A 115,343-nucleotide genomic window follows, 5' to 3' on the forward strand; every position below is an offset into this window, starting at 1 on the left:
CACCGCGGACCGGGACTGGGTTCCGGCGACCATCGCGCCGAACCAGGCGCCGGGCGCCGGCTCGATCCCGCGACGGCAGGCGGCGACCACCGCGACGCGGCCCAGACCCACCGCCGCCACGACCGCCGCCCAGTGCCCGGTGGCCGCCAGTGTGGTGAACGCGCCCGCCTGGATGCCGGCGGCCAGCACGATCGCGGCCACCCCGAACGGCCCGGCGCCGCCGCTCTTCATCACCTCCCGCGCGCGTTCGGGCGACCCGTAGACCCCGAGACCGTCGAACGTGTCGGCCAGCCCGTCCAGATGCATACCCCGGGTCAGTAGCGCCAGGGCCGCGACCGCGACGAATCCGGCGGCGATCCCCGCGGGCGCCAGCACCCACAGCAGCGCGGCCGCCACCAGCCCGACCCCGATTCCGGCAACCGGTGCCAGCGCGATGGCCCGGCCGGCGGCCCGGCGGTCCACCTCGCTCGGCCCGCGCACCGGCAGCACCGTGAGCCAGGAGAAGGTGAGACGCAGCGGGGTCAGCATTGCGCGCGGTCTGTCGCGGCGATCATTTCTGCAGGTCGACGGTGGCCGGTTCGGCGTCCGCGGTACTGACTCCGGCATCGGCGAAGGTGGCCATCTCCGCGAGTACGGCGACAGCGGCACGCAGCACGGGTAGCGCGGTGAGCGCGCCGGACCCCTCACCGAGCCGCATATCCAGATCCAGTACCGGGGTGAGTTTCAATTTGCTCAGCGCTTCGGCGTGCGCGGGCTCGGTGGACCGGTGGGCGGCCACCCACCAGTGCACCGCGCCCGCCGCGAGATCCTCGGCGATCAGCGCGGCCGCGGTGACGATGAGCCCGTCGAGCAGCACCGGGGTCCGCCGGGCAGCGGCCCGGGCCAGGAAGCCGGTCATGGCGGCGATATCGGCGCCACCGGCGACGCGCAACAATTCGACACCGTCCCGGGCGACGGGCCGGGCCCGCCACATGGCGTCGCGGACGGCGGCCACCTTGCGCATCCAGCCGTGATCGTCGACACCCGTGCCCCGGCCGACCGCCCGCACGGGTTCGATCCCGGTGAGGGTGGCGATGAGCGCAGTGGCGGGGGTGGTGTTACCGATGCCCATATCCCCGGCGATCAGCAGGTCGGCCCCGGCATCGATCTCCTCGTCGGCGATGGCCGCGCCGGCGGCGAGCGCGGCGGCGACCTCCTCGGCGGTGAGCGCGTCCGCGCGGTCGATCGCGCCGCTGGACCGGCGCACCTTGTGGGTGCTCACCGTGGGATCGGTGTCGGCGTCCACCGCGATATCCACCACCCGCACGGTGGCACCGGCAATTCCGGCCAAAGCGTTCACCGCGGCCCCGCCCGCCCGGAAGTTGGCGACCATCTGCGCCGTGACCTCGCTGGGAAACGCCGAGACGCCGTGCCGCGCCACCCCGTGGTCACCGGCGAATACCACCACCCGCGCCTGCTCGAACTGTTTCGGCGGACAGACACCCTGACAGGCCGCCACCCAGTTGCCCAGTTCTTCCAGCCGTCCCAGCGACCCCGGCGGTTTGGTCAGCGACGCCTGCCGTTGCTCGGCGGCCGCGCGGGCACCGGCATCCGGCGGGGCAACGGGTGCGAATCCCTCTGTCACTGTTCGAGCCTTCCGATCGGGTGCTGTCGCGGCGGCACCGCGCCGGGATCTTTCTCGGCGGGTGCGTCCACCTCCCGGACAATATTGCCCGGTGCGTGGCGCCCCTCGTGAGGTACCCGGCCGACCATCACTTGCCCGGGACCGGTGCCGGTGGTCCGGCTACGCGGCGAGGTGTCGGCCGCCGATCCGTTCGCGCAGGGTGGCCACCCCGGGACCGCTGAGTTCGGCGCAGTACTCGGCGCGCCCGGCCATTGCCATGACCAGCGCGAGCGTGCTGCCCCGCACCGATGGTCCGGTGCCGGTGTCGAACGGCCCGTCGGTGGCCCGCAGGTGCAGGCCCGCGGTGGCGGTGCGGCCGGAGACCGTGAAATCCCGCGCGGCGAAGAAACGGGCGACCTCGGTCACCGCGGACAGCGCGGGGGCTCCGGCCAGTCCGAGCGGGTACCGGATATCGCTGCCATGCACCACGACCTCACCGAGCCACGCCGGAGTGTGCCCGGACGGTGCCGTGGTGTTCGTCACCGTCGCGCGGAACCGCTCGAGTGTCTCGGCCGGGCCGGTGCCCAGATGTTCCCGCATACGGCGCTGATTGTGCAGGTCGGCGTCGAAGCGTGCGCCGAGCATGCTGCGGATCCAGCGCAGCCGCCCGGTGCTCGCGGCCGCGGTGAGATGGGCGACGACATCCTGCACCGTCCACCGGCCACACAGGGAGGGAGCCGACCATTGCGGTGGGGTCAGGTCGGCGAGTTCGTCGGCCAGGGCGGCCCGTTCGCGATGGATCGCTGCCCAGATGTCGGCGCGCGGCATGGTCTGCACCGCACGATTCAAGCACCGCACTCCGACAGGGGAGCGGCGCCCGGCCGGACGGCCGCGAGAGAAGGGTGCCACCCGACCGGCCTGGACTCATTTCAGGCGCAGTGGTAGCCCGGCCACCACGAGAAAAGCCTCGTCGCAGACCTGGGCGAGTCGCTGGTTCACGGTGCCGATCTCATCGCGGAACAACCGACCCGATCGGGTCGCGGGGATCACGCCCAGCCCCACCTCCGGGGTGACGAGCACCAGCCGGTCGCGATAGCCGGCGACGGCGTCGACGAGAACGTCGGTATCCGGGCCGATCGTGCCGCGCGGGGCATCCCAGCCCGCGCAGGCGTCGAGCCGGGCGGTCAGCCAGGTGCCGATATCGTCGACCAGGGTGGCGCCGGGATGCGCGGTGCGCAGTTCGGCCGCCGGGTCGGCGGCGTCGATCACCGTCCACTCCGCGGGACGGCGGGCCCGGTGTGCGGCGATCCGGGCGGCGAAATCGGTATCCGCGGGATCGGGGATCGCGGTGGCCAGGTAGCGCACCGCGCCGCCGGTGACGAGGGATTCGGCGAACGCGGATTTACCCGAGCGCGCACCCCCGAGCACAAGGGTGCGCTGTCCAAGAGGAGAGACGGGTTCGGGCACCCGTGGATCAGATCGCGTCGCCGGGGGAGACCCGCGGCTTCGGCGCGCGCATCTTGCGCATCTGGGAGGCGCGCACGAACGCGTACCAACCGAGCCGGAACCCGGTATCGGTGGATTTCGGGAAACGTTCCCGCACCCGGCGGTTGACGACCCGCCCGAGCAGGAAACCCTCCGCGATCATGAAGACCATCATGACCAGCATGGCCAGCGTGACGATCGACTGCCACGCGGGAGCCGCGAACATGGACAGGATCAGCAGCAGCGCCATCGGCATGAACAGGCCGACCAGGTTGCGGCGGCCGTCGACGATATCGCGGACGAACGCGCGCACCGGGCCCTGATCGCGGGGCAGCAGGTACTTGTCCTCACCCGCCAGCATCCGGGCGCGACGATCCTGGGCGGCGGCGCGCCGCTCGGCGGAGGCCACCTTGCGGTCCTCCTTGGAACCGCGGATCACCTTGCGCCGGGCGCGCGCTTCCTTCGATGTCATGGGGGGCGGGGCGACCGGGCCGCGGCGCCGGCCCTCGGCTTCGCGCCGACTCGGGGTGGGCCGGCCCTTGCCCGCCGTGGGCGCGGCCTTGGCCGCAGCGGCCTCGGCGGCGCTCGCGGTGGCGGTCGCGGCCCGCGAGCCGTCAGCGGGCATGTCGGTACCGCTGGACTCACCGCGTCGGAACAACTTCACGGTAACCAGGCTAATCGGTCACCCGTCCCGGCCGTGAACGGGGCGGTAGCCGGGGTGCGGCCGATCACCCCGCCGGGCCGGCGTGGTCCGGCTCACCCGGATGCGCCGCAATCTGTGGCACGGGTGGTGTGGCCGCGGGCCCCGGAGATGGCAAGATGGGGAATAGCAGCCCGTCCGAGGGTGTTGTGACACCCGGAACCGTGCGCTGTTCACGGACCGACCACGCTGTCCATAGGAGAGTTCATGAGTGTGCAGAACGACACCGCCACCACCACCCACGGTGTACAGCTGACCGATGCTGCCGCGGGTAAGGCCAAGGCGCTGCTCGATCAGGAGGGCCGGGACGACCTCGCGCTGCGGATCGCGGTGCAGCCGGGCGGCTGCGCGGGTCTGCGTTACCAGCTCTTCTTCGACGATCGCACCCTCGACGGCGATCTGACCGCCGAATTCGGCGGCGTCACCCTGACCGTCGACCGGATGAGCGCGCCGTACGTCCAGGGCGCCGCGATCGACTTCGTCGACACGATCGAGAAGCAGGGCTTCACCATCGACAATCCCAACGCCACCGGCTCCTGCGCCTGCGGCGACTCCTTCAACTGAGTGCTTCCGGGCCGGTGACAGCGCCGGCCCGGCATTCTGGATACATACGGGTTACGTGACCATTTATTTGTCACGAGGCCGGTTACGACACGTAGTCGTAGCCCCGGCGAATTGATACGGTGAACCTGGGGGCAAGGCCCCGTTCACTTTCTTGTTCGCGCTGATTCCGAAGGGGCCGACCTACGTGTCCATAGCTGTATCCGCATCCATCGCGACCGACCACCTCATGCGTTTCTCCGGCCGATTCGCCGATGTGCTGCTGCCCGATCAGCTCGAGCATGTCTCGCTGAGTTTCCTCGTCGACGACCTGGTGATCCGCCGTGGCGGTGTCGCCGGCAACATCGCCTACGCCATGGGCCTGCTGAAGCAGTCGCCGCTGCTCATCGGTTCGGTAGGGCGGGATTTCGACGAATACCGGCAGTGGCTGGAGTCCCACGGTGTCGACTGCTCGGTGGTCCGGGTGTCCGAGTCCGCGCACACCGCCCGGTTCGTCTGCACCACCGATGAGGACATGGCCCAGATCGCCTCGTTCTATCCCGGCGCGATGAGCGAAGCCGGCGATATCTCGCTCACGGCGCTGGCCGAGGAACGGAAACTCGACCTGGTCCTGGTCGGCGCGAACGATCCCGAGGCGATGTTGCGGCATACCGCCGAATGCCGGGAACTGGGTGTGCCCTTCGCCGCCGACCCTTCCCAGCAGCTGGCACGCCTGGACGGCGACCAGGCGGTCCAGCTCATCGAGGGCAGCGCGTACCTGTTCACCAACGAGTACGAATGGGGCCTGCTCAAGCAGAAGACGGGACTGACCGAGGACGAGATCGCCACCCGGGTCGGTGTGCGGGTCACCACCCTCGGCAAGGACGGTGTGCTGGTGGTCGACACCGACGGCAGCCAGGTCCGCGTCGAGGCCGTGCCGGAATATGCCAAGGTCGACCCGACCGGTGTCGGCGACGCGTTCCGGGCCGGCTTCCTCACCGCCCACGCCGCGGGCCTGAGCCTCGAACGCGCGGCACAGCTGGGCTCGCTGGTCGCGGTACTCGTGCTGGAGACGGTCGGCACCCAGGAATGGACGCTGGATGCCGATGCCGCGCTCAAACGGCTCGGCGAGGCCTACGGCGCGGACGCGGCCGCCGAGCTCGAGTCGCTGCTGCGCTGAGCCGCCGGAAGCAACAACCGAGGGCCCCGCTCACCTCTCGGTGAGCGGGGCCCTCGGTGTCGGCAGGGCTAGACCTGGACCGGATAGGTGGGCTCGGAGATCTCCGGCTTGATCCGCTCCTCCACGAAGATCCCGTGCCAGATCATGAACACCAGCAGTGTCCACAGGCGACGGCTGTGATCGGAATCGCCGGCTCGGTGCGCGTCGAGCATGGCGGTGATCGCGGCCTTGTCCAGCAGATGATCGGTCTGCGATTCGGCGATCTGCTGCCGGGCCCAGTCGTAGAGTTCGGTCCCGCGCAGCCAGTGCCGCAGTGGCACCGGGAACCCGAGCTTCGCGCGGTGCAGCACATGACCCGGGACGATGCCCTCGAGCGCCTGCCGCAGCGCGTACTTCGTGGTGTCCTTGGTGATCTTCTGCTCCAGCGGGATCTGCTCGGCCACCCGGAAGACCTCGGAGTCCAGGAACGGCACCCGCAGTTCCAGCGAATTCGCCATGGTCATCTTGTCGGCCTTGACCAGGATGTCACCGCGCAACCAGGTGAACAGATCCAGATGCTGCATCCGCGCGACCGGGTCCCGGCCGGCCGACCGGTCGTAGATCGCGGCGGTGACGTCCTGATGGGTCCACTCCGGGCGGAACTCCCGCAGCACCGACCGCAGCTGCGCGTCGCTGAAACTGCGCGCATTGCCGTAGTACCGCTGCTCGAGGGGCAAAGACCCCCGGTGCAGCAGACTCTTGCCGCGGGTGCCGTCCGGGATGAGGTCGGAGACCTTTCCGGCCAGCCGGCGCAACCCGCGGGGCAGCTTCTCGAACGGTGCCAGTGACAACGGCTCCCGGTAGATGGTGTAGCCGCCGAACAGTTCGTCGGCGCCCTCGCCGGACAGCACCACCTTGACGTGCTTACGTGCCTCTTTGGCGACGAAGTACAGCGGCACCAGCGCCGGATCGGCCACCGGGTCGTCGAGGTACCAGACGATCTCCGGGATGGCGGCGGCGAACTCCGCCGGGGAGACGACCTTGACGATATGCCGGGCCCCGATCGCGGCCGCGCTCTCCGCGGCCACGTCGACCTCGGAATAGCCCTCCCGCTCGAAGCCGGTGGTGAAGGTGATCAGTTTCGGGTTGTGCCGCATGGCCAGCGCCGCGATGGCGGTGGAGTCGATACCGCCGGACAGGAAGGAGCCGACGGTGACATCGGCGCGCATATGTTTGGCGACCGAATCCTCGAGCGCCGCGGCGATCTCCCGGTAGCGGGCCTGTTCGGACCCGGCGGCGAAGGGGCGTACCCCGAATCCGGGGACGAAATAGCGGGTGATCTCCGGCTGCGCCCCCGGTCGTACCACCGCGTAGCTGCCCGACTCCAGCCGGCGGATACCGGTGTGCAGCGTCTCCGGCTCCGGGACGTACTGCAGTACCGTGTAGTGCTCGAGCGCCCGGTGGTCGAGGGATTCGTCGAGGCCGAGATCGGGCAGCAGTTCCAGCAGACTCTTCTTCTCGCTGCCGAACGCCGTACCGCCCGGGCCGGTGGCCAGGAACAGCGGTTTGATACCGAACGGGTCGCGCGCGACGAACAGCTCCCGGGTGTGGGTGTCCCAGATCGCGAAGGCGAACATGCCGCGCAGCCGCCGGACCGCCGCCGGGCCCCAGTAGTGGAAGGCCGCGACGATGGCCTCGCCGTCGCCCTCGGTCGCGAACAGGGGTTCGTCACCGAATTCGGCCGCGTGCTCACGGGCCAGTTCTTCGCGCAGTTCCAGATAGTTGTAGATCTCGCCGTTGAAGGTCAGCGCGTACCGCTGCCGGTCCTCGGCCGGACCCCAGCGCAGCGGCTGGTGCGAATGCTCGATATCGATGATCGACAACCGGTTGAAACCGAAGATCAGCTGGTCGTCGTGCCAGGTGCCGCGCTCGTCCGGCCCGCGGTGCCGCACACAGTGCAGCGCGTCGTATACCCGCTGCACCGTTTCCGGCGCTGCGGTATCGGATGTCAGAAATCCGAGCAGTCCACACACTGCGGCGCTAACCTCATTTCCACTGGTCGGGGAACCGCGCCAGGGGGAGCCGGCGCGGCGGGCGAAATCTAGTGTCCGAGTATGCCGCACGCATCGATTCCCCGTGCGATACACCTCCGTCCGCCCCGTGCGCCACTGTACGGAGTGTCGAAGCCGACCCGACGGCGTACCGGGCGCGTGTTTGGTCTACGCTGCGTAGTACTCGGACTGTTCCGGGTGGTGTCGCGCGGTGCGCGGAGCCGCCCGGGAAGCCCGGACGAGCTGTTTGTCAGTATCCCCGGCGGCGGGTTCCGCCCCGGGAATGCGGTGTCGAAATGTGTGGGCGACCAGGAAGGCGTTGAGCGTGGCGCACAAGGCGAGCGACGAGATCGGGGCACGGCCTGCCCGGCGGCGGGGTCGTGTCCTGCGGCGGGCCGGACTGGCGGTATCCCTCGGGATCACCACCATGCTCGTCTCCGGCTGCTCGATCGACAATGTGTGGTTGCGGTTCGGCTGGCCCTCGGGTGTCACCCCGCAGGCGCACAAGATGCGGGAACTGTGGACCTGGTCGGTGGTCGCCGCCCTCATCATGGGTGTGCTGGTCTGGGGCCTGACCTTCTGGACGGTGGTCTTCCACCGCAAGAAGAAGAACTCGCCGGAATTCCCCCGGCAGACCGGCTACAACGTGCCGCTCGAACTGACCTACACCGCGATCCCGTTCGTCATCATCGCGGTGCTGTTCTACTTCACCGTGGTCGTGCAGAACTACGTACACGAGAAGGTCGACAACCCGGACGTGGTCGTGGACGTCACCGCGTTCCAGTGGAACTGGAAGTTCGGCTACCGCGAGGTCGACCTGAAGAACGGGTTCACCTACAACGGTGTCGACACCGTCCGGGAGGACGCGAATCAGGAGCAGTTGCAGGAGTACGCCGAGCGCGTCAACGAGCACGGCCACGAACAGCCCGGTCCGGTGCATGGCCGGCCGGAGAACGACATCCTGTCCTTCCTGCACTACAACAAGATCGAAACGATCGGCAGCAGCACCGAGGTGCCCGTGCTGGTGCTCCCGACCGGCAAGGTGATCGAGTTCCAGCTCGCTGCCGCGGACGTGATCCACGCGTTCTGGGTTCCGGAGTTCCTCTTCAAGCGGGACGTCATGCCGAACCCGAAGGAGAACAACTCCGACAACGTCTTCCAGATCAGCGAGATCGACCGGGAAGGCGCCTTCGTGGGCCGCTGCGCGGAGATGTGCGGCACGTTCCACTCGATGATGAACTTCGAGGTCCGCGCGGTCTCGCCGGACAAGTTCCAGCGCTACATCCAGGCGCGGGAATCGGGGATGACCAATGCCGCCGCGCTCGAGTCCATCGGTGAGTCGCCGGTGGCCACCTCGACCCAGCCGTTCAACACCGATCGCACGGTCAAGACCGACACCACCGAAAGCAAGTGAGGACTGATCTGAGATGAGGATCGAAGCACGGCTGTTCGAACTGCTCACGGTGTTCTTCATTCTCGTGGGCGTCATCTACGGCTTCTTCACCGCCCAGTCGCGGACCGGTATCGAATGGGCCGGTACCACGGCGATCGTGCTGACCGCCGGTCTGTCGCTGATCATCGGCACCTACTTCCGTTTCGTCGCCCGCCGGCTCGACCTGCGCCCGGAGGACTACGAGGACGCCGAGATCGTGGACGGCGCCGGAGACCTGGGCTTCTTCTCGCCCGGCAGCTTCTGGCCCATCCTGCTGGCCGGTGCCGCCTCGGTGACGGCCCTGGGCTTCGCCTTCTTCGAGCCGTGGCTGCTCGGGCTCGGCGTGATCCTGGTCCTGACCGCCGCCGGCGGCCTGGTCTTCGAGTACTACCTGGGCCCCGAGAAGCACTGAGCCGGTGGCGGCGCTTCCGGCCGTCGGTACCCGCACGACGAAAACCCCGCTGACCTTCCGGGCAGCGGGGTTTTCTTGTCTCGTGGATGGCGTTCTCCCGTGGTGCCCGGCTCCAGAGCGCGGAGGCGGGGCGGCTGCCGTTCGTGAGCGACAACCAGTGAGTACTGATGGTGCTGTCGGCCCCTGGCCGGTGACCATTGAGCACTTACAGTGGGGTGAGCCTCCCCAGGTTGATCGAGGTGCACATACGCGCACTCACGTCTACTCGGGATGGTCGACCTTCGTGGTCAGGGCCCGCCCCGTTGTCACAGGGCCCCGACTCGCCCCGCCGGGGGCGGGGCAAATCAATACAGCTCAGTCGACGGATTCGTAGCGGATGCTGTTCTCCGAGCGGCAGATCTCCTCGATACCGGTGACGATATCGCGCAGCTGTTCCGACGGCAGGGCATGCGGGCGGAGCCGGCAGGTGAAGGTGATCAGCCCGTGGTCGGCGGCGGGCAGGTTGTGGGCGGCGGATTCGGCCCGCAGATACGGCGAGCGTATCCCGTAGGTCATGGCCGAGATCACGGTGAAGCAGCCGGTGCGTTCCCGATGGCCGTTGAACAGATCGTGCAGCCGGTAGAACACCGATGTGTAGTTGGACAGCGGGGCGAATACGCCCACCCGGTAGGCCGGGCCGCGCTCGGAGGAACTGATCACCGTATCGGCGAGGTACTCGGCATCGCGCAGGGTGAGGATCTTGGGAGTGAACATCACCGCACCCGCGGCGGCGTTGCGGACCGGCATACCGGCCTTACCGGGGGTCGCCGAGGCGATAGCGCCCAGCGATTTCCGGGCCCGGCTGCCGACTTCGCGCCGGGCCCGCAGCGAGCGGGTGGGTGCGGTGGGATAGAGGCTGGACCACTGGCCGAACCGTACCGTGCCCAGCTGCACCTGACCCGCGAGCACCGGACGGGACACCTTGAGTGGGGCCGTATCCACCCAGCGGCCCACCTGCAGCACGGCATCGCGCGGACGAGTGACCTCGGCGTAGGCGTAGTCGACGAAACTGTCGAAATCCAGAAAGCGGTGCGAATCGGTGGACAGCCAGGTGTTTTCCTTGTCGACCTGCACGGTGTCGAGAGTGAGCGCGGTGATGATGCCCGCCCGGCCGCCGGCCCCCAGGATGCGACGGAACCGCTCGGTGTGGTGGGTGCGCCCGCAGGTGCCGATCCGGCCGTCGGTATCCACGTACTCGAGGTCGGCGATCTGATCGATGAACAGTCCGTGCCGGTGCGAGGCGGTGCTCACCCCGCCCACCGAGGCGAACCCGCCCGCGGTGATATCCCGGTGATCGCCGACCACGGGCAGACCCAGACCGTGCGCGCCGAGCCGCCGGTCGATATCGGACAGGCGCGCCCCCGCCTGGACCCGCACCGTGCGGCGGCCGAGATTCAGATCGACGATCGCGTTCATCCGGCGCAGCGACACCACGGTCTGCTGGTCGGGGAAATTGAGGCCGTCGGTGGCGGGATCGCCCCCGTGAACGGTGAGCGGCCTGGAGCGGTCCCGGGAATTCCGCACGGTACGAACGACATCCGCGGTGTCGCGAGGCAGGTACTCGGCAGGAGAAACGAAGTGCGGCGTGCTCATGGCACGAAAGCTAACCACAGCTGGGCTGCCGTGGCGATACTGGGTTTTGCTGTGCTTATATGCGGCGCCTGCGGCGCCGCGGGGTCGAGGCCCCCTCGGTCCCGCCGTTCGGGCCTCGAGACTCGAGCCTTCGGCTCATGCGATGTGCCGTCGGCCGTCCGCGGGATGACACCGTTGCGCACCTTCGGTCAAGGACGGGACGGGCCTCGACCCTTTGGGGGCCTCGCCGAACTCGGCGCCGGGGTGGCGGCGGGGTCTGGGTTCGGCGGTTGTTCGGTGGGCGGGCTCAAGCCATGGCGTGGAGTCGTCGGCCGATCGTTTCGACCCAGTCAACCTGCTCGAATGTGGCGAAATCGACTCGGATCGCGTCCATGACATCGCGGCCGGGTGCGAAGAGCGCGGCGCGTTTGTCGGCTTCGATGACCACGTACATACCGTGCGGGTCGGCCAGGAAGGTCACCTCGAGCTGGTTCAGGCGCGGAAAGCGCGGTGACGGGCCGAATTCGATCTCCTGGAAGAACGGCAGCGAATGCGGGATCCGGTCCACCCGACCGGCCTCCACATCGGCGTGCCGCAGGCCGAACCCCCAGGCTTCCACCGCCGCGAGCAGAACGTGCTGGGGCGGCAGCGCACCCACGCCGAGGGGGTCGGTATCGGTGGCGTCGAAGCCGCCGTCCACGTCCACCCGGGTACGGACGGCGACGGCGGTCCCGCGCAGATGCCGGCCGTTGTAGAAGGTGATGGGTGTCTCCCACGGAGCGAGCAGTTCGAACCGGCCTTCCAGCGGATACCCGGGCAGCAGTTCGAACGGGCCGAACACCGGCTGCCGGGCGAAGGCCGTATCCACCAGGGCCGCGCCGTCGTCGTACTCCCGTTCGGCCCGGGTGATCAACTCCACCGCGACGCCTTTCACCTGGATCGGCCGTTCGTGACAGCGCATCCGGATGATCCCGTGCACCGCCTGCCCCGGCTGCACTCCGGGGGTGGACAATTCGGTCTCCACCTCGGCGGCTTGCGCGCCCAGTGCGCCCAGCAAAGTCCTGAACATCGCATTTCTCCCTCCGGCCCCGCCCGCACGTCTCCCGCCGCCGTGCCTGGGTCCACAGCGTAGACGCAATCGTCCGTCCGCGCGCTGCCCGGCCGGTAGGGTGGTCGAAGTCCTTGAGCGCCTGTGGAATACGGCTCGATGGATGGGAGGGAGGCCGGGTGTCGAATATCGATCAGCGGATCGGGTGGGCCGTGGACTGGCTGCATCGGGGCCAGCTCGGCGACCGGCACGGCGGCGTCGGCTGGGGCTGGGTCTCCGATGTTCCGCCGAATCCGCAGAACACCGCCGAGGCAGTGGTCGCTCTCACCGCCGCGGGCCGTCCGGTGCCGCGAGCCGACGAGGTGCGCGCCCTGGTACGACGCGATGTGGTGGACACCGAGAGCGGGGTCTGGGAATTCCGGTCCCCGATCGATCTGTCGTGGCGTTTGCGGGCGCTGACGTGCCTGGGTGTCGCACCCACCGATCCGGCGGTGATGGGATGTCTGCGCGCACTGCAGTCCGAACGTGACCCGCAGACGCGGGGCTGGCGGTTGTCCGGCCCGGTGGGTCCGGTATCGCTGACCGCCACCACTGCCGCGCTGCACGCGCTCGCGGATCTGGCCACCACCGACGAATCGGTCGCCGAGGCATTGCTGCACGGCACGTCCCTCGTGGTTTCGCTACTGCTGGAGGACGATCCGCGCATTCAGCCGATGTACGCCTGCGCGCACGCCGCGCTGCTGCTGGCCCGGCCGGAAATCGCTGTGGTGGGCGGGAAACGGGTCGACCGGGTCCGGGCGCTGACCGTCGAGCGGATGCTGGACGGACTGCGGCGGGGCGAGGCACGCGTGGAGGAGGAACCGTTCCGCCGCGGCGAGGTCGCCGACACCTGGCGGCATCTGAGCCTGCATCTGGCGGTCTGCGCGGTGGTCACCGCCGACGAGCGGACGGTTTTCGACCCCGGGGTGCGTCGCGGCCTGGTGGAACTCCTGGAACTACAGGAGACCCAGGACCTGGCGGCGGCCCGCGGCGGTTTCCGCACCTCCACCGAAGGATTCGTGACCTCCTACGCGACGGTGCAGGGACTGGAGGCGATGACCGCGGTGCGCCGCATGGTCAACGAGCGGGTCAACCCCGCCACGGTGTTCGACATGATCTGCCGGGAGCAGGGTGTACATCCCAGAGACGCGCAGGAGGTGGTGGGGTACCGGGGAAACGTCGTGCTGATGAACAACTACGCCGGTGCGATGACCCTCGCCGCGGCGCTGCCCGCCGGCGTCACCATCGCGGTGCTGGCCGTGCTGTTCGCCGACGAACTGGGTGTTGTGGTGAGCCGGTCGCTGGTCGTGTGGGGAACGATGTTCGTGGCGCTGGGTACCTATACCGGGATCGCGACCCGGCTGCCGTCGGTACCCAAGGCGCGGACCGCGGCGGCGGTGTTCGCGGCGTTCACCGCGGTGATCCTGCCCGTGGTGACCTTCCTGCTGTCATGAAGAGCACCGGTCGTGGCCTGACCCTGCTGGTTGTGGCGACCAGCCTGTGGGGCGCCTCCAGCGCGGGAATTGCCGGGGTGGGTGCCGAGGGGTTCGCCGCGGCGCCGGTCGCGGCCGGCGGCGCGGTGGCCCTGCTGGCCTTCACGACGGTACGCGGCACCGACCCGTGGCGGGATCTGCGCGACTCGCCCGGCCTGTTCCTGCGGCTCGGCATCCTCGAAGTGCTGAATCTCGTGTGCTATGTCGCCGCGCTGCGCATCGGGCCGCTGCCCGTGGTGGTGGCGCTGCACCTCACCGCACCGGTGCTGATGATCATCACGCAGATCGTGCGGGGTGGGCGGGCGATCACGGTCGCCGTCGCGGCGGAACTGGTGGCCGTGGGCGCGGCGATCTGGCTGGTGGCCGCGCATCAACCGGCGGAGACCGCCTGGGGATCGGCACTGGCCGGCTGTGTCCTGGCGGTCGCCAGCGCGGCCTGTGTGGCGGGACTGATCACGCTGGTGGCACGGGAATCGGCGGGCCGGTCCAGCGGTGTCGCGGCCGGACTGCAGTTGCTCACGGCGTCGGTGCTGGGTGCTCCGCTGCTCGGCTTCGCCGCGCTCGCCGGCGCGGGACCGACGCCGGGTGAGGCACTCGCCCTCGCGGGGATCGGCGCGGTGCTCCTGGGCCCGGGATTCGCTTGCTACTGGCTGGCGCTACGCGACCTGGACGAAGTGGTCGCGGGACTGGTGGGCCTCAACGAGGCGGTGGTGGCGACGATGATCGGGGCGGCGGTCGTGGGCTCGGCTGTCACCGCCGCGACCCTGCTCGCTGGAGCTCTGGTACTCGGCGCGGTGGGACTGGAACTGGCCGGCCCCGATCGCTTTCGTGTGCCGTCTTGACGAAGGCCTGGCAGGCCGTGAAATCCTTATCGCCGGTCTCGGTTTCGACCCCGCTGTTCACATCCACCCCGAACGGGTGCACCGCGGCGATCGCCTGCTCCACATTGTCGGCATTCAATCCTCCGGCCAGGATCACCGGCCGCCCCATCCGGGCGAGTTCGTGGACGATCCGGGCACTGACCGACCAGTCGTGGGTGCGGCCGGTCCCGCCCAGCCGGTCGGCGGTCCGGGAATCGAGCAGCACCGCGTCGGAGTCCGCCGCGATCTCCCGGGCCCGGGCCACCGCGTCCGCGCCGGTCACGTGGACCGCGCGCACGATGGTGCGACCGTGCGCCGCGGCATGGACGGCCCGCAGCGTCGCGCGATCGACCAAACCGTGCACCTGGATGGTGTCCACGCCGACCCGGTCGGCCAGGTCGAGGATGGCGCCGGCCTCCTCGAGATGGGTGACCAGGACGCGGTTCACGAACGACGGAGTGGCCGCGGACAATTCCGCGGCCACTCCGGCCGTCAATACGTCTTCACTGTAATGCGTTGTCCCGCAGATGAATCCGATGGCATCCGCGCCGGCGGTCACCACCGTTTCCAGGTCCGATCGGGACCGGATACCGCAGATTTTGGCGCGAACCGTCATCCGACCAATGGTACGCGTCGCGCTCAGCTCGCGGCGGACTCCGGAATGCGCGGGAGGTGGGAGGAAGGGCCCGAGGGCACGTTCTTCTTCAAGCTGGAGGCGTAGACGTCCACGTATTCCTGGCCCGACATCCGCATCAGCTCGTACATGACCTCGTCGGTGACCGCGCGCTCGACGAACCGGTTACCGCCCATGCCCTCGTAGCGGGAGAAATCGATCGGCTTACCGAACTTCACCGTCACCTTGCGCCGCTTCCACCGGAACGGTCCGGGCGGGCTGACCTCATCGGTGCCGATGACCGCCACCGGGATCACCGGGACACCGGTCTCCAGGGCCAGCCGGGCCATCCCCGTCTTGCCCTTGTACAACCGGCCGTCGGGGGAGCGGGTGCCCTCCGGGTAGAGGCCGACCAGACGGCCCTCGTCGAGGAGGGCGCGTGCCGCGATGAGCGCGTCCTCGGCCGCATCGGCACCGCTGCGGTCGATCGGGTACTGGCCGGAGGCGCTGAAGAAGAATTTCTGGAACCGCCCCTTGAGGCCAGGGGTGGTGAAGTATTCGGCCTTCGCCAGATAGCTGATCCGGCGCGGACTCGACAGCGGGGCGAAAAGCCAATCCGCGAACGAGAGGTGGTTCCCCGCCATGATGGCCGCGCCCTCGGCCGGGATGTTTTCCACGCCCTCCACCTCGGGGCGGTTGTAGAGGTGGATGAACGGACCCAGCAGCACAAACTTAAGCAGCCAGTAGAACATGACGTCCTTACTCCGAGAACCGGGATGGAATTTGGGGAATGCCTCTGCCCGCCGACTCTACCGCCGGTCGCAGATCACATCCAAGCCCCGCGAACAATGTCACCCACACTCGCCGCCGAGATTTCACGAGTGCGTTTCGGTTACGTGAACGTGCCGAGACCCTTTTCCGGGCAAACCGGATGTTCTGAGCCGGTACCCCGGTCTCGGACTCCGGCGCTGAGCGCCGAGCGGGCGAGTTCGGCGGCGCCGATCATGCCGGCCGCCTCGCCCAGCTGGGTGGTCCGGATCCGGGCCAGCGGCCGGTGGCCGTGACCGGTGACCGCCGCAGCATATTCTTCGCGGGCCTCGTCGAGGAACAGCGGCGCCGAACTGCTCACCCCACCGGCGATGACGACCAGGTCGGGGTCGAAGATATCGCCGACGAAGGCCAGGCCGAGCCCGAGCCACCGGGCGAAATCGGCCATCACCCGGACGGCGAGCGGGTCGTTGTCGTGGGCCGCGTCGGCGATGCGGCGGCCGGTGACCGCGCCGGGGTCGGCGACGAGCTCCCGGGCCAGCGCCGAGGGCGCGGTTTCGGTGGCCAGCAGTTCGATAGCGGTTTCGGCGAGCGCGGTCCCGCTGCAGTACCGCTCCCAGCAGCCCCGTTTCCCGCATCCGCAGTCGCGCCCCCCGGGGACGACCTGCAGATGCCCGAGTTCGGGGGCCACGCCGTAGGTGCCTCGATACAGGGTGCCGTCGAGCAGTAGCGCGGCACCGATTCCGGTACCGATCGCCACCAGCACCACGTTGTGCCCGCCGGCGGCGGCGCCGAACCGGTATTCGGCCCACATTGCCGCGTTGGCATCGTGTTCGAGCAGGACGGGCAGGCCGAGGCGGTCGGTGAGGCGTTTCGCCACGGGCGCGTCCCGCCACGGCAGATGCGGGGCGAAGCGCACCGTGGTGCGGTCCTGGGAGATGAAACCGGCGACCGCCAGTCCGACGGCGTCGAGCGTGTGCCGATCGGCGAGTTCGCGGACCGCGCGGTCGAGCGCGGCCTCCAGCGCCACGGCCGAATGCGGAGTCGGGTACTGCACCGTGTCCAGGACCTCGCCCGCGGCGTCGACCACCGACGCACGGATATTGGTGCCGCCGATATCGATACCGACGGTCAGCGGGGCACCGGAGCGGGTGCCGGTCACTGCTTGATGTTCACGGGTATACCGACATAGCGAGCTTTTCCGGCATCCGTGGCGCGGTCGCCGGGCGGGTTCGCGGCATCGGTGCCGCCGGTCACCGCGCCGGGATCATCGGCGTCGTCGGCATTGCCGGGCGCCCCGTCGGCTCCGGTCGCGGCGGGGTGGGAATTTTGGTGCGTGGTGCCGCTTTCCGGCCCGTGCCGATGCGCCACCACCGGATCCACCGGCACCCCGGCCAAGGCCTCGCGCAGCACCGTGACGATCGCGGTGCCGTGCGCGGCCACCGTGGCAAGTACCTCGTGATGTTCGCCGCGGACCAGCGCGGCCGCGGCGCAGAGCGGGCACCAGGCGCAGTTGTTCCACTCGGGTTGCCCCTCGGCCGCGGCCTCGCGCAGGACCGGTTCGACGCGTTCCAGCACGGCTTCGGCGAGCAGCCGCAGTTCGTCGGCGAATTCGGCGACGCCCTGGGGCTGGCGGTAGCGGGTTCCGGTCACTTCGGCCACTCCTGCGGGTCGGGGCGGAAACGGATGACGAGGTATCCGTTATCCAGCTCGGCGGTGCTGACGGTGCAGCGGCGTAGGACGGGCGCCAGGCGTAGCCGGCGGCGGACGCCGTCCGCTCCCACGATCAAATCGTCCTCCACTCGTCCCAGGCGCAGAGTCGCCGGATCGGCGATCGGCAGATGGATACGCATCGCGTACACCGACTGCAAGCCCGCCCCGGATTCCAAGCGCACGGCGGGCGCGGTGCCGTCTCCCGGTATCGGCGCCGAACCCGAATCGTCACGCCTCGCGCCCCCGCTGTCGAGCCGGGCACCGTCGTATCCGCTCCCGGGCGACACATCCGACTCCGCGACCACGCACGACAGCGCCGCCAGCGGGCCCAGGCCCACCGGTTCGGCGCCGGTATGTCCCGCGACGAGTACCGGGACCTCCGGCATCGACCGCTGCAATCCGGAGATCACATCCCACTGTTCGGCGCAGCGATTCAGATACCAGCGCACGGCGGGATGTTGGGGCTCCGGCCCCGGCGGCGGTACCGAGGCGAGCACCTTGTTCACCACCACCGCGTCCAGCCGCAACCCGAGCAGCGCCGTGGCCGAACGCACCCGGGCCGATTCGGCGACCGCGACCCGTTCGGCCAGGGTGACCAGCCGGGCACTGGTGCGGTCGGAGTCGGCGAGCAGATCCCGGACCTCGCCGACCGCGGTGACCACCCGCTGCACGGTCGCCGCCAGGACGGCCCGGCGGATATCGGTACCGATCGAACTCATCATCCGATGATGCGGCGGCCAGACCCGGTCCAGATACCCGAGCACCGTCTCGGGCATGGTGACGATGCGCAGCATATCGGCCGTCGGCGGACAGTCCAGGACGATGGCGTCCCATTCGTCGTCGGCCACGTACTGGGCGATCTCCACCAGCATCAGCAGCTCCTGCACCCCCGGCAGGCCGGTGAGTTCGGCCGGATCCAGGGCCGCCAGATCGAAACCGTGATCGTGACCCGGATCGGTCCGCAGCAGTTCGGTGAGCGCGCTGAAACGCTCCTCCAGCAGCGCCAGCGAATCGAGTTCGATCACCTCGAGGCCTGGGACGACCTGGGTGATCCCCGGGACGGCACCCGGATCGTGCGCGAACCGGAAGCCCAGCGCGTCACCGAGTGAATGCGCCTGGTCGAGCGAAGCCACCAGAATCCGCTGACCCGCCCGGGCGCAACTCATGGCGCGCGCACACGCCAGTGTCGTCTTGCCGACTCCGCCCTTGCCGACGAACATTTCGACCCGCGTGCGCGACCGGGTGCCGCGAGCGGCCCGGCCGCCGCCGCGGGCATCGTCTCCCGAGCGCCGCGGCCCGGTCAGCCTTCGACCCGTTTCTTCAGTTCCTTGAGCGCGGTATCGGTGATCACCTTCTCCGCCTTGCGCTTGAACATGCCGATCATCGGGATCGTCAGATCCACGGTCAGTTCGTATCGCACCTCGGTGCCGCCACCGGGCTGCTCGACGAGCTCGTAGCGGCCCTCCTGGACCTTCTGCAGTTCACCACTCACCAGCGTCCAGCTCACGGCCAGATCGTCCGGCTGCCAGGTGTAGGACAGCACGTAGGTGTCCTTGACCACGCCCGCGTCCAGCACGAAGCGCGCGGTACGCGCCCGGCCGTCGGGCCCGGTCTCCAGGACTTCCACCGATTTGGCCGCCGACACCCACTCCGGGTAAGACGCCAGATCGGCGATAACTGACATCACCTGCCGCGCGGGTGCCGCGATGACGATCGATCTCTGGGTCCGGTCGGCCATTGGGTCTCAGGGGTTCCTTTCGGCGGTGCGGTACGAAATCGGTCAGTTGTCGTGGGGAGCGACTCCGGCCGGGCGATCGTCCTCGAGACGGTCCTTGACCTCGAACGACATCACCTTGCCCGCCACCCGGCGAGTCCGGTTGGCGGCGGCCAGTTTGCGCGGCGGCAGCGGCTGCGGCGGCTCGGCGTGCAGGAAGTAGTGCAGGATCACGCCGTCCAGCGACGGTTCCAGCCACACCTCCATGGTGCCGGACAGCGCGCCCGACACCGACCAGCGAATTCCCTTGTCGCCGCGATCTTCCCGGACATCCAGTTCGAGATCGGGCCACCAGCGCCGCCAGTGCCCCGGCCCCGCCAGCGCAGCCGCCACCGCGGCGCCGGGAGCGGCGAGGAAGGTTTGGTCCGCGACCTGGATACTGCTCACCCGGGTGAGCGTAGTAGATGGTGAAGAAGGTGCTCATCGGCGCGCTGTGTTAATGGTGCCGCCTGCGGCGGCGCCAGATCACAACAGCTGCCGGAGGCGAGCGCCGAGGGTGTCCCAGCGCCATTGGCGTTCGACGAAAGCCCTTCCGGCAATGCCCATTTCGGCGGCCGCGTCGCGGTCGGCGAGGATATCGGCGATCGCGTCGGCGACGTGATCGGCGCGGCGGCCGTCCACCACGCGCCCGGTTTTCCCGTCCAGCACCGTTTCCGGGGCACCGCCCGAGGTTCCGGCCACCACGGGGACGCCGGTGGCGGAGGCCTCCAGGTAGACGATGCCGAGACCTTCCACATCGAGGCCGGCGCCGCGGGTGCGGGCGGGCATCGCGAATACGTCGGCGAGGGTGTGGTGGGCGGCCAGTTCGGCAGCTGGGACCCGGCCCGTGAACACCACTTCGTCGGCGAGGCCGAGGGCGTCGGCGAAGCCGCGCAACCGGTCTTCGTAGGGGCCGCTGCCGGCGATCACCAGGACGGCGTCCGGGATGCGTTCCTTGATCCGGTGCATGGCGACCAGCAGTACGTCCTGACCTTTGCGCGGGACCAGCCGGGACAGGCAGAGCACGGTGGGCCGGTCGCCGAGACCGTAGCGTTTCCGCAGTTCGGCGCGGGCGCCCGGATCGGGACGGAAGGTTTCGGTGTCCACGCCGGGCGGCAGGTATTCGAGAGCGGCGTCGGGTCCGAACGCGGCGGCGAACCGGCGGCGCGTGTACTTGCTGACATAGGTGACGACATCGGTGTGGTCCCCGATGACCCGGAGCGCCTGCCGGGCGGCCGGCAGCATCGACCAGCCGACCTCGTGGCCGTGGGTGCCGGCCAGGATGCGGTGGGCGCCGGCGCGCCGCAGCGGCGCGGCGAGCAGGGCCAGCGGCGCGGCCGCGCCGAACCATACCGATTCGCAGCCCTCGGCGCGCAGTACCTTCCGGGCGCGGCGCAGCACCGCGGGGGTGGGCAGCATGAGGGTGGTGGGGTGGCGAACGACCTGGAAAGGCTGTTTCGCGTCGAATCGGGTGTGGCTGTCCCCGCGCCACCGAGGTGCGTAGACGACCAGATCGTCCGGAGGCAGCTGCCCGGCCAGCGCCTGCAGATACGACTGGATACCTCCCGGCCGCGGCGGGAAATCATTGGTAACCAGCAGAGTTCGAGCCATACGACCCACAGTATTGGCGCGCTGTCGGCCGGGTCGCTCCGGGTGTCAGTAGCGCCGGGCGGAGTGATAGGGCGTGGAATCCATCGGGGCCACGGCTACCGGGACGCCGAACGTCGACGCGTGCAACATGAGGCCGTTTCCGGCGTAGATGCCGACGTGGGAGATGTCGTCGTAGAAGAAGACGACGTCGCCGGGTTGCAGTTCGTCGCGGCGCACGGGGGTGCCGTAGGCGGCCTGCGCCGAACTGGTGCGCGGCACCTCCTTGCCGACCTGCCTGAATGCCCACTGCACCAGGCCGGAGCAGTCGAACTGGTCGGGTCCGGTGGCGCCCCAGACGTAGGGGTCGCCGACGCGGGTGAGTCCGGCGGCCAGGGCGCTGGTGCCGCTGCCGGGTACCAGGTCGCGCAGCAGGCTGTCGCGGTCGAATCCGGGTGGGAAAGGGGAACCGGCCAGTGCGGTCCGGTCCGCGGTCGACAAACCGCCCCAGACTTCGATGACCCGTGCCACCGCGTTCTGCAGATCGGTCTGTTTGCGCCCGACGTCGTCACGCACGGTGTTCGCCTGATCGGTGGCGGCGCGGGCGGTATCGGCGGCGGCGCGGGCCGCGGATTGGGCGGCGGTCGCGGCGTCGGTGGCGCGTTTGTACTGCTTCAACTGGTCGGAGGTCTGGGTGGCGACCACGTCCAGCGTGGACATCTGGTCCAGCAGCTGCTGCGGGGAGTCGCTGACCAGTACCGAGAACAACCGGTTGGTACGCGCACCCTGGTAGGCCGCGATGGCGGTGCGGTCGATCATCGGCCGATAGCGGGCCACCTCGTTGCGCGCGGCGTCGACCGCGGCACCGGCCGCGGCGACCTTGGCATCGGCGTCGCGCTGGACGGCCAGTTTCGCGTCGAGGTCGGCCTGTGCGGTGAGGGCCTGCTGATTGAGCTGTTCGGCCTGGCGGGACAGGTCGATCATCTGCTGGACGGCTTCGCTCGCGGAGGTCGGTGCGGGGGCCGGATCGGCTCCGGCCGGACCGCCACCGTAGAGGGCCACCGCCAGGAGGCCGGCCGCCAGCGCGGTACGTCCCGAATACCGGTCTCGCCTGTGGCCGGGCCCGCGACGCCGATCCCGCCGACGTCGTTGCCGCTGTTCGTGTCCTGCCACAGCCTGCTGTGCCCCGCTCTCCGTATGACGCTCTGTGCGAAGTAGCCCGTAAAGGTCTCGATTAGATTACGGACGGGCCCGCGGGGTGTCCAGTACGACCCGGCGCGGTCGCCCGGCCGGCGGCCGGAACCGGGAAGGTCGTGCCGGAGACCCCGCGGATACCGCTCAGTAGCGCCGCGCGCCGGCGACCGGCATGGACGAGATGGGCGCGATCGCGACCGGGGAGCCGGCGGTGGAGGCGTGCACGACATTGCCGTCGCCCGCGTACAGGCCGGAATGTCCGCCGCCGTAGAACGACACCACGTCGCCGGGCTGCAGGTCGTTCATGGAGACCGGCGAGCCCGAGGCCAGCTGCGCGTCGCTGGTGCGCGGTAGTTCGCGCCCGGCCTGTCTGTAGGACCACTGCACGAGACCGGAGCAGTCGAAGGCGTTCGGACCGGCCGCGCCGTAGACGTAGGGCGCGCCGACCTTCGAGAGCGCGGCGTCGAGCGCCAGCCGGCCCGCGGTCTTGGTGGGGGTGACGAAGGGCGGTGCGACGGCGGCGCCGGGCGCCTGCACGCCGGGGATGCCCGCGGGGACCGGGATGTCGTTGGGCACCTCGAACGTGCCGAAGCCGCCGATGGTCACCGGCTGGGCGGCGGCCGGTGCGGCGGGGAGCAGGAATGCGCCCAGGGTGGCAGCGCCGACGGCTCCGGTTACGGCTACGCGCCGTGCCTGTCGCTTGACGGTGTTGAACGCCATGATGCGGTCCTTCCGATCTCCCCGCCCGGTCGCACCGCCGATGGTGCGCCGAACTCCGCGAGGTCTCGAAAAGATTACGAACAGATCACGGCCATTTGTAAAGCCCCTGGGCTCGATAAACGTGCGGCCCGCAGCTTTCGCTCGGCAAATTGTGCGAGCGAAATCACAGGGCATCGGTGAATTGCGCCGAGGTTACGTGGGGGTGGGGCGGTGGTATGCGGGTGTCTTCCGTAGAGGGGGAGTCGGCGGCGGAATCGGTTGATTTTCCCAGCTCGAGCGGGTGGATGTCCGTGCTGGGACAGTGGCCGCGCTGGGACGCCCGTTCCGGTTTGCTCTGCCGCGACTTCCCTGTTTTGGATTCCTCGACCATTTTGCAGCTAATAGGGCAATTACATAGCAAACGAACATTGAATGTGAGCTGGCGCACATTTGCGTGGTGAATGGTGTCCCGAGGGGGAATACGTACAGATTCGCTGTCCGTCTGAAGATCACGCACAACGAACCGGTATCGCGAACCTGTCGCACCCGCCCGGTAGCCTGCCGCCGTGTCCGAACCCGCCCCGCTGCCTGCCCGGCAACTGGCGTTCGACCAGCTCGACACTCCGCTCTACGACACGACATTCGTGGTGGTGGACCTGGAAACCACCGGCACCAGTCCGGCCGACGATGCGATCACCGAGATCGGCGCGGTCAAAGTACGCGGAGGCGAAGTGCTCGGTGAATTCGCGACCCTGGTCGATCCCGGCCGGTCCATCCCGCCGGCAGTCGTGCAGGTCACCGGCATCACCACCGCGATGGTGCGGGCCGCGCCACCTATCGACGCGGTCCTGCCCGGGTTCCTCGAGTTCGCCGCCGGGGCGGTCCTCGTCGCGCACAACGCCCGCTTCGATATGGGCTTCCTCAAAGCCGCCGCCGCGCGCTGCGACACCCCGTGGCCGCGTGCCCAGGTGGTGTGCACGGTCCGGCTCGCGCGGCGGGTGCTCGGCCGCGACGAGGCGCCGTCGGTCCGGCTCGGGGTGCTGGCCCAGGTGCTCGGCGCGAGCACCACCCCGACCCATCGCGCGCTCGACGACGCCCGCGCCACCGTGGATGTACTGCACGCGCTGATCGGCCGGGTGGGGAACCAGGGGGTGCACAGCCTCACCGAACTGATCGACTATCTGCCCGAGGTCACCGCGGGACAGCGGGCCAAACGCGCCCTCGCCGTCGACCTGCCCGCCGCGCCCGGTGTGTACCTGTTCCGCGGACCGTCGGACGAAGTCCTCTATATAGGTACGGCGGTGAATCTGCGCCGGCGGGTACGCAGCTACTTCACCGGCTCCGAGACCCGCGGCCGGATCCGGGAGATGGTGCGGCTGGCCACCCGCGTCGACCACGTGGTGTGCGCGCACGGGCTGGAAGCCGGTGTCCGGGAGCTGCGGCTGCTCGCCGCGCATGCCCCGCCCTACAACCGGCGGTCCAAATTTCCGAAGCGCGCCTGGTGGATCGCGCTCACCGCCGAAGCCTTCCCGCGGCTCACCCTGGTGCGTGACCCCGGCGGTCCGGCGGTGGGACCGTTCCACGCCCGTGCCGCGGCCGCCGGGATCGCCGCCACGCTGGCCGAGTACTGCGGTCTGCGCACCTGCACCACCCGACTGTCCCGGACGGCCCTGCACACCTGTGCGCCGGAGGCCGTCGGCGGCTGCCCGGCGGCGGCCCCCGAGCCGCGGGCCGCCGCGGCCTACGCGGCGGCCCCCGCGGCCGCGCGCGCCCTGTTCACCGGAGCCGACGATGCCGCGGTCCATGTCCTGCTGGCCCGGATCGAGGACTACGCGGCGAACGAGCAGTACGAATCCGCGGCCCGGCTGCGGGACCGGACCGCGGCCCTCATCCGCGCGCTGCGCCGCACCCAGCGGCTGGCCGCGGTGGCCCGGCCGGCCGAACTGATCGCCGCGCATCCCGACGGTGCCGGCGGCTGGGAATTCGCCGTCGTCCGGCACGGCCGCCTCGCCGGGGCGGGCACGGCCGCGCGCGGCATTCCGCCGATGCCGGTGGTCGAGCAGATCGTCGCCGCCGCGCAGACCGTGCGCCCCACCGGGCCGGAGCCCGGGCAGCCGGCCACGGACGAATTGCCCCTCACCGGCGCCGATCTCCGGCTACCGCCCCTGCTGGGTGCGTCCCCGGACGAGGTCGCGGTGATCGCGCGCTGGCTCGAACGCCCCGGCGTGCGGATCGTGCGCACCACCGACGGTTACGCCGAACCCGCCCGCGGCGCGGGTCGCTGGATCGGCTGGGCCGAGGCCGCCGACGCCGCCGCGGGCGCGGCCCGCGCCGCCGAGTCCTACGACGAACAGCGCGGCTGACCGGTCGCCGCCATGCCTAGGCTGTTCCCATGATTACCGCCATCGTTCTGATCCAGGCCGACAATGGGCGCATACCGGAGACCGCGCAGGCGGTGGCCGATACCGAGGGCGTGACCGAGGTGTACTCGTGTGCCGGCGACGTCGATCTGATCGCGCTGGTGCGGGTCCGCGACCACGAGGAGGTGGCCGAGGTGGTCACCGCGCGGATCGACAAGGTCGCCGGCGTCCAGCGCACGGTCACGCATATCGCGTTCAAATCGTATTCGCGCGCCGATATCGAGGCCGGTTTCTCGATCGGCGAGTGAACCGGGGTCAGTCGTCGCCGAGGGTTCGGGTGAGGGCTGCCCAGCGGTCCAGCAGGGCGGCGGCCGCCCCGCTGTCGATCGCGGTGGCCGCGCGTTCGATCCCGGCCATCAGCTGATCGTCGAGTTCGGCGGCGGTGTCCGCGCCGCGGGACAGGTCGTAGGCGGTGATGGCGGCGGCGGAGTTCACCAGAACCGCGTCGCGCACCGCACCGGGATTGCCCGCCAGCACGTCGCGGGCCACCCCCGCGTTCACCTCGGCGTCGCCGCCGCGCAGCTCGTCCAGGTGGACCCGGGGGATCCCGAGCCGAGCCGGGTCGATCACCGCTTCCCGGGCCACCCCGTCGGCGACCACGAAGACATCGGTGACATCGGAGGTGGTGATCTCGTCCAGGCCGTCCCGGCCGCGCACCACCAGCGCGCCGGCGCCCCGCTCGGCGAACACTCCGGCGATGGTCGCCAGAAGGTCCGGGAACGCGCATCCCACCAGGCCGGCGCGCGGTTGGGCGGGATTGGTGAGCGGACCCAGCACATTGAAGACGGTCGGGATGCCGATCTGTTTCCGTGCCGGGCCGGCGAAACGCAGACCCGAGTGGAACAGCGGCGCGAAACAGAATCCGATACCGACCTCGCGTACACAGCGCGCTACCGACTCGGGGCCCAGGGCCAGCTTCACCCCGAGGGCTTCGAGCACATCGGCGCCGCCGCTCTTGGAGGACGCGGCCCGGTTACCGTGCTTGACGACCGGCAACCCGGCCGCCGCGACCACGATCGAGGACATGGTGGAGATGTTCACCGAGCCGGAGCGGTCGCCACCGGTACCGACGATGTCCACCGCGTCACCGTCGATCTTCACCAGCCGCGCGTGCCCGAGCATCCCGCGGGCCATACCGGTCAGTTCGGTGGGGGTGGGGCCCTTGATCTTCATCGCCACCCCGAACGCGGCGATCTGCGCCGCGGTGGAGTTGTCGGTGAAGATCTCGTCGATCACCCAGGTCGTATCGTCCGCGGTGAGGTCCTGTCCGTCGGCGAGCGCCCCGAGCATCTGGGGCCAGCTGCGCACGCTCATCTCAATCTCCTCGTCGCACCGATATCTGTGACCGAACGGTTGTGCACACCCTAAACCGCCTACCGCCGGGCGCACCGCACGACGTCATCGGCGCTGTTGGCGGGGCCTGTGCGGTGGGGGAGCAACCGACACGCCGGACCGCCGTGAGAGACGCACGGAGCCGGTCGATCACGACACAGATAATCGAGTTGGGAACCCGACTTCGACTGTCGTACTACGAAGAGTCATACTTACCCCCGTGACGACCGCAGTAGGTACCTCAGGATCGGCCATAACCCAGCGTGTGCATTCGCTGAACCGGCCCAACATGGTCAGCGTCGGTACCATCATCTGGCTGTCCAGCGAGCTGATGTTCTTCGCCGGCCTCTTCGCGATGTACTTCGTCGCGCGAAGTCAGGCGCCCGAGTGGCCGATGCCGCCGACCGAGCTGAACATGACGCTGGCCATCCCGGTCACCGCCGTGCTGATCGCCTCGTCGTTCACCTGCCAGATGGGCGTATTCGCGGCCGAACGCGGTGACGTGTTCGGGCTGCGCCGCTGGTATGTCGTCACGTTCCTCATGGGCGCGTTCTTCGTATGCGGTCAGGGCTACGAGTACTACCACCTGGTGGCGGAGGGCACCTCGATTGCCGGCAGCTCCTACGGATCGGTGTTCTACATCACCACCGGGTTCCACGGCCTGCACGTCATCGGCGGTCTGATCGCGTTCCTGTTCCTGCTCGCGCGCACCGCGATGAGCAAGTTCACACCCGCTCAGGCCACCGCCGCGATCGTCGTCTCGTACTACTGGCACTTCGTCGACATCGTGTGGGTCGGGCTCTTCGCCACGATCTACTTCGTCCGGTGACGCCGACCTGCACCCGAGCGTCGGCGCCGGAGGAGGTAGCGCAGCGTGACCACACAGGCGTAGCGCGGGTGCACACGTCAACAGCCCACCAGGTTCCGTCTACTCCAAAGGGACACAGATGAGTTCATCGCCCCCGACAGCGCCAGCGCCCGCCAGCGGTGGGCACGGCGAGGCCAGCAAGAAGCGCAGGCAGCGCCGCGTCCGCCGACGGATTGCGGGTGGCCTCGCGCTCATGGTGGGTCTCGTCGGAGCCGGTTTCCTCGCCTCGGCGCTCACCCCCGAGCCCCAGGTGGCCACGGCGAACGAGGATTCGGTGGCGCTGATCCGCGAGGGTCAGCAACTGTACGAGACCTCCTGCGTCACCTGCCACGGCGCCAACCTGCAGGGTGTGGCCGACCGCGGTCCCAGCCTGATCGGTGTCGGCGAGGCGGCCGTGTACTTCCAGGTGTCCTCCGGGCGTATGCCGATGACCCGCAACGAAGCGCAGGCCGAGCGCAAACCCGCGAAGTTCGACGCGCACCAGACCGACGCGATCGGCGCCTATGTCGCGGCCAACGGCGGCGGCCCGACGGTGCTGCGCGACGCCAACGGTGAGATCGCCCAGGAATCACTGCGCGGCGCCGATATCGGTCGCGGTAGCGAGCTGTTCCGCATGAACTGCGCGTCCTGCCACAACTTCACCGGCCGTGGTGGCGCGCTGTCCTCGGGCAAGTTCGCCCCGCCGCTGGAGCCGGCCACCGAGGCGCAGATCTGGACCGCCATGGTCACCGGCCCCCAGAACATGCCGAAATTCTCCGACCGGCAGCTGTCGCCGGAGGAGAAGCGCGACATCATCGCCTACGTCAAGGACTCGGCCGAGGCGAAGCCGCCGGGCGGCTGGGGCCTGGGCGGATTCGGTCCCGCCACCGAAGCGCTGGCCATGTGGACCCTCGGCATCGTGGCGGTGGTCGGTGCGGCGATCTGGATCGGATCGAGGACCTAAGCCATGAGTGAAGAACAGGAGCGAAACGAGATGGGTCGCCTGGACAAAGATTCCGCGGCCGCGACCCCGGCGGAACCGACCGAGGCCGAACTGGACGCGATGTCGCGGGAAGAGCTGGTCGCCCTCGGTACCGCCCGCGACGGCGTGGAAGTCGCCTACCGGCGGCAACGCTGGCCGGTGCCGGGTACCCGCGCGGAGAAACGCGCCGAACGGCAGGTCGCACTGTGGTTCGCGATCTCCGGACTGGCCGCGGCCGCGCTGGTGGGTGTCTTCCTGTTCTGGCCCTGGGAGTACAAGGGCAAGGAAGACGACGGGCACGGTCTGTACTCGCTCACCACTCCGCTCTACGGCCTGACCTTCGGTATCTCGATCCTGGCCATCGGTATCGCGGTGGTGTTGATCCGGAAGAAGTTCATTCCCGCGGAACTGTCGGTCCAGGACCGGCACGACGGCAAGTCCAGCGAGGTCGATCGGCGGACGCTGGCGGCCGAACTGGGCGACGCCCTCGACACCTCCACTCTGGGCCGCCGCAAGCTCATCACCCGGACCGCCGGCGCCGGCGTCGGCATCCTCGGCATCGGCGCGCTGCTGGTGTTCGTGGGCGGCATGGTGAAGAACCCGTGGGCACAGCGCGAGAAGTCGCCGCTGTGGGTGTCGGGCTGGACTCCGGACTACCCGGGCGAAACCGTCTACATCCGTCGCGATACCGGCCGTCCGCAGGACATCGTGCTGGTGCGTCCCGAGGATCTGGACGCGGGCGCCATGGAGACGGTCTTCCCGTGGAAGGAATCCTGGCGCGGCGACGAGCACGCCACCCTGCAGTCGCTGCGCGGCATCCGCAACGCCGTGATGCTCATCCGGCTGCGCACCGAGGACGCGAAGAACGCGATCAAACGTAAGGGTCAGGAGAGCTTCAACTTCGGCGACTACTTCGCCTACTCGAAGATCTGCACCCACCTCGGCTGCCCGACCTCGCTGTTCGAACAGCAGACCAACCGGATTCTGTGCCCCTGTCATCAGTCGCAGTTCTCCGCGACCGAATGGGGCAAGCCGATCTTCGGTCCTGCTGCCCGAGCGCTACCGCAGTTGCCGATCACCGTAAACTCAGAGGGGTACCTGGTCGCCAACGGTGACTTCATCGAACCCCTCGGCCCGGCCTTCTGGGAGCGTCGATCATGAGTGCTGGAGAGGCTGTCGGCCGCAAACTTGCGGCCCAAGCCAACGAAGTGGACGAGCGCTACCGCGCCGCCGCCTTCATGAAGCGATCGATCAACAAGGTGTTCCCCACCCATTGGTCGTTCCTGCTGGGTGAGATCGCGCTGTACGCGTTCATCATCCTGCTGCTGTCGGGTGTGTACCTGACGCTGTACTTCGACCCGTCGATGGCGCACGTCACCTACGACGGCGCCTACCAGCCGCTGCGCGGTGTCGGCATGTCGCGGGCCTACGAGACCGCCCTCAACATCTCCTTCGAGGTGCGCGGCGGTCTGTTCGTCCGGCAGGTGCACCACTGGGCGGCGCTGCTGTTCGCGGCCTCGATCATCATCCACCTGTTCCGCATCTTCTTCACCGGCGCGTTCCGCAAACCGCGTGAGGCGAACTGGGTGATCGGCTCGCTGCTGCTGATCATGGCGATGTTCGAGGGCTTCTTCGGCTACTCGCTGCCCGACGACCTGCTGTCGGGCACCGGTCTGCGGGCCGCGTTCTCCGGTATCACCATCGGTGTCCCGGTGGTCGGCACCTGGCTGCACTGGCTGATGTTCGGCGGCGACTTCCCCGGCGAGATCATCATCCCGCGCCTCTACATCGCCCATGTGCTGCTGTTCCCGGGCATCATGCTGGCGCTCATCGCGGCGCATGTGGCCATCGTCTGGTACCAGAAGCACACCCAGTTCCCAGGGCCGGGCCGCACCGAGAACAACGTGGTCGGTGCCCGTATCGTCCCGGTGTTCGCCGCCGACCAGGGCGCGTTCTTCGCGTTCACCCTCGGTTTCGTGGCGATCATGGGTGGTGTACTGCAGATCAACCCGATCTGGAACCTGGGCCCGTACAACCCGTCGCAGGTCTCGGCCGGTTCCCAGCCGGACTTCTACATGATGTGGACCGACGGTCTGGCCCGTCTGATGCCGCCGTGGGAGCTGTACCTGGGCCGCTACACCGTGCCCGCGGTGTTCTGGGTCGCGCTGATCATGGGCCTGGTGTTCGTGGTGCTGATCGCCTACCCGTGGATCGAGAAGAGGCTGACCGGCGATACGGCGCGGCACAACCTGCTGCAGCGTCCGCGGGACGTCCCGGTCCGCACCGCCATCGGCGCGATGGCCATCGCCTTCTACGTGGTGCTCACACTGTCCTGCGTCAACGACATCCTGGCGCTCAAGTTCGACATCTCGTTGAACGCGACCACCTGGATCGGTCGTATCGGCCTGCTCGTCGCGCCGCCGTTGGCGTACTTCATCGCCTACCGGTTCTGCATCGGCCTGCAGCGCAGCGACCGCGCGGTTCTCGAGCACGGTATCGAGACCGGCGTGATCAAGCGCCTGCCGCACGGTGAGTACATCGAGGTGCACCAGCCGCTCGGCCCGGTGGACTCGCACGGCCACCCGATCCCGCTGGAATACCAGGGCGCCGTGGTGCCCAAGAAGATGAACCAGCTGGGTTCGTCCGGCCAGCCGGGTACCGGCAGCTTCCTGCGGCCCGACCCGCGCGGGGAGAGCGAACAGCATTTCGCGAACGAGCTGGAAGAAGAGCACAGGCAGATCTCCGTACTCAAACGAGTACAGGAGGACGCCCGCTCGAACGGCAGCAACGGGCAGCACGGGCACTGACCTGTACCGCACCGCACACAGGCCCCCTGGCAACAGGGGGCCTGTGTCGTTCCGGGAGCCGGGCGGACCCGGCCGGGCGCTACCGTGCGAGCCGGCGAGCTGCCTCGATGGCCTCGAATTTGGCGAGATTGTGCCGGGCGTCGGCCAGCGCGTCGTGGGCATCCCGCGGCGGTGGCGGCAGTTCCGGCCGGCCGTGCGCCTCCCAGTGCTGGCGTAACTCGTTGGTGTAGCGGGGTAGCGCCGAGGGCAGATCCACCATCGACCCCCACAGCTGGCACAGCACCACGTGGTCGTAGGCGGCAACCCACGCCCACAACTCCGGCGCCACGGTCGGACGCGGAATCAGGAAGCGGTACAGATCCTCGCGGATCTGCTCTCTGGTCCGCCACAGCGGCGAAGTCTGCGGCGGCAGCTTCGGCAGCACATATCTGCTGACCCAGGGACCCGCGCGGCCGGCGTCGAACTCCGAGGACACCGCGTAGAACTCACGTCCGTCCTCACAGACGAACGCGATCGACACCAGATCGATCACATGGCCGTCCTCGATGAACTCCGCATCGTAGAAATATCTCAAAAGGTGGGTTCCCATCGGCTGCGAACAAGTGATGTGAGCCTACCCAGGCCCGGTCGAGGGGCATGTTCCGCGCAGCCTCCGCCCGCTCCGGACGGCCGGTCTCCGCCGGCCGGTCGCCGGTGGCCCGCCCGGCCCTGCCGGAGGTGGGGCGATAATCCCGGCAACGTATCCTGGAAGGGTGAACTGGACCGTCGACGTTCCCATCGACCGTTTGCCCGAGCTTCCGCCGTTGCCCAGTGACCTGCGGAAACAGCTCGACGACGCGCTCTCGCGCCCGGCGCTGCAGCAGCCGTCCTGGGACCCGGAGCAGGCGGCGAACATGCGCACGGTGCTGGAGAGCGTGCCGCCGATCTGCATCCCCGCGGAGGTCGACGAGCTGCGGAAAGGGCTCGCCGAGGTAGCACGAGGTGAGGCATTTCTCATGCAGGGCGGCGACTGCGCGGAAACGTTCGCCGACAACACCGAACCGCATATTCGCGGCAATATCCGCACCCTGCTGCAGATGGCGGTGGTGCTCACCTACGGGGCCAGCCTGCCGGTGGTCAAGGTCGCGCGGATCGCGGGGCAGTACGCCAAACCCCGATCCTCCGATACCGACGCCCTCGGTTTGAGGTCCTACCGGGGCGATATGGTCAACTCCCTGGTCGCCGATGCGGCCGTCCGGGAGCACGACCCTTCCCGCCTCGTGCGCGCCTACGCGAACGCCAGTGCCGCGATGAACCTGGTCCGGGCGTTGACCAACGCCGGCATGGCCGATCTGCACAAGGTGCACGACTGGAACCGGGATTTCGTCGCACAGTCCCCGGCCGGTGCGCGCTACGAGGCGCTCGCCGGGGAGATCGATCGCGGTCTGCGTTTCATGACCGCCTGCCGGGTCACCGACCCCAGTCTGCAGTCGGCGCGGATCTATGCCTCCCACGAAGCCCTGGTCCTGGACTATGAGCGGGCCATGCTGCGGCTCGCGCACAACTCGGCCGGTGACCCGGCCCTCTACGACCTCTCCGCGCATTTCCTGTGGATCGGGGAGCGCACCCGCCAATTGGACGGTGCGCATATCGCCTTCGCCGAGCTGCTGTCCAACCCGATCGGCGTGAAGATCGGGCCGAGTACCACTCCGGAGCAGGCGGTGGAATACGTGGAACGGCTCGACCCGAACAACGAGCCCGGCCGGTTGACCCTGGTCTCCCGGATGGGTAACACGAAGGTCCGCGAGATCCTCCCGGCGATCGTGCAGAAGGTCCAGTCGACCGGTCACCAGGTGATCTGGCAGTGCGACCCGATGCACGGCAACACCCACGAATCCTCGACCGGTTTCAAGACCCGGCACTTCGACCGCATCGTCGACGAGGTCCAGGGTTTCTTCGAGGTCCACCACGCGCTCGGCACCCACCCGGGCGGCCTGCACATCGAACTGACCGGCGAGGACGTGACGGAATGCTTGGGCGGTGCCCAGGACATCTCCGATCTCGACCTGTCCGGACGGTACGAGACGGCCTGCGATCCGCGGTTGAACACCCAGCAGTCCTTGGAGCTGTCCTTCCTGGTCGCGGAGATGTTGCGGTAATCAGCTCTCCGACGGCCTCGCGCCGGAACAGGGTCGGGTGGCGAGACTGCCCGCGATACCCGGCTCACCTCTTCACCGGCGCGTTTCGTCTCGCACCTGCGTCAGGGTGCGCTCATGGAGATGTGATCTGGGTTCGAGGTGGAGCAAGAACGTGGGCTTGCTCGTGAAGGTGGGGATGTGGGCTTGCTCGTGAAGGTGCTGTGTTTCTTGGTGCCGCCTGCGGCGGCGCGGGGTCGAGGCCCCCTTGGTCTCGCCGTTTCGGCCTCGAGACTCGCGGCTTCGCCGCATGCGATGTGCGGTGGGCCCCGTCCATAGAGAGCGACCGTTGAGCACCTTCGGCCAAGGGGCGAGACGGGCCTCAACCCTTCGAGGTGTCTCGTAGAACTCGACGCATACGGGTTGCGTCGGCATTCGACGTCCAGGTGCACATGGGGGCTCGCGCGGAGAGGGGACGGGTGTCGGGGTTGCCGGTCGTCCTACTGGGAATGGTCTGTCAGGGGAAGGCCACGATCGTGACGGTTGCGCCGGGCTCTACGTTGGCGTTGGCCGGGGGGTTCTGGGAGACCACGGCCGAGGAATCCAGCGGGGCCAGCTGGCGTACCTGGACCGTCAGTCCGAGGGATTCCAGCGTATGGCGGGCTTCGGAGACCCTTTTCCCCGTGACCGAGGGCATGGTGACGGCTTCGCAGATCAGCAGGGTGACCGAGGAGCCGGCGTCGACGGTGGTGCCGACCGCGGGGTCGGTGCCGATGACCCGGCCGGCCTCGACGAGTTTGTCGTAGACGGGGCGTTCGCCGCCGACCGTCAATCCGAGGTCGGTGAGCTTCTGCCGGGCCTGCTCGGGGGTGTCGGCGCGCAGGTCGGGTAGTTGGACGGGTTTGGATCCGTTGCTCTTCCAGACCTGCACATGGGCGCCGGCGGGCAGGACGGTGCCGGGCCCGGGGTCGATACGGGCCAGTGTTCCCTCGGGCGCGGTACTGGCGACTTCGCCGCCGTCGACCGGCTGTAGGCCCTGGTCGCGAATCAGCTGCTGAACTTCGTCCCAGTCGGCGCCGGGGGACACCGCGGGGACCTGTGGTTTGCCGCTGGAGATCAGGATATCGACCGTGGAGCCCTTGGTCTCGCGGGCGCCCGGACCCGGATCGGTGCCCACGACGCCGCCGACGGGGACGGTATCGGAGGCCTTGTCCCGGGTGCCGGTCTCGAATCCGGCGTCCTGCAGTTCGGTGGTGGCGTTCGGCACTGTCATGCCGGCGACGGACGGGACGGTGGCGTAGCGGCCCATGCCGAGCCACCAGCCGCCGATGCCGACCAGCAGGGTCAGCACCACCACCACGGCGGCCCAGATCATGCCGTTGCGCCGATGGCCGGCCCGGCTCTCCTGATAGGCGCTGTACTGGGTGGACTGCTGCGGGGGGATATAGGCAGGCGGGGGTGGTTCGGTCCGGGGGCGGGCCGTGGTCACCATCCGGGTGGCCTGGGGCCCGGCCACCGCGGCGGGCTCGGGTGCGGGCGGGGTGACCGGATGGCGGGCACTGGTGTGTTCGGCCGAGTCCTGGGGGGCGGGGACCCGGTAGGCGGGCAGCTCCAGGCGGGCGGCGATGGCCCGCAGTTCGGCGACCATCTCACCCGCGTCGGCGAATCGGTGCCCGGGTTCCCGGGCGGTCGCCCGGGCGACCAGCCGGTCGAATTCGGGCGGGACCCCCGCGATGAACTCGCTGGGGCTCGGTACGTCGTTCTCTACCCGCTGGTAGGCCACCGACAGGGAATTGTCGCCGGTGAAGGGCACCCGGCCGGTGAGCAGTTCGAAGATCAAGATGCCGAACGCGTACACATCGCTGCGGGCGTCGGCGCTGCCGGAGGTGACCTGTTCCGGCGAGAGGTAGGCCGCGGTGCCCAGGATGACGCTGGCCGAGGTGGTGCTGGCCGCGGCCACCGCGCGCACCAGGCCGAAATCGGCGATCTTGACATCGCCGGAATCGGAGATGAGCACGTTCTCCGGTTTCACATCGCGATGCACCAGTCCGGCGGCGTGCGCGACACCGATCGCGGCCAGTACCGGTTCGGCGACGGCGCGGACCGCGTGCGGCGGCATCGGGCCGCGCTCGCGCAGCAGTTCGCGCAGGGTGCCGCCCTGGACCAGCTCCATGACCAGGAACGGGTACTCGCCGTCCATACCCTGGTCGTAGACCTCGACCAGGGAGGGGTGTTTGAGGCCGGCGACTGCCCGGGCCTCGAATTCGAAGCGGCTCAGGAACTGGGGGTCGCCGGAGAACTTGGGATCCATCACCTTGATGGCGACCTGGCGGCCCAGCCGGGTATCGACCCCGCGGAACACCATCGACATCCCACCGCGGGCGATCGGCGCGTCGATCCGGTAGCGCCGATCCAGTACGGCGCCGATCAATTCTCCTCCGGCTGTCACGAACCTCTCCACCTTCGAACCGTGTCCTACACGGTGGCCGCCCCGCGCGGCTGCTGTCGATGGTATCGGCCGTGCCGTCGCGGGTGTCTCACGGCAGGGAGGCGGGCAGCGTCTACCGTTGTCTTCCGTGAGTGCCTTTCCCTGTAGTACCGATGTCCTGCCCGCCTCGGTACCCCTGCTCGCGCTGCCCGAAGTCGCGAAGAAACTGGGCGTCGTGGTGACCAGGGTGCATCAGATGCTGCGCGACAACCAGTTGCTGGCCGTCCGGCGTGACGGCGTGGTCGGTGTGCCCGAGATCTTCTTCGACGATACGGGCATGATCCTGAGATTCCTGCCCGGTCTGATCACGGTGATGCGCGACGCGAAGTACACCGACGAGGAGATTATGGAGTGGATCTTCACCGAGGACGACACGCTGCCGGGTAAGCCGGTGGAGGCGCTGCACGGGCCACTGGCGCGTGAGGTGCTGCGCCGCGCCGCCGCCGAGCCCTTCTGACCGTTTACGCGGCCCTCAGGTACCGAGGGCCGCGTGCGCGGCGAGCCGCAATCTCCGGCGCTGCGGTACGACGGCGCGCTGCGCGAAGACGGCGTAGCCGCTGTCCTCGATGCGGTCGAGGATGGCCGCGTAGAGGGCCGCGGCGGTCCGGATACCGGGCCGCGCCCGGGGGGTCAGCAACTCGATGCCCGGCCGGGCGCAGCGGTACAGATCTCGGTTCACGGCGATCAGATGTGCCAGCGCCCGGCGCAGGCGGCGATCGGTACGACCGGTGCGCCGGCCGTCGATCAGCAGTGCTTCGTCCACTCCGAAGGCGGCGAGCTCGGCGGCCGGGAGATAGATCCGGTCCCGGTCGAGGTCCTCGCCGATATCGCGGAGGAAATTGGTGAGCTGGAAGGCATCGCCCAGCGCGGCGGCCGCGGGTTCGGCTTCGGCCGCCGGGCAGACGGTGCCCAGGACGGGCAGCAGTTGCAGGCCGATGGCGGCGGCCGAGCCACGCATGTACTCGTACAGTGCCGCCATGGTCGGGTAGCGGTTGCGGAACAGCGGTGAGCCGGGGATGTCCATCCGCATGGAATCCAGGAAGGTCCAGAAGTGACGCGGATCGATGGCGAACCGGCCGACGGTATCGGTGAGCGCGGGGACGACCCGATCGAAGGCCGCGGGGAGCGTCGGATCGGTGCGCGGCGCCATCGGCATGCCGATGGGCCGGGACCAGGCGGTGCGGAGACGACGCTCGACCGCGTCGAGGGCGGTCACGGCCCGCCGTGGCTCGCCGAGGTGCGGATCATCGACGATATCGTCGACCGTGCGGGCGAAACCGTACAGTGCGTGGACCGCCGGGCGGCGGTCGGCCGACAGCAGCCGGGTCGCCAGATAGTAGGAACGTCCGTGCGCGGCGGCCACTCGGCGGCAGTGCTCGTAGGCGTCCCGCAGCGCGGCGGCGTCGGCCGGCGGCGCCGGCGCGCCGGGCCGCACACCACTGCGGCCGTTCACAGACCGGCGGAAACAGCGGGCGCGGGAACCGCCCGGGGAGTACCGCGCAATCGCAGCGGGTCGACGGTGCGCAGCGAGAGCGCGGCGACCACGGAGGCGAAGGTCGCGGCCGCGACATGCCAGAAGTTGTACAGGCCGATCGAACCGTCGGGCTGGAACACCAGCATCAGCCAGGTACAGACACCGACCAGGGTCATGAGTGTGGTGGTGGACAGCGCGAAACCGGCGGCCAGCGCCAGCGGCCAGGAGTAGTACCAGGGCAGCGCGGCCGGCGACAGGATCACGATGGCGACGAAGGCGATCAAGATGCCCAGGACGGCATCGCGTTCGCTGAGTTTGAACCGCCACCAGGTCCACACCAGCAACACCACCAGGGCCAGCATGCACAGCATGCGGGTCACCTCGAGGGACGAATCCAGCCCGAAGGGGGTGACCCAGGTGACCGCGTGTGCCATAACGGTGGGCAGCGACAACCAGTTGATGATCTTGCGCGACCCCGACAGCGCGGTGAGCCAGCCGATCCCGACCCCGGCGATCGCCGAGGCCGCCACGAACACCGCCGCGAACACCGCGAGACCGAGACCCGCGATCTTGGCGAACATCTTCCAGTGATGGGCCAGGAACTCGCGGCTGCTGGTGGCCAGTGCGGCGCGCTGGCCGTCCTCGGCGCGGCGCTCGCGTTCGTGCAGCATCCAGATCCACACCAGGAAGGGCAGGGCGACGCCCGCGGTCGCCTTGATCGCGACCCCGATCGCCACCACCACGATGCCGGCCACATGATGACGTTCCAGCACCAGCGCGATCCCGGCGCACATCAGGCCGACCATCAGCATCTCGTTGTGCACGCCGCCGATGAGGTGGATGAGCACCAGCGGGTTGAGCACCGCCAGCCACAGGGCGACGGTCGGCCGCCCGCCCAGGTGCTTGGTCAGGTACGGCACAGCCCACATCATCAGGGCCAGGCCGGGCAGCATCACGAACCGCAGGGCGATCGTGCCGCCGACCACGCTGTCGCCGGTGACCGCGGTGATCGCGCGGCCCAGCAGCAGGAACGCCGGGCCGTAGGGCGCGGTGGTGGTGGTCCAGACCGTGCTCACATTGTCGAGCAGGATCCCCGGATTGGCGACCGGGCCCACCTGGTACGGGTCGAAACCGTCGCGCAGCAGCGCGCCCTGGGCCAGGTAGGAGTAGGCGTCGCGGCTGAACATGGGTACCGCGAACATGAGGGGCGCGATCCAGATACCGACGATGGCGCGCAGCTCGTTGAGCCGCACCTCACCGGAGTGGCCGCCGAAGCCCAGCGTGATCCGGCCCAGCCGGACCCAGGCCGCCACCATCATCAGCACACCCGCCCAGACGCAGATCATCGACAGCGCGTAGCCGTGGCCGAACCGCAACCAGGACAGGTGAACCGCCTCGAGCAGCGGATCCCGTTTGCGGACGCCGCCGGCGCCGAATCCGCCGAAGGTGATCATCAGGGCACCGGCGAATCCGAGCAGGGCCGCATGGCCTTCCGGGCTGCGCAGGAAATCGCCGCAGATACGCACCTGGCTCCAGAACCCGGGCGCGAGACCGGCACCCGCGGTCGTGCGTGCGGGCGACGGCCCGGAGGCGGCCGGATCGGTGTCGGCGACCGGAACGGTGCTGGTCGTGGTGTGCATATGGGGGGCTGGCATCTGGTGTCGTTCCCCCCTGGATGGTCGGCGGTCGCAACCGCGGGCGAATAGGTCGGCGCTCAGTTTACGGCTTCCGTCACGAAGGCGGCCGGACGGTGGCCGGGGCGCGCGTCCGGACCCCGCGATTCTCGCCCACAACGCGCTGTGCCGCGAGTTTTCCCGACAGCAGCGCGGTCGGCACACCGACGCCGGGCGTCGTACCGCATCCGGCCAGGACCACGTTCTCCCTGCCGGGCACGAGGTTACGGGTACGGAAAGGGCCGGTCTGGCGGAACAGATGCGCGGCCGAGAACGGAGTTCCGGCGAGCATGCCCTGATCGCGCCAGGTCGCGGGCGTGTCGAGCCGGTCGACGGTGAAATGTTCGGTGATCCCGTGATACCCGCGCCGCTCCAGTACCCCGAGCAGTTCGCGCAGGTAGGAGGGACCCAGCCGCGACCAGTCCAGCGGCGCGGAATCCAGGTTGGGGCAGGGGGCGAGCAGCGAGAACGGTTCGTACCGGGTCGCGCCGCGGGTGAGGTACAGCCCGGGATCGCTCAGTGCGGGCCGGGTGAGCAACAGTGACGGATCGCTCATGAGCCGGCCGCCGCGACGCGGCGTGATCTCGGCGAAGGTCCGGGACCAGGCGGCGCCGAAGTCGATGGTGTGATGGGCCTGCACCGGCCAGTTCCCGGTAATGCCGGTGGGTACCGTGCCGTGCGCGACGACCGCCGACGGCGAGGCCCGCAACCCGCGGCGGGGGCGCACGCCGAAACGATCCAGCGCACCGAGATCGGTGGTGAGGACCACCGCGTCACAGGGCAGGGCCCGGCCGTCGGCGAGCAGGACCCGCCGGGCCCGGGCCGCGCCGCGGCCGCGGCGATAGTCGAGTCCGGTGACCTCGGTGCCGAGTTCGAGCCGGCCGCCGGCCGCGGTGAACGCGCCGGCCAGAGTTTCGGCGACCGCGCGCATTCCGCCGTCGGGGAAGTAGACGCCGAGGGCGGTGTCCATATAGGGGATCGCGCCGTACACGCCGAGTGCCTGTTCGGGTGCCATCCCCGCGTACAGCGCCTGGAAGGTGAACAGCCGGGTCAGTCGTGGATCGCGCAGTGTCCGGGTGACCCGGGTGCCCAACCGGCCGAAGCCGCCGAGCCCGGCCAGCCGGAGCAGGGCCGCCCGCTTCTCCGGGTACCGCACCATATCCAGCGGGGAATCGAAGTTCGTTGCCAGGAACTCGTCGTATTCGGCCCGGAACACGCGACCCAGCCAGTCTCGCAACCGTCGATACCGGACGGCTTCCTCCGGTCCGCAGGCGCGCGCCACCTCGGCGCTCATCCGCTCCGGATCGGAGAAGACCCGCAGGTCGGACCCGTCCGCGAAACGGGCGTGGTAGGCCGGGCTCAGTGGCCGGATCCGCAGCGGCGGCACCGCACTCGAGGTGTCCGTACCCACCGCGGCCAGTGCGTCGTCGACGAGTCCGGGGAGGGTGAGCACAGTCGCCCCGGAATCGATCTCGTAGTCGGCGAACCGGTACCGCCCGACCCGGCCGCCGACATGGTCGGCCCGTTCCACCAGGGTCACCGCGCATCCGGCGCCGGTCAAATACAGCGCGGCCGCCAACCCGGACAGCCCCGCACCGACCACGACCACTTGCTCTACCGGCCCCGGGACCGACTTCACGACGGGCCCCTCCGCCCGTACCGGTGGTCCGCCGGGGCGATATCCGGCCTGCCCCCGCCGCTCATGCCGCGCGCCGGGTGGCCGCCAAGGCCATCTCGCGGAGCCGGGTCTTCGCCTCCGGCGTGGCGGAACTGGCGTCGATCGCGCCCAGGGCCTGCTCGGTGAGTGCGCTGATCCTGGCCTCCACCGCGTCGACCGCGCCGAGTTCGATGAGGAGCGCGCGCAATTCGCCGACCTGCGCGTCCGACAGGTCGGTACCGATCGCGCCGCGCAGGGTGTCGCCGGCGGCCGGGTCCGTCTCCGCGGCGCGCTGCAGCGCCTCCGCGACCAGCACGGTGCGTTTACCTTCGCGCAGATCGTCACCGGACGGTTTACCGGTCACGGCCGGATCACCGAAAACACCCAGCAGATCGTCACGGAGCTGGAAGGCGATCCCGATATCGGTCCCGTAGGTGCGGTAGGCCGTGATGAGCCCGGCGTCGGCGGCGGCGAGCGCCCCGCCGAGATGCAGCGGGCGTTCCACGGTGTAGGCCGCGGTCTTGTAGCGATTGATCCGCAGCGCCGCGGCCACCGATTCGTCGCCGCTGGCCTCGCCGTGGACATCGAGCAGCTGCCCGCCCAGGACCTCGGTGCGCATTCGCGCCCACACCGGGGCGAAGCGCGCCAGCGCCGCCGCGTCCAGCCCGGCGTCGTGCACCATATCGTCGGCCCAGGCCAGCGCCAGATCGCCGAGCAGAACGGCCACCGATTCGCCGTAGTGGGCGGAATCCCCGGCCCAGCCCGCCTGCCGATGCCGCTGTTCGAAGTCCACGTGCACGGTCGGGAAGCGGCGGCGGGTGCGGGAGCAGTCGATGATGTCGTCGTGGATCAACGCGCAGGCCTGGACGAGTTCCAGAGCCGAACAGGCTCGGAGTACGGGCGCCGCCGCGGCACTCGCGGGATCGCCGCCGGCGCCCAGCCAGCCCATCCAGGCGAAACCCGGGCGGGTGCGCTTACCGCCGCGCAAGGTGAACGATTCCAAAGCCTCGACACTGCCGGCGAATACCGGGCCCAGCTCGGCGACCGGCTCGCGACGGCCGACGAAGAATTCGGTCAGTGCCTGCTCCACGGCCGCGGCGAACGCCGCCGTCCCGGGAACGGCCGCGAGAGGACCCGACCGCGTCGGGATACCGGTTCCGGCAGACAGGGTGACCTCCCAGATCGTCGATTGCGTGGGTAAGCGGCTACCGGAACCGGGGGCGCCGGTAGCCGCTTACCCACGTGCGTCCGCCGCGGCGGCGGGACCTGATCGCAGAATACGCGCGCGCCCAGGACTCGGATCCGGTGGCGGCGGTGGGAGAGGATCGGGGAGAATGCCGGGCGGCTCTAGACTGAGCCGGTGACTTTCGACAACGCGCGGGGACTCCCGACCCCTGGCCGGCCGTCCCCCACGTCACCGAACGTCTCCGCGACGCCTTCGGTCGTGCAGAGCCTGTGCCGGCACGCCGATGGCGCGGTGCCGTTCTCCGTGGAGTTCTCCCCGCCCCGCGACGAGGCGGGCGAGCAGCGGTTGTGGCGGGCGGTGCGCACGTTCGAGCGGATGCATCCGGCGTTCGTCTCGATGACCTACGGTGCCGGTGGGAGCACCCGGGAGCGCACGGTGCGGGTCACCGGTGAACTCGCCCTGCAGACCACCCTGTTGCCGGTCGGCCATCTCACGGCGGTCGGGCACAGCGTCGCCGAGCTGCGGTCGATCGTCGGGGCCTACGCCGATTCCGGGATCAGCAATATTCTCGTGCTGCGCGGTGATCCGCCGGGCGATCCGCTGGGCGAATGGCATAAACACCCCGAGGGGGTGGAGTACGCCGAGGAACTGGTGCGCATCGTGCGTGACCTCGGCGATTTCCATGTGGGGGTCGCCTCGTTCCCGCAGGGACACCACCGTTCGCTCGATCTCGACCATGACACCGCCCATCTGACGGCGAAACTGCGTGCGGGCGCGGAGTATTCGATCACCCAGATGTTCTTCGACGTCGACGAGTACCTACGACTGCGCGATCGGGTCGCCGCCCTGGACCCGGTGGAGGGCGCCAAACCGATCATTCCGGAACTGATGCCGATCACGTCGCTGCGCACGGTCGAGCGGGCCGAGCAGCTGTGCGGCCGGCCGCTGCCGGAACGGGTGATCGAACGGCTGCACCGGGCCGCCGGATCCGGGCCGGAGGAGGATCGCGCCGCGGTCCGGGCCGCGGGGATCGAGATCGCCACCGAGATGGGGGAACGGTTGATCGCCGAGGGCGCACCGTGTCTGCACTTCATCACCCTGAACTTCGCCAAGGCGACCGGTGAGGTGCTGACCAATCTGGGTTACGGCGTCACCACCGCGCCGATCAGCGCCTGACCGGCGCCGGCCGGCGGGGGCGAGAGGTCAGTCGGCCGGGGTGTAGACGTGGACGGTGATCCGGTCGTTCCGGCGGATCACTTCGAGCGCGCGGTCGTCGTGGCGCAGGATGAGTCCGGGGGCGCCGTCGACCGGGTCGAGTATCTCGATGCCCGCGATCCGCTCACCGGCGTGGTCCAGGCGGTCGCCGGGCTTGGCCGCGATGAACACCCGGCCGTCGATGACCCACCAGGTGCCCGGCAGGCCCGGCAGCAGTTCCGGTGATTCGCTGAGCTGGTGGCGGGCGACCGGTTCGCTGAGGCTGTGCGGGCTGCGCAGCCGGACCGAGCATCGCTCGAGCCATTGCGTCCACGTGGTATCGACGCTGGTGTGGCCGACGATGGTCATGGTGCAGCCTCCTCGAAACCCGGGCCGCGAGGCCCTGCCCGCCGGTCGTGCCGGGCGGGTTCATCATCCGGCCGGGCGCCCGGCGGGCACAAGACCAAGAATCATCGAGAATCCAGCTCTTGGCCGGGTAGCAGAGGGCGTCCCCGCCAGGTCAGCGCGTTGCGACGGCGAGCGCGGTGTGAGTGTTGCCACAGCAACAGGTAGGCGGCGACCGAGGCGGGGTGGGCGAGAGCGTCGGCGAGGTCGCCGCGGTCCGGTCCGCGGCCCGACTCCAGGGCGCGGGCCAGCAAGCGGCCCGTGACCGCGGCGGTGTACCCGAGCAGGCCGATCCGGCGCAGCCGGCCGCGGCCCAGCACGGCCGTCACCGGAGGCAGCCAGTATGTCCACGCGGCGACCGCGCCCACCGCGGCCCCACCCGCGACCGAACCGCCGTAGGCCGACCAGAGCCAGCGGTCGTAGCCGGTCACCAGCTCGTGCGCGTCCCGATACATCCGGGTGCGCGCCAGTCCGCCCGCGGCCGCCACCGCGGTGCGGTCACCGGCGCGGCGCAGGGCCCGGGCGATATCGAGATCCTCGGTGACACTGCCGGCGACCGCCGCGTGACCGCCGACCGCGCGATACCGCGCCGCGTCGACGACCAGGAACTGACCACAGGACACGACGGTCGAACCCCGGGTGCCGCGATCGGCCCACGCGACGGGCAGAGTGGATGCCCACGACCAGCACAGCAGCGGCTGCACCAGACGTTCGGCCACGGTCTCGGCCCGCTGCCGCGGCCAGGGCGCCAGCAACGCGACACCGCGTTCCCGCAGACACGCCACCGCCGCGGCGATCGCGGTGGGTGCGAGCCGGACATCGGCGTCGAGGAAGACGAGTGCCCCGGTTCCGCCGCCGGCCTGCCGGGCGTGCTCGGCGAGGGCGGCGCAGGCGGCGGCCTTGCCGGTCCAGCCCGGCGGCGGGCCGGTGGTACCGCGCAGCAGTTCGCAGCGCGGGTCGCCCGCTATCGCCTGCAATGCGCGCTCGGCGGTGTCGTCGCCGGAGGCATCGTCGAGGATCAGGATGCGCAACCGCGCCACCCCGGTCTGGGCGCGCAGATCGGCGATCAGACCGGGGAGCAGGGCGGACTCGTCACGCGCGGGCACGCAGACGGTGACGTTCTCGGTGACCGGGGCGGGCGCGGGGGACAGTCGCGGTACGGTGCGCCGGTTCCAGGCGGTGAGCGCGGCACCGGCCACGGCGATACCGGTCCCGCCGGTCACCGCGCGCCGGACCCACCGCCGGGGTCTCACGCGTTGGATTTGACCTCGTCCCACCAGCGTCGCAACGAGAAACCGGCCGGTGCGCCCGGCCGGGGCGGATTGCGGTCCATATAGGCGAGGGCGATGACGACCGCCGCGACCGCGAGCGTGATACCGCCGACGATTCCGGCCCAGCCCGCGAAGGACCGCGTGTTCGGATCGGCGTAACCGACCTCGGCGCGGATGGTACTGACCTCGCCGGCGGGCAGTTTCCAGGAGACCACCGAATCGCCCTCACGGTTGCCGTTGGTCTTGGCGACCCGGGCCGGGAACGCCACACTCAGCTGTACATCGGACCCGTGCGGGGCCAGGGTCTCCAGGTCCACCCGGCCGTTGAGGCTGACCAGGTCGCCGTTGCGCTGAAACTGCAGGTCGAACAGGCCCTGCGCCTGCTCCGAAAGTTGCGACAGCTGTTCTACTTCGCCGAAGTTGAGGTCGTCGAAGTACACCTCGCTGCCGATGTACCCGTCCTGGTTGTACGGCTCGATACGCACTTTGGCCGCCAGGGTCTCGGGGGCGGTGAGCTGCGGGCCCTTGTCGTCACTGTTCTCCGGGACGACCGCGGCCACGATCCGGCCCGACACCCGGTCGTTGGACGACAGGCCCATCGAGGCCTGGACACGCAGGCAGCCGGCCAGCGCCGGGGTGAGCAGGGCGGCCAGGAGGAGGGCTGCGGCTATCCGCGCCCGCAGGGGGCGGCGCGAGCGCGGAACGGGGACCGGGGAGCCGGGTTTCGCGGTAACGGGACTCGGAGGCACGGATGACATGGTGCCAGGCCGGAACTCACCGACGCCATGCGACGGGCCCGACGGTTCGCCGATCGTGGCCGGCCCCGCGTCCGGTGGCGTCGCGAACCAGCCGGACCAGCAGCGGAACCCCGAGGAACCCGAGGAGGACGCTCCCGTAGCCGGCCGAATACGGCAGTCCGAGGAACACCGCGTGCGCCAGCGCGGAGCCGAGCCAGGTCCACAGGAACATCAGGACCGGGATCGCGGGCCGCTCGGGTCCGCGCGCGGTGCGCTCCCATACGGTGAGCGTCGCGGCCATCACCGCCGCTACCGCCAGCCAGCCGAGGTAGTTGGTGTACGGGATGGCCGCCAGACCGGGCAGTCCCGACTCGGTGTGCCGCCACTGCCATTGCCCGTCGGCCACCATCTGGGGGTCCAGGAACAGGTCCCAGCCCACCGCGCCCACCGCGGTCGCGCCGAGCCGAGCCGCCGGCCGCGGGCACAGCAGGCCCGCGACCACCCAGATCGGATAGAGTCCGCCGGTCCACGCGAGCGGGACCACCAAGGGAACGTCGAACAGTTGTGGTCCGATCCGCCCGTCCGCGTAGTCGTAGGACCCGAACGGAATCCCGGTCGCCGTGCCCACCGCCTCGGCCACCAGGCCGATTCCGGAGACGATCACCAGGAACCCGGCCGCGTAGCCGATCCCGCGCGTCACCGCCGCGTGCAGCAGGGCCGTACCGGCTGTCAGCAGTACCACGGCCACCGTCACCGCGTCGCGGGCCGGACCGGTGGTCAGCGGGTAGGCGATCTGCGTGCCGACCAGCACGACGAGCAGACCCGCGGGAAGCAGGTCCCGCCGCCGCCCGGCCGCCGGTCCCGCTAGCGGCGTATCCACCGGCGGAACCCGCGGCTGTCGCGCAGTACCAGGCGCGCGGCGGTACGCCCGCTGGCTCCGGACACGCCGCCCCCGGGATGGGTGGACGCCCCGGTCAAGTAGAGGCCGGGCGCGCCGGGCACCCGCTGCCCGGACAGTTCCGGCAGCGGCCGCCACAGCATCATCTGGTCCAGGCTCATCTCCACATGCATCACATTGCCGCCGAGCAGCCCCATCTCGCGCTCCAGATCCACCGGCGTCTGGATGTGCCGGTTCAGCACCGAGCCCGCGAACCCGGGCGCGTACCGATCCAGTTCGCCGATGATCCGGTCCGCTTCGGTTTCGGCGTGCCGGGCCCATCCGCCGTTGTCGGCGAGCCGGTAGGGGTGCCACTGCGACCACAGCGAGAGCTGATGCTGCCCGGCGGGCGCGATACTCGGGTCCAGGGCGCTGAAACTCATGGCGAGCACGACGGGCCGGGGTGGCAACCGCCCGCCCAGCGCACTCCCGTGCGCCAGCGCCAACCGGCGCCGGTCCGAGACCAGCAGTTGCAGTCCGGTCGCCGATTCGGCGGGCGTCGCGCCCGGGTACCGCGGGAGATCGCTGGTCGCGGCCCGCACCACCATGCCGATCCCGGGGCCCACCCGGATCTGCCGCTGCCACCCCCGCAGGGGTGCCGGATCGAAGCCGCCCGCACGCAACAGTTCCAGCGTGGTGAGGATATGGGTGCCCGCGATCACCGTGTCGGCGTCGTAGTCGCGCCCGGCCGCGGTGTGGACCCGCCAGCCGTCGACCCGGCGGGTCAGCGCGGTGACCGCGTCGCCGGCCGTGACCTCGCCCCCGTCCCCGCGTAACCGGGCTACCAGCGCCTCGGTGAGGGCACCGCTGCCGCCCACCGCCCGGCCGGGCGGCAGGGTGTGCATGAGTGCCGCGAACGCCACCATCGGCGCCGTTCCCGGTTCGGACATGGGCGGTCCCGACTGCGCCCCGAACCACGCCAGTGCCGCCTTCAGCCGCTCGTCGTCGAACCAGGTGTCCAGCAGCGCATCGCCGGACTGCAGGAATTCCCGGGACAGCGCGCTGCCGCCGTCGCGCGCGTCCAGTCCCCAGAACGAGCGCAACAGCCGGCCGCCGGTGGGCGCGCCGCCGAACGAGCGCATCACCCGCCGCGCCCGCGGCGCCCAGACGTCCACGAAACGCCGGTAGGCCGCGGCGTCGCGGTCGCCGCAGGCGGCGGCCACCGACGCGCAGGTCCGCCCGAGATCACGGTGGAACACGATCGGCGGCGCCCCGGTCTCCGGGCAGGCCGGGGCGAAGGCCCAGGGGTCACAGTCGAGGTACCGCAGGCCGAAGCGTTCCAGTTCGAGCTCCTCGATGATCCCGGTGTGCCGGACCATCAGATGGGCCGAGGAGCCGCGATCGACCCGGTGGCCGGGGAAACGCTCCACGGTGGATACGGCCCCGCCGAGGACCGTATCGCGCTCCAGAACATGGACCCGGCGACCCTCCCGCGCCAGGTAACAGGCCGCCACCAGCGCGTTGTGGCCGGAACCGGTGATCACCACACTCATGGCAGCAGGGGCAGTGACCGGCCGAGGATTCCGAAACGGCGGTTGTCGCCGGCGAACACGAAATTCCGCAGCACGTCGCGGAAACCCATCCGCCGGTACAGGCGCCAGGCCCGGTTGTCCTCTTCGCCGACCTCCGGGGTGGACAGCAGCACGGCCCGCTCGGGGCGGTCCCGCAGCAACCGCTGGAGCAGGATCGCGCCGATACCGCGGCCCTGCGCGCTCGGGTGCACATGGAGCTCGGTGAGTTCGAAATAGTCGCCGAGCAACTGCCCGATGGCCGGCTCCGGCCACCCGGAGCGGCGCATCCCCGCGTGCACCTGCTGCTGCCACCACTGATGGGGGCCGCCCCGATAGCCGTAGGCGATGGCGACGATCGGGGAATGGCGCAGGTCGAACTCGCCATTGTCCTCGGGCACCACCGCGGCGACCGCGTGCCAGCCCGTGCGGTGGGTGTGCTCGGTCCACATCGGCGCCCGATGGTGCTCGGTGCCGTGCGGATAGTCCATGGCTGCGACGTAGACCGCCAGGGCGTCGTGCAACCGGGCGCGCAGCGCGGCTTCCGAGAGGTCGACGACGACCGGGACGGGGAGATTGTTCGACTTGACGGCTGTCATTGCGATATCGGTGGGCTCTTTCGCGGTCGGCAGGGTGGTGGGTTTCGGCACACGAACATGTCGGTGGTCGTCTCTATATTCAAGCTCGAGCCAAACGTTCGAAAACTTGTTCGCCCCCACGGTGCACGCTCAGCCTGCCATACCGGTGGACCGCCGCGGGGGGTGACAGGCGAGACATGGAGGGACGGCTATGTCGGATCGAAGCGTGTACCCGGTACAACCGGGGCGGGCGGAAATGCTGTTGCGGCGCGCCGACGGGTTGCTCATGGAAGCGGCGGGGGAGCGCGATCCGCGGGAACGTTTCCGCGTGGCCTACCTGGCGGCTCTGCGCGGTGCGGGCGCGGTGCTGGCGCTCACCGGCGCCGACACCGCGCCGCGGGCCCGCTCCCGTAACGCGTGGGTGATGTTGCAGCGCGCCGCCCCCGAATTCGTGATGTGGGTGGACTACTTCAGTGGCCATTCCGCGACCCGCGCGGCGCTGGAGGCCGGGCTGCCCCGGGAGATCGGCGAGGCGGCGGCCGACGAGTTCTCCGCGCGGGTGGCTGCGTTCCTGCACGACGTCGAGGATCTCATCGCGCCGGCCGCCCGGCTGCGCGCCGCCGGTGACGGAGACGACGCGCGCCGGTAGGAACCACCGCCGACCCCCGGACCTCCGGATTCGGCCCGCGCGGGAATCGATCCGGCGACGAACTTCGTTCGGCTGCACCCATATGGTGGTACCGCTCTTGGCGAACTCGTATCATTGATGACAGATAGCCGCCAAGGGGTTATCTGTCGCCCACCCGGAGGCGACAGCCACGACCTAGTGCCGGGGGAGGTACCGTGCCACTCTCCGAGCACGAGCAGCGCATGCTCGAACAGATCGAGAGCGCGCTCTATGCTGAGGACCCGAAGTTCGCGTCGTCCGTCCGCGGTGGACGTCTTCGTACGACCTCGAGTCGCCGTCGACTCCAGGCCGCGGCCTTGTTCGTACTCGGCCTCGTCCTACTCGTCGCGGGTATCGCCCTTCCGGTGCGACCCGGCGGCTTTCCGATCATCAGTCTGATCGGGTTCATCGTGATGTTCGGGGCCGGAGTACTGCTCCTGCTCGGCGGCGCCAAGGGCGCCACGCCCGGCCACGGCAGTGGTGCACCGGGCGATTCCGCCGGTCCCGGATCATCGGAACGAGCGGCCGGCGGGCGTGGGCGTCCGCGGCGCTCCGGTGGGTTCACCGAGCGCATGGAGGATCGCTTCCGCCGAAGGTTCGAGGAGTAGCCGCCCGGCGTTCGCGCCGGCCCTGCAGCCGACAGCGGTGCCGCACCCGTTCCCGGGGGCGGCACCGCTGTCTGCCTCTGTGCCGTACCCGTTAGCTCGCGGGATGCGCGCGTGACCGGCCGGGCCGCTGGAAAGTGCGCCGGACCACCTTCTCCCACCCCGTCCCACCGGGTTCCCCCACTGCGCCCCACCGCCCCGGCCGTGAAGGCGTGAACGGAGGGTTTGCTGGAAGTTGACGGGACCCGCCGGAGTGGGGGGCCGTAGACGCGCGCAGGGAGGCAGAGTCCGCGAAAAGGCCACCCGGCCGGTGATAGCTGGGGTGACCTGCGGAATCCGACGGCCGGGGAGGCACATCACCCCGTGTTTCGATTGAAAGTGGGGGAAAGTGGGGTAATGTGGAGCGCGCACTACAGGAGAGGCCGCGAGGCACTCGACCGGCGTAGCCGGTCAACACCATTCGAGGTGGTCCGGTAGGAGGTATCGGGTTGTTTCTCGGTACTTACACACCTCGTCTGGACGACAAAGGGCGACTCACGTTGCCCGCGAAGTTTCGAGACGATCTGGCGGGAGGGTTGATGGTCACCAAAGGACAGGACCACAGCCTTGCCGTCTATCCGAAGGACGAGTTCAGTGCGCTCGCCCGGCGCGCCGCGTCGGCTTCCCGGAGCAACCCGCAGGCGCGGGCCTTCATCCGGGCGCTGGCAGCGGGCACGGACGAACAGCGGCTGGACACGCAGGGCCGGATCGTGTTGTCGGCCGAACATCGCCGGTACGCCAACCTCACCCGCGACTGTACGGTCATCGGTTCGGTCGACTTCCTGGAGATATGGGACAAGCAGGCGTGGGAGACCTACCTCGCCGAGCACGAGGAGGACTACGCACAAGCGAGAGACGAGGCACTGGGCGGAATCTTCTAGCCCGCGCGAGTGCCACGCGGCCTCTGCCCGGATGCGGACCCTGACGTACTTCCCCGACGCCAGGTGCCGCTTCGGTCAGAGACCCCGCGGCATTCGTTACGTCACCGATTTCCTTCTGTCGCTCACCCCGTGGACGCGCCGGATCGAACGGCGGCATGGCCGCATCTCGCGCAATCAATTGTTCACCCGCTTCGGCGCCGGTGATCCGCATCCATCCGGGGTGCGGATGCGACCCGAATCGGGTCGTCACGGAGCGAGGCACGAGTCCGGGAGGTCGATTTGAACCGTGAGCAGCACGGCACGAGACACGTCCCTGTTCTGCTCACCCGCGCCGCCGAATTGCTCGACCCGGTGCTCGACGGCCCGGCTGCTGTGTACCTCGATGCCACACTGGGGCTCGGCGGTCATGCCGAATATTTCCTGCGCACCCATGCCGATCTCCGGCTCGTAGGCCTCGACCGCGATACCCGCGCGCTCGCGCTCACCACCGACCGGCTGCGGCCCTACGCCGACCGGATCACCCTGGTGCACACCCGGTACGACGGAATCGCCGCCGCGCTCGCGGAGGCCGGTCTGCCGGCCACCGGTTCGGTCAGCGGCATCCTGATGGATCTCGGGGTCTCGTCCATGCAGTTGGACGAGGCGGAGCGGGGTTTCGCCTACTCTGTGGACGCCCCGCTGGACATGCGGATGGATGCGACCACCGGCCCGACCGCCGCCGATGTGCTCAACAGCTACAGCCAGGGCGAGATCGCCCGGGTGCTGAGGGTCTACGGCGAGGAACGGTTCGCGAACCGGATCGCCGCCGAGATCGTGCGGCGACGCGCCCGGCAGCCGTTGCGCACGAGTGCCGAACTGGTGAGTCTGCTCTACGACACCATCCCCGCGCCGGCCCGCCGGACCGGCGGACATCCGGCCAAGCGCACCTTCCAGGCGCTGCGGGTGGAGGTGAACGGTGAACTGGATTCGCTGCGCGCGGCCCTCCCGGCCGCGCTGGCGGCCCTGCGGCCGGGCGGCCGCATCGTGGTCATGTCCTATCAGTCGCTCGAAGACCGGGTGGTCAAACACGAGCTGGCCGAACGGGCGAAATCCCGCACACCGGTGGGACTTCCGGTCGAACTCCCGGGTATGGGGCCGGAGTTCCGCATACTGACCCGGGGCGCCGAACAGGCCGGGCCCGCCGAGATCGAGGAGAATCCCCGCGCCGCGCCGGTCCGGATGCGCGCCGCCGAGAAGATCGTGCAGGACGCGGGATGAGGCCCGGCACCGGCACCGGCCATGCCGCAGCGGTGGCCCGCGGAGCAGCGAATTCGCTTGTCCGCGTGCCGCGATTGCGGTACGACGGTGCGGGTGCCGGATGCGGAGATCACATCGGTGTTCGCGAAATAGTGGTGTCAGGGGAGCACCGGCTGGGCATTACGGACCACAGCACAGGCGTACGCGGGCCGAAACCGCGGGCCATCACACCGATACGGGGGTGTCAGGTATGAGCGTGAGCACACGTACCGAGACCGGGCGACCGGCTCGGCGGGTACACGACGCGGAGCGGGTGAAATCCGGGGCCGCGCAGCGGGCCTACGCCCGGCGCCGGCAGCGCACCGGCGGGCCGTCCGGCACGGCGCCGGTGGCCGCGCCGCGGTCGGAGCTGGCGGGTCGCGGCCCGTTCGTCGCGGCCATCCTTGCCATGTTCGGCTGTGGTCTCGCGCTCACACTGGTCCTGACCACCCGCGCCGCCGAGGACAGCTATCAGCTCAGCGACGCGCGCGAGGCCAACCGGGTGCTCTCCGACGAACGCGCGGCATTGCAGCGGGAGGTCGCCGCCGCCGATTCCCCGCCCGAACTCGCCACTCGCGCCCGGGAACTGGGCATGATCCCGGCGGTGGATCCGGCGCGGCTGGTCGTCGCCGCGGACGGAACGGTCACCGTGGTCGGCGAACCGAAGCCCGCCCAGGGCCCGCCGGCCCCGCCGCTGAACGGACCCCGCGGCGGAACTCCGCGCTCCGGCGCGGACCCGGGCGAGCGGATCGTGCCGCTCCCGGCGCCGCCGCGCTCGGACTCGGCCGCGCCGAACCCGGGTGGTGTGCTCGCGGCCCCGGGGACCGATCCGACGCCCGCGCCACAGGCGGCCGAGGGCGCTCCCGCCCCGGCGGGTACCGCTCCGGCCGACGGTGTGGCACCGCCGGCTGCTCCGGCAGACGGAACCGACCCGGCCGAGGCGCCTGCCCCGGCCGACGGAACTGCGTCGGCAGGCGCGTCCGCTCCGGCCGGGGAAGTGGCCCCGGCGCCGGCGGAGACGCCGGGCGATGTCGAACCCACCTCGGTCGCGCCGCTGCCGCCCGTTACGGCGGGTGAGGAGATGCGATGAACCGGCGCGGGTCGGGGCGCGGGCGCGATTCCGCGCCGAGATCCCGGGCCGCGACCGGTCGCGGAAAAACGAAGAAGCGATCCGCCGAGGTGGCGCGATCCGCGCCCGGCGGGTCCCGGCAGCCACCCCGGCGGTCACGTCCGGGTGGACGCTCCACGCCGAACGGACCGGTGCGGATCCGGCTCGGCGTGGGCCGGTTGATCATGCTGGTGGCATTGACCGTGGTGGCCCTGCAACTGTTGTGGATCCAGACCATCGCCGCACCCACGCTGTCGGCGCAGGCCGCCGGACAGCGCACGGCCTACCAGGATCTCCCCGCCACCCGCGGCGCCGTCACCGACCGCCACGGTAAATCCCTGGCCTTCACCATCACCGCCCAGTCGCTGAATTTCCAGCCCATTCGGGTGCGCAAGGACCTCGCCGATGCCCAGGCGAAGGACGATTCGGCGCCCGATCCGGATCGGCGGCTCGAAGATATCGCCCGGACCGTCCACCAGATCCTCGGTGACGAGGGGCCGAAGGAAGCCGAGCTGCTGGAGAAACTGCGCAGCGACCAGACCTTCGTGTACCTGGCCCGCAATGTCGACCCACGGAAAGCCGACGAGATCACCGCGAAGTTCCCCGAGGTCGGTACCGAACGCCAGGACCTGCGCGAATACCCGGGCGGTTCGCTGGCGGCCAATATCGTCGGGGCCACCGGCTGGGACGGCCACGGCCGGGTCGGGCTGGAGGCCTCGCTGGATTCGGCGCTCGCCGGCACCGACGGCTCCTACACCTACGACCGCGGCTCCGACGGGGCGGTCATTCCCGGCAGTCTCCGGGACCGCCAGCCCGCCGTCGACGGCAACAATGTCGAACTCACCCTGGACTCCTACCTGCAGAACCATGTGCAGCAGCAGGTGCAGCAGGCCAAGGATCGCTCGGGCGCGAAATCGGCCTCCGCGGTGGTACTGGACGCCCAAACCGGCCAGGTGCTGGCCATGGCCAACGACAACACGTTCAATCCGGCGCTCGGTCCGCAGCACTGGGACCCGGCCGGGCTGGACAACCCGTCGGTGACCCAGCCCTTCGAACCCGGTTCGGTCAACAAGGTGGTCACCGCAGCCGCGGCCGTCGAATACGGTCTCACCACGCCGGACGAGGTGCATCAGGTTCCGGGCCGCATCGATATGTCCGGGGTGACCGTCGGGGACGCCTGGGAACACGGCGTGGTCCCCTACACCACGACCGGGATCTTCGGTAAGTCCTCCAATGTGGGCACCCTGATGCTGGCGCAGCGGATCGGTGAGGACCGGTACGCCGATATGCTCGAACGCTTCGGTCTGGGCCGGCGCACCGAGGTCGGACTGCCCGGGGAGAGTTCCGGTCTGCTGCCCGCCCGGGACCAGTGGTCCGGCGGTACGTTCGCCAACCTGCCCATCGGGCAGGGACTTTCGATGACCACCTTGCAGATGACCGGTATGTACCAGGCCATCGCCAACGACGGGCTCCGGATGCCGCCGCGTATCGTGCGCGCCACCGTCGCGCCCGACGGGACCCGCACCGAGGAGCCGGCGCCCGACGGGGTGCGCGTGGTGCGCCCCGAGACCGCGCGCACACTGCGCACCATGTTCCAGTCGGTGGTGCAGAACGATCCGACCGGAGTGCAGATGGGGACCGGTGCCGCTGCCGCGGTCGACGGATACCGGATCGCCGGGAAGACCGGGACGGCGCAGCAGGTCGACCCGAACTGCGGTTGCTATTCGAGCTCCTCGTACTGGATCACCTTCGCCGGTATCGCGCCCGCGGACAACCCGCGCTATGTCATCGGACTGATGCTCGACGCGCCGGTGCGCAGTTCCGACGGCAGCGGCGGGCAGTCGGCCGCACCGCTGTTCCACGACATCGCCTCCTGGGCATTGCAGCGGGATCGGATTCCGCCGTCGAGCGAGCCGGAACGGCAGTTCGTCCTGCAGGCGTCGTGATTCGGCGAACCGGCTTACCCGACCGTGATCCGGCGTCGGTAACCTGACTCGTCGTCGTATCCGCGCTTCATCATGCAGAGAGGAATCCTGTGCCCGCGCAGTCCAGCCAGCCCTCGCTGCGGCCGGCCCGGCCGCTGTCGACACCGCTGCCCGACCTGCTGGATCTGATCGACGCCGAACTTCGGCCACCGGTCGCCACCGACCTACTCGTTACCGGGATAGAGCAGCGCTCCGACGCGGTTCTGCCCGGTGATCTGTTCACGGCGTTACCCGGCTCCCGGGCGCACGGCGCCCGGTTCGCCGCGGACGCCGTGGCCCGCGGCGCGGTCGCCGTACTCACCGACGCCGCCGGGGCGGAACTGGCCGGTGACCTGCCGGTACCCGTCCTGGTGCGGGAGGATCCGCGCGCCGTCCTCGGCGAGTTGTCCGCGGCGATCTACGGACATCCGTCCGAGCGGTTGCGGATCATCGGGATCACCGGCACCTCCGGTAAGACCACCTCGTCGTATCTGGTGGAGGCCGGACTTGCCGCGGGTGGTCTGTCCACCGCCCTGATCGGCACCATCGAGACCAGAATCGGGGGCCGCCGGGTCCCGAGCGCGCTCACCACGCCCGAGGCGCCGCAATTGCACGCCATGTTCGCGCTGATGGTGGAGCAGGGCGTGGACGCGGTGGTGATGGAGGTGTCCAGCCACGCCCTGACGCTGGGCCGGGTCGACGGGGTGCGGTTCGCGGTCGGCGCGTTCACCAACCTGTCGCAGGACCATCTGGATTTCCACGCCGATTTCGAGGACTACTTCGCCGCCAAGCGCCGGCTGTTCGAACCGGAGTCCCCGGTCGCCGCCCGTACCGCCGTGGTGTGTGTGGACGACGCTTGGGGCCGCCGTCTCGCCGACGGCCTCGCCGCGCCGATCCGGGTGGCGACCACCGGACCGGCGGACTGGTCGCTGGCCGGTCCCGCCCGCGCGCACGGCGGTGAACAGGAGTTCACCGCGGCCGGACCGGACGGCGAGACGCCCGTGCGGTTGCGGCTGCCCGGTGACTACAACGTGGCCAACGGTCTGCTCGCGGTCGCGGTGTGCGCGGCCGCCGGAGTGCCGCCGGGGACCGCCGCGCCCGCACTGGCCACGGTGGATGTACCCGGCCGGATGCAGCGGGTGGAACGCGGGCAGGAGTTCTTGGCCCTGGTGGACTACGCCCACAAACCCGCCGCCGTGGAATCGGTGATCGCCACGCTGCGCACCCACCTGGCCACGGCGGGGAGCCGGGGCCGGTTGGCGGTGGTGGTCGGCGCAGGCGGGGACCGCGACACCGGTAAACGCGGCCCGATGGGCGCGGCCGCGGCGCGCGGCGCGGATCTGCTCATCGTCACCGATGACAATCCACGGACCGAGGACCCGGCCGCGATTCGCGCGTCGCTGGTCGCGGGCGCGCAGAGCGTCGCCGACGAACAGCGCGGCGAGGTCCGCGATATCGGCGACCGGACCGCGGCCATCGCGGCGGCCGTCGACTGGGCGCACCCCGGTGATGTGGTGCTGGTGGCCGGCAAGGGCCACGAAGCAGGGCAGGAGATCAACGGGGTGAAATATCCGTTCGACGACCGCGAAGTACTCGCGGCGGCGATCGATTCGGCACTGCGGCACAGTCCCGGGGGCGCGGACAACGGTTCGTGGTCGACGGGCGCGGAGGACTTGACAGTTTCATGATCGAAATGACACTGCGGGACATCGCCGAGGTCGTGGGCGCAACGCTGCACGACGTCGGTGACCCGGAGGTGAGGGTGACCGGTTCGGTCGAATTCGATTCGCGCCGGATCGGTCCCGGCGATATCTTCCTGGCGCTGCCGGGCGAGCGCGTCGACGGCCACGACTACGCGGCCGCCGCGATCGAGGCCGGCGCGGTCGCCGTACTGGCCGCCCGGCCGGTCGGGGTGCCGGCCATCGTCGTGCCCCCCGCGCCGGGGTCGGTGCCGTCGAGCGCGCTTGCGCTGAGCCATGATTCGACCGGTGCGGGCGCCGCGGTGCTGACCGCGCTGGCCGCGCTGGCCCGGGAAAGCGTGTCGCGGCTGGTCGCGGCCGGTGGGTTGACCGTGGTCGGCGTCACCGGGTCCTCGGGTAAGACGTCCACCAAGGATCTGCTGGCGGCGGTGCTCGCACCGCTGGGACCGGTGGTGGCCCCGCCCGGCTCCTTCAACAACGAACTCGGGCATCCCTGGACCGCCCTGCGCGCCGGTCCGGACACCCGGTTCCTGGTGCTGGAGATGTCGGCGCGCGGGCCCGGGCATATCGCCGCGCTGGCCCGGGTGGCGCCCCCGAGTATCGGGGTGGTCCTCAATGTGGGTACCGCGCATCTCGGCGAATTCGGCAGCCGCGAGGCGATCGCGCAGACCAAGGGCGAACTCGTGGAGGCGCTGCCCGAAACCGGTCTGGCCGTGTTGAACGCCGACGATCCGAAGGTCAGCGCGATGGCCTCGCGGACAGCGGCCCGGGTGGTGACGGTCGGGCATTCCACGGGCGCGCGGATCCGGGCCACCGCAACCACTCTCGACGAACAGGCCCGTGCCTCGTTCACCCTGCACACACCGCTCGGCGACCGGCCGGTCACCCTGGCCGTGCACGGGGAACACCAGGTCGGCAATGCGCTGTCGGCCGCCGCGGTGGCCCTGGAGTGCGGCGCCGACCTCGACACCCTCGTCACCGCGCTCGGCGGCGCCCGGGCGGCGTCGGCGCGGCGGATGGACGTACGCACGAGTACCGCCGGGGTCACGGTGATCAACGATTCCTACAACGCCAACCCGGATTCCATGCGGGCCGCGCTCAAAGCGCTGGTCACCATGGCGCGGTCGGGTGACACCCCGCGGCGCAGCTGGGCCGTCCTCGGTGAAATGGCCGAGCTCGGCCCGGAATCGGTGGTGGAACACGACGGGATCGGCCGCCTCGCGGTCCGCTTGGATGTGGACCGGCTCGTCGTGGTCGGGACCGGACGACCCTCCCGGGGCATGCACCAGGGAGCGGTCATGGAAGGCTCATGGGGTGAGGAATCGGTGCTCGTCCCGGATATCGAAGCAGCCGTGGAGTTGCTCGCCGCCGAAGTCGGCGCGGGTGACGTGGTGCTGGTGAAGGCATCGCAATCGGTCGGCCTGTGGGCGGTGGCCGAACAGCTGCTGGCCGAGGGTGAGAAGAACACGGGTGCCGGCACACCGGCACCCGGCGGCGCCGGCGCCGCCGACGGGGTGAGCACGGAGGCAGTGCGATGAGACAGATCTTGTTCGCGGCGGCGATCGCACTGACGGTGTCGATCCTGTTGACCCCGCTACTGATCCGGATATTCGCCCGGCAGGGTTTCGGGCAGGAGATCCGGGTCGACGGCCCGGCCAGCCATCAGTCCAAACGCGGTACGCCCACCATGGGCGGCGTGGCGATCATCATCGGCATGTGGGCCGGGTATCTCGGCTCCCATCTGATCGGAATCGGTTACGAGGCCGAAGGTCCCACCGCCTCCGCGCTGCTGGTGCTGGGCCTGGCCACCGCGCTGGGAGTGGTCGGATTCATCGACGATTTCATCAAGATCCGCAAGGGCCGCAATCTCGGGCTCACGGCCGCGGGCAAGTACCTGGGCCAGATCACCGCCGCGGTGGTGTTCGGAGTGCTGGCGCTGCAGTTCCCGGGTGGCAGCGGACTGTCCCCGGCGAGCCGGCAGCTGTCGTACGTGCGCGATATCAACACCGTCTCGATGAGCGTGGTCGTATTCCTGGCCTTCGTCTGCCTCATCGTGGTGGCCTGGTCGAACGCGGTGAACCTCACCGACGGCCTGGACGGTCTGGCCGCGGGGTCGATGAGCCTGGTGCTCGGCGGCTACGTCGTCATCACGTTCTGGCAGTACTACCACTCATGCGAGACCAAACCCGAGACCGGCTGCTACAACGTGCGCGATCCACTGGACCTGGCCCTGGTCTGCGCGGCCGGCACCGCGGCGTGCATCGGGTTCCTGTGGTGGAACGCGGCGCCCGCCAAGATCTTCATGGGTGACACCGGGTCGCTGGCCCTGGGCGGGCTGCTCGCCGGGCTGTCCATCACCACCCGCACCGAACTGCTGATGGTGGTCATCGGTGCGCTGTTCGTCGCCGAGGCGGCGTCGGTGGTGCTGCAGGTGGCGGTGTTCCGGACCACCCGCAACCGGCTGTTCAAGATGGCGCCGTTCCATCACCATTTCGAATTGAGCAAATGGGCGGAGACCACGGTGATCATCAGGTTCTGGTTGCTGGCCGCGATGGCCTCGGCCGCCGGCCTCTCCCTGTTCTACAGCGAATATCTCTCCGCGGTCGGGTGAGTTGACGATGGAGGAACATACGCCCCGGGCCCTGCGTTCGCCGGGACCGATGCTGGAATTCCTGCGCGGACGCGATGTGCTGGTCGCCGGATGGGGTATCTCGGGTCGTTCGCTGATCACGCCGCTGCGCGATATCGGGGCCCGGCCGGTGGTGACCGACAGCGGTGCCGCGGCGCTGGCCGAAGCCGCCGGACTGGGCCTGGACATCGTGCCCACGGCCGAAGTGGAGGACACCGACTGGTCGCGGTTCGCGCTGGTGATCACCAGTCCCGGCTGGCGGCCGGACTCCCCGGTCCTGGCCTCGGCGGTATCCGAGGGTATCCCGGTCTGGGGCGATGTCGAATTCGCGTGGTGGGTGGATCAGGCCCGGATCTACGGTCCGGTCCGCAAATGGCTCGTGGTCACCGGCACCAACGGGAAGACCACAACCACGCAGATGACCCATTCCATTCTGCGGGCCGCCGGTATTCCCAGTGTCGCCTGCGGCAATATCGGGCTGCCGATCCTGGACGCCCTGCGCCGCAGTCCCGGGCCGCAGGTGCTGGCGGTGGAGTTGTCGTCGTTCCAGTTGCACTGGGCGCCGTCGGTGCGGCCGGAGGCCGGTGTCGTGCTGAACGTGGCCGAGGACCATCTGGACTGGCACGGGGGGCTCGACGCCTACGCCGCCGCCAAATCGCGGGCCCTGCTGGGGCGGGTCGGGGTCGTCGGACTCGACGACCCGGTGGCCGCCCGCTTGGCCCGCCGCTCGAAGGCGCGCCGCACGATCGGGTTCCGGATCGGCGTCCCGGCCGACGGTGAACTCGGCGTGGTCGACGGCAAACTGCTGGACCGGGCGTTCACCAAGGCGGCGATCCTGGCCGAGTCGAAGGAGATCAGCCCGCCCGGCCCGGCCGGTATCGCCGACGCCCTGGCCGCCGCCGCGCTGACCCGGGCCATCGATGTGGCGCCGCAGTTCGTCCGTGAGGGCCTGATCGAGCACAAGGTCGGCCCGCACCGGTCGGCACTGGTGCGCGAACTCGGCGGCGTCGAGTTCATCGACGACTCCAAGGCCACCAATCCGCACGCCGCGCGCTCGTCGATCCTGGGCCATCAGCATGTCGTCTGGATCGCCGGCGGCCAGCTCAAGGGCGCCGGCGTCGAGGATTTGGTGGAGGAGGTCGCCGAGCGGCTGGTCGCGGTCGTGTTGTTCGGTGCCGACGCCCCGGTGATCGCGGCCGCGCTGGCGCGACACGCGCCGGAAGTCCCCGTGGTCGAGTTGGATACGCGGGATCATGCCGGTATGGGGCAGGCAGTCATGGACGAGGCGATCACCGGGACCCGCAACACCGAAATCGCCGACGCGGTGATGGAGCGTGCGGTGCGGGAGGCGGCGGCGTTCGCCGGACCCGGCGATACCGTGTTGCTCGCGCCGGCGGCGGCCTCGCTGGACATGTTCACCGACTACACCCACCGGGGCCGCAGCTTCGCCGGTGCGGTCGAGGATCTGAAGGACGAGGACCTCGGGCGGCGGTTATGAGACAGCGCGGCACGCGACAGGTCCAGGCGGGCCGATTCGGCGCCTGGCTGGCGCGGCCGCTGGCCTCGTTCCATCTCGTCGTCACCATCGCCACCCTGCTCACCGTGCTGGGGCTGGTGATGGTGTTGTCGGCCTCCAGCGTGGAGTCCTATGCCGATGGTGGGTCGGCGTATTCGCTGTTCGTCCAGCAGATGATGTACGCGACGGTCGGCGCGGTGCTGTTCTATCTCGCGTTGCGGATACCGTTCCGGCGGTTGCGTCAGCTGTCCTTCCCGGTGTTCGCGGTATCGGTACTGCTGCTGGTCCTCGTGCTGATCCCGGGGGTCGGCAGTACGGTCAACGGCGCGCGCCGCTGGATCGATCTGGGACTGTTCTCGATTCAGCCGTCGGAACTGGTGAAGGTGACGTTCGTGGTGTGGGGCGCCCACCTGCTGATCTCGCGGCGGGCCGCGGGGCGGGCGGCCAACGATCCGGGTGGGTTGAAGAACCTCCTGGTGCCGCTGGTTCCGGCCGGCCTGCTGGTGTGCCTGTTGATCGTGTTGCAGCCGAACCTGTCCACCACCATCGCGCTCGGCATCGTCCTGCTGGCGCTGCTGTGGTTCGGTGGCCTGCCGGTGCGGTTGTTCGTGGCCATCCTCGCCTCGGGCGCCATCGCCGCCCTCGCCCTCGCGCTCTCGGCCGGCTACCGCTCCGACCGGATGCGCGCCTTCTTCAATCCCGCCGACGACCCCCAGGGCATCAACTATCAGGCTCGGCAGGCGATGTACTCGCTGGCCGACGGCGGTCTGTGGGGTCGCGGGCTCGGGCAGAGCCGGGCCAAATGGAGCTATCTGCCCAACTCCCACAACGACTTCATCTTCGCCATCATCGGCGAGGAACTCGGGTTCCTGGGCTGCACGCTGGTGCTGGGTTTGTTCGCGCTGTTCGTCTACGCCGGCCTGCGGATCGCCGCCCGCTCGGTGGACCCGTTCCTGCGCCTGCTCACCGCCACCGCCACCACCTGGATCACCGGGCAGGCACTGATCAACATCGGCTATGTGGTGGGCCTGCTGCCGGTCACCGGACTGCAGTTGCCGCTGGTGTCGGCGGGCGGTTCGTCGCTGGCCCTGACACTGTTCATGTTCGGCATCATCGCCAACGCGGCCCGGCACGAACCCGAGGCGGTGGCGGCCCTGCATGCCGGACAGGACGGGCGGGTCAGTCGCCTGCTGCGGCTGCCGAAACCGGAGGTCTACCATCCCGTGCGGACCCGCGCCGCCGCGGCCGATCGCGACCGGGGTCCGGCGCGCCGCCCGGCCCGCGGCGAGCCCCGGGACGAGCCCGCGCGGGCCCGGCCGCGCGCCAACAGCCGGGGTACCGACACCCTGCGGGCCACCCGGGCCTGGGAGCCCAGCTATTCGGTGACACACGCACGAGAACGGGGAAGAAACAGGTGAGCGCACCACGGTCCGCAGGCGAGCACACGGCGCCGCGCGCGGACGCGATATCGGTGATCGTCGCGGGTGGCGGTACGGCCGGGCATATCGAACCGGCCCTGGCCGTCGCCGACGCGTTGCGGCGACTCGATCCCGGGATCCGGGTGACCGCGCTCGGCACCGAGCGCGGACTGGAAACGACCCTGGTGCCCGAACGGGGGTACCCGCTCGAACTCATCCCACCGGTGCCGTTGCCGCGCAAGCCCAGTGCCGATCTGCTGCGGCTGCCGGGCCGGGTCCGGGCCTCGGTGCGGCGTACCCGCGAGATCATCGACGCCGTCGAGGCGGATGTGATCGTCGGGTTCGGCGGTTATGTGGCGCTGCCCGCCTACCTCGCCGCGGGCCGTGGGGCCCTGCGGCGCCGTCGCGCGGTGCCGGTGGTGGTGCACGAGGCCAACGCGAAGGCGGGGATCGCCAACAAGGTCGGCGCGCGGCGCGCGACCCGGGTACTGGCCGCGGTACCGGATTCCGGGCTCGACGCCGAGATCGTCGGCATTCCGGTGCGGGAGGCGATCACCTCCCTCGACCGGGCCGGACTGCGCGCGCAGGCGCGGGAGCATTTCGGGCTGCCCGCGACCGGTCCGGTGCTCCTGGTGTTCGGCGGTTCCCAGGGGGCACGGTCGCTCAACGACGCGATCTCGGGTGCGGCCCCGCAACTGGCCGCGGCCGGTATCTCCGTGCTGCATGCCCACGGTCCCAAGAACACGCTGGATGTCTCCTCCACCGACCCCGCCGCGCCCTATGTGGCGGTGCCCTACCTGTCACGGATGGATCTCGCCTACGCCGCCGCCGACGCGGTGGTCTGCCGGTCCGGGGCGATGACCGTCGCCGAGGTGTCGGCGGTCGGGTTGCCCGCGGTCTATGTACCGCTGCCGCACGGAAACGGTGAACAGGAACTCAACGCCCGGCCCGTCGTCGCGGCCGGTGGTGGCAGAATCGTTGCCGACCCCGAACTGTCCCCGAAATATGTGATCGACGAGGTGATACCGCTGCTCACGGATCCAGCACGCATAGCCGAGATGGGTCGTGCCGCCGCCGGCGCCGGCCATCGCGATGCCGCCGACGAGGTCGCCCGGATCGTGCTTCGGGCGGCGGGCCGGTGAGCGGGGAGCAGACGCCCGCACCGGAAACCGGCCCCGGCGCCCTGCCGCCGGAGCTGGCCCGGGTACACATGGTCGGTATCGGCGGCGCCGGGATGTCGGGTATCGCCCGCATCCTGCTGTCGCGCGGGGGCGAGGTCTCCGGGTCCGATGCCAAGGAGAGCCGCGGTGTCCTCGCCCTGCGGGCCCGGGGCGCCCAGGTGCGGATCGGCCACGACGCCGGTGCGCTGGATCTGCTGCCCGGTGGGCCGACGGTGGTGGTGACGACCTACGCGGCCATTCCCAAGACCAACCCCGAACTGGTGGAGGCGCATCGCCGCGAGATCCCGGTGCTGCTGCGGCCCACCGTGCTGGCGGCCCTGATGAGCGGGCATCGCACGCTACTCGTCTCGGGGACGCACGGGAAGACCTCCACCACCTCGATGCTCATCGTCTCCCTGCAGCACTGCGGACTGGACCCGTCCTTCGCGGTGGGTGGTGAGCTCAACGAGGCGGGAACCAACGCCCATCACGGCAGCGGCGATATCTTCGTCGCCGAAGCCGACGAGAGCGACGGGTCCCTGCTGCAGTACGACCCGGATGTCGCGGTGGTCACCAATATCGAATCCGATCACCTGGATTTCTTCGGTTCCGACGACGCCTATGTGCAGGTGTTCGACGATTTCACCGATCGCCTCGCCGATGGCGGGCTGCTGGTGGTGTGCCTGGACGATCCCGGCGCCCGGGCTCTCGCCGAACGCACCGGGCAGCGGCTGGCCGACCGCGGCGTGCGGGTACTCGGGTACGGCACCGGGGAACTGCCCGATGCGCCGGTTCCGGTCGGGGTGCGCCTGCACAGCTGGGAACCGCGGGATGTCGGCGGTATCGCTCACTTCCAGCTCGCCGACGAACCCGCCCCGCGCACCCTGCGTCTTTCCGTGCCCGGCCGGCATATGGCGCTCAACGCGCTGGCCGCGCTGCTGACCGCGCGGGCGGCCGGCGCCGACGTCGACGAGATCATCCAGGGGTTGGAGGGTTTCGGCGGGGTACACCGCCGCTTCCAGTTCGTGGGCCGGGAGAACCGGGTGCGGGTCTTCGACGACTACGCCCACCATCCCACCGAGGTCCGGGCGGTGCTCGGGGCCGCCGCCGAACTGGTGGACCAGGAGGCGCGCGACGGTGCGCTGTCGCGCCGGGGCCGGGTGATCGTGGTCTTCCAGCCGCATCTCTACAGTCGGACAGCGACCTTCGCCGCCGAATTCGGCGCGGCCCTCGACCTCGCCGACGAAGTGGTGGTGCTCGATGTCTACGGGGCGCGCGAAGAGCCGCTGCCCGGGGTCAACGGTGCGCTGGTCGCCCAGTCGGTGCACAAATCCGTGCACTATCAACCCGATATGTCCCGAGTGGGCCGCCAGGTGGCGGGTCTCGCCCAGCCCGGTGATGTGGTGATCACCATGGGCGCCGGTGATGTCACCATGCTCGGCAGCCAGATTCTGGACGGACTACGCGCGCGTCCGCAGTACGGGCGGTGAGGCGGGGTGCGGGCCGGGACGCCACGATTCGGGGTGGGCGGATTGCGGCGTTTCCGGCTGTGGGCGCTACCCGCGCTCGCCCTGGTCATCACGCTGGCCGCGCTCGCGTGGTTCTCGCCGCTGCTGTCGGTCCGCGAGGTACGGATCGATGGGGCGGGCGAGATCCCGGAGGAACAGATCCGCGAACTGCTCCAGGTTCCGGAGACCGGTTCGATCCTGCGGATCGATACCGCGGCGATGGCCGCGCGGGTGGCGACCATCCCGAAGATCCGCAGCGCCCGGGTTCAGCGAGTGCTGCCGTCGACCGTGCGGGTGCGGATCGAGCCGCGAACCCCGGTGCTGTACTACGACTCTCCCGAGGGTGCGCATCTACTGGACGCCGACGGTATCGAGTACGCGATCGAGCCCGCGCCGATCGGGGTGCCGCAGTTGGTCACCGCCCGGCCGGGCGGTGCCGACGAGCTCACCCGGGCCGCGGTCGCGGTGGCCCGGGTACTGCCGCCGGCGCTGGAGGTGCAGGTGGAAACCATCCGTGCCGTGGGCGCGTCGGAGATTTCCCTGACATTGCGCGACGGTCGCACGGTACTGTGGGGCAGCAGCGAGGACGGCGAACGCAAATCGGCAGTGGTACTGCCGCTGCTCACTCAGCCGGGAACCGTGTTCGACGTCTCGAGTCCCAGTCTGGTCACGGTAAAATGATTCCCAGCAATCTTGTTCGGTTCGTTCCTGTTCGGTTCGCAGCTCCGCCTCGGCCCCGGACGATCGCCCGGAGACCGCATGTGGCGGCAGCCGGGGGCGTCCCACGATGTGGGCGCGGGCCGCTGGGCAACCGTTCACGATACGTCGCGTACCGCCCTGGTAGAAGCAAGTTCGCCGAAGAAACTGGTTATCGTCTCGGCGCGCCTGCGAGCGGATCGCGACGGCGGCGAATAGCGTTCCGCACCAGTCGGATACTTGACATAACTCCAACCCTATGGTTGAGGTTCAGGGTTTGCTCGGATCGTGGTCCGCGGATCGTAATCGCGCGGAACGGTATCGGGCATCCGAAAACGACAGACTTTGGATCTAAGGAAGGCGAGAGCTCATGACGCCCCCGCACAACTACCTTGCCGTGATCAAGGTCGTCGGTATCGGCGGCGGCGGCGTGAACGCCGTCAACCGAATGATCGAGCAGGGTCTCAAGGGTGTCGAGTTCATCGCGGTGAACACCGACGCCCAGGCACTGCTGATGAGCGATGCCGACGTGAAGCTCGATGTCGGGCGGGAGCTCACCCGGGGGCTCGGCGCCGGCGCCGACCCCGAGGTAGGCCGTAAGGCCGCCGAGGATCACAAGGACGAGATCGAAGAGGTGCTCAAGGGCGCCGATATGGTCTTCGTGACCGCCGGTGAGGGCGGTGGTACCGGTACCGGCGGGGCGCCCGTCGTGGCGAGTATCGCGCGCAAGCTGGGTGCGCTGACCATAGGAGTCGTCACCCGGCCCTTCTCCTTCGAGGGGAAGCGGCGCGGGAACCAGGCCGAGGTCGGTATCAACCTGCTGCGCGAATCATGCGACACCCTGATCGTGATTCCCAACGATCGGCTGCTGCAACTGGGCGATGCCGCGGTGAGCCTGATGGACGCCTTCCGCTCGGCCGACGAGGTGCTCCTCAACGGTGTGCAGGGCATCACCGACCTGATCACCACCCCGGGTCTGATCAACGTCGACTTCGCCGACGTCAAGAGCGTGATGTCCGGGGCCGGTAGCGCGCTGATGGGTATCGGTTCGTCCAGAGGGGAGGGCAGGTCGGTCAAAGCGGCCGAGGCGGCGATCAATTCACCGCTGCTGGAGGCCTCGATGGACGGTGCGCACGGGGTGCTGCTCTCGATCGCCGGCGGTTCGGATCTGGGCCTGTTCGAGATCAACGAGGCCGCCTCGCTGGTGCAGGAGGCCGCGCATATCGAGGCCAACATCATCTTCGGTACGGTCATCGACGATTCGCTCGGCGACGAGGTGCGCGTCACTGTGATCGCCGCGGGATTCGACGGCGGTGGTCCCGCCCGGCGGACGTTCGATCCGGCGACCACCCGCGGATCGTTGGGATCCGGGCGCACCGCGGAGATCTCGGCGCAATCGCGGACCGCCGAACTCGGTCAGTCCCGGACCGCCGAACTCGGCGGGGCCCGCGGCCATTCCGAAGCGTCGGCCTCGACCCGTTCGTCGGACCCCGGTTCGGCGATCGCGCGCGGCCCGGCCCCGAGCTACCGCGATACCGAACGCACCCGTCCGCCGGTGGATCCGACGCTGACCCACAACAGCCGGTCCCATATCCAGCCGCCGCCGGATCTGCCCGACGATGACGACGACGATGTGGACGTCCCGGATTTCATGCGCCGCTGAACCCGGCGCCGTGTCACCGGTGGTGATCCGCCCGCGCCGAGTGCGCGGGCGGTCCGCTGTCGCGGGTGCGCGTGCCGCCGCCGGACGAGGCGGAGCCGCTCCGAACTGGCACTAGGCTCGGTGGCATGACAGCGGCACCGGTACTCACCGTTCGACGGGTCGTCACCACGCGCGCCGGAGGTTTCTCCGCGCCGCCCTACGATTCGTTCAACCTCGGCGATCATGTCGGCGACGATCCGGAGGCGGTGCGGCGCAACCGCGCCCGGCTCGCCGACACGCTGGGGCTGCCCGCCGATCACGTGATCTGGATGGAACAGATCCACGGCCGCACGATCGCGACGGTGGACGGGCCCCGCACCGAACCGTTTCCCGGCACCGACGCCCTGGTCACCTCCCGGCCGGGGCTGGCGCTGGTGGTGCTGTCCGCCGATTGCGTACCCCTGCTGCTTTCCGACGACGAGGCGGGGGTCGTGGCCGCCGTGCACGCCGGGCGGGTGGGCGCGCGTATCGGCATCGTGCCGCGGGTGCTGGCGGCGATGGTCGCCGCCGGCGCCCGGCCCGATCGCATCGGTGCGCTGCTCGGCCCCGCCGCCAGCGGCCGGCAGTACGAGGTGCCCGCCGCGATGCGGGCCGATGTCGAAGCCCATCTGCCCGGTAGCGCCACCACCACGGTGCGTGGCACCCCCGGCCTGGATCTGCGCGCGGGCATCCGGCGGCAGCTGACCGCCGCCGGAGTTACGGCGGTCGCCGAGGATCCGCGCTGCACCATCGAGGACACCGCACTCTTCAGCCACCGTCGCGGCGCGCCGACCGGGCGATTGGGCAGTGTCATCTGGATGGAATCGGGTACAGCGTGAGAGACCGACCGGTCCGCGCTGTCGCATTCCGCCGTCGCGACCGCGTGGTCGGCGCGAATCATCAACTCGCGCATAATGTTCGACGTACGGCCGATGCTCGGTCACTGGGAGATGGGAGACCGATGACGGCGCAGAGACCGTGGCGGATCGGCACGCGGAGATGAGCGGCGCTCGCGCCGGGGGCCACGGCGGACCCGAAACCACCCGCACGGTGGCGGATTCCGCCGATCGGCCGGGACCGTCTGTCCCGGACAGTCGGGGTGCCGCGGCCGGAAACGACTCCCGTACCGCGGAACTGGCCGATAATCTCGCGCGGCTGCTCGCCCGTATCGATGCAGCGTGCGTCGCTGCGGGCCGGGATCCGGGAGAGGTCCGGCTGCTGCCGGTGACGAAATATTTTCCGGCCTCCGATATCGCCGCGCTGTATCGTCTGGGCCGCCGCGACTTCGGGGAAAACCGTCCGCAGGAGGCCGGTGCCAAGGCCGCGGAGCTGGACGATCCCGGGATGCGCTGGCATCTGATCGGCCGGCTGCAGCGGAACAAAGCACGCCAGGTGGTGCGCTGGGCCCACGCGGTGCATTCGGTGGACAGCGAACGCCTGGCGACCGCGCTCGCCACGGCCACCGCGGCCGCCCTGGATGCCGGGGAGCGGAACACTCCGCTGGAGGTGCTGATTCAGGTGAGCCTGGACGCCGACCCGGCGCGGGGCGGGGTGGATCCGGCCGCGCTGCCGGCGCTGGCCGATCGGATCGCGGACGCCACGGAACTGCGTCTGGCTGGGATTATGGCCATTCCGCCGCGGGCCGTCGATCCGGACGCGGAGTTCGCCCGCCTGGCCGAATTGCATGCCCGGCTGCGCGCCGGACATCCAGGGGCGACGGAGTTGTCCGCCGGAATGTCCGATGATCTTGAAAGAGCTATTGCCCATGGATCCACGTGTGTGCGTGTCGGTACCGCTCTCATGGGTGCCCGGCCGATAACCTCGGCGTAGCAAACAAACCTCATCAGTCACATTCGACACATATGCTGGGACACGACGAGGGCTGAGCAAGACTTCAACACCCGGCCGCCACCGGGGCCGAAGGAAGGTCGACCAGAATGAGCGAGCGCAGCGAGCGAGTATTCGACGCAGCCACAATCGTGGTCATGACGGAGCCGAGCGACAGCGAGGCGCGGTCATCGACTGAGCGCAGCGAGCGAGTTGTGGGCGCAGCCACGAGCGTGCTCGTGACGGAGCCGAGCGCAAGCGAGGCGCGGTCGGTGAGTGAGCGCGGCGAGCGAGTTGTGGGCGCAGCCACGAGCGTGCTCGTGACCGAGCCGAGCGCGAGCGAGGCGCGGTCATGAGCACGCTGCACAAGTTCAAGGCGTACTTCGGCATGGTTCCGCTCGAGGATTACGAGGACGACTACGTCGACGATCGCACCCCGCGGGGGGTCGAGGATCGTGGCGGACGCCGGTCGCGTGACTACGCCGACCGCGCCCCCCGCGACTACGACGATCGTCCGGACTACGACCGGTACCCCGAGGACCGCTACGACGGTCCCGACTACCGTGACGTGCCCTACAAGTCGTCCTATCAGCCCAGCTACCCCGCGCCGCGCCGGGACGACTACCCGGGCGACGCCTACGAGGACGATTACGAGGGACCACGCCGCCCCACCCGGATCGACGCCGCCGCCTCCGGCCGGTATCGTCCGGGCGGCGGTGCCTCCCTGCGCGGTGCGACCAGGGGAGCGCTGGCAGTCGATCCCGATGCCGAGGAGCGGCGGCTGGCCGAGCGGGTCCGCCCCGAACCGGTTGCCGCTCGCCGTCCCGCGATCTTCGAGGACGGAGGTCCCTTGTCCAAGATCACCACGCTGCGTCCGCGTGATTACAGCGAAGCCGCGATCATCGGTGAGCGGTTCCGCGAGGGCAACCCGGTGATCATGGATCTGGTCGACCTCAGCAATGCCGATGCCAAACGCCTCGTCGACTTCGCCGCCGGGCTGGCCTTCGCGCTGCGCGGCTCGTTCGACAAGGTGGCGACCAAGGTGTTCCTGCTCTCCCCGGCCGATGTGGACGTATCGGCCGAGGAGCGACGCCGCATCGCGGAAACCGGGTTCTACAACCAGAAATAGCGAGCGGCTCGCCCGGCCGGGCGCCACGTGGTACGAACAAGATCGGCGCGGGCATTTTGCACCGCGCCGATTTTGCGGCAGAGTGAGGTCGTGGCCTTGTTCGCGGTGCTGTACTTCGTACTGTTCATCTTCTGGCTGTTGCTCATCAGCCGGGTGATCGTCGAGTTCATCCGGAGCTTCGCCCGCGACTGGCGTCCCACCGGGGTGGTCGTCGTGATCCTCGAGGTAATCTTCACCATCACCGATCCCCCCGTGAAGCTGCTGCGGCGGCTGATCCCGCCGGTCTCCCTGGGCGGAATTCGGCTCGATTTATCGATTATGGTTCTGTTGTTCCTGGTCTTCATCCTGATGTCGGTGGTGAGCCGGCTCGGACAGCCGGTAGCGCCGGTGTGACAGAATGGGCCGTGAAGACTTGCCAGAGCCGCTAGATCTGCCAACGCGCGAAGGGATCCTTCCATGCCGCTGACCCCAGCCGATGTGCACAACGTCGCGTTCAGCAAACCGCCTATCGGCAAACGCGGCTACAACGAGGATGAAGTCGATGCCTTCCTGGATTTGGTGGAGCAGGAACTTTCGCGGCTGATCGAGGAGAACGCCGACCTTCGCCAGCGGGTTGCCGAGCTCGATGCCGAATTGGCCGATGCCAAGTCCAGTCGCGGCCCGGGCCTGCACAAACCGGTACAGCAGGCCCCGCCTCCGGAACCGATCAAACCCCCGGTCCAGGCACCACCGTCGGCACCCATCCCGGTGGTCCCGGCTGCCCCGTCGGCCGCCGACGCCGCGGCCGACGCGAATATGCAGGCCGCGAAGGTACTGAGTCTGGCGCAGGAGATGGCCGATCGGCTCACCAGCGATGCCAAGTCCGAAGCCGAGAATTTGCTGGCGAACGCACGGGTCAATTCCGAGCGGATGGTCAACGACGCGCGGGTGCGGTCGGACGAGATGATCGCCGACGCGCGGCACAAGTCCGACGCGATGCTCAGCGACGCCCAGACCCGCTCGGACAGCCAGCTGCGCCAGGCCAAGGAGAAGGCCGACGCGCTGCAGGCCGACGCCGAGCGTAAGCACACCGAGATCATGGGAACCATCACCCAGCAGCGCAATGTGCTGGAGAGCCGGATCCAGACCCTGAAAACCTTCGAACGCGAGTATCGGGTGCGGCTCAAGTCGTATCTGGAATCGCAGCTCGAAGAGCTGGAAAACCGTGGTTCGGCCGTGCCTGTCGACGAGGGTGACTCCTTCGATACCGGGGCCAACCAGCTCGCTCCCGCCTCGTTCGGCAAAGGCGAGTAAACGCCCGATACCGCTGGGAGCGAACGGGCGCCCGGCCTGCTGTTCTGGGGGTCATCATGCTTGTCCTGACACTGGCGCTGGCCACGATCGGCCTGGCCCTGCTGATCCTGTCCCTGGCCACCGGCTCGGTGATCTGGGCATGGGGCTGCATCGCCGTATGCGTTGTCGGCGCTGTGGTGTTGCTGGCGAGCGCGCTGTCGATGCGCGCGCCCGATGAGGAACTGCCACCGCGGGATCAGCACGCGAAACGCTGACGAGAAAAACGGGCGAGAACCAAAACGTCCTTCCGGGTTGCGGGTGCTGCGGCTCCGCGGGCGGTTGTATAAGTGGTTGACCGTCCTGGTTAGAATCAAACCTGTAAGTCGGCGACGATCCGGCCATCACCGGGGAGCTTTCGGAAGAACGGCGCCACGCGGTGCTCTGTATGCCGCGCACGCTCAGTAGAACCGAACGGGTGAGCCCGTCACAGCTCGTAACGAGAGGTCCACCCGGTTCGCCGGGGCCGGACAAGCGGGGTGGTACCGCGGTTCCGGCGCACCCGTTGCGCCGCGATCGTCCCCGTGCCGAGATATCGCGCCTCAGGGCGCGCCGGGCACGAGGAGATGTGTATCCGCGATGGCGGACGAGAAATCCAGTAGCAGCGCATATCCGCGCGTCGATCTCGGCGGCGGATCCGGTGTGTCCTTCCCCGAGCTGGAACAGGCCGTGCTGGACACCTGGGCCGCCGACGGAACCTTCCGCGCCAGTATCGACAACCGGGCCGGCGCCGAGGAGTTCGTCTTCTACGACGGACCGCCGTTTGCCAACGGTCTGCCACATTACGGTCATTTGCTGACCGGTTATGTCAAAGATGTCATCCCCCGTTTCCAGACCATGCGCGGTAAGCGGGTCGAGCGACGTTTCGGGTGGGACACCCACGGGCTGCCGGCGGAAATCGAAGCGGAAAAGCAGCTCGGTATCACGGACAAATCACAGATCGACTCGATGGGGCTCGCGGAATTCAATGCCGCGTGCAAGTCGTCGGTGCTCCGCTATACCGGTGAATGGCGCGATTATGTGACCCGACAGGCCCGCTGGGTCGACTTCGACAACGACTACAAGACACTCGATCTCGACTTCATGGAGTCGGTGATGTGGGCGTTCAAGTCGCTCTACGACAAGGGCCTGATCTACCAGGGCTTCCGGGTGCTGCCCTACAGCTGGTACGAGCAGACGCCGCTGTCGAACCAGGAGGCCAAGCTCGACGACGCCTACCGGATGCGCCAGGACCCGGCGGTGACGGTGGATATGGTGCTCACGGTTCCCGAGGACCATCCGCTGCGGGACCTGGATGGCGCCAATGCGCTGATCTGGACCACCACCCCGTGGACGCTGCCGTCCAACCTCGCCGTCGCGGTACATCCGGACCTCCGGTACGTACAGGTGCGCGGCGCGGACGGCAAACGCTATGTCCTCGCGGCAGAGCGGGTCACCCACTATGCGCGGGAACTCGGTGAGCGGCCCGAGGTGCTCGGGGAGTACGACGGGGCCGCACTGGTCGATCTGCGCTATACGCCGCCGTTCGACTTCTTCGCCGGGCATCCGAATGCGCACCGGGTGCTCTCGGCCGACTATGTCACCACCGATTCCGGTACCGGCATCGTGCACATGGCGCCCGCCTTCGGTGAAGAGGATATGGACGTCTGCACCGCGAACGGTATCGAGCTGGTGCAGCCGCTCGATCCGGGCGGCAAGTTCACCTCCATGGTGCCGCCGTACGAGGGTCTCATGGTGTTCGACGCCAATCCGGTGATCATCAAAGACCTCAAGGCCGCCGGGAAACTGCTGCGGCAGGAGACCGTCGACCACTCCTATCCGCACAGCTGGCGTTCCGGACAGCCGCTGATCTATATGGCCGTGCCCTCCTGGTTCGTGGCGGTGACGCAGTTCCGCGAGCGCATGGTGGAGCTGAACAAACAGATCAGCTGGGTGCCCGAGCACATCCGCGACGGGCAGTTCGGCAAATGGCTCGAGAACGCGCGCGACTGGAACATCAGCCGGAACCGATACTGGGGCAGCCCGATCCCGGTGTGGATGTCCGACGATCCCGCGTATCCGCGGATCGATGTCTACGGTTCGCTCGACGAGCTCGAACGCGACTTCGGCGTGCGGCCCACGGATCTGCACCGTCCCGCGATCGACGAGCTGACCCGGCCCAACCCGGACGACCCGACCGGGCAGTCCACCATGCGCCGGGTGCCGGAGGTGCTGGACTGCTGGTTCGAATCGGGGTCCATGCCGTACGCGCAGGTCCACTTCCCGTTCGAGAACAAGGAGTGGTTCGACTCGCACTTCCCCGGCGATTTCATCGTCGAGTACAACGGCCAGACCCGCGGCTGGTTCTACAACCTGCACGTCCTGTCCACGGCATTGTTCGACAGCCCCGCGTTCAGGAATGTGGTCGCGCACGGCATCGTGCTCGGCGACGACGGGCTCAAGATGAGCAAGTCCAAGCGCAACTACCCGGATGTGAACGAGGTGTTCGACCGGGACGGCTCCGATGCCATGCGCTGGTTCCTGATGAGTTCGCCGATCCTGCGGGGCGGCAACCTCATCGTCACCGAGCGCGGTATCCGCGAAGGCGTGAGCCATGCGCTGCGGCCGCTGTGGAACGCCTGGACGTTCCTGCAGTTGTACGCCGCCGAACCCGGGGTGTGGCGGACGGATTCGACCAACGCGCTGGATCGTTACATCCTGGCGAAGCTGGCGCAGACCCGCGATGTGATGACCACCGCGCTGGAGGAGTTCGATATCGCCGGCGCCTGCGAGGAACTGCGTACCTTCGCCGACGCGCTGACGAACTGGTATGTGCGCCGGTCGCGTGCCCGGTTCTGGGCCGAGGACCGCGACGGGGTCGACACCCTGCACACGGTGCTCGAGGTGGTGACGCGGTTGGCGGCTCCGCTGCTGCCGCTGGTCACCGAGGTCATCTGGCGGGGTCTGACCGGTGAGCGCTCGGTGCACCTGACGGACTGGCCGGCCGCCGATACCCTCCCGCACGATCCGGAGCTGGTCGCCGCGATGGACGAGGCGCGGAGTGTGTGTTCGACCGTGCTGAGCCTGCGCAAGGCGCAGAAGTTGCGGGTGCGGCTGCCGTTGGCGGAGGTGACGATCGCCGCTTCCGACGCGGAGCGGCTGGCCCCCTATGCCGATATCATCGCCGACGAGGTGAACGTCAAGAAGGTCGATCTGACCACCGATGTCGCCGCGCACGGCCGATTCGAGCTGGCGGTCAACGCGCGTGCCGCCGGACCCCGCCTGGGCAAGGATGTGCAGCGGGTGATCAAGGCGGTCAAGGCGGGTGACTGGTCGGAGAACGCGGACGGGGTGGTCAGTGCGGCCGGGATCGAACTGCTGCCCGAGGAGTACACCCAGCGCCTGGTGGCGGCCGAACCGGAATCCACCGCCGCCCTGCCCGGTAATGCGGGTCTGGTGGTGCTGGATTCGGTGGTCACCGAGGAATTGGAGGCCGAGGGCTGGGCCCGCGATGTCATCCGGGATCTGCAGGAGACCCGGAAATCGCTCGGCCTCGACGTCTCCGATCGCATCACCGTGGCTCTCGAGGTGCCGGCCGACCGGCAGGATTGGGCGCGCACGCATCGGGAGTTGATCGCGGGGGAGATCCTGGCGGTCGAGCTGGAATTCGGGCCGGCCGGTCCGGACGCCGCGGAGCTCACCGGCGGGATGCGGGCCCGGATCGTCAAGGCGGGCTGAGTCATTGCTGCCGGCCGGATCATCGGTCCGGTCGGCAGCGGGCGTTCGGCAGCGGCGAGACGTCGGGAATGCCGCCGCAGCCGGGCAGATTCGGACACGTGGGCCTCGGCCGCGTTCCAGCGGTTCGGGCAGCCGGCTGTCCGGCCGGCCGAGCGGTGGCGCCGGCCCGGCCGCGGGCGGCGGAAATTCCGGCGGCCGACGCGCTGCCAGGCGTACGTTGAACCGGGTTGGGTCCCCGCGGTAGTGGCCGGAGAACAGGCCCGGCCGCGGCATCCGTGCCCATGGCCGAGCCGGCGGCGCGCACTAGGGTGAAGTCTTATGGCTTCGGACAATCCCGACGAGTGGTGGCAGCATTCCCCCGAGGGACAACAGAAGAGTTCCCCGTCGGGGCAGTGGCAGCAGGGGTACCCCGCCCAGGGCGGACAGCAGGATCCGGGCGTGCAGTGGGGACAGACCGCGGGCTATGGCCCGCATCCCACTCCGCAGCAGGGCGCGTGGGAGGTGCCGCCGCCGGGGAGCGGGGGATACGGCGGGCCGCCGTCGAAGAACAACGGCCCGTTGATCGCGGTGCTGGTCGCCGTGGTGGTGCTGGTCCTGATCGGTGTCGTCGGGCTGGTGGCGCTGCAGTCGCGGGATTCGGCGGAGAACACCGCGGCCGGAACGCCTGCGCAGGTGAGCGATTCCGCGAGGCCGTCGAGTTCGGCACCGGCCACCTCGACCACCGCGACCACCAGCGCCTTGCCCTCCGCGGGTGAGCCGGCGCTGCGTGCGGGGCTGGCGCCGGTCGCCGTACTCGGCCCGACCTGGCAGGACGGTGAGAGCACCTACACGATGGCATTCAAGGACTGGCCCTTCGCTTTTCGAACGCCCGGCTCCTGGGGATGTCTGAAGGGGTCGGTCGACAAGATCCCGGATGCCCAGGCGTGGGGTTGTGTGGACGAGAGCAATTCCGCTGCCGGACAGCGGGTCAACCTCATTCTCCGCAAATGTCCAGCGACCTGTGACGCCGCCACTCAGGCCCAGTTCAACGCCGACTGGTTCGATGCGCCGGACACGGCGCGGAAGTTCGACGACCGGACCTCCTATGTGGAGACCGCGGCCAATGACGAAGGCAAGTTCACGGTGGATTTCAGCCGCTTCTTCGCGGTGGAACCGGGTGGTGAGCCGGTCTGGCAGGTGGGGGTCTACGTGGAGTCGCCGACGGCCACCAAGGATGTGGTTCTCAAGACGCTGAACGATGTGGCCACTCAAACGCAATAAACATTTTTGTGATGTTCATCACATGCTAGATGTTTGCTAGAAGCTTGTCGCCCTTCTGCGGGCCGGGCAAAATCATCCTCGATACCGCTGAGTCCGGTCCTCCGGACCACCGGGAACGGTGATCATTTCGTTCGGTTCTACCTGAGTGAAGTTGCGCCGAAGCCGATTCACCCGGCGCGACCCCTGTGGTTGGCGGTATCCCCACCCTCCGTGGCGGATGCCGCGAGAACACCGGGACGCCGCACGGTGTCCCGGGCACCGACGGGCAGAAGGGTGGGCAAGTGATCGGAATTGCACTGCGCCGGGGTATCGCCGGCATGCTTTTCGCGACGGCCGTCGGCGCTGTCGCCGCCGCCCCCGGGTGGGCGCAGACCGGAAGCGGGGCCAGTGGATCGGCCTCCGGATCCGGATCGCTCAGCGCCAGTGGATCGGCCGCGTTACCGGTCTCCAGCAGCAACGGGCTCGGCGCGCTGGCCGCCGCGACCTCGCAGACCGGGAAGATGTACGAATGGGGCGCCACCGGCCCGGATACCTGGGACTGCTCCGGTCTCGTCCAGTGGGCTTTCCGTCAGGTGGGTGTCATGCTGCCGCGCACCACCTGGGAGCAGGCCGAAGTGGGTGTCTCGGTGCCGCGGTACGCGCTCTCGCCGGGTGATGTGATCATCATCAACTCCGACGCCTCCCATGTCGGGATCTACGCCGGGTTCGGCCAGGTGCTCAATGCCTACGGCGCCGGCGTACCGGTCGGGCTCAGCCCGCTCGACCAGTTCTACATCTACAGCATCCGCCGTTTCTGAGGCTGCGGCGGCAGCGTCGCCGCCGAACCGTGGTCAGTCGACCTGCCGGCGCAGCAGTGGCCCATAGTCGGGGTGGGCCAGCGCCGAGGCGAACTGCGCGATGAGATAGTCGCCGGGGTTTCCTGTGTCGTACCAGCGGCCCTGGATGACCTGCCCGTAGACCGCATGGTTGGCGGCATAGGCATTGATGGAATCGGTCAGGTAGACCTCGCCGGTGCGGTGGGTGTACCAGTCCTCCGTCTGCGCCCGCAGTTCGTCGATGATCCCCGGCGTCACCACATAGCCGCCGATCGCGGCGAAGGCCGAGGGGGCATCCTCGGGTTTGGGTTTCTCCACCAGGCCCGATATGCGCAGCAGGCCGTCGTCCAGGTCCTCCCGGACCACCGGGACGCCGTAGCGCTGCGATTCGTTCGGATTCATCGGCATCAGTGCCAGTACCGGGCAGCCCGTCGATTCGTAGGCGCGGATCAGCTGCTGCGCCCGTGGTTCCTCGGCGACGAAGACATCGTCGGGCCACAGCACCAGCATCGGTTCGTCGGCGGCGGTCCGGGCCGCGTTGAGTACCGGGGTCCCGTTCCCGTAGGGGCCGTGCTGATCGAGATAGGTGATGTGACCCAGCCGGGACAGTTCGCCGACCTCTTCCACCGCGTCCGCGTAGGCGGTCTTGCCGTCGGCACGCAGCTGGGCCACCAGTGCGGGATTGGGCCGGAAATGGTCCTGGATCAGTGATTTTCCGCTGCTGACCACAATGGTGATATCGGTGATCCCGGAGGCCACCAGCTCACGTACCGTGTGCTCGATCACCGGCTTGTCGCCGACCGGCAGCATCTCCTTGGGGATCGCCTTGGTCAGCGGCAGCAGGCGGGAACCGATACCGGCAGCGGGAATGACGGCCTTACGGATCTTCATCGTCCGATCATCACATATCCGTCAGCCGGGGCGCGGTATCCCGGTCCGGTCCCGCGATCCCGGAAACGCCGGGTGGCCGGGTGGATCGTGGCGGGCGGGCCGCCCGGCGGCAAGGTCCCGGGACAGGTCTGCGGGCGGAGAGAACTCCCGGCAACCGGTCCGCATCCTGTCTCCTGTCGGTACGGCCGCGTACATTCTGCGCTCATGGACTCCACGGTCAGGGACAGCGGCCGCGGCGGAGGCGGCCGCCGCCGGGTGCCGCCGTGGTGGCCGGCCGGTGCGCCGCGAGCCGCTCCGTGGTGAGCGGCCGGCATCCCGAGGCCGGCGCCGGACCGGTCCTGCCGCCGATCGGCGAGACTTCCCGGCGCTGGGTGCTCCATATCGATATGGATGCCTTCTTCGCCTCCTGTGAACAACTCACCCGCCCCACCCTGCGTGGCCGCCCGGTTCTGGTCGGCGGGACCGGTGCGCGCGGGGTGGTGGCCGGGGCGAGTTACGAAGCGCGGGTGTTCGGGGCGCGTTCGGCCATGCCGATGCAGCAGGCGCGGCGGCTGGTCGGGGTGTCGGCGGTGGTGGTCCCCCCGCGGGGTGCGCTGTACAGCGTGCTGAGCGGCCGGGTCTTCGATACCTTGCGTGCCCGGGTCCCGGTACTGGAAACCCTGTCGTTCGACGAGGCGTTCGCCGAGCCCGCCGAACTGGCCGGGGCGAGCGCGGCGGCGGTGGAGGCGTTCTGCGCCGGACTGCGGGCAGCGGTGCGGGAGCGTACGGGCCTGGTCGCCTCGGTGGGTGCCGGCAGCGGGAAACAGCTGGCCAAGATCGCCTCCGGCATGGCCAAACCCGATGGCATCCGGGTGATCGCGCCGGATGAGCAGCAGGCACTGCTGGCCGCGCTGCCGGTGCGCAAACTCTGGGGCATCGGCCCGGTGGCCGAGGGCCGGCTGCGCACTCTCGGGATCGAAACCGTGGGCGCCTTCGCCGCGCTACCGGAGGCCGAGGCGGTATCGATCCTGGGCGGCAGTATCGGCGCGGCGCTGCACCGTCTCGCTCGCGGTATCGACGACCGTCCGGTTACCGAACGCGCCGAGGCCAAACAGATCAGCGCCGAGACCACCTACGAACACGACATCGTCACCCTGGAGCGGTTGCGCCCGGCGATCACCGAGATGGCCGCCGCCGCGCACCGCCGGCTCGGCCGCGACGGCCGCGCCGCCCGGACCGTGGTACTGAAGCTCCGGCGCGCCGATATGAGTATCACCACGCGTTCCACCACCCTGCCCTACGCGACCGAGGATCTGCCCACACTGACCGCCGCCGCGCAGCGGGCCGCGATCGACCCGCGGGAGCTGGGTCCGATCCGGTTGGTCGGTGTCGGCTACGCCGGGCTGTCCAGCATCCGGCAGGAATCGCTGTTCCCGGAACTGGACCGACAGGGTGGCGAGCCCGCCGAATCGTCCGGCGGGGTCGCGGGGGAGCCGGGTGGTGCCCCCGATTCTCTGACGACGGTCGAAGAGAGCTCTGAGGATTCGGTAAGACATCCGGCGGGACCGGCGCGTTCCGTGGACACGACGGCCGGTTCGGTCCCGCCGCCCGGCGGGGTCGCCGAAAACTCTCCCGGCTCGCGGGATTCCGGCGTTTCCGCTGGTAGTAGTATGCCCTGGCGACCGGGTTCGGATGTGCGGCATCCCGAATTCGGGTTCGGCTGGGTGCAGGGGGCGGGCCACGGACGAGTGACCGTCCGGTTCGAGACCCGCTCGACAGGACCGGGGATCGCGCGTACTTTCGCTGCCGACAATACGGAGTTGTGCTCAGCGGATCCGCTCGCCAGCTTGTCCTGAGGGCCCGCCGGGTAGGTTGGTCCGGGCAGCGTCGCCGGTTCCGGTGGCTCTGCCGTAGTGCATGACACCGAACCCTCGAACGCAAAGGACGAGCAGTTGAAGCTTCGCAAGACCGGACGTATCGCGATCGCCGGCGTGGCCGCCGTGGCCGCGCTGACCCTGACGGCGTGTGGTAGCGATGATTCCGACTCGGACAGCAAGGCCGCGAGCACCACGTCCGCGTCGGTGGCCGCCTCGGAAGAGGCGTCCGATCTGCCGCCGGTGCCCACCGTGGCCGACCTGAACGCTCAACTCCAGCGCGCCCTCGACCCGGCCGTGCCCAACGAGGAGAAGCTGGACATGATGCAGGGCGCCGAGGCGGATCCGGAACTGCCGGGCAAATTGGCCCAGTTCTATACGGATTCGGGCGCCACCATCGAGGTCACCGAGGTCAACGATTTCGCCGACACCATCAACGCCAAGGCCAACTTCAAGCTGGGCGACACCCAGAACGTGGTCGATGTCCCGTTTGTCGCCGAGGACGGTGTGTGGAAGGTCGAGAAGACCTGGACCTGCAATATGCTCGCTCAGGCCCAGGTGCAGTCCGCGGCCTGCGCGGCCTGATTCCGCAGCGTGCAAACCAGCCGGTCCGCTGTAGCGGACCGGCTGGTCTCGTTCTAGGACTTCGAGAGGATCGGTGAGCGCAGCCGCAGCGGTGTGCGCGACCCCCGCTAGGATTGCGCCCCGTGGCTGACACGATGGTGGTGGCGGCGCCCGAGCCGACAGATCTCTCCGACGGTCCCCGATCCCGATCGCGGGGTGGCTGGGCGCGGCCGGTCGCGCTGGTGTCGGCGCTCATCGGAGCAGTGCTGGCGATAGCGGTACCCCTGCTGCCGGTCCGGGTCGACGCCGCAACACTGTCCTGGCCGCAGGACGATTCCGCCGCCTCGATCGAGGCCCCGCTGGTCGCGTACGCGCCGTTGGACTACACGGCCACTGTGCCGTGTGCGGCGATCCAGCAACTCGGGGCCGGCGGCGGGGTGCTGACCGCCACCGCGCCCTACGGCGCACCCGATCTGGAACGCTACGGTTTCCTGGCCCGGGTCCGGCCCGCGACACCGGAGGCCGGGGCGCAGCTCGACGTCGTCCTGCGCAACCAATCGCTGTTCAGCGTTCCGGTCGCGGAACTGCCCCCGAACTGCGAACTCGACGTGCGCGCCGGGATGACCGAATCCGTCGCCTCGCTCACCGGATCGGAGCCGGTGGTGCTGAGCGGTGATTTCCGCCCCCAACTGGTCGGTGTGTTCAGCGATCTGACCGATCCCGCGGGCACCCGGGTCACCGCCGAGGTCGACAGCCGGTTCACCTCCAGCCCGACTCCGCTGAAACAGATCGCGATCTGGGTGGCGGTCGCCGCGACACTGATCTCACTGTTCGCGCTGCACCGGCTGGACAGCCTCGACGGACGCCGCGCCCGCCGGTTCCTGCCGGCCCGCTGGTGGACCTTCCGTCCGGTCGATGTGGTGGTGCTGGGCACGCTGGTGCTGTGGCATTTCATCGGCGCCACCACCTCCGACGACGGCTACCAGTTCGGCATGGGCCGCACCTCGCAGGCTGCCGGTTATATGGCGAACTACTTCCGCTGGTTCGGGGTCCCGGAGAACCCGGTCGGCACCCCGTATTACGACCTCATCGGCCTGATGGCCGATCTCACCACCGCCAGCCCCTGGGTGCGGCTGCCCGGTCTGCTGGCGGGCATCCTGGCCTGGCTGGTGATCAGTCGCGAGGTGGTGCCCCGGTTCGGGGCCGCGCTGCATCGCAACACGTTCGTCCCGTGGACCGGCGCGCTGGTGTTCCTGGCCGTCTGGCTGCCCTACAACAACGGGCTGCGACCCGAGCCCATCGTCGCGCTCGGGGTGCTGCTCACCTGGTGCTCGGTCGAGCGCGGTATCGCTACCCGGCGGCTGCTGCCGTTCGCGGTCGCGCTGCTGATCGCCGCCTTCAGCTGCACCGCCGGCCCGCACGGCATCATCTGCGTGGCCGCCCTGCTCGCCGGACTGCGGCCGCTGATCAAGATCCTCGCCGCCCGCGCGCCGCGGATCGGCCGGCTCGCGCACGTGCTGCCGCTGGCCGCCGCGGGTGTCCTCGTGCTGGTGGTGGCCTTCGCCGACCAGCCGTTCAGCGCCATGATGGAAATGCGCCGGGTGCACGAACTGGCCGGTCCGCATGTGCTCTGGTTCGACGAATATCTGCGCTATCAGTACCTGTTCATGGGTACGGTCGACGGCTCGGTGGCCCGCCGCTTCGGGATCTTCGTGATGATCGCCGGGCTGGCGGTATGCCTGCTCACCCTGCTGCGTAAGGGCGGCCGGATTCCCACCGCCGCGGTGGGGCCGTCGCGGCGCATCCTCGGAGTCACCGTCGGCGCCATGGCGCTGATGATGACCACCCCGACCAAATGGACCCACCACCTCGGTGTCTTCGCCGGGCTGGCCGGCGCGGTGGCGGTATTGACGGCCGTCGCGATCGGGCCGCGGGTCATGCGCGCGCCGCGCAACCGGGCACTGTTCGCCGCCGCGGTGTCGTTCCTGCTGGCTCTCGTGTTCGCCGGCCCCAACGGCTGGTGGTACGTCTCCTCCTACAGCGTCCCGTGGTGGGACAAACAGCCGTCGGTGGCCGGTATCGCCTTCAACAAGGTCTTCCTGCTGGGCGCCGTGGCGCTGCTGGCGCTGGCGGCGTGGTGGCATGTGCGGGCACCCGATGACGGGCAGCACCGGATCTCGCGCTGGGGCTGGCGGTTCGCCAAGGTGCCGGCCCTGACGGTGGCCGCCGCGTTCATGGTGCTGTTCGAGGTGGCGTCGTTCGCGAAGGGTGCCGTCTCCCAATACCCGGCCTTCTCGCTGGCGAGTTCGAACCTGAGCGCGCTCGCCGGGAACACCTGCGGCCTGGCCCCGCACGTACTGGTGGAGACCGACCCCAACCGCAGCATGCTCACCCCGCTCGCCGGTGATCCCGCCGCGGCCCTGGCCGGTACCGGAACAGGCTTCAGCCCCACCGGAGTCGCGGCGGACCTGAGCGCCGATGCCGAGGAAGGCGCCGACGCCGCCATCGCCGATTCGGTGGGCGCGGCAACCGCGGGCACCGGTGTCGCGACCGAAACCGACAGTCCCGCATTGCCGTTCGGCCTGGATCCGGGGACTCCGGTCCTGGGCAGCGATCACGCCGACGGCCCGGCCCAACTGACCTCCGGCTGGTATCGGCTGCCACCGGCCGCCGACCGCGCGGATATCCTCGCCCTCGGCGCCGCGGGCCGAATCTGGTCGCAGGACACCGACGGTGTGGTGACCCACGGACAGTCACTGGAACTGGAATTCGGCTCCACCACCGCGCCGGGCGGTTCGGCCGCGGACCCGGTGCCGCTGCGCCGGGTGAATCCGATCGATATCGGCCCGGCGCCGTCGTGGCGCAACCTGCGGGTCCCGTTGGCGCCCTACGCCGATGCCGACACCGTGCGCATCGTGGCCGCCGACCGCGATCGCGATCCGCGCCAGTGGCTGGCCTTCACCCCGCCGCGGATGCCGCAGACCCAGGACCTGAACACGGTGGTCGGATCCGACGATCCGGTGCTGCTGGATTGGGCGGTGGGCCTGCAGTTCCCGTGCCAGCGGCCCTTCGACCACCGCATCGGCATCGCCGAGGTGCCGAAATACCGCATCCTGCCGGACCGGATCGGCGCGAACGACACCAACCTGTGGCAGAACCACGACGGTGGTGGCCCGCTGGGCTGGACCGGTCTGCTGCTGCACGCCCGCACCCTGCCGACCTATCTCGACCAGGACTGGGATCGCGATTGGGGACAGCTGCAGCAGTTCCTCCCCATCGATCCCGGTGCGGTTCCGGCCCATCCGCGCACGACGCAGGAGGACCACTCGGGGACCTGGACGCCCGGCCCGATCAACGTCGCCTGGTGAGCCGCGCGCCGCGGCGCTGGTTACGCTGACACCCATGTCGACAACTGTGCAGTCCGTCGGGATGCTCGGTCTCACCGCCGCGGAGGTGGCGCAGCGCCGGCGCGACGGGCTCACCAACGATGTACCGGACCGGGCCGGCCGTTCGGTGCGCGATATCGTCCGGGCGAATGTGTTCACCCGGATCAATGCCATCCTGGGTGTGCTGTTCGTCCTGGTGATGGCCACCGGATCGGTGATCGACGGAATGTTCGGGCTGCTGATCGTGGCCAACAGCGCGGTCGGCATCGTGCAGGAGATCCGGGCCAAACGCACCCTGGACCGGTTGGCGATCGTCGGTCAGGCGAAACCGACTGTGCGCCGGAACGGTAAGTCCGAACAGGTCGCGCCCAGTGAGGTGGTCCTCGACGATCTCATCGAACTCGGACCGGGTGACCAGATCGTGGTCGACGGCGAGGTGGTCGAAGCCGAACTGCTCGAGATCGACGAATCGCTGCTCACCGGCGAATCCGACGATGTCGCCAAGGAATCCGGCGCGCAGGTGCTCTCGGGCAGCTATGTGGTGTCCGGCTCGGGCGTCTACCGGGCGACCAAGGTCGGCAAGGACGCCTACGCCGCGAAACTGGCCGACGAGGCCAGCAAGTTCACCCTGGTGAATTCCGAATTGCGCAACGGTATCGACACCATCCTCAAGGTCATCACCTATCTACTCATCCCCGCCGGTGCCCTGAGCATCTACAACCAGCTGGTGTCCAGCGGAGAGTCCTGGCGGCCGGCCGTCACCGGAATGGTGGCCGCGCTGGTGCCGATGGTGCCCGAGGGTCTGGTGCTGATGACCTCGATCGCGTTCGCGGTCGGTGTGGTGCGGCTGGGGCAGCGCAAATGCCTGGTCCAGGAGCTGCCCGCCATCGAGGGACTGGCCCGGGTGGATGTGGTGTGCGCGGACAAGACCGGCACTCTCACCGAGAACGGTATGCGCCTGGCCGAACTCCGGATGATCGACACCGGTCCGGACGCCGAGGACCGGGCCCGGCAGGCGCTGGCCGCCATGGCCGCCGACGATCCCCGGCCCAATGCCAGCGTCCAGGCCATCGCCGAAGCACTCCCGGGGACACCTGGTTGGGAGTACACGGCCGTGGCGCCGTTCTCCTCGGCCAAGAAGTGGAGCGGTTTCTCCTACGGAGAGCACGGGGACTGGTTGCTGGGCGCACCCGATGTGCTGCTCGACGCCGGATCGGCCGATGCCCGCGCCGCCGAGGAACTCGGCGCCACCGGTCTGCGCGTGCTGTTGCTCGCCCGCGGCGACCGCGCGATGGACGCGACGGGCGCCCCCGGCACCATCACCCCGGTCGCCCTGGTGGTCCTCGAACAGAAGGTACGGCCCGACGCCCGCGACACCCTGGACTACTTCGCGAGCCAGGACGTGTCGATCAAGGTGATCTCCGGGGACAACGCCGTCTCGGTGGGCGCGGTCGCCTCTGCCCTGGACCTGCCCGGCGGCGACCACGCCGTCGACGCGCGGACCCTGCCCGAGGACCGCGCCGAACTCGCCGGAGTACTCGAGGAGCGGACCACCTTCGGGCGGGTCCGCCCCGACCAGAAGCGGGCCATGGTCGGCGCGCTGCAGTCCCGCGGGCACACCGTGGCCATGACCGGCGACGGGGTCAACGACGTGCTGGCACTCAAGGACGCCGATATCGGTGTGGCCATGGGCGCGGGCAGCCCGGCCACCCGGGCGGTCGCACAGATCGTGCTGCTGGACAATAAATTCGCCACCCTGCCGTACGTGGTGGGCGAGGGCCGCCGGGTCATCGGCAATATCGAACGGGTCTCCAACCTGTTCCTGACCAAAACCGTCTACTCGGTGCTGCTGGCCTTTCTGATCGGCGTCGCCGGCGTGGGCTCGCAGATCTTCGGCTACGAACCCATCGGCTACCCGTTCCTGCCCCGGCACGTGACGATCGCGGCCTGGTTCACCATCGGTATCCCCGCCTTCATCCTCTCGCTGGCCCCGAACAACGAACGGGCCCGCACCGGATTCGTCGGCCGGGTGATGCGGCTGGCGATCCCCTCGGGCGCGGTCATCGGTACCGCGACCTTCGTCGCCTACCTCATCGCCTACGCCGGCCCCGAGGCCGGCGAGCAGCAGAAGATGCAGGCCGGCACCACCGCGCTCATCACCCTGATCATGATCGCGGTGTGGGTGCTGGCGATCGTCGCCCGCCCCTACACCTGGTGGAAGGTCGTGCTGATCGGGGTCTCGGTGACGGCCTACCTGGTGCTCTTCACCGTCCCCTTCACCCGGGAATTCTTCGCGCTGGACCCGTCCAACCTGCGCCTGACCACCGCCGCGTTCGTCTGTGGCGTGGTGGGCATCGTGCTGGTGGAGGTCGCCTGGTGGGTGGGCGCGAGTGTGCGGGGCGAATCGCACAAGCTGATCCCTGCCGCGCCGGGCGAGTCCTGAACTGAGGCCCGCCGGCCGATAGCGGGTGAAGGATCCCGGTGTCGAAAAACACAGTACCTTCGTGGCATGGAGGTTCTGCTGCACCAGATCGACGCGTTCACCGACGCACCGTTCTCCGGGAACCCGGCAGCGGTGATGCCGTTGCCCACATGGTTGCCCGATACCGTGCTGCAACAGTTGGCCGAGGAGAACAATCTCGCCGAGACGGCCTTCTATACCTCCCGGTTACCCCCGGAGGCCGGGGTGCCGCCGGGGAGTTGGCCCGCCTACCATCTGCGCTGGTTCACGCCGATGACCGAGGTGGTGATGTGCGGGCACGCCACTTTGGCGGCGGCGGCGCATATTCTCTGCGATATCCAGCCGGGCGAGGACCGGGTCGGTTTCTTCACCCATAGTGGCTGGTTGCGGGTGGATCGCACCGATGACGACGAATACGTGCTGGATCTGCCCGCGGTGGCCTCCGTTCCGGCCGAACCGGATGCGGCACTGGTGGCGGCGCTGGGGGTGGAGCCGGTACGGGTGTACTCGGGCGCGGATGTGGTCGTGGTGCTGGACAGCGAGCGACAGGTCCGGGAGCTGGCTCCGGCCCTGAGTGCCTTTCCGAAGGTGCAACGGGGTGTGGTGGTCACCGCCCGGGGCGACGAGGTGGATTTCGTCTCGCGGTTCTTCGCGCCGGGGGTGGGTGTGCCGGAGGATCCGGTGACCGGTTCGGCGCATGCCCAGCTGGCGCCGCTGTGGAGTGCCGAGCTCGGGCGCAGCAGGTTGACGGCGCGTCAGCTGTCCCGGCGGGGTGGCTCGCTCGGCGTCGAGTTGGTCGAGGACCGGGTGTTGCTGACCGGTCGTTGCCACCGCTACCTCGACGGTGTGGTGACACTGGATTTCTGATCAGGCCGGTGGGACGGGCCCGTCGTCCGGTGGCGGGCCCACGGGGTCGGGGCTGTCGGGGAGCAGAGGGCCGACGGCGAACCGTCCGGCGACGGCGTCGGCCGGTAGCGCGTGCACCGCGCGGATTCCGGGCTGCCCGGTGAGCTCGCGGAGCCGGGGCAGCGGGGCCCGGACGATGACGCCGGGGGAGCATGCGCAGTCCGCGCGCAGGCGCGCGACGACCACGTCCAGGGTGCGGGCGGTGCGGTCGTCGCCGACGTAGCGGCGTTGATCGGCCAGCTGCCAGGCGGCGTCCGTGCCGGAGCGCCGCAGTGCGACGTCACCGGCGGGGGTCTGGACCGCGACCAGAGGAGTCGCGACCCGTGGGAGCGGAACTCGGTACAGCGCCTGGCCGATGCGCAGATCCCCGACCCGGCCGCGTAACTCCGTAGCGGGCCGGTACTCGGTGAACGACACCAGCGCCCACCGATCCGCACTGTCTGTCCCGGTGAGCGATTCCCGGGCCCGGTCGAGGTATTCGGCGATGGATTCACCCTGGTCGGGTCCGAGGCGGTCGGTGGAGACGATCTCCTCGGCGGGGGGGATCAGGTAGCCGAGTGCGAGGACGAAGACACCGCAGGCGGCCGCGGCCGCGCCGTAACCGAGCCCCCGGCGGATATTGCGGGGCCGGTGCGGCGGGGCGGCGGGTACCTCGGTCATCGGCGGTCAGGCGTCGCGTAGCACGCGCAGCGCGTGGGTGAGGTCGTCGGGGTATTCGCTGGTGATCTCCAGGTAGCGGCCGCCGGCGGGGTGCTGGAAGCCCAGCGATCGGGCGTGCAGCCATTGGCGTTTCAGTCCGAGCCGTTCGGCGAGCCGGGGATCGGCGCCGTAGGTGAGATCACCGCAGCAGGGGTGCCGGATCGCGGAGAAGTGCACCCGGATCTGATGTGTGCGGCCGGTTTCCAGATGAATATCGAGCAGGCTCGCCGCCTGGAACGCTTCCACGGTGTCGTAGTGGGTGACGCTGGGCCGGCCGTCGGAGGTGACCGCGAATTTCCAGTCGTTACCGCGGGCGCGGCCGATGGGAGCGTCGATGGTGCCGCTGCTGGGGTCGGGATGGCCCTGGACCAGGGCGTGGTAGCGCTTGTCCACGGTGCGCTGTTTGAACGCGCGTTTGAGCACGGTGTAGGCGTGTTCGGACTGGGCCACCACCATCACCCCGGAGGTGCCGACATCGAGGCGATGCACGATGCCCTGCCGTTCGTGCGCACCCGAGGTGGAGATCCGGTATCCGGCCGCGGCCAGCCCACCGACCACGGTGGGCCCGCTCCATCCGACTCCGGTGTGCGCGGCGACGCCGACCGGCTTGTCGACGGCGACGATATCGTCGTCGGCGTAGAGGATCTTCATACCCTCCACCGGTTCGGCGTCGATACTCAGTTCCCGGCGCGGTTCGGGAAACACCACTTCGAGCCAGGCGCCCGCGGTGAGCCGGTCGGATTTGCCGGCGGCCACTCCGTCGAGCTGCACCGCCCCTTCTTCGGCCAGGGCCGCGACCGCGGTCCGGGACAGTCCGAGCAGCCGCGCGAGGCCGGCGTCCACCCGCATCCCGTCGAGTCCGTCGGGGACGGGCATCGTCCTGGTCTCTCTCATGCGGCGGTCTCCTTGCCGTCGGCGGTGGCGGACGTTCCGGGCCCCTTGCCGGCGGTGGACTCCGGAGCGGCGCCGGCCGCGGAGTCCTCGGGTGTGGCGTCACCGGCGGAGCGGTCCCGGCCGGGGCCGGGCTCGTCGGCCGGGGCCGGGGCGGAATCCGTGGTGGACGTGGCCTTGTCCTTGTAGCGGGTGCCGTCGGGTTCGAAACCAAAGACGGTGAGCGTCACCAACAGGATCGCCCCGCACACGATCGAGGAATCGGCCACATTGAACACCGGCCACCAGCCGACCGAGACGAAATCCACCACATGACCCTGTAGCGGGCCCGGCGCGCGGAACAGCCGGTCCATCAGGTTGCCGAGCGCGCCGCCGAGGACCCCGCCGAGGCCGATCGCCCACAGGGTCGAGCGCAGGGTGCGGCCGATGCGCAGCACCCCGATCACCACCGCGGTCGCGATCAGCGTCAGCAACCAGGTCATGCCGGTGGCCATGGAGAACGCGGCGCCCGGATTGCGCACCAGCACCAGTTCCACGAAGTCACCGATGATCGACACCGGTTCGCCGGGACGTATCCGCGCGACCACGATGATCTTGGTGACCAGGTCGAGCGCGAACAGCGTCCCGGCGACCGCCAGCAGTAGCCGCAGCCGCTGCCGCGGTTGCGCGCCGGTCCCGCCGGGGCGGTCGTCGGGGTCCTGCTCTGGCGTAGGCCGGTCCTCACTCACGCCGACCATCATCTCTCGAGGAGGGACGGCCCAGCACTGTGGGCACCCGCGCGCACCGGCGACGGGCCGCCGCCCCGGTGTGTCGCGGCGCGAGCGCCGGTGCCGGGCGGGGCTTCCGGGAGTCGGCGCGATGTCCCAGCCCACGCTCAGGTACGCCTCGTAGGCTGTCGGGCGTGACGGTGTTGTGTTCGTTTCCCACGCCCCGCCTGGCAAGGTCCAGAGTGCTGATGGTGGTTCTCGCGGTGGGTCTCACCGCTTTCGGTTCCGGCTGCGGCGACGGCGGCGACTCCGGGGCGGAGGCAGACGGCACCGAACCGCTCGGAATAGGCGAGGTCACCGTGCCGATCGCGGCGGCCGTGGTCACCACGGTGGACCCCGGCGAGGAGCCCCGTTCGATGTTGCGGCCGTCCTACTACGACGGCACGATCCAGGCGGTGACGTTGCGCACCGATCACCGTATCCAGCAGCAGATCGATTCCCAGCAGGTCCGCGATTTCTCCAGTCCGGCGCTGACCATCCCGATGACCGCCACCACCGACGCCGACGGGGTGGAGCTCGCCCTCGGTTCGGTGACGACTTCCGATCCGGCGTTGTCGGAGGCGCTGACCGCCGCCGACGGAACGCACGCCGGGTTCGAGATGAGCGAACTCGGCGGAATCACCGCGTTGCGTCTTGCGCCCGCCCCCGACACCTCCAATTCGGCGCGAGCTGCCCTGGAACAAGCTTTCTACCAGGCGGTCTACCGATCCATCACCTTCCCCGACGAACCGGTCGGGGTGGGCGCGGTATGGCGGGTGCAGCAAACCGTGGGCGGCGGCGTCGACCTCGACCAGATCACCACGGCCACCCTGGTCGCCCGCGACGGTGGACGGTTGTCCATCCGGCTCGACGTCACCCAGACGCCGAAATCGAGTATCTGGGATCTGCCGAACGAGGCCGGCATCCTCGATATCGAGGACTACGCGATGCAGGGCAGCGGAGATATCACCGTGGATCTCGGCCTGCCGCTGCCGGTGGCCGGGTCGATCTCGATCGGCGGCCACCAGTTCTACCGTGACCCGCGCACCTCGACGGTGCTGCGTCAAGTCATCGAGACGAAGGTCAGCTGGGGCGGCTGATCCGGCGGCCGGGTTCGTCCACGGCCATCGGCGGGAACCGGGCATAGGCTCACAGGTGTCCGACACAACTCTCCGAGACCGGAGGTCCCGTGATGTCCGATGTCCCCCCTGTTCCCGAAGGTTATCCCACTATTTCCCCCGGCCTGGCGATCGCCGGGGCCGCGGACGCGGTGGAGTTCTACAAACGGGTGCTGGGGGCCACCGAACGGATGCGGATCCCGGGTCCCGGCGACACCGTGATGCACTGTGAGCTGCTGATCGGTAATTCGGTGCTGATGCTCGGCGACCCGGCCCCGGATATGGCGTTCCGGGACCCGCACTCGATCGGCGGCACCCCGGTCAACCTCTATGTCTACGTACCGGATATGGATGCGGCCCACGCCGCGGCGCTCGCCGCCGGCGCCACCGAGATCAGCGCCCCGCAGACCCAGTTCTACGGTGACCGGACCGGTTCGTTCGTGGACCCGTGGGGGCATCAGTGGACCGTCGCCACCCATGTGGAGGATATCGAGCCCGAGGAGATGCAACGGCGGATGGACCAGCTCGGATCCTGACCCGCTCCGAACCCCCGTACCGGACCCGCGGCCGGACCCCGGTGACTACGATGGGCGAGTCGAAGGAGCAGGAAGGGTCTGGCGGATGCGGGTGCTGGCCGTGGACGACGAGCAGCCGGCGCTGGACGAGCTGCTCTATCTGCTGCGCGCCGAACCCGCGGTGACCGACCTGCACGGCGCCGCCGACGCGACCGGCGCGTTGCGGATTCTGCGGGCGCACGCGGTCGACGCGGTCTTCCTGGATATCAATATGCCGGGCCTGGACGGTATGGAACTGGCCGGGGTGCTCGCCGAATTCGTGCATCCGCCGGCGATCGTCTTCGTCACCGCGCACGAGGATCACGCGGTGGCCGCGTTCGATCTGGGCGCGGTGGACTACCTGCTCAAACCGGTGCGCCGGCAGCGGCTGGGGGCCGCGGTGCGGCGGATCGCCGACCGCCGGACCCGCACCGATCCGGAGCCGGGTCCGAGTGCGTTCGGGGGCCACGAAGTCATTCCGGTCGAGCTGGGCGGGGTCACCACACTGGTGCACCGATCACAGGTGAACTGGGTGGAAGCCGAGGGCGACTACGCCCGGCTGCACACCGACACCGGTTCTCATCTGGTGCGCATCCCGCTCTCGGCGTTGCAGGACCGCTGGCGCGAGGATTTCCTGCGGGTGCATCGCTCGTATCTGGTGGCGCTCGGGCGGGTGACCGGGCTGCGGACGGTGGGCTCGGGCACGCTGGTATGTCTGCGCGGGGCGCAGCGGGTGGAGCTTCCGGTGAGCCGTCGCCAGGTACGCGAACTCAAACAGCGGCTGGTGCACGGACCGCATCCGTCGCCGGACCGGCGATGATCGGCCCCGCCCCGCGGCCGCCCCGCCGGCGGGTGGTGCTCGCCGAACGCCGGGGCGCGCGCCGCGTCCGGACCCGGGTGGAGGTCGCCGAACAGACCGAGATCGGCGAGGCGCTGATCGGCGGGCTCATCCGGGCGCAACTGGGGCTGGCCCTGAGCTGTGGTCTGGTGATCGCCCTACTCCTCGCCGCGCTCCCGCTGCTGTTCGGCGTGACCGCGATCGCCGAGACCGTGGTGTTGGGTATCCGGCTGCCGTGGCTGGTGCTGGGCGGAGCCGCCTACCCGCTGCTGTGGCTCACCGGGCGGGTGTACCTGCGGCTGGCCGAGCGCAACGAGAATGATTTCCTCGAGCTCACCGGTGATTGAGCGGCCCGCGCCGGGGGCCCGGATCCGGTCGATGGGCAGGCCGGAATGGTGACCGCGTCCGGCCTCACGGTGGCGGCACTGCTCGCGGCGGCGCTGGCGACGGTCGTCCTCGGTGTGTACGGGGTGCGCTGGGCTCGCACGACCTCGGATTTCCTGGTGGCCTCCCGCAGTGTCGGCCCACGCTGGAACGCCGCCGCCGTCTCCGGTGAGTATCTGTCCGCCGCGTCGTTCCTGGGGGTCGCCGGGCTGATCGCCAAATACGGCGCCGATGCCCTGTGGTACCCGGTGGGTTTCACCGCCGGGTACCTGGCGCTGCTGCTCTTCGTGGCGGCGCCGCTGCGGCGGTCCGGGGCCTACACCGTGCCCGATTTCGCCGAGTTCCGGTGGGGTTCGCCGCGGTTGCGCCGCCTCGCCGCCGTGGTGGTGGTGCTGGTGTGCGCGGTGTACGTGATCCCGCAGTTCCAGGGCGCCGGGTTGACGCTGCGCATTCTGCTGGGTGTACCGGGCTGGGTGGGGGCGGTCGCGGTGGCGGTGATCGTGGTGGCCAATGTCGTCTCCGGGGGGATGCGGTCGATAACCCTGGTCCAGGCCTTTCAGTACTGGCTGAAACTGACCGCGGTGGCGCTGCCCGCGCTGGTCCTGCTGGTGCATTTCTCCGCCGCCGACCGGCCCGGCGGCGACCGCGAACTCGGCGCGCCCGCCCCGCCGACGGTGAGCGAGCAGACCACGGTGGAGGTGACCACCCCGGTACTCGTGCAATTGGCCGCACCGCAGTGGGTCTCGGTGCACGGGATCCTGGACGACCGCACGGTGGACGGTCCGGTTCTGCTGGCGGCGGGTATTCACGAATTGGCCCGGGACACCCTGCTGGTGCTCGAACCGGGCGCGGCGGTGCCGGTGGTGGCAGGTGCCCCGGCCGACGGCGCGCACTGGCTGCTGCCCGGCGGCGGTTTCGCCGGACCGCATCCGCGATACCAGGTGTACTCGCTGATGATCGCCACATTCCTGGGCACCATGGGATTGCCGCATGTCCTCGTGCGCTTCTACACCAACCGCGACGGCCGGGCCGCCCGCTCCACCGCGCTCGCCGTGATCGCGCTGGTCGGCACCTTTTACCTGTTCCCGGTGCTGCTGGGTGTCTTCGCCCGGCTATATGTGCCGCAACTGCTGATCACCGGAACATCCGATGCCGCGGTCCTGCTGCTGCCCTCGTCGGCGCTGGCGGGGCTGCCCGGGCAGTTACTGGCGGCGCTGGTCGCGGCGGGCGCCATGGCCGCTTTCCTGTCCACGTCCTCGGGGCTGGTGGTGAGTATCGCCGGCGTGCTGAGTACGGATGTGCTGCGCGGGCGGATCCGGGACTTCCGGGTCGCGGCGCTGGTCGCCGGCGCGGTACCGCTGACACTGTCGCTGGGGGTGGTCTCGCTGGACCTGTCCCGCACGGTGGGGCTGGCGTTCTCGCTCGCGGCCGCGACCCTGTGCCCGCTGCTGGTGCTCGGAATCTGGTGGCGCGGCCTCACCGCAGTGGGTGCGGCCGCCGGTCTGGTGACCGGCGGCACCGTGGCGGGCGCGGCGACCCTGGTCTCCGTGCTGGGCGGCGTCTCCGGCCAGTTGGCGGACGGCTGGGCCGCGGCGCTGCTCGGCTATCCCGCGGCCGTGGCGGTGCCGCTGGCCTTCGCGACCATGGTGCTGGTCAGTCGCTGGACCCCGCGACCGCCGGGGGTGGGCCGGGCGTTCGTCCGGATGCACGCCCCGGAGCGGCTGGGCATGGGCGCCGACCGCGTGCCCGGGCACCGGCCGGACTGATCGGCGGCAGCGACCGGGCCCCGACCGCTCGTCGCGGCCCAGCGACCGCTCACCGCACACTTCCCCGTCTCCACCGAGTGACTCCCATCACAGGGGTCGCGAATCGCCCTCGGCCCGCTACCTTCTGCTCAGGTAATACACGTCACATGATGAGGGACCCGGCATGACCGATATCGATCTCGACAAAAGCGGGGAGCGGGCCGGCCCGCCGCCCGATTTCGTCGCCGCGCAGGCGAGCCCGGAGTTCCAGGAACTCCGTAACCGGCTGCGCCGCTTCATTTTTCCCATGGCCGCCCTGTTCCTGCTCTGGTACCTCGGTTATGTGCTGCTCGGCGCCTACGCGCACGATTTCATGGCCACTCCGGTGTTCGGTGAGATCAATATCGGACTGCTGCTGGGGCTGGGCCAGTTCGTCTCGACCTTCGTGATCACCGGTCTCTACGTCCGCTTCGCCAATCGGGAACTGGACCCGCGGGCCGCCGCGCTCCGCGCCGAACTGGAAGGGACCCGGTCGTGACCACGCTGTACGCCGCCGACGCCACGGTCGGCAATCCGGTCGCCAATATCGCCATCTTCGCGCTGTTCGTCGCGGTCACCATGGTCGTGGTGCTCTGGGCGGGCCGCAACACCTCCGGCGCGACCGACTATTTCACCGGTGGCCGGGGTTTCACCGGGCCGCAGAACGGGATAGCCATCGCCGGGGACTACCTGTCCGCGGCGAGCTTCCTCGGGATCGCCGGCGCCATCGCGGTCTACGGCTACGACGGTTTCCTCTATTCGATCGGTTTCCTCGTCGCCTGGCTGGTGGCGCTGCTGCTGGTGGCCGAAATGCTGCGGAACACCGGCAAGTTCACCATGGCCGATGTGCTGAGTTTCCGGCTGAAGCAGCGGCCGGTGCGTACCGCGGCCGCGATCAGCACTCTGGCCGTGTCGCTGTTCTACCTGCTCGCCCAGATGGCCGGCGCCGGTGGTCTGGTGGCCCTGCTGCTGGATGTGTCCAGTAAGACCGGGCAGGCCGTGGTGATCGCCGTGGTCGGTCTGCTGATGATCGTGTACGTGCTGGTGGGCGGGATGAAGGGCACCACCTGGGTACAGATCATCAAGGCGGTCCTGCTCATCGCGGGCGCCGCGGTGATGACGGTGATGGTGCTGGCGAAGTTCGGGTTCGATCCCTCCGGCATCCTTTCCGGCGCGCAGAGCGCGATCGGCGGGTCCGAGAACGCGAAAGTGGCCGCGCGGGACGTCCTCGCCCCCGGCGCGCAGTACGGCGGCAGCGAGATGTCGAAACTGAACTTCGTCTCGCTCGGCCTGGCGCTGGTATTGGGCACCGCGGGTCTGCCGCATGTGCTGATGCGTTTCTACACGGTGCCGACCGCCAAGGAGGCCCGCCGTTCGGTGGTCTGGGCGATCGCGCTGATCGGCGCCTTCTACCTGTTCACCCTGGTGCTCGGCTACGGCGCGGCGGCGATCGTCGGCCCGGACCGGATACTCGGCGCGGCCGGCGGACAGAACGCCGCGGCGCCGCTGCTGGCCTTCGAACTCGGTGGCGTGATCCTGCTGGGCATCATCTCGGCGGTGGCGTTCGCGACCATTCTCGCGGTGGTCGCCGGACTCACCATCACGGCATCGGCCTCGTTCGCCCACGATATCTACGCCAATGTCATCCGGCGCGGCAAGGCCGACGACGCCGCCCAGGTCCGGGTCTCCCGGATCACCGCGGTGGTGATCGGCGTGCTGGCCATCGCCCTGGGCATCCTGGCCAACGGCCAGAACATCGCCTTCCTGGTGGCGCTGGCGTTCGCGGTCGCGGCCTCGGCGAACCTGCCGACCATTCTGTACTCGCTGTTCTGGCGGCGGTTCAACACCACGGGCGCGCTGTTCAGCATGTACGGGGGACTGATCTCCACGGTCGTGCTGATCGTGTTCTCCCCGGCGGTCTCCGGATCGGCGACCGCGATGCTGCCGGACCTGGATTTCGACTGGTTCCCGCTGTCCAACCCGGGGATCGTGTCCATCCCGCTGGCGTTCGTGCTCGGGGTGATCGGCACCTACCTCGGCGGCAAGGACACCGAAGATCCGGCGAAGGCCGCGGAAATGGAGGTCCGGGCACTGACCGGGGTCGGCGCCGAGAAAGCCGTCGCGCACTGAGCGCGGGCCCGGATGCCGCGGCGGCGGCATCCGGGCCCCGTACTGCTCGGCGCAGGCCGGCCGGTCCCCGCTCTGTGAGGGTGAGCGGGGCTCGGCCGGCTTCGCGTCACGGCCGGATTCCGGGGCGGAACTTGGGCACTCGCATACTCACTCTGGTCCCGGCGCCGGGCGCGGTATCCACCACCAGTCCGTAGTCGTTGCCGAAGGCGGCACGCAATCGGTCGTCCACGTTGGCCAGGCCGATATGCGCGCCCTCTGAGGCCGTGTCCAGGGACCCGGACCGCAACAGGTCGGGCTCCATACCGGCACCGTCGTCCTCCACGCTGAGTACACAGTCGGTCCCGGCATCGAGTGCTTCGATGGTGACCGTGCCACCGCCCGGCGTGGCCGCCAGCCCGTGGCGTACGGCATTCTCCACCAGCGGTTGCAGGGCCAGGAAGGGCAGTGTGACGCCGAGCACCTCGGGGGCGATCCGCAACCGCACCTGCAGCGCCGGCCCGAACCGGGCGCGTTCGAGTTCGAGATAGCGTTCGATATTGCTGAGTTCGTCGGCCAGTACCGTGTACTCCCCGGCGTCGCGGAACGAGTACCGGGTGAAATCCGCGAAATCCAGGATGAGTTCCCGAGCCCGGTCCGGGTCGGTACGGACGAACGAGGCGATGGTGTTCAGGGCGTTGTAGATGAAATGGGGGCTGATCTGGGCCCGTAGCGCGCGTACCTCGGCACGGTCGAGCCGGGCCCGGGAGGCGTCCAGTTCGGCGAGTTCCAGTTGGCCGCACGCATACCGGGCGACTTCGGCCAGCGCACCGAGCGCGCCGGGGCCCGGCCGGCTGCCGGTGACCATCCCCAGCGCCCCCACGACGGTGCCGTTGTCGCTGAGCAACGGTTGGGCGACCAGGGTGCGCCCCGGATGATCGGTCTCGGGCAGATGCGCCAGTACGGGCCGCCGCGCTGCCACGGCTCGCCGGGCTGTCCCGGTGAACTCGGCCGCCAGCGGCTCGTGCACACCGTCCCAGGCGAGGAGTGCGCCGTCGGGATCGCTGACCCCGAGACCCTCGGCCCCGACCAGGGCCCGCAGATGCGGGGCGGCCTCCTGGGCGGACTCCCGGGTGAGGCCCCGGCGCAGCGGCCGGGCCGCCAGGGAAGCGGTGTGCAGTGCGGTGTGCACCGCGCGTTCGGCGGGGGTGGTGACCATCCGCCGCGGACGCGCCCAGACGAGCAGTGCCGCGGCGATCAGCACCGCCGCACCGGATACGGTGAGCAAGGTCGCGGTCATCGCACTCCCTGTCCCGTCCCGGCCCTCGCGCCGCTGTACCGATCCACCCGGTTCGCCGATCGCCGAGCGGCTCCGCCGGCGAATGACCCGGGCACATGGTACGAGCCGGCGCACCGCCGGCTCGCGCGGCCCGGCTCGCCGGTGCCCCCGCGTCGCGGCGTACCTGTCACGCCCGGCCCCGCCGGGCACTGTCGTAGGCCGGCTCACCGGCCGATCGTCACGATCCGGCTCGCCGACGGGGGCCGGTCATCGTCTCACGCTTCCCGCGGCAACCGCCATTGCCGCGGGAAACCTTCTCCGGAAGCGATGACCGGCCCGCGTCGGCGAGCCGAGGTCGGAGATCCGGCGTCGCGAGCGCACCGGGTGGAAGAAGGTCGGGGCGGGCCGCTCAGGGCCTCCCGGGACCTATTACGCCGAACGGGCCGGAAGCTGTCTGCGGGGGCCGGTGATCACCCCTGGTACTTCTGGACGACGAATTCCACCGATCCCGATTGGGGGATATGGGCCGCGCCGACGGTGACGGTCGCGGTGAAACGCCCGATTCCGGGACGGAACAGGGCCGAGGGGCCGTCGCTCATCCAGTGGCCCGGGCCGTTCGCGTTCTGGGTGGCCGATCCGGTCTCGCCGGTGTCGAGGTTGCGCCAGTTCAGGGTGATCGGCAGGTGGCACGACCCGATGCCGAACATGATGGTCGAGACGGTGAACGACGCGTGCTCCGGATAGCCGGGACCGTTGACCGAGGTGTCGACCTGGGCGACGCACGGGCCGTCGGTGAGGGAGTAGATCGTCTGGAACGAACCGCCGTCGGCCGCGGCGGGAGCGGCGGTGGTCGCCAGCGTCCCCACCGCGAGTGCGGCGGCGGCGGGCAGCGCGAACGCGGTCCTGCGTGCTGTCATCGTTCACCTCGCTGGTCGGTGTGCACGTGCGGGGTCGATCGGGGGCCGGGCGGAAATCCGCCGGGATGTGACGCGGCACGACCCTACCAGTGACCGGACGTGCCGGGGGCCGAATCGGTTTCCCGCGCCGGGACACCCGGCCGACACGCCCGGGCCCCGCGGGCACGCCCATCCGGCGCCGAACCGGTCGGACGGTGCGCATAAACTCGCTACACCAACCCCCGCCGAGCCATTGGGAGGAAGGACAGATCTTGGCCGCCTCGTCCGGATTCGTTCATCTGCACAACCACACCGAATACTCGATGCTCGACGGTGCGGCCAAGATCTCACCGTTGTTCGCCGAGGCCGACCGCCTCGGGATGACCGCGGTGGGGATGACCGACCACGGCAATATGTACGGTGCGGCCGAGTTCTACCATTCGGCGAAGAAGGCCGGTATCAAACCGATCATCGGGATCGAGGCCTATATCGCGCCCGGCTCCCGGTTCGACACCAAACGCATCCAGTGGGGCGATCCGAGCCAGAAGAGCGACGACGTCTCCGGCTCCGGCGCCTACACCCATATGACCATGGTCGCCGAGAACGCGACCGGTCTGCGGAATCTGTTCAAACTGTCCTCGCTGGCCAGTATCGAGGGCCAGCTCGGTAAATGGGCCCGGATGGACGAGGAGCTCATCGCCGCCCACGCCGAGGGCATCATCGCGACCACCGGCTGCCCGTCCGGTGAGGTGCAGACCCGGCTGCGGCTGGGACACGAGCGCGAGGCGCTCGAGGCCGCCGCCAAATGGCAGGAGATCTTCGGCCGCGACAACTTCTTCCTCGAGGTGATGGATCACGGCCTGTCCATCGAGACGCGGGTCCGCCAGGGCCTGATCGAGGTCGGCCGGGCGCTCGACATCCCGCCGCTGGCCACCAACGACTGCCATTACGTCACCAAGGAACACGCCCGCAACCACGAGGCGCTGCTGTGCGTCCAGACCGGGAAGACCCTGTCCGATCCCACCCGGTTCAAATTCGACGGTGACGGCTACTTCCTGAAATCCGCCGCGGAGATGCGCGCGCTCTGGGATGCCGAAATCCCTGGTGCCTGCGACAACACCGTGTGGATCGGGGAGCGGGTCCAGTCCTACGCCGAGGTATGGGAGCACCGGGACCGGATGCCGGTCTTCCCGGTGCCCGAGGGGGAGGATCAGGCCGGCTGGCTGCGCAAGGAGGTGCACCGCGGCCTGGAACGGCGGTTCCCGAACGGGGTGCCGCGCGATTACCTCGAACGCGCCGAGTTCGAACTCGACGTCATCATCGAAATGGGTTTCCCGGCCTACTTCCTGGTGGTCGGTGACCTGATCAACCATGCCCGCGAGGTCGGTATCCGCGTCGGCCCGGGCCGTGGTTCGGCGGCCGGATCACTGGTCGCCTACGCCATGGGCATCACCAATATCGACCCGATCCCGCACGGCCTGCTGTTCGAGCGCTTCCTCAATCCGGAGCGCGTCTCGATGCCCGATATCGATATCGACTTCGACGATCGCCGCCGCGGTGAGATGGTGCGCTACGCCACCGACCGCTGGGGCAGCGACCGGGTGGCCCAGGTCATCACCTTCGGCACCATTAAAACCAAGGCCGCCATCAAGGATTCGGCGCGCGTCCAGTTCGGCCAGCCCGGGTTCGCCATCGCCGACCAGATCTCCAAGGCGTTGCCGCCGCCGATCATGGCCAAGGACATCCCGCTGTCGGGGATCATGGATCCCGAGCACGAGCGGTACAAGGAAGCGGCCGAGGTCCGCGAACTCATCGGCAGCAACCCTGATGTCGCGAAGATCTACGAGACCGCCCGTGGCCTCGAGGGCCTGATCCGCAACGCGGGTGTGCACGCCTGCGCGGTCATCATGTCCTCCGAACCACTGATGGAGGCGATCCCGCTGTGGAAGCGGGCGCAGGACGGCGCCATCATCACCGGCTGGGACTATCCGTCGTGTGAGGCCATCGGCCTGCTGAAGATGGACTTCCTGGGCCTGCGCAACCTCACCGTCATCGGTGACGCGCTGGACAACATCAAATCCAATCGCGGTATCGACCTCGATATGGACAATCTGCCGCTCGACGATCCGGCCACCTACGAACTGCTCTCGCGCGGCGACACTCTCGGCGTCTTCCAGCTCGACGGCAGCGCAATGCGCGATCTGCTGCGCCGAATGCAACCCACCGGCTTCGAGGACATCGTCGCGGTGCTCGCGCTGTACCGCCCCGGTCCGATGGGCATGAACGCGCACAACGACTACGCCGACCGCAAGAACGGCCGGCAACAGGTCAAGCCGATCCACCCGGAACTGGAAGAGCCCCTGAAGGAGATCCTCGCCGACACCTTCGGCCTGATCGTCTATCAGGAACAGATCATGCAGATCGCGCAGAAGGTCGCCGGGTATTCGCTCGGCCGAGCCGATATCCTGCGCCGCGCGATGGGTAAGAAGAAGGCCGAGGTACTCGAGGCCGAATTCGAGGGCTTCGAGGCCGGTATGCAGGCCAACGGCTTTTCCAAACCGGCGATCAAAGCACTGTGGGACACGATTCTCCCCTTCGCCGGATACGCGTTCAACAAATCGCATGCCGCGGGCTACGGGCTGGTCTCCTTCTGGACCGCCTATCTCAAGGCCAACTACAAGGCCGAATACATGGCGGGTCTGCTCACCTCGGTCGGTGACGACAAGGACAAGGCCGCGATCTATCTGTCGGACTGCCGCAAACTCGGTATCACCGTGCTGCCACCCGATGTGAACGAATCGGAGACCAACTTCGCCTCGGTCGGCGCGGATATCCGGTTCGGGCTCGGCGCGGTGCGCAATGTCGGTCAGAACGTGGTGAACTCGATCATCAACGCCCGCACCGAGAAATCGAAGTTCACTGATTTCTCCGATTACCTGAACAAGATCGATACGGTGGCCTGTACCAAGAAGGTCACCGAATCGCTCATCAAGGCCGGGGCCTTCGATTCGCTGAACCATCCCCGCAAGGGGCTCATGCTGGTGCACTCGGATGCCATCGACGCGGTCATGTCGACCAAGAAGGCCGAAGCCATCGGCCAGTTCGACCTGTTCGGCGGAATGGACGACGACAGTGGCGAATCGGTGGCATCGGTATTCGATGTGAGGGTGCCCGACGAGGAGTGGGAGAGCAAACACCGCCTCGCGCTGGAACGGGAGATGCTCGGGCTCTATGTATCCGGCCATCCGCTCAACGGCGTCGACCATGTGCTCGCCGCCCAGGCCGATACCCAGATCCCGACCATTCTCGAGGGCGATATCAAGGACGGTACCCAGGTCACCGTCGGCGGCATCCTCGCCTCGGTGAACCGCCGGATCAACAAGAACGGTCTGGCGTGGGCGTCCTGCCAGCTCGAGGACCTCACCGGCGGTATCGAAGTACTGTTCTTCCCGCAGGCCTATTCCGTGTACGGCATGGATGTGGTGGAGGACGCGGTGGTCCTGGTGAAAGCCCGCGTCTCCATGCGGGACGACCGGATCTCGCTCATCGCCAACGATCTCGCCGTACCGGATCTGTCGGCGATCGGGGTGGCGAAACCGCTGGCCGTCACCATCTCCACCCGGATGTGCACCCCCGATAAGATCGGCGAGCTGAAGCGGGTGCTGTCCCGGCATCCGGGGACCTCGGATGTGCACGTCCGGCATGTGGGCGCGCGCGAGAAGACGACCCTGCTGAAACTGGACGACAGTTTGCGGGTGGAGCCGTCTTCGGCGCTCATGGGCGATCTGAAGGCCCTGCTCGGACCGGGCTGCCTGGCGAGTTGAACGTCCGAGCGGGCGGCTGGTGCGCCGCCTGCTCGACACCGGTGGCGTTGTTGTCGTCCCGGACGCCGAAATCCATGCGCCCGCACCGGCCCCGACGCCGTTCACCGCTTGTCGCAGCGGTTCGAGACCGGTCAGGCCCTCGGCGGCCGCGAGCGCGTACTTCCCGCCGAACTCCTGACCGATCTCGTCGGCGGTTCCAGCACCTGCCGGTTCCGCTCGAAGGGTGCGCGAGATGTACCCCTGTCCGCCATCCGGATACCGCTGACCAGCGAAAGCCACGAGGGCTGAACCCGATCCGTTATCCTGGGTCGGAGCAAGGGAGGTCGCTCATGCCCATCAGGTTCCGTAAACGCCAGTCCTTCGGACCGTTGAAGTTGAACTACACCCAGTCGGGGTTGTCCTCGTGGAGTATCAAGATCGGCCCCTGGTCGTGGAACTCCAGGACCAAGAAGAACAGCGTCGATCTACCGGGTCCGCTGAGCTGGCGCCAGCGCTGATCCCCCGGCCACTCGGCCGGGTCATCGGATCGGGCGCAGTTCGATCACCACCCCGCCCTGCTGCCAGGTCTGGTAGATATCGGCCTTGTTCGGATTACCCGCGCCATCGAAACCGATGCCGTTGTAGCCCGCGTTGGTCCGGTTGTCCCGGGCGATGATCTCGAACAGCCGCAGTACATCCTCGGCTTCGGTGTGCACGACCGGGTCGAATTGTTCGGGCCGTCCGCCGCGGGTGATGGTGAGCGGGGTGCCGGTCGTCAGGTTCTTCACCCACGGTCGCCGGGCCGTGCCGATCAGCAGCGTCTGTCCGTGCACGGTGTAGGCGACCGGGATCTCGTAGGCGCGCCCGGATTTACGGCCCACGACGTGCAGGGTCGTCAGTCGTTTACCCACCACGCGGGACAGGCCCGGGAGCCGCAGCAGCGTGCGGATCACCCGGTTGGTCAGGCCCTGGGCCCGGCCGATGGGCCGCGGTCCGCTGGTGGTCGGGGTGCCGTAGGGGTTCGCGGCCGGGGAATCCTCACTCATGGGTTCAGTATCGTCGCCTCACAGCACTTGGTCGAGAAACCTTCGCAGGCGGGGCGTTCCGGCGTTGTCGAACAGTTCGTCCGGACTGCCCGACTCCACCACCACACCGCCGTCCATGAACACCACATGGTCGGAGACGCTGCGGGCGAACCCCATCTCGTGCGTCACCACGATCATCGACATACCGCCCGCGGCCAGCTCCGACATCAGCGCGAGCACTCCCTTGACCAGTTCCGGGTCCAGCGCGGAGGTGGCCTCGTCGAAGAACATGATGTCCGGTTTCATGGCCAGCGCCCGGGCGATCGCGACCCGCTGTTGCTGACCACCCGAGAGGTTGGCGGGCCGGGAGTCGGCCTTGCCGGTGAGCCCCACGATCTCGAGCTGTTCCAGCGCCAGCGTGCGGCCCTCCTCCTTGGACAGGCCGCGCAGCTTGCGCGGTCCCAGCGCGATATTGTCGGCCACCGTCCGGTGTGGGAAGAGATTGAACTGCTGGAAGACCATCCCGATGCGCTGCCGCAGCCGGTCGGGGTTTTCGGTGAGCACCGAGCCGCCGTCGATCAGGATGTCCCCGGCATCGGGTTCGTGCAGGCGGTTGAGGACGCGCAGCAGGGTGGACTTCCCGGAACCGGATGGGCCGATCACCGTGGTGGTCTTACCCGCGTCGACGTGGATGTCCACCCCGCGCAGAATCGGATTACCGCCCAGCCGTAGGTGGAGTCCGGTGCCGGTCAGTGAGGCGCTCATCGGTTACCCCCGGCCTTCGGTGATGGCGGACTGCTCGACCGGGTCGATCGGCTGATCGGGCCGGCCGGTGCGCATCCGCCGGTCGATGTAGTTCACCAGATGGGTGAGTGGGATGGTCAGCAGCAGATAGACCAGGCCGGCGGCCACCAGCGGTGACAGGTTGCCGGTCTGGGCGTTGAGGTCACGGCCGACCGCGAACAGTTCGCGCTGGGTGGCCAGCAGCCCCAGGAAGTAGATCAGCGACGAATCCTTGATCAACGCGATGAACTGGTTCATCAGCGCGGGCAGTACCCGGCGCACCCCCTGCGGGATCACCACCAGCGTCATCGCCTGCCGGTAGCCGAAGCCGATCGCCCGGGCGGCCTCGAGTTGTCCCGGCTCCACCGATTGGATACCGGAGCGGAAGATCTCGCCGATATAGGCCGAGGCGAGCAGAGCCAGCGCCACCGCGCCGAGCCAGTAGGGATTGTTGCCGGTGAGACCGCTGACCACCGGCCCGATCCCCAGGCCGATGAGCAGGATGATGACCACCGCGGGCAGGCCGCGGAAGATATCGGTGTACACCCGGGCCGGCCAGCGCAACCAGCGGGTCCGCGAGATTCCGGCCACCGCGAGCAGCATGCCGATCACGGTGCCCAGCACGCCGGAGACCAGCGCGAGGATCAGTGTGTTGGGCAGGCCGGTTTTGAACAGGTCCGGGAAGGCCTGCCGGTAGAGCGACCAGTCGAAGAAGGTGTCGCGGAGCTGCTCCAGTGTCGATTTCGGTGTCTGCGCGGTCTGCTGCTCGGGAGCCTGTTCGACGGCGAGAGCGGCGAAATCGGGCAGCTGCGGGGCCGGTGCGGCCTTCGATCCGGGTTTCCAGCCGGGCGGTAGCTCCCGGGGCACCCAGTCGCTGTAGAGGCGGGCGTAGGTGCCGTCGGCGATTACCGCGTCCAACCCGGAGTTGAGCGCGTCGATCAGCGGCTTGTTGTCCTTGGCGACCGCCCACGCGACAAAATTGTCCAGGCTGAACGAGTTGTCCACGACCGAGGTCGCATCACCCGGCGCGATCGCGCCCTGGGCCTGCGCAGACGGGGCGACCCACGCGTCCACCTGGCCGGTTTTCACATTCGCGTAGGCGGTGTTGTAGTCGGGGAATTTCACCGGGTCCAGGCCGAGTTCATTGACGACGTATTCGTCCTGGACCGTGCCCTGCACCACCGCCACCCGGGAACCGGACCCGAGATCGGTGAACCCGTGCACCGGGCTGCCGTCCTTGACCACCAGCGAGAAGTAGCCGAAATCATAGCCGTTGGTGAAACCAACCATCTCGCGCCGGGCGTCGGTGGTGGTGATGTTGGACGACCCGACGTCGAACCGCTTACCCGCGACCTGGGCCAGCAGGCCGGCGAACTCGGTACCGGAGTACTCGACCCGCAGCCCGAGCTTCGCGGCCACCGCGCGCAGCAGTTCGTTGTCGAAACCGGTGAACGCGCCGGCGGAGTTCACACAGATACTGGGCGGCGCGTCGGAGAGGGTGCCGACGCTCAGCACACCGGGCCGGATCAGGCCCAGCCGGGAGACGTCCACCGTGGCCGGCGGTTCGGTCGATTCGGTGGTGAAACGATCCTCTTTGCCCGCACCCGGTGCGGTCAGGTTCCCCGGTGCCGCGGTGGCCGCCTCCGGCCCGGGCGGCGCGCACAGGTCGCGGGCAGTGCCGTCACCGCCGCCGCTGCCGCACGCGGTCGCCAGCAGGGCGACGGCGACCAGCAGAACGGCGAGCAGCGCACGGGCGCGCGGAATGGGCAGACCAGGCATGATCGACCACCCTAGCGTTCGGTCCGGTCCGGTCCGCGCACCCGGGTCGGATGTGATCGCGGCGCCGCCGCCACCGGTTCACTCGGCGGCGAAGAACCTGCGGGGCACCTCGACGAGCATCGTCCGCAGCTGCCGCTCCTCGATCCCGCGATCGAGCACATAGGGGAAGACGTCGTCGAACAGGTGGGTGTAGTGCCACTGCGGCAGGACCGCCGCGCGGGTGGCCGGTTCCATCCAGTCGATATAGCAGCTGGCGTCCTGCGAGAGCACCATGCGCTCGGCGTAGCCGCGGCGCACCATCTCGATGAGGGTATCGGCGCGCGCCTCGAAGGTGGTCTCGAGATTGATCCCGAATCGGTCCATGCCCAGGACGAATCCGGAGTCCGCGAGTGCGGTCAGGTAGTCCAGATCCGTGGTGTCACCGCTGTGGCCCAGGACGATCCGGGTCGGGTCGACCCCTTCCTCGGCGCACATGACGCGTTTGACCTCGAAACCGGACCCCGATTCGGGGTGGGTGTGCACGGTGATCGGCACCCCGGTCTCATGATGTGCCCGGGCCACCGCCCGCATCACCCGTTCGACACCGGGCGTCAGGCCCTCCGTGTCGATCGCGCATTTGAGCATGCCCGCCCGGACGCCGGTCCCGGCGATACCATCCCGGATATCGCCGACGAACATATCGACCATCGGATCGGGAACATGGGTGCCGACCAGCGGGTCGAGCGCCGGTCCGCGGTAGTGGAAGAAGAACGGGACATCGTTGTAGGTGTAGAGGCCGGTGGCCACGATCAGATGCAGCGGGACCCGCTGCGCGATCTGCGCGATCCGCGGGATGTAGCGGCCCAGGCCCACCACCGTCGGGTCCACGATCGTGCGCACACCGGCCTCGTAGGCGGTGGTCAGCTGCCGGACCGCGTCCTCGACCCGCTCGTCCTCCGAACCCCACTCCTGCGAATAGTTCTGCTGCACATCGGAGCTGAGCACGAAAACGTGCTCGTGCATGAGGGTGACACCGAGATCGGCGGTGTCCACGGCACCGCGGACGGTGTGGATCGAGGGCACGGAGACTCCTGGAAAATGGCAGCGCGACGACGCCGGTACGACGGATGGGATGGGTCCGCGACACCACCCGTGGTGGGTGCGGCAAACCGGTTGCCGGCGAGCCAACTACTCAGGTGGACACCGGTTTCCGGGGATAACTGAACCTTACGGCGAGGCTGTGGGGCGGACCATATTCCGGCCGCATGAAAGCTCGGCTGGCATTTGTGCGCTCAGCACATGCCCGCGGCGCGCTCGGCGAAAAATCCGTCGTGCGGGGAGCATTGCACCCGCGGCGTCCGTCCGGAATCGGTGCCCGTGGCTCAGTGCTGTCCTGTCTCCGGTCGCAGTACCGCGGCGCCGAGCAGGTGGGTGGCCTGTAGGGCCAGCCGCGGATACAGATCCGCACCGGGTGCGTCGGTGCTCACGCCGATGAGGTTCAGGGCCTGCCGGACGCGGTACTGGACGGTATTGCGATGGACGGCCAGCCGGGTGGCGGCCGCCGCGTAACTGCGGTTCACGGCGAGGAACACGCGCAGTGTCTCCCGCAGCCAGAGATTGCGTTCGTTGTCCACCGCCAGTTCGCCGAGTTCGTCGGCGACGAACTCGCGCAGCGTATCGATATCGCCGGCCAGCAGCGCGACCGCCGAAACCTCGGGATGGGACAGGACCCGGGCACCGTGCTCCCCGCCCAGCAGCGCGAGTCGGCGTACCCGGTCGGCCTGACCCGCCGTGCGCCGGAATCCGGCGACTCCGGTGCCGTAACCGCCGAAGGCCACCCGCACCGGCAGGGCGCGGTCGGAGAGCAACTGTTCGATCGCGGCACTGTCCACGGGTGCCTCGTGCGGGAGGGCGAACCACACCCGCGCCTCGTGTTCGTCCACCGGCACCAGCAGGTTCCCGTGCGCCCGGTCGAACACGGTGGTCAGCGCCGTGCGGAGGTGGTCGAAGACCGCTACGGCGGTGGTGGGGTCGATATGCGGGTCGGTCCAGGCGTCGATCGCGAGATGCCCGCGGGTGAGCGGATAGTGCAGTACCTGCTCCGCGGCCTCGGTATCGGTGGTGGTGCCGTTGAGCAGCCGGGTCACCCACTGCTGCCGTAACCCGCCCCGATTACCGACCCAGCGGTCGCGTTCCTGCTCGTAGGCGACACCGACCTGCTCGCACACCCGGTCGATGTACACCGAGGTGCGGTTGACGATATGGACGATCGCCGAGGTGGTCACCGGGCCGCCGCCGCCGAATTCGATCGCGTAGCGCATACCGGTGTCCAGAAAGCCGGCCTGACCGATCCGGTACGCCCGGATCAACGCCGACGCCGGCACATCGCGCTGGGCGAGGATCCGGGCGTACACCAGGGCCCGCTCCGGCGCTCGGACATCGTCTTCGCCGGCCTCGTTCTGCAGGAACTGCAGAACTTCCATCAGGTTATCGGTCGTCCCGTCCTCCATCAGTTCGCGCAGCCGGGGGTCCTGATCCAGCGCCGGCACCTGCGCGCGCATCATCTGCGACAACTCGTCGACGAATTGGTCGCGGTCCCGGAGGAAGGTCTGCGCGACCAGTCCGACCACCTCTTCGGTGCTGTGCGCCGCCTGTCGTTGCTCCACAGTGGTAATGATCGCGCGGTGCACCGGCCGGGTGACCGGGCGGGCGGTCGTCCCCGGCCGCGGCGGCCCGGCCGACGCCGAACCCGGTGCCCCGACCGGCGCGGACGATTAGAGTCGGCGGGCAGGCGGACGGCCGGTGTACCGGACCGCGCGCGGCAGTGTTGGGCAGGACCGACGGGGTGCGGGGCAGCTGTTATGAAGATTTCCGCCGGTGCGCCCGGATGGTACGACGCGTGCTCTCCGGCCGAACGCGCCGCCACGGTCGCGCTGGCCACCACCCGCCGGAACTGGTCGGTGCTGTGGTCGGCGCTGGCCGTGACCGGTCTCGTCCTCGCCTGCTATCCGGCGGCGGCCGGTCTGCTGCCGCTGCCCGGCCCGGAACCCGCCGCCCCGCCCGGGGCACTGTCGTTCGCGATCGGCGCGCTCGTGCTCGATCTCGCGGTCCTGGTGGTCAACAGTGTGGCCTGGGGAAGGGTGGAGCGCGTGTTCTCCGGGGCGGCGCCGGACGAGGTGGTGCGCCCGTTCCGCTGGGTGCGCTGGCTGCCCACCTCGCTGGTCTCGCTGCTGGGGACCGTCGCGATGCTGGTGGTCGGGGTGTACCCGCTCGCGCGATACGGCGAGGCGGGCCTGCGGGCGCTGTCGGCCGCCGATTGGGCGAGCGCCGGCGTGGCGGTGCTGTGTGTGCTGTGCGGTCTGTCGACCTTGTGGCTGAAAGTGATCTTGCGACCGGTCCGGACCGGGCCGTAGTGGCGGACCCGCACCGCCACGGCCCGGCCGGGTCGATCAGTTCAGCGGATTGCGCCGCTCCAGCAGTACGGCGTCGCGCCAGCGACCTTCGGAGCGGCCGCTGCGCTCCCGGATACCGACGGTGCGGAAGCCCGCCGCGTGATACAGCGAAATACCGATCCGGTCCTCCGGGAACGCGGTGGTCTGCAGGGCGCGCAGGCCCGCGTCCTCGGCGGCCGTGACCTGGCGGCGCAGGAGGGCGGTGCCGACACCGCGACCCGCGAGTTCGTCGGCGACCATCACGCAACTGTCGGCGACGTCCCGATAGAACTCGTGGCCCGAGACCGGGGTAAGGGCCGCCCACCCGGCGATTCGACCGTCGGCTTCGGCGACCCATCGGTGCCCGGGCAGCCACTGGCGGTCCAGGGCCTCCCGGTCGGGTGCGTCGGCGGCGCCGACAGCGGGATAGGCCGTGCCCCGGGCGGCGTGGATGGCGCGCACGGGTTCCCAGTCCGCGTCGGTCAGTGCCCGGACGGTGATATCGCCCGGCGGCTCGTCCGGGCCGGATGGCCGGGGGGTGAGCAGGCCCATCACCGCGTCGGCGGTGTGCGGTAGTTCGGTGCAACGGTGCGGATCGACGGTGACGAGGGTGGCAGTGCCCTCTTTGTGTACTGTCACGAACCCGGCGTCGGTGAGCTTGCGGACATGGTGGGAGACGGTCGGCTGTCCGATACCGAGTGCTTCGGCGATTTCGCCGATGTGGATGCCGGTGGGGCTCGTGGCGACCTGGTGCAGTAACCGGACCCGGGTCGGGTCGGCCAGGCAGGAGAACCAGCCTGCGTAGATGGCCGCGTCGGCGACCGGGAGCGCGTCACCGCGCACCTGGTCCCGCACGACCGGCGGTGCCAAGGAGGTCATGGGGCCCACTATATCGACGGAAGATATTCGATCCGAGAAAGTCGACTTTCGGCCGTTTATCCAGTGTCGTCGATATTGCCGGGTGCCGGTATCGCCGGTAACCGCGATCCCTTTCGGGTGCGATTGCCGGTGGCCGGTGCACCGATATAGAAATATGCCGCCTACCAGGGAATACGCACGAAACGGATTCCGCCGCGCACCGGTACGGCCCGGCATGGGAGCAGCTCGCGGGTGGTCGGATGCGACGTCTATTCCCGGCCGGAGCGCGAGTGTGAATTCTTTACCGATTTGTTTCCTGGGGCCCGGATGGAATTGCCGCGCCGTGTCCGGGAAAGTGTCCGCGGCGAATTCTCCGGAGGGTAGCTGTCCCGGACGATTACATTCGGATGTCCACGCGCAACCGGACGCGGCGTGCTTCCGGCCGGCCGGTCACGGCGTACCCGGCAGCGTACCCGGCTGTCTACCGTCCGGGACGGACATTGCCGGAAACCTTGGATGACCTTACTGTGTAAGGATGAGCAGCGTCGCTTATTCCGGCAGCGCCGGAGCAGAATTTCGGCGGCTGACGTCCGCATTCACCCGGGTCTACGGCGGCCGGAAGGGCGTAGGTGCGGCGCTGGCGGTGTACCGGCACGGGGAACCGGTTCTCGATATCTGGACGGGGGAGTCCGCGCCGGACCGGCCCTGGAGTCGCGATACCGGTGCGGTGGTCTTCTCGGCGACCAAGGGAATCTCGGCCACGGTTGTGCATCGGCTCGCCGATCGCGGTCTCATCGACTACGACGCCCCGGTCTGTGAATACTGGCCCGCGTTCGGTTGTAACAACAAAGACAAGATCACCGTCCGGCAGGTCCTCACCCATTCGGCCGGCCTGTCCGGTGTCGGCGCGCTGGCGGCGCAGGGTGCCGAACTGCTCGACCACGACCTCATGGCCGAACGGCTGGCCGCCGCCACCCCGGACCGGCTGCTCGGTGTTCCGGCCTATCACGCGATGACCTTCGGCTGGCTGCTTGCCGGACTGGCCCGGGAGGTCACCGGCGTCAGCATGAAGGAACTGTTCCAGCGCGAGGTCGCGATCCCGTTGGGCACCGACGGTGTGCACCTGGGCCGCCCGCCCGCGGGATCGGTCACCGTGGCGGCCGAGAGCTTCGGCGCGGGCTTCTCCTTCGCCGGTACACCGCGCGGTTCCCGGGTGGTCGCCCTGCTGCAGGCCATTCCCGGCGCGCTCGGCGTCAGCAGCCGCTCCCTGTTCATCCCCGGCGCCGAGGCCATCCTGACCGGCCCGAATCCGCCGCTGCTGGACAGCGAGATGCCGGCCGCCAACGGTGTGTGCAGCGCCAACGGCCTGGCCGCGGTGTACGAACCGCTGGCCTGCAACGGGCTCGCCGGGGGCCGGCGGTATCTGTCCGGCGCCGCCGTACAGGCCATCCGCCGGATCGAACGGTTCCGGCCCGATACCGGGTTGTTCCTCTATATGGGACCCCTGTGGCATCTCGGGTACCACGCCATGCCCACCCTCGGCGCGCCCCGCGGGTTCGGCCATATCGGCCTGGGCGGCTCGTTCGGCTGGGCGGATCCGGACAGCGGTATCTCGCTCGGTTTCGTGCACAACCGGCTGGCGATGGAAACGCTGGCCGTGGATCAGTCGGCGTTCGCCTGGCTGCTGCCGCTGGTCATGTCCGGGGCCCGCTCGGCCGCCCGGATCGGCCGCGGCGCACCCCGGGAGGCCGCGGCCTGATCGCTCAGGTCAGATAGCGGTAGGCCGGGGAACCCGGTTCGAGCCGCTCACACTGGATCGGGGAATGGGCGATCCGGTCCAGCAGCGGGTGCAGGCCGGTACGTTCGCCCAGTTCGACACCGACCAGGGCGGCTCCGGTTTCCCGGTTGTTGCGTTTGACGTATTCGAACAGGGTGATGTCGTCGTCGGGGCCCAGTACCTCGTCGAGGAACCGGCGCAGCGCCCCCGGTTCCTGCGGGAAGTCCACCAGGAAATAGTGCTTGAGCCCTTGGTGGACCAGGGAACGTTCGATGACCTCGCCATAGCGGGACACATCGTTGTTCCCACCCGAGACCACACAGACCACGGTGGACCCGGGTTCCGGGGGTGATTCCAGCAGCCCCGTGATCGCCAGCGCGCCCGCGGGCTCGGCGATGATCCCCTCGCTCTGATACAGGTCCAGCATGGCGGTGCAGACGGCTCCCTCGTCCACCCGCAGCAGCCGGAAGGAGCCGGCGCCGCCGGGGGGTTCGGTCGAGATGAGCAGGGGCAGGGAGCCGTGCGAGACCACCCGTCCGCCGAAACCGGCCACCGCGTCGTAGGGGACCCGGCCGATCCGGCGGACCGCGGCGCCGTCGACGAACGGGTCGACCTCGGGCAGGGTCACCGGCCCGCCCGCGACCAGCGCCGCGGTCATCGAGGCGGCGCCGGCGGGCTCGACCGCGAGGATCGCCGTCTCCGGGGCACGTTCCCGCAGATAGGTGCCGATACCGGCGAGGCACCCGCCGCCGCCGACGGGGACCACCACCAGATCCGGCGCGGTTCCGAGCTGATCGAGGATTTCGGCGGCGATGGTGCCCTGACCGGCGGCAGTCCGGGTGTCGTCGAACGGCGGCACCATGGTGGCGCCGGTGCGCCGGACATCGTCGGCCGCCGCGGCGGCCGCGGCGTCGAAGGTTTCGCCGACGGCGATCAGTTCGACGAACTCGCCGCCGTGCACCCGGATCCGGTCGCGCTTCTGTCTGGGCGTGGTGGTGGGGACGTAGATGCGGCCGGTGATACCCATGGCCCGGCAGGCGAACGCCACGCCCTGGGCGTGGTTACCGGCGCTCGCCGCGACCACACCCGCCGCGCGCTCGGTGTCGCTGAGCTGGACCACCAGGTTGTATGCGCCGCGCAGCTTGTAGGAGCGCACGACGGTGAGATCCTCGCGTTTGAGGTACACCTGGGCGCTGGTCAGTTGCGACAGGCGCGGGCATAGTTGTAGGGGAGTGGGCTCGATAATGTCGGCGATGCGTTTGGCTGCGGCGTCGATCTCGTCCGCGGTCAACGCGGGACGGGCTTCTGGCAGGTGAGTGAGCACATCGGACACCCGGTCCATGCTGCCACCCACCGCGGCCGGAGCGCGCGGCGGGTGGCCGTGTCCTGCGCTTTCCTTCATCTGGGCAGCGTGGTCCCGGACTGCCGGAACCACGCCCGGACCGGTGTCGTCAGCGCGGGCTGAGCACGAAGACCGGGATCCGGCGATCGGTCTTGAGCTGATAGTCGGCATAGGGCGGGTAGGCGGCGACCGCTCGCGTCCACCAGAGCGCCTTCTCCTCGCCGAACACCTCGCGGGCGGTGTAGTCCTTGGTGACCGTGCCGTCCTGCAATTCGACATGGGGTTCGGCGACCACATTGTGGTACCAGACGGGATGCTTCGGCGCGCCGCCCAGTGAGGCGACGATCGCGTATTCGCCGTCGTATTCGACCCGCATGAGCGCGGTCTTGCGCAGCTTGCCGGTCTTGTTGCCGACGGTCGTCAGCACCACCACCGGCATGCCCTGCATAGTGGTGCCCTCGGTACCGCCGGAGTTCTGGATCCTCTCGGCCTGCTCGCGGGCCCAGTCGGAAGTGGACGGTGCGTATTCTCCAGTCAATGGCATATCCCGGGAAACGTCTCGGAAGGCGCCGCTTGTTCCCGGGGCGGTCCGACCTGGCCGGACAGGGCTCGCGCGGTCGCCCGGCCCACCGAGTCGGCGGCCGCGCGGGGTTTCGGGCCGGACGGCGGAGTATGTGGGCGGGAAGACAAAAGTTCGATGGACCGAACACCATCGCCACGGGTAGCCTGAACATATGACCGCATCCCCGCTCACCGCCCCGCGCGCCGCCGTCCGCGGCCCGGCGGCTGTCGATATCGCGGGGTCGCGCTGGCCGGTGTACAAGCTGGAGGCGCTGATTGTGGGACTGCTGGTGTCCCTGGTGGTGGCGGTCGTCCTGGGATCGGTACAGACCGGGGTGCTGCTGGGAGCGGCGGTGGGCGTGCTGCTGTGGTCCGCCGGGTGGTGGCGCTCGGCGCGCCGATAGCCCGGCGCTTCCGTGCGCCGCGCCGGGCGCAACGAGCCCCGCGCGGTTCCCTTCCGTACTAGTCTGGGCCGAGTTGAACACACGTCCACTTGGCTCCGGGTCGGATATCCGGGTCCCCGAGGTACACGCGAGCCGATTCATGACCGATCGAGTACATGCCTTCACCGACGACGCAATGGGCGAACACGATGCGGTGGCGCTCGCCGCTCTGATCCGCGCCGGTGCGACGAGTCCGGCGGAACTGGCCCGGGCGGCTCTGGCCCGGGCCGAAGCGGTGAATGCGCGGTTGAACGCGATCGCCTACCGGTGCCCGGAGCCGCGACCGGCCACGGCCGGAGACGGCGTGTGGTACGGGGTGCCGGCCTTCGTGAAGGACAACGCCGATGTGGCCGGGCTGCCGAGTTGTTACGGCAGCGCGGCCGTCACAGCGCATCCCGCCGGTAAGGACGATCGGTTCACCGCACAACTACTGAGTACCGGGGTGACGGTGCTGGGCAAGACCACCATGCCCGAATTCGGCTTCACCTCCACCACCGAGTTCGAGCACGGCGACCCGACCCGCAACCCGTGGGACACCGGGTACACCGTCGGCGGGTCCTCGGGCGGATCGGCCGCCCTGGTGGCGGCAGGTGTGGTGCCGGTGGCGCACGGTAACGACGGGGGCGGATCGCTGCGCATCCCGGCGGCCTGCGCGGGTCTGGTCTCGCTGAAACCCAGCCGGTTCCGGCACCTGGACAACGCCCAGGCGCGGCAGTTGCCGATCAAACTCGTCTCCGAGGGTGTGCTGTCCCGGTCGGTGCGCGATCAGGCGGCCTACCACGCCGCCGCCGAAGCCTATTGGCGCAACCCGAAACTTCCGCCCATCGGCACCGTCGAGGGGCCCGCCACGCGGAAACTGCGGATCGGTCTGCTGACCACGGCGTGCAACGGTCTGGAACCCGACGCCGAAAC

104 protein-coding genes (2 of these 104 running past the window's edge) are annotated in these 115,343 nt (G+C 69.4%); 59 read left to right on the forward strand and 45 right to left on the reverse strand.

Annotated elements, in window-relative coordinates:
* The 5 genes from AB0H42_RS03275 to AB0H42_RS03295 form a co-directional block, all read right to left on the reverse strand.
* Nucleotides 1-528, reverse strand: the 5' portion of a protein-coding gene (locus tag AB0H42_RS03275; protein WP_357049085.1) for an adenosylcobinamide-GDP ribazoletransferase. Its footprint begins 225 nt before the window's first position; only the first 528 of its 753 coding nucleotides appear in the window; it begins with the start codon at nt 526-528; its stop codon lies beyond the left edge, outside the window.
* Nucleotides 529-550: 22 nt separating this feature from the next.
* Nucleotides 551-1,624, reverse strand: coding sequence for a nicotinate-nucleotide--dimethylbenzimidazole phosphoribosyltransferase (gene cobT / locus AB0H42_RS03280; protein WP_357049088.1), 1,074 nt, complete (start codon nt 1,622-1,624; stop codon nt 551-553).
* 159 nt (nt 1,625-1,783) lie between these two features.
* Complete coding sequence (locus AB0H42_RS03285) at nt 1,784-2,431, reverse strand: maleylpyruvate isomerase family mycothiol-dependent enzyme (RefSeq protein WP_357049543.1); 648 nt, start codon at nt 2,429-2,431, stop codon at nt 1,784-1,786.
* Nucleotides 2,432-2,527: 96 nt separating this feature from the next.
* Nucleotides 2,528-3,070: a bifunctional adenosylcobinamide kinase/adenosylcobinamide-phosphate guanylyltransferase gene (locus tag AB0H42_RS03290; RefSeq protein WP_357049091.1), complete on the reverse strand. Its 543-nt coding sequence runs from the start codon at nt 3,068-3,070 to the stop codon at nt 2,528-2,530.
* 7 nt (nt 3,071-3,077) lie between these two features.
* Nucleotides 3,078-3,713 carry a DUF3043 domain-containing protein gene (locus AB0H42_RS03295; RefSeq protein ID WP_357049546.1) on the reverse strand — a complete coding sequence of 212 codons (636 nt, stop codon included), beginning with the start codon at nt 3,711-3,713 and terminating at the stop codon, nt 3,078-3,080.
* Nucleotides 3,714-3,995: 282 nt separating this feature from the next.
* On the opposite strand from AB0H42_RS03295, the gene AB0H42_RS03300 reads away from it, so the two are divergent.
* Nucleotides 3,996-4,352: an iron-sulfur cluster assembly accessory protein gene (locus AB0H42_RS03300; protein WP_030523898.1), complete on the forward strand. Its 357-nt coding sequence runs from the start codon at nt 3,996-3,998 to the stop codon at nt 4,350-4,352.
* Nucleotides 4,353-4,536: 184 nt separating this feature from the next.
* Complete coding sequence (locus tag AB0H42_RS03305; protein ID WP_357049094.1) at nt 4,537-5,508, forward strand: carbohydrate kinase family protein; 972 nt, start codon at nt 4,537-4,539, stop codon at nt 5,506-5,508.
* Between the two features lie 68 nt (nt 5,509-5,576).
* Here the strand turns inward: AB0H42_RS03305 and asnB are convergent, their stop codons facing one another.
* A complete protein-coding gene (gene asnB / locus AB0H42_RS03310; RefSeq protein WP_357049097.1) occupies nt 5,577-7,520 on the reverse strand; it encodes an asparagine synthase (glutamine-hydrolyzing) in 1,944 nt (647 codons plus the stop codon).
* 445 nt (nt 7,521-7,965) lie between these two features.
* Here asnB and AB0H42_RS03315 point away from each other — a divergent pair, with 445 nt between their 5' ends.
* On the forward strand, nt 7,966-8,952 hold the full coding sequence (locus AB0H42_RS03315) for a cytochrome c oxidase subunit II (protein ID WP_357049548.1): 987 nt from the start codon (nt 7,966-7,968) through the stop codon (nt 8,950-8,952).
* A 13-nt stretch (nt 8,953-8,965) separates the two neighbouring features.
* Nucleotides 8,966-9,382 (forward strand): cytochrome c oxidase subunit 4, encoded by a 417-nt coding sequence (locus tag AB0H42_RS03320; protein WP_063036634.1) that lies wholly within the window; start codon nt 8,966-8,968, stop codon nt 9,380-9,382.
* A 354-nt stretch (nt 9,383-9,736) separates the two neighbouring features.
* Here AB0H42_RS03320 and AB0H42_RS03325 read toward each other — a convergent pair whose 3' ends face one another.
* Nucleotides 9,737-11,014, reverse strand: a complete 1,278-nt coding sequence (locus AB0H42_RS03325; protein WP_357049101.1) for an FAD-binding oxidoreductase — start codon at nt 11,012-11,014, stop codon at nt 9,737-9,739.
* Between the two features lie 286 nt (nt 11,015-11,300).
* Entirely contained in the window at nt 11,301-12,062 is a 762-nt protein-coding gene (locus AB0H42_RS03330) for a sporulation protein (RefSeq protein ID WP_357049104.1), read from the reverse strand.
* A 158-nt stretch (nt 12,063-12,220) separates the two neighbouring features.
* Here AB0H42_RS03330 and AB0H42_RS03335 point away from each other — a divergent pair, with 158 nt between their 5' ends.
* On the forward strand, nt 12,221-13,534 hold the full coding sequence (locus tag AB0H42_RS03335; RefSeq protein ID WP_357049107.1) for a hypothetical protein: 1,314 nt from the start codon (nt 12,221-12,223) through the stop codon (nt 13,532-13,534).
* A complete protein-coding gene (locus tag AB0H42_RS03340) occupies nt 13,531-14,415 on the forward strand; it encodes a DMT family transporter (protein WP_357049110.1) in 885 nt (294 codons plus the stop codon). The genes AB0H42_RS03335 and AB0H42_RS03340 overlap by 4 nt, the downstream gene beginning before the upstream one ends.
* Here AB0H42_RS03340 and AB0H42_RS03345 read toward each other — a convergent pair.
* The 10 genes from AB0H42_RS03345 to AB0H42_RS03390 form a co-directional block, all read right to left on the reverse strand.
* Nucleotides 14,324-15,049, reverse strand: coding sequence for a phosphoribosylanthranilate isomerase (locus tag AB0H42_RS03345; RefSeq protein WP_357049113.1), 726 nt, complete (start codon nt 15,047-15,049; stop codon nt 14,324-14,326). The two genes, AB0H42_RS03340 and AB0H42_RS03345, sit on opposite strands and share 92 nt — an antisense overlap.
* 23 nt (nt 15,050-15,072) lie before the next feature.
* Entirely contained in the window at nt 15,073-15,798 is a 726-nt protein-coding gene (locus tag AB0H42_RS03350; RefSeq protein ID WP_357049116.1) for a lysophospholipid acyltransferase family protein, read from the reverse strand.
* A 140-nt stretch (nt 15,799-15,938) separates the two neighbouring features.
* A complete protein-coding gene (locus AB0H42_RS03355) occupies nt 15,939-16,976 on the reverse strand; it encodes an ROK family protein (protein ID WP_357049119.1) in 1,038 nt (345 codons plus the stop codon).
* Nucleotides 16,973-17,467 carry a hypothetical protein gene (locus AB0H42_RS03360; RefSeq protein ID WP_357049122.1) on the reverse strand — a complete coding sequence of 165 codons (495 nt, stop codon included), beginning with the start codon at nt 17,465-17,467 and terminating at the stop codon, nt 16,973-16,975. The genes AB0H42_RS03355 and AB0H42_RS03360 overlap by 4 nt, the downstream gene beginning before the upstream one ends.
* Nucleotides 17,464-18,747: an ArsA family ATPase gene (locus AB0H42_RS03365; RefSeq protein ID WP_357049125.1), complete on the reverse strand. Its 1,284-nt coding sequence runs from the start codon at nt 18,745-18,747 to the stop codon at nt 17,464-17,466. The genes AB0H42_RS03360 and AB0H42_RS03365 overlap by 4 nt, the downstream gene beginning before the upstream one ends.
* Before the next feature lie 80 nt (nt 18,748-18,827).
* Nucleotides 18,828-19,265, reverse strand: coding sequence for an SRPBCC family protein (locus tag AB0H42_RS03370; RefSeq protein WP_357049127.1), 438 nt, complete (start codon nt 19,263-19,265; stop codon nt 18,828-18,830).
* Between the two features lie 42 nt (nt 19,266-19,307).
* A complete protein-coding gene (locus AB0H42_RS03375) occupies nt 19,308-19,688 on the reverse strand; it encodes a polyketide cyclase / dehydrase and lipid transport (RefSeq protein WP_357049130.1) in 381 nt (126 codons plus the stop codon).
* A 78-nt stretch (nt 19,689-19,766) separates the two neighbouring features.
* The gene (locus AB0H42_RS03380; RefSeq protein ID WP_357049132.1) at nt 19,767-20,891 is read right to left on the reverse strand and encodes a glycosyltransferase family 4 protein; all 1,125 of its coding nucleotides are present in this window, start codon (nt 20,889-20,891) and stop codon (nt 19,767-19,769) included.
* A gap of 45 nt (nt 20,892-20,936) precedes the next feature.
* Entirely contained in the window at nt 20,937-21,929 is a 993-nt protein-coding gene (locus AB0H42_RS03385) for an NlpC/P60 family protein (protein WP_357049135.1), read from the reverse strand.
* Between the two features lie 276 nt (nt 21,930-22,205).
* Nucleotides 22,206-22,781: a C40 family peptidase gene (locus tag AB0H42_RS03390; protein ID WP_357049138.1), complete on the reverse strand. Its 576-nt coding sequence runs from the start codon at nt 22,779-22,781 to the stop codon at nt 22,206-22,208.
* Between the two features lie 545 nt (nt 22,782-23,326).
* Between AB0H42_RS03390 and AB0H42_RS03395 the strand changes: the two genes are divergently transcribed.
* Both AB0H42_RS03395 and AB0H42_RS03400 read left to right on the forward strand, forming a co-directional pair.
* Nucleotides 23,327-25,123 (forward strand): DEDD exonuclease domain-containing protein, encoded by a 1,797-nt coding sequence (locus AB0H42_RS03395; RefSeq protein WP_357049141.1) that lies wholly within the window; start codon nt 23,327-23,329, stop codon nt 25,121-25,123.
* 29 nt (nt 25,124-25,152) lie between these two features.
* Nucleotides 25,153-25,428 carry an Lrp/AsnC ligand binding domain-containing protein gene (locus AB0H42_RS03400; protein ID WP_030523878.1) on the forward strand — a complete coding sequence of 92 codons (276 nt, stop codon included), beginning with the start codon at nt 25,153-25,155 and terminating at the stop codon, nt 25,426-25,428.
* 7 nt (nt 25,429-25,435) lie between these two features.
* Here the strand turns inward: AB0H42_RS03400 and trpD are convergent, their stop codons facing one another.
* Entirely contained in the window at nt 25,436-26,494 is a 1,059-nt protein-coding gene (gene trpD / locus AB0H42_RS03405; protein ID WP_357049144.1) for an anthranilate phosphoribosyltransferase, read from the reverse strand.
* A 238-nt stretch (nt 26,495-26,732) separates the two neighbouring features.
* Between trpD and AB0H42_RS03410 the strand changes: the two genes are divergently transcribed.
* From AB0H42_RS03410 to AB0H42_RS03425, 4 genes are all read left to right on the forward strand, one after another.
* A complete protein-coding gene (locus tag AB0H42_RS03410) occupies nt 26,733-27,341 on the forward strand; it encodes a heme-copper oxidase subunit III (RefSeq protein WP_357049147.1) in 609 nt (202 codons plus the stop codon).
* A 118-nt stretch (nt 27,342-27,459) separates the two neighbouring features.
* On the forward strand, nt 27,460-28,323 hold the full coding sequence (locus tag AB0H42_RS03415) for a cytochrome c (protein WP_357049150.1): 864 nt from the start codon (nt 27,460-27,462) through the stop codon (nt 28,321-28,323).
* A 30-nt stretch (nt 28,324-28,353) separates the two neighbouring features.
* Nucleotides 28,354-29,502 (forward strand): ubiquinol-cytochrome c reductase iron-sulfur subunit, encoded by a 1,149-nt coding sequence (locus tag AB0H42_RS03420; RefSeq protein ID WP_357049551.1) that lies wholly within the window; start codon nt 28,354-28,356, stop codon nt 29,500-29,502.
* Nucleotides 29,499-31,148 carry a cytochrome bc complex cytochrome b subunit gene (locus tag AB0H42_RS03425; RefSeq protein ID WP_357049153.1) on the forward strand — a complete coding sequence of 550 codons (1,650 nt, stop codon included), beginning with the start codon at nt 29,499-29,501 and terminating at the stop codon, nt 31,146-31,148. Before AB0H42_RS03420 ends, AB0H42_RS03425 begins: the two co-directional genes overlap by 4 nt.
* 79 nt (nt 31,149-31,227) lie before the next feature.
* On the opposite strand, the gene AB0H42_RS03430 is transcribed toward AB0H42_RS03425, so the two are convergent.
* A complete protein-coding gene (locus AB0H42_RS03430; protein ID WP_357049156.1) occupies nt 31,228-31,722 on the reverse strand; it encodes a polyadenylate-specific 3'-exoribonuclease AS in 495 nt (164 codons plus the stop codon).
* Between the two features lie 178 nt (nt 31,723-31,900).
* Here AB0H42_RS03430 and AB0H42_RS03435 point away from each other — a divergent pair, with 178 nt between their 5' ends.
* Nucleotides 31,901-33,286 carry a class II 3-deoxy-7-phosphoheptulonate synthase gene (locus AB0H42_RS03435; RefSeq protein ID WP_357049159.1) on the forward strand — a complete coding sequence of 462 codons (1,386 nt, stop codon included), beginning with the start codon at nt 31,901-31,903 and terminating at the stop codon, nt 33,284-33,286.
* A 493-nt stretch (nt 33,287-33,779) separates the two neighbouring features.
* Here the strand turns inward: AB0H42_RS03435 and pknB are convergent, their stop codons facing one another.
* Nucleotides 33,780-35,711 (reverse strand): Stk1 family PASTA domain-containing Ser/Thr kinase, encoded by a 1,932-nt coding sequence (gene pknB / locus AB0H42_RS03440; RefSeq protein WP_357049162.1) that lies wholly within the window; start codon nt 35,709-35,711, stop codon nt 33,780-33,782.
* Nucleotides 35,712-35,838: 127 nt separating this feature from the next.
* Here pknB and AB0H42_RS03445 point away from each other — a divergent pair, with 127 nt between their 5' ends.
* The gene (locus tag AB0H42_RS03445; RefSeq protein ID WP_357049164.1) at nt 35,839-36,207 is read left to right on the forward strand and encodes an Rv2175c family DNA-binding protein; all 369 of its coding nucleotides are present in this window, start codon (nt 35,839-35,841) and stop codon (nt 36,205-36,207) included.
* Nucleotides 36,208-36,222: 15 nt separating this feature from the next.
* Here AB0H42_RS03445 and AB0H42_RS03450 read toward each other — a convergent pair whose 3' ends face one another.
* From AB0H42_RS03450 to AB0H42_RS03465, 4 genes are all read right to left on the reverse strand, one after another.
* On the reverse strand, nt 36,223-37,203 hold the full coding sequence (locus tag AB0H42_RS03450) for a phytoene/squalene synthase family protein (protein WP_357049166.1): 981 nt from the start codon (nt 37,201-37,203) through the stop codon (nt 36,223-36,225).
* On the reverse strand, nt 37,200-38,879 hold the full coding sequence (locus AB0H42_RS03455) for an alpha-(1->6)-mannopyranosyltransferase A (RefSeq protein WP_357049168.1): 1,680 nt from the start codon (nt 38,877-38,879) through the stop codon (nt 37,200-37,202). The genes AB0H42_RS03450 and AB0H42_RS03455 overlap by 4 nt, the downstream gene beginning before the upstream one ends.
* 76 nt (nt 38,880-38,955) lie before the next feature.
* Nucleotides 38,956-40,536 (reverse strand): phytoene desaturase family protein, encoded by a 1,581-nt coding sequence (crtI, locus tag AB0H42_RS03460; protein ID WP_357049170.1) that lies wholly within the window; start codon nt 40,534-40,536, stop codon nt 38,956-38,958.
* A gap of 61 nt (nt 40,537-40,597) precedes the next feature.
* On the reverse strand, nt 40,598-41,704 hold the full coding sequence (locus AB0H42_RS03465; protein WP_357049554.1) for a polyprenyl synthetase family protein: 1,107 nt from the start codon (nt 41,702-41,704) through the stop codon (nt 40,598-40,600).
* Between the two features lie 327 nt (nt 41,705-42,031).
* Between AB0H42_RS03465 and AB0H42_RS03470 the strand changes: the two genes are divergently transcribed.
* A complete protein-coding gene (locus tag AB0H42_RS03470; RefSeq protein WP_357049557.1) occupies nt 42,032-42,916 on the forward strand; it encodes a methylenetetrahydrofolate reductase in 885 nt (294 codons plus the stop codon).
* A 27-nt stretch (nt 42,917-42,943) separates the two neighbouring features.
* Here AB0H42_RS03470 and AB0H42_RS03475 read toward each other — a convergent pair whose 3' ends face one another.
* From AB0H42_RS03475 to AB0H42_RS03500, 6 genes are all read right to left on the reverse strand, one after another.
* Nucleotides 42,944-43,303 carry a hypothetical protein gene (locus AB0H42_RS03475; protein WP_357049172.1) on the reverse strand — a complete coding sequence of 120 codons (360 nt, stop codon included), beginning with the start codon at nt 43,301-43,303 and terminating at the stop codon, nt 42,944-42,946.
* Nucleotides 43,304-43,404: 101 nt separating this feature from the next.
* Nucleotides 43,405-44,592 (reverse strand): glycosyltransferase, encoded by a 1,188-nt coding sequence (locus AB0H42_RS03480; protein WP_357049174.1) that lies wholly within the window; start codon nt 44,590-44,592, stop codon nt 43,405-43,407.
* The gene (locus AB0H42_RS03485; RefSeq protein ID WP_357049560.1) at nt 44,589-45,293 is read right to left on the reverse strand and encodes a DUF3153 domain-containing protein; all 705 of its coding nucleotides are present in this window, start codon (nt 45,291-45,293) and stop codon (nt 44,589-44,591) included. Before AB0H42_RS03485 ends, AB0H42_RS03480 begins: the two co-directional genes overlap by 4 nt.
* Before the next feature lie 91 nt (nt 45,294-45,384).
* A complete protein-coding gene (locus tag AB0H42_RS03490) occupies nt 45,385-46,182 on the reverse strand; it encodes a carotenoid biosynthesis protein (RefSeq protein WP_357049563.1) in 798 nt (265 codons plus the stop codon).
* A gap of 29 nt (nt 46,183-46,211) precedes the next feature.
* Entirely contained in the window at nt 46,212-47,777 is a 1,566-nt protein-coding gene (locus AB0H42_RS03495; RefSeq protein WP_357049176.1) for an NAD(P)/FAD-dependent oxidoreductase, read from the reverse strand.
* Nucleotides 47,774-48,391 carry a GNAT family N-acetyltransferase gene (locus AB0H42_RS03500; protein ID WP_357049566.1) on the reverse strand — a complete coding sequence of 206 codons (618 nt, stop codon included), beginning with the start codon at nt 48,389-48,391 and terminating at the stop codon, nt 47,774-47,776. Before AB0H42_RS03500 ends, AB0H42_RS03495 begins: the two co-directional genes overlap by 4 nt.
* A 190-nt stretch (nt 48,392-48,581) precedes the next feature.
* Here AB0H42_RS03500 and AB0H42_RS03505 point away from each other — a divergent pair, with 190 nt between their 5' ends.
* The 25 genes from AB0H42_RS03505 (at nt 48,582) to AB0H42_RS03625 (ending at nt 77,276) form a co-directional block, all read left to right on the forward strand.
* Entirely contained in the window at nt 48,582-49,019 is a 438-nt protein-coding gene (locus AB0H42_RS03505) for an SAV_6107 family HEPN domain-containing protein (RefSeq protein ID WP_357049178.1), read from the forward strand.
* A gap of 194 nt (nt 49,020-49,213) precedes the next feature.
* Nucleotides 49,214-49,645, forward strand: a complete 432-nt coding sequence (locus tag AB0H42_RS03510) for a DUF3040 domain-containing protein (RefSeq protein ID WP_357049180.1) — start codon at nt 49,214-49,216, stop codon at nt 49,643-49,645.
* A gap of 485 nt (nt 49,646-50,130) precedes the next feature.
* Nucleotides 50,131-50,562: a division/cell wall cluster transcriptional repressor MraZ gene (gene mraZ / locus AB0H42_RS03515; RefSeq protein WP_030523855.1), complete on the forward strand. Its 432-nt coding sequence runs from the start codon at nt 50,131-50,133 to the stop codon at nt 50,560-50,562.
* 279 nt (nt 50,563-50,841) lie between these two features.
* On the forward strand, nt 50,842-51,819 hold the full coding sequence (gene rsmH, locus AB0H42_RS03520) for a 16S rRNA (cytosine(1402)-N(4))-methyltransferase RsmH (RefSeq protein WP_357049182.1): 978 nt from the start codon (nt 50,842-50,844) through the stop codon (nt 51,817-51,819).
* 229 nt (nt 51,820-52,048) lie between these two features.
* A complete protein-coding gene (locus tag AB0H42_RS03525) occupies nt 52,049-52,927 on the forward strand; it encodes a hypothetical protein (RefSeq protein WP_357049184.1) in 879 nt (292 codons plus the stop codon).
* 203 nt (nt 52,928-53,130) lie between these two features.
* Nucleotides 53,131-54,891: a penicillin-binding protein 2 gene (locus AB0H42_RS03530; RefSeq protein ID WP_357049569.1), complete on the forward strand. Its 1,761-nt coding sequence runs from the start codon at nt 53,131-53,133 to the stop codon at nt 54,889-54,891.
* Nucleotides 54,892-54,980: 89 nt separating this feature from the next.
* The gene (locus tag AB0H42_RS03535) at nt 54,981-56,597 is read left to right on the forward strand and encodes a UDP-N-acetylmuramoyl-L-alanyl-D-glutamate--2,6-diaminopimelate ligase (protein WP_357049185.1); all 1,617 of its coding nucleotides are present in this window, start codon (nt 54,981-54,983) and stop codon (nt 56,595-56,597) included.
* Complete coding sequence (gene murF / locus AB0H42_RS03540) at nt 56,594-58,147, forward strand: UDP-N-acetylmuramoyl-tripeptide--D-alanyl-D-alanine ligase (protein ID WP_357049187.1); 1,554 nt, start codon at nt 56,594-56,596, stop codon at nt 58,145-58,147. The genes AB0H42_RS03535 and murF overlap by 4 nt, the downstream gene beginning before the upstream one ends.
* Nucleotides 58,144-59,220, forward strand: a complete 1,077-nt coding sequence (gene mraY, locus AB0H42_RS03545) for a phospho-N-acetylmuramoyl-pentapeptide-transferase (RefSeq protein ID WP_030523849.1) — start codon at nt 58,144-58,146, stop codon at nt 59,218-59,220. Before murF ends, mraY begins: the two co-directional genes overlap by 4 nt.
* Nucleotides 59,221-59,269: 49 nt before the next feature.
* The gene (gene murD / locus AB0H42_RS03550) at nt 59,270-60,736 is read left to right on the forward strand and encodes a UDP-N-acetylmuramoyl-L-alanine--D-glutamate ligase (RefSeq protein WP_357049572.1); all 1,467 of its coding nucleotides are present in this window, start codon (nt 59,270-59,272) and stop codon (nt 60,734-60,736) included.
* Nucleotides 60,733-62,172 carry a putative lipid II flippase FtsW gene (gene ftsW / locus AB0H42_RS03555; RefSeq protein ID WP_357049189.1) on the forward strand — a complete coding sequence of 480 codons (1,440 nt, stop codon included), beginning with the start codon at nt 60,733-60,735 and terminating at the stop codon, nt 62,170-62,172. Before murD ends, ftsW begins: the two co-directional genes overlap by 4 nt.
* A complete protein-coding gene (murG, locus tag AB0H42_RS03560) occupies nt 62,169-63,314 on the forward strand; it encodes an undecaprenyldiphospho-muramoylpentapeptide beta-N-acetylglucosaminyltransferase (RefSeq protein ID WP_357049192.1) in 1,146 nt (381 codons plus the stop codon). Before ftsW ends, murG begins: the two co-directional genes overlap by 4 nt.
* Nucleotides 63,315-63,382: 68 nt before the next feature.
* Nucleotides 63,383-64,822, forward strand: a complete 1,440-nt coding sequence (murC, locus tag AB0H42_RS03565) for a UDP-N-acetylmuramate--L-alanine ligase (protein WP_357049575.1) — start codon at nt 63,383-63,385, stop codon at nt 64,820-64,822.
* A gap of 6 nt (nt 64,823-64,828) precedes the next feature.
* Nucleotides 64,829-65,521 carry an FtsQ-type POTRA domain-containing protein gene (locus AB0H42_RS03570; protein ID WP_357049195.1) on the forward strand — a complete coding sequence of 231 codons (693 nt, stop codon included), beginning with the start codon at nt 64,829-64,831 and terminating at the stop codon, nt 65,519-65,521.
* A 385-nt stretch (nt 65,522-65,906) separates the two neighbouring features.
* Nucleotides 65,907-67,199: a cell division protein FtsZ gene (gene ftsZ / locus AB0H42_RS03575; RefSeq protein ID WP_357049197.1), complete on the forward strand. Its 1,293-nt coding sequence runs from the start codon at nt 65,907-65,909 to the stop codon at nt 67,197-67,199.
* 125 nt (nt 67,200-67,324) lie between these two features.
* A complete protein-coding gene (pgeF, locus tag AB0H42_RS03580; RefSeq protein ID WP_357049200.1) occupies nt 67,325-68,056 on the forward strand; it encodes a peptidoglycan editing factor PgeF in 732 nt (243 codons plus the stop codon).
* Nucleotides 68,057-68,216: 160 nt separating this feature from the next.
* Nucleotides 68,217-69,047 (forward strand): YggS family pyridoxal phosphate-dependent enzyme, encoded by an 831-nt coding sequence (locus AB0H42_RS03585; protein WP_357049203.1) that lies wholly within the window; start codon nt 68,217-68,219, stop codon nt 69,045-69,047.
* 107 nt (nt 69,048-69,154) lie between these two features.
* Nucleotides 69,155-69,400 (forward strand): hypothetical protein, encoded by a 246-nt coding sequence (locus tag AB0H42_RS03590; protein WP_357049206.1) that lies wholly within the window; start codon nt 69,155-69,157, stop codon nt 69,398-69,400.
* Nucleotides 69,397-70,173 carry a cell division protein SepF gene (gene sepF / locus AB0H42_RS03595; protein ID WP_357049209.1) on the forward strand — a complete coding sequence of 259 codons (777 nt, stop codon included), beginning with the start codon at nt 69,397-69,399 and terminating at the stop codon, nt 70,171-70,173. The genes AB0H42_RS03590 and sepF overlap by 4 nt, the downstream gene beginning before the upstream one ends.
* 90 nt (nt 70,174-70,263) lie before the next feature.
* On the forward strand, nt 70,264-70,566 hold the full coding sequence (locus AB0H42_RS03600; protein ID WP_030523839.1) for a YggT family protein: 303 nt from the start codon (nt 70,264-70,266) through the stop codon (nt 70,564-70,566).
* A 63-nt stretch (nt 70,567-70,629) separates the two neighbouring features.
* Nucleotides 70,630-71,466 (forward strand): DivIVA domain-containing protein, encoded by an 837-nt coding sequence (locus AB0H42_RS03605; RefSeq protein ID WP_357049212.1) that lies wholly within the window; start codon nt 70,630-70,632, stop codon nt 71,464-71,466.
* A gap of 56 nt (nt 71,467-71,522) precedes the next feature.
* The gene (locus AB0H42_RS03610; RefSeq protein WP_357049214.1) at nt 71,523-71,720 is read left to right on the forward strand and encodes a hypothetical protein; all 198 of its coding nucleotides are present in this window, start codon (nt 71,523-71,525) and stop codon (nt 71,718-71,720) included.
* Between the two features lie 361 nt (nt 71,721-72,081).
* The gene (gene ileS, locus AB0H42_RS03615; protein WP_357049217.1) at nt 72,082-75,219 is read left to right on the forward strand and encodes an isoleucine--tRNA ligase; all 3,138 of its coding nucleotides are present in this window, start codon (nt 72,082-72,084) and stop codon (nt 75,217-75,219) included.
* 318 nt (nt 75,220-75,537) lie between these two features.
* Entirely contained in the window at nt 75,538-76,479 is a 942-nt protein-coding gene (locus tag AB0H42_RS03620; RefSeq protein WP_357049220.1) for a hypothetical protein, read from the forward strand.
* A gap of 317 nt (nt 76,480-76,796) precedes the next feature.
* On the forward strand, nt 76,797-77,276 hold the full coding sequence (locus tag AB0H42_RS03625) for an NlpC/P60 family protein (protein WP_357049577.1): 480 nt from the start codon (nt 76,797-76,799) through the stop codon (nt 77,274-77,276).
* Between the two features lie 33 nt (nt 77,277-77,309).
* On the opposite strand, the gene AB0H42_RS03630 is transcribed toward AB0H42_RS03625, so the two are convergent.
* The gene (locus tag AB0H42_RS03630; RefSeq protein WP_357049223.1) at nt 77,310-78,185 is read right to left on the reverse strand and encodes a UTP--glucose-1-phosphate uridylyltransferase; all 876 of its coding nucleotides are present in this window, start codon (nt 78,183-78,185) and stop codon (nt 77,310-77,312) included.
* Nucleotides 78,186-78,556: 371 nt separating this feature from the next.
* Between AB0H42_RS03630 and AB0H42_RS03635 the strand changes: the two genes are divergently transcribed.
* The 5 genes from AB0H42_RS03635 (at nt 78,557) to AB0H42_RS03655 (ending at nt 87,316) form a co-directional block, all read left to right on the forward strand.
* Nucleotides 78,557-80,020, forward strand: a complete 1,464-nt coding sequence (locus tag AB0H42_RS03635; RefSeq protein WP_357049580.1) for a DNA polymerase IV — start codon at nt 78,557-78,559, stop codon at nt 80,018-80,020.
* Nucleotides 80,021-80,116: 96 nt separating this feature from the next.
* Nucleotides 80,117-80,623, forward strand: a complete 507-nt coding sequence (locus AB0H42_RS03640) for a hypothetical protein (protein ID WP_357049225.1) — start codon at nt 80,117-80,119, stop codon at nt 80,621-80,623.
* Between the two features lie 122 nt (nt 80,624-80,745).
* A complete protein-coding gene (locus AB0H42_RS03645; RefSeq protein ID WP_357049228.1) occupies nt 80,746-83,970 on the forward strand; it encodes an arabinosyltransferase domain-containing protein in 3,225 nt (1,074 codons plus the stop codon).
* 34 nt (nt 83,971-84,004) lie between these two features.
* A complete protein-coding gene (locus tag AB0H42_RS03650) occupies nt 84,005-86,431 on the forward strand; it encodes an HAD-IC family P-type ATPase (RefSeq protein ID WP_357049231.1) in 2,427 nt (808 codons plus the stop codon).
* Nucleotides 86,432-86,497: 66 nt separating this feature from the next.
* A complete protein-coding gene (locus AB0H42_RS03655) occupies nt 86,498-87,316 on the forward strand; it encodes a PhzF family phenazine biosynthesis protein (protein ID WP_357049234.1) in 819 nt (272 codons plus the stop codon).
* Here AB0H42_RS03655 and AB0H42_RS03660 read toward each other — a convergent pair whose 3' ends face one another.
* Genes AB0H42_RS03660 through lspA form a run of 3 tightly spaced genes read right to left on the reverse strand, consistent with a single transcriptional unit; the run spans nt 87,317 to nt 89,685 of the window.
* The gene (locus AB0H42_RS03660; RefSeq protein WP_357049237.1) at nt 87,317-88,015 is read right to left on the reverse strand and encodes a hypothetical protein; all 699 of its coding nucleotides are present in this window, start codon (nt 88,013-88,015) and stop codon (nt 87,317-87,319) included. It abuts the gene before it with no gap.
* A 6-nt stretch (nt 88,016-88,021) separates the two neighbouring features.
* Nucleotides 88,022-88,948, reverse strand: coding sequence for an RluA family pseudouridine synthase (locus AB0H42_RS03665; protein WP_357049240.1), 927 nt, complete (start codon nt 88,946-88,948; stop codon nt 88,022-88,024).
* A complete protein-coding gene (lspA, locus tag AB0H42_RS03670) occupies nt 88,945-89,685 on the reverse strand; it encodes a signal peptidase II (RefSeq protein ID WP_357049243.1) in 741 nt (246 codons plus the stop codon). The genes AB0H42_RS03665 and lspA overlap by 4 nt, the downstream gene beginning before the upstream one ends.
* 161 nt (nt 89,686-89,846) lie before the next feature.
* Between lspA and AB0H42_RS03675 the strand changes: the two genes are divergently transcribed.
* The 7 genes from AB0H42_RS03675 (at nt 89,847) to AB0H42_RS03705 (ending at nt 96,499) form a co-directional block, all read left to right on the forward strand.
* Nucleotides 89,847-90,791 carry a hypothetical protein gene (locus tag AB0H42_RS03675; RefSeq protein WP_357049246.1) on the forward strand — a complete coding sequence of 315 codons (945 nt, stop codon included), beginning with the start codon at nt 89,847-89,849 and terminating at the stop codon, nt 90,789-90,791.
* A 92-nt stretch (nt 90,792-90,883) separates the two neighbouring features.
* A complete protein-coding gene (locus AB0H42_RS03680; protein ID WP_356956082.1) occupies nt 90,884-91,345 on the forward strand; it encodes a VOC family protein in 462 nt (153 codons plus the stop codon).
* A gap of 85 nt (nt 91,346-91,430) precedes the next feature.
* Entirely contained in the window at nt 91,431-92,183 is a 753-nt protein-coding gene (locus AB0H42_RS03685; protein WP_357049249.1) for a LytTR family DNA-binding domain-containing protein, read from the forward strand.
* Nucleotides 92,180-92,548 (forward strand): hypothetical protein, encoded by a 369-nt coding sequence (locus tag AB0H42_RS03690; protein ID WP_357049252.1) that lies wholly within the window; start codon nt 92,180-92,182, stop codon nt 92,546-92,548. Before AB0H42_RS03685 ends, AB0H42_RS03690 begins: the two co-directional genes overlap by 4 nt.
* Nucleotides 92,549-92,593: 45 nt before the next feature.
* On the forward strand, nt 92,594-94,351 hold the full coding sequence (locus AB0H42_RS03695) for a cation acetate symporter (RefSeq protein ID WP_357049255.1): 1,758 nt from the start codon (nt 92,594-92,596) through the stop codon (nt 94,349-94,351).
* Nucleotides 94,352-94,514: 163 nt separating this feature from the next.
* A complete protein-coding gene (locus tag AB0H42_RS03700) occupies nt 94,515-94,868 on the forward strand; it encodes a DUF485 domain-containing protein (RefSeq protein ID WP_357049258.1) in 354 nt (117 codons plus the stop codon).
* A complete protein-coding gene (locus tag AB0H42_RS03705) occupies nt 94,865-96,499 on the forward strand; it encodes a cation acetate symporter (RefSeq protein WP_357049261.1) in 1,635 nt (544 codons plus the stop codon). The genes AB0H42_RS03700 and AB0H42_RS03705 overlap by 4 nt, the downstream gene beginning before the upstream one ends.
* Nucleotides 96,500-96,605: 106 nt before the next feature.
* On the opposite strand, the gene AB0H42_RS03710 is transcribed toward AB0H42_RS03705, so the two are convergent.
* Complete coding sequence (locus AB0H42_RS03710; protein WP_357049264.1) at nt 96,606-97,775, reverse strand: histidine kinase; 1,170 nt, start codon at nt 97,773-97,775, stop codon at nt 96,606-96,608.
* A gap of 449 nt (nt 97,776-98,224) precedes the next feature.
* Nucleotides 98,225-98,671, reverse strand: coding sequence for a hypothetical protein (locus AB0H42_RS03715; RefSeq protein ID WP_357049267.1), 447 nt, complete (start codon nt 98,669-98,671; stop codon nt 98,225-98,227).
* 251 nt (nt 98,672-98,922) lie between these two features.
* Here AB0H42_RS03715 and dnaE point away from each other — a divergent pair, with 251 nt between their 5' ends.
* The 3 genes from dnaE to AB0H42_RS03730 all read left to right on the forward strand — a co-directional run bounded on the left by dnaE (nt 98,923) and on the right by AB0H42_RS03730 (nt 102,971).
* Nucleotides 98,923-102,474: a DNA polymerase III subunit alpha gene (gene dnaE, locus AB0H42_RS03720; protein ID WP_357049270.1), complete on the forward strand. Its 3,552-nt coding sequence runs from the start codon at nt 98,923-98,925 to the stop codon at nt 102,472-102,474.
* A gap of 108 nt (nt 102,475-102,582) precedes the next feature.
* A complete protein-coding gene (locus AB0H42_RS03725) occupies nt 102,583-102,762 on the forward strand; it encodes a hypothetical protein (protein WP_357049273.1) in 180 nt (59 codons plus the stop codon).
* Nucleotides 102,763-102,803: 41 nt separating this feature from the next.
* Nucleotides 102,804-102,971 (forward strand): DUF4236 domain-containing protein, encoded by a 168-nt coding sequence (locus AB0H42_RS03730; RefSeq protein WP_081877120.1) that lies wholly within the window; start codon nt 102,804-102,806, stop codon nt 102,969-102,971.
* Between the two features lie 21 nt (nt 102,972-102,992).
* Here the strand turns inward: AB0H42_RS03730 and AB0H42_RS03735 are convergent, their stop codons facing one another.
* The 5 genes from AB0H42_RS03735 to AB0H42_RS03755 all read right to left on the reverse strand — a co-directional run bounded on the left by AB0H42_RS03735 (nt 102,993) and on the right by AB0H42_RS03755 (nt 108,685).
* Entirely contained in the window at nt 102,993-103,499 is a 507-nt protein-coding gene (locus tag AB0H42_RS03735; protein ID WP_357049276.1) for a hypothetical protein, read from the reverse strand.
* 18 nt (nt 103,500-103,517) lie between these two features.
* The gene (locus tag AB0H42_RS03740) at nt 103,518-104,243 is read right to left on the reverse strand and encodes an amino acid ABC transporter ATP-binding protein (RefSeq protein WP_357049278.1); all 726 of its coding nucleotides are present in this window, start codon (nt 104,241-104,243) and stop codon (nt 103,518-103,520) included.
* Between the two features lie 3 nt (nt 104,244-104,246).
* Nucleotides 104,247-106,040 (reverse strand): ABC transporter substrate-binding protein/permease, encoded by a 1,794-nt coding sequence (locus AB0H42_RS03745; RefSeq protein ID WP_357049281.1) that lies wholly within the window; start codon nt 106,038-106,040, stop codon nt 104,247-104,249.
* Nucleotides 106,041-106,118: 78 nt separating this feature from the next.
* Complete coding sequence (locus AB0H42_RS03750) at nt 106,119-107,102, reverse strand: phosphotriesterase-related protein (RefSeq protein WP_357049284.1); 984 nt, start codon at nt 107,100-107,102, stop codon at nt 106,119-106,121.
* A 299-nt stretch (nt 107,103-107,401) separates the two neighbouring features.
* Nucleotides 107,402-108,685 (reverse strand): helix-turn-helix domain-containing protein, encoded by a 1,284-nt coding sequence (locus tag AB0H42_RS03755; protein ID WP_357049287.1) that lies wholly within the window; start codon nt 108,683-108,685, stop codon nt 107,402-107,404.
* A gap of 195 nt (nt 108,686-108,880) precedes the next feature.
* Here AB0H42_RS03755 and AB0H42_RS03760 point away from each other — a divergent pair, with 195 nt between their 5' ends.
* Nucleotides 108,881-109,432 (forward strand): hypothetical protein, encoded by a 552-nt coding sequence (locus tag AB0H42_RS03760; RefSeq protein ID WP_357049290.1) that lies wholly within the window; start codon nt 108,881-108,883, stop codon nt 109,430-109,432.
* 36 nt (nt 109,433-109,468) lie between these two features.
* Here AB0H42_RS03760 and AB0H42_RS03765 read toward each other — a convergent pair whose 3' ends face one another.
* Nucleotides 109,469-110,329: a metalloregulator ArsR/SmtB family transcription factor gene (locus AB0H42_RS03765; RefSeq protein WP_357049293.1), complete on the reverse strand. Its 861-nt coding sequence runs from the start codon at nt 110,327-110,329 to the stop codon at nt 109,469-109,471.
* A 514-nt stretch (nt 110,330-110,843) separates the two neighbouring features.
* Between AB0H42_RS03765 and AB0H42_RS03770 the strand changes: the two genes are divergently transcribed.
* Nucleotides 110,844-112,067 carry a serine hydrolase domain-containing protein gene (locus AB0H42_RS03770; protein WP_357049296.1) on the forward strand — a complete coding sequence of 408 codons (1,224 nt, stop codon included), beginning with the start codon at nt 110,844-110,846 and terminating at the stop codon, nt 112,065-112,067.
* A 4-nt stretch (nt 112,068-112,071) separates the two neighbouring features.
* On the opposite strand, the gene ilvA is transcribed toward AB0H42_RS03770, so the two are convergent.
* Both ilvA and AB0H42_RS03780 read right to left on the reverse strand, forming a co-directional pair.
* The gene (gene ilvA / locus AB0H42_RS03775) at nt 112,072-113,427 is read right to left on the reverse strand and encodes a threonine ammonia-lyase IlvA (protein WP_357049583.1); all 1,356 of its coding nucleotides are present in this window, start codon (nt 113,425-113,427) and stop codon (nt 112,072-112,074) included.
* A 109-nt stretch (nt 113,428-113,536) separates the two neighbouring features.
* Nucleotides 113,537-113,971: a nitroreductase family deazaflavin-dependent oxidoreductase gene (locus AB0H42_RS03780; protein WP_357049299.1), complete on the reverse strand. Its 435-nt coding sequence runs from the start codon at nt 113,969-113,971 to the stop codon at nt 113,537-113,539.
* A 190-nt stretch (nt 113,972-114,161) separates the two neighbouring features.
* Here AB0H42_RS03780 and AB0H42_RS03785 point away from each other — a divergent pair, with 190 nt between their 5' ends.
* Both AB0H42_RS03785 and AB0H42_RS03790 read left to right on the forward strand, forming a co-directional pair.
* Nucleotides 114,162-114,392: a hypothetical protein gene (locus AB0H42_RS03785; protein ID WP_357049302.1), complete on the forward strand. Its 231-nt coding sequence runs from the start codon at nt 114,162-114,164 to the stop codon at nt 114,390-114,392.
* 139 nt (nt 114,393-114,531) lie between these two features.
* A protein-coding gene (locus AB0H42_RS03790; RefSeq protein WP_357049305.1) for an amidase crosses the window boundary here: on the forward strand, nt 114,532-115,343 show its 5' portion. 601 nt of this gene lie beyond the right edge of the window; 812 of the gene's 1,413 nt are visible here — the first part of the coding sequence; the start codon lies at nt 114,532-114,534; its stop codon lies off the right edge, out of view.

This window comes from Nocardia sp. NPDC050799, assembly GCF_040654015.1.
In the GTDB taxonomy this organism is placed as follows: domain Bacteria; phylum Actinomycetota; class Actinomycetes; order Mycobacteriales; family Mycobacteriaceae; genus Nocardia.

What these genes read in the sequence shown, in the direction of transcription:
- AB0H42_RS03285 (WP_357049543.1), bottom strand. Translation starts at nt 2,431, where the DNA reads ATGCCGCGCGCCGACATCTGGGCAGCGATCCATCGCGAACGGGCCGCC.
- AB0H42_RS03295 (WP_357049546.1), bottom strand. Translation starts at nt 3,713, where the DNA reads ATGCCCGCTGACGGCTCGCGGGCCGCGACCGCCACCGCGAGCGCCGCC.
- AB0H42_RS03300 (WP_030523898.1), top strand. Translation starts at nt 3,996, where the DNA reads ATGAGTGTGCAGAACGACACCGCCACCACCACCCACGGTGTACAGCTG.
- AB0H42_RS03315 (WP_357049548.1), top strand. Translation starts at nt 7,966, where the DNA reads ATGCTCGTCTCCGGCTGCTCGATCGACAATGTGTGGTTGCGGTTCGGC.
- AB0H42_RS03320 (WP_063036634.1), top strand. Translation starts at nt 8,966, where the DNA reads ATGAGGATCGAAGCACGGCTGTTCGAACTGCTCACGGTGTTCTTCATT.
- AB0H42_RS03325 (WP_357049101.1), bottom strand. Translation starts at nt 11,014, where the DNA reads ATGAGCACGCCGCACTTCGTTTCTCCTGCCGAGTACCTGCCTCGCGAC.
- AB0H42_RS03330 (WP_357049104.1), bottom strand. Translation starts at nt 12,062, where the DNA reads ATGTTCAGGACTTTGCTGGGCGCACTGGGCGCGCAAGCCGCCGAGGTG.
- AB0H42_RS03340 (WP_357049110.1), top strand. Translation starts at nt 13,531, where the DNA reads ATGAAGAGCACCGGTCGTGGCCTGACCCTGCTGGTTGTGGCGACCAGC.
- AB0H42_RS03345 (WP_357049113.1), bottom strand. Translation starts at nt 15,049, where the DNA reads ATGACGGTTCGCGCCAAAATCTGCGGTATCCGGTCCCGATCGGACCTG.
- AB0H42_RS03350 (WP_357049116.1), bottom strand. Translation starts at nt 15,798, where the DNA reads ATGTTCTACTGGCTGCTTAAGTTTGTGCTGCTGGGTCCGTTCATCCAC.
- AB0H42_RS03365 (WP_357049125.1), bottom strand. Translation starts at nt 18,747, where the DNA reads ATGTTCGTCGGCAAGGGCGGAGTCGGCAAGACGACACTGGCGTGTGCG.
- AB0H42_RS03370 (WP_357049127.1), bottom strand. Translation starts at nt 19,265, where the DNA reads ATGGCCGACCGGACCCAGAGATCGATCGTCATCGCGGCACCCGCGCGG.
- AB0H42_RS03380 (WP_357049132.1), bottom strand. Translation starts at nt 20,891, where the DNA reads ATGGCTCGAACTCTGCTGGTTACCAATGATTTCCCGCCGCGGCCGGGA.
- AB0H42_RS03390 (WP_357049138.1), bottom strand. Translation starts at nt 22,781, where the DNA reads ATGGCGTTCAACACCGTCAAGCGACAGGCACGGCGCGTAGCCGTAACC.
- AB0H42_RS03400 (WP_030523878.1), top strand. Translation starts at nt 25,153, where the DNA reads ATGATTACCGCCATCGTTCTGATCCAGGCCGACAATGGGCGCATACCG.
- trpD (WP_357049144.1), bottom strand. Translation starts at nt 26,494, where the DNA reads ATGAGCGTGCGCAGCTGGCCCCAGATGCTCGGGGCGCTCGCCGACGGA.
- AB0H42_RS03415 (WP_357049150.1), top strand. Translation starts at nt 27,460, where the DNA reads ATGAGTTCATCGCCCCCGACAGCGCCAGCGCCCGCCAGCGGTGGGCAC.
- AB0H42_RS03420 (WP_357049551.1), top strand. Translation starts at nt 28,354, where the DNA reads ATGGGTCGCCTGGACAAAGATTCCGCGGCCGCGACCCCGGCGGAACCG.
- AB0H42_RS03425 (WP_357049153.1), top strand. Translation starts at nt 29,499, where the DNA reads ATGAGTGCTGGAGAGGCTGTCGGCCGCAAACTTGCGGCCCAAGCCAAC.
- AB0H42_RS03455 (WP_357049168.1), bottom strand. Translation starts at nt 38,879, where the DNA reads ATGCCAGCCCCCCATATGCACACCACGACCAGCACCGTTCCGGTCGCC.
- AB0H42_RS03475 (WP_357049172.1), bottom strand. Translation starts at nt 43,303, where the DNA reads ATGACCATCGTCGGCCACACCAGCGTCGATACCACGTGGACGCAATGG.
- AB0H42_RS03495 (WP_357049176.1), bottom strand. Translation starts at nt 47,777, where the DNA reads ATGAGTGTGGTGATCACCGGTTCCGGCCACAACGCGCTGGTGGCGGCC.
- AB0H42_RS03500 (WP_357049566.1), bottom strand. Translation starts at nt 48,391, where the DNA reads ATGACAGCCGTCAAGTCGAACAATCTCCCCGTCCCGGTCGTCGTCGAC.
- AB0H42_RS03505 (WP_357049178.1), top strand. Translation starts at nt 48,582, where the DNA reads ATGTCGGATCGAAGCGTGTACCCGGTACAACCGGGGCGGGCGGAAATG.
- AB0H42_RS03525 (WP_357049184.1), top strand. Translation starts at nt 52,049, where the DNA reads ATGAGCGTGAGCACACGTACCGAGACCGGGCGACCGGCTCGGCGGGTA.
- AB0H42_RS03530 (WP_357049569.1), top strand. Translation starts at nt 53,131, where the DNA reads ATGCTGGTGGCATTGACCGTGGTGGCCCTGCAACTGTTGTGGATCCAG.
- murF (WP_357049187.1), top strand. Translation starts at nt 56,594, where the DNA reads ATGATCGAAATGACACTGCGGGACATCGCCGAGGTCGTGGGCGCAACG.
- mraY (WP_030523849.1), top strand. Translation starts at nt 58,144, where the DNA reads ATGAGACAGATCTTGTTCGCGGCGGCGATCGCACTGACGGTGTCGATC.
- murD (WP_357049572.1), top strand. Translation starts at nt 59,270, where the DNA reads ATGCTGGAATTCCTGCGCGGACGCGATGTGCTGGTCGCCGGATGGGGT.
- ftsW (WP_357049189.1), top strand. Translation starts at nt 60,733, where the DNA reads ATGAGACAGCGCGGCACGCGACAGGTCCAGGCGGGCCGATTCGGCGCC.
- murC (WP_357049575.1), top strand. Translation starts at nt 63,383, where the DNA reads ATGGTCGGTATCGGCGGCGCCGGGATGTCGGGTATCGCCCGCATCCTG.
- ftsZ (WP_357049197.1), top strand. Translation starts at nt 65,907, where the DNA reads ATGACGCCCCCGCACAACTACCTTGCCGTGATCAAGGTCGTCGGTATC.
- pgeF (WP_357049200.1), top strand. Translation starts at nt 67,325, where the DNA reads ATGACAGCGGCACCGGTACTCACCGTTCGACGGGTCGTCACCACGCGC.
- AB0H42_RS03585 (WP_357049203.1), top strand. Translation starts at nt 68,217, where the DNA reads ATGAGCGGCGCTCGCGCCGGGGGCCACGGCGGACCCGAAACCACCCGC.
- AB0H42_RS03590 (WP_357049206.1), top strand. Translation starts at nt 69,155, where the DNA reads ATGAGCGAGCGCAGCGAGCGAGTATTCGACGCAGCCACAATCGTGGTC.
- sepF (WP_357049209.1), top strand. Translation starts at nt 69,397, where the DNA reads ATGAGCACGCTGCACAAGTTCAAGGCGTACTTCGGCATGGTTCCGCTC.
- AB0H42_RS03605 (WP_357049212.1), top strand. Translation starts at nt 70,630, where the DNA reads ATGCCGCTGACCCCAGCCGATGTGCACAACGTCGCGTTCAGCAAACCG.
- AB0H42_RS03610 (WP_357049214.1), top strand. Translation starts at nt 71,523, where the DNA reads ATGCTTGTCCTGACACTGGCGCTGGCCACGATCGGCCTGGCCCTGCTG.
- ileS (WP_357049217.1), top strand. Translation starts at nt 72,082, where the DNA reads ATGGCGGACGAGAAATCCAGTAGCAGCGCATATCCGCGCGTCGATCTC.
- AB0H42_RS03620 (WP_357049220.1), top strand. Translation starts at nt 75,538, where the DNA reads ATGGCTTCGGACAATCCCGACGAGTGGTGGCAGCATTCCCCCGAGGGA.
- AB0H42_RS03625 (WP_357049577.1), top strand. Translation starts at nt 76,797, where the DNA reads ATGCTTTTCGCGACGGCCGTCGGCGCTGTCGCCGCCGCCCCCGGGTGG.
- AB0H42_RS03630 (WP_357049223.1), bottom strand. Translation starts at nt 78,185, where the DNA reads ATGAAGATCCGTAAGGCCGTCATTCCCGCTGCCGGTATCGGTTCCCGC.
- AB0H42_RS03650 (WP_357049231.1), top strand. Translation starts at nt 84,005, where the DNA reads ATGTCGACAACTGTGCAGTCCGTCGGGATGCTCGGTCTCACCGCCGCG.
- AB0H42_RS03655 (WP_357049234.1), top strand. Translation starts at nt 86,498, where the DNA reads ATGGAGGTTCTGCTGCACCAGATCGACGCGTTCACCGACGCACCGTTC.
- AB0H42_RS03660 (WP_357049237.1), bottom strand. Translation starts at nt 88,015, where the DNA reads ATGACCGAGGTACCCGCCGCCCCGCCGCACCGGCCCCGCAATATCCGC.
- AB0H42_RS03665 (WP_357049240.1), bottom strand. Translation starts at nt 88,948, where the DNA reads ATGAGAGAGACCAGGACGATGCCCGTCCCCGACGGACTCGACGGGATG.
- lspA (WP_357049243.1), bottom strand. Translation starts at nt 89,685, where the DNA reads ATGATGGTCGGCGTGAGTGAGGACCGGCCTACGCCAGAGCAGGACCCC.
- AB0H42_RS03680 (WP_356956082.1), top strand. Translation starts at nt 90,884, where the DNA reads ATGTCCGATGTCCCCCCTGTTCCCGAAGGTTATCCCACTATTTCCCCC.
- AB0H42_RS03685 (WP_357049249.1), top strand. Translation starts at nt 91,431, where the DNA reads ATGCGGGTGCTGGCCGTGGACGACGAGCAGCCGGCGCTGGACGAGCTG.
- AB0H42_RS03690 (WP_357049252.1), top strand. Translation starts at nt 92,180, where the DNA reads ATGATCGGCCCCGCCCCGCGGCCGCCCCGCCGGCGGGTGGTGCTCGCC.
- AB0H42_RS03695 (WP_357049255.1), top strand. Translation starts at nt 92,594, where the DNA reads ATGGTGACCGCGTCCGGCCTCACGGTGGCGGCACTGCTCGCGGCGGCG.
- AB0H42_RS03700 (WP_357049258.1), top strand. Translation starts at nt 94,515, where the DNA reads ATGACCGATATCGATCTCGACAAAAGCGGGGAGCGGGCCGGCCCGCCG.
- AB0H42_RS03710 (WP_357049264.1), bottom strand. Translation starts at nt 97,775, where the DNA reads ATGACCGCGACCTTGCTCACCGTATCCGGTGCGGCGGTGCTGATCGCC.
- AB0H42_RS03715 (WP_357049267.1), bottom strand. Translation starts at nt 98,671, where the DNA reads ATGACAGCACGCAGGACCGCGTTCGCGCTGCCCGCCGCCGCCGCACTC.
- AB0H42_RS03730 (WP_081877120.1), top strand. Translation starts at nt 102,804, where the DNA reads ATGCCCATCAGGTTCCGTAAACGCCAGTCCTTCGGACCGTTGAAGTTG.
- AB0H42_RS03735 (WP_357049276.1), bottom strand. Translation starts at nt 103,499, where the DNA reads ATGAGTGAGGATTCCCCGGCCGCGAACCCCTACGGCACCCCGACCACC.
- AB0H42_RS03740 (WP_357049278.1), bottom strand. Translation starts at nt 104,243, where the DNA reads ATGAGCGCCTCACTGACCGGCACCGGACTCCACCTACGGCTGGGCGGT.
- AB0H42_RS03745 (WP_357049281.1), bottom strand. Translation starts at nt 106,040, where the DNA reads ATGCCTGGTCTGCCCATTCCGCGCGCCCGTGCGCTGCTCGCCGTTCTG.
- AB0H42_RS03760 (WP_357049290.1), top strand. Translation starts at nt 108,881, where the DNA reads ATGAAGATTTCCGCCGGTGCGCCCGGATGGTACGACGCGTGCTCTCCG.
- AB0H42_RS03765 (WP_357049293.1), bottom strand. Translation starts at nt 110,329, where the DNA reads ATGACCTCCTTGGCACCGCCGGTCGTGCGGGACCAGGTGCGCGGTGAC.
- AB0H42_RS03770 (WP_357049296.1), top strand. Translation starts at nt 110,844, where the DNA reads ATGAGCAGCGTCGCTTATTCCGGCAGCGCCGGAGCAGAATTTCGGCGG.
- ilvA (WP_357049583.1), bottom strand. Translation starts at nt 113,427, where the DNA reads ATGGACCGGGTGTCCGATGTGCTCACTCACCTGCCAGAAGCCCGTCCC.
- AB0H42_RS03780 (WP_357049299.1), bottom strand. Translation starts at nt 113,971, where the DNA reads ATGCCATTGACTGGAGAATACGCACCGTCCACTTCCGACTGGGCCCGC.
- AB0H42_RS03785 (WP_357049302.1), top strand. Translation starts at nt 114,162, where the DNA reads ATGACCGCATCCCCGCTCACCGCCCCGCGCGCCGCCGTCCGCGGCCCG.